The following is a 113,579-nucleotide window of genomic DNA, read 5'->3' on the forward strand; positions in this document are numbered from 1 at the left end:
GCGCTCGGCATGCTGATCACCGACGCCTCGCTGAGCGCCGACGAGCCCGCCCTGGTCGAATGCCAGGACGGGCTCCAGTGGTTGCACCGCCACTACCTGGACGCCGACGCCCTCGACGGGCCGCAGCGCGAGCAGCGCGGCCGCATCCTCGGGCTCATCGACGTCGTCCACTGGGCGCTCAAGCGGCTCCCGTCCGGGCTCCAGCTCGCTCTGCAGCCCGACGGCCACGCCGCGCGCTTCCTCGTCGCGGTGTTCCGCCGGCAGGGCCTGTCCAACCAGCAGCTCGCCGCCGAGCTCGGCACCGACGAGACCGAGATCAGCCGCGTCGGCCGCCGGCTGCTCGCGGCGGGCGTCGTCTGGCGCCGCAAGGAGTGGCGGCAGAACGCGTGGGACCTCACCCCGCGCGGGCGCCAGTACCTCGAAACGTCCGGCCTGCTGGCCGGCGGCTAGGACGCCGGCTCCCCCAGCAGCGTGATCAGGCGGGCGAGCCCGTCGTCGCCGTGGCCTTCGGCGACCGCGCGGTCGAACAGGTCCCGCAGCGCGGGCAGATGGCCCGGGTCGACGCCCTGGTCGCGGCTCGTCTCGATCAGGCCGGGAAGCGCCACCTGGCTGGTCGCCACGCTGGAGACCGCGGTGCCGAAGTCGCCTGTGTCGACGGCCCTGGCCTGCTCGGGGAACGACTCCATCATCGCGGTCAGCCACGCGGTCACCATCGGCTCGAAGTCGGCCGCCGCGACCTTCTCGGAGCGGACGAGCGCGACCGCGTGCTGGAATCCGGCGAACATCCCGTACATGGCGTCCAGCAGGGCGAGGTCGAACAGCGGCGCCAGGCCGGGGTCGGTGCCGAGGAACCGCGGCCTGCCGAGGTCCGCGAGGGTGTCCCGGTGCCGCTCGAAGGCCACGTCGTCGCCGCTGTAGAGGATCAGCGCCTCGGGGCGTCCGATCATCGGCGGGACGGCCATGATGCCCCCGTCGACGTACCGGGCGCCGTGCCCGGTGACGCGGCCGGCCAGGGCGCGCGCCTGCCGCGGCGTCCCGTTGGTCAGCTGCACGACGGTCCGCCCGGACAGCACGTCCCCGGTGAGGATCTCCTCGGCGTTGTCGTACACGGACAGGCACACGATCACCAGCGGGCTCGCGGAGACGGCCGCCGCGGCGGTCTCGGCCTCCACCGCGCCCTTGGCCACGAGCGGCTCGGCCTTGGCGCGCGAGCGGTTCCAGACGGTCACGGTCCGCCCGGCGTCCAGGAGCGCCTCGGCGAGCGCGCTGCCCATCAGGCCCAGCCCGAGCACGGTCACGGATGTCTTCATGGGACTTCCCCTTTCGTCAGGCCTCCAGCCTGCGGCGGGCGTGTTCGGGAATCGTTCGGGCCCGATTACGGTGGGCGTATGCGCTTCGGGGTCCTCGGTCCGCTGGAGGTTCGGACGGAAGACGGCCGGCCCGTCCGGGTGGCCGACCGTAAGGTGCGCACACTCCTCGCTGCCCTCCTCCCGCGGTCCGGAGGCGTCGTCTCCGCCGACCGGCTCATCGACGAGCTGTGGGGCGACGCCCTGCCCGCCGATCCTTTGGCCACCCTCCGGGCCCGTGTCTCGCAGCTTCGCCGGACCCTGGAGGACGCCGAGCCAGGCGCCCGCACCCTGGTCGTAACACGCCCTCCGGGCTACCGGCTGGACGCACCGACCGACGCGCGGGCCTTCGCCGACCTGACCGAGCGGGCGATGGCCGAATCCGACGCGGCGACCCGTGCCGCCCTCCTCGCCGACGCGCTGGCGTTGTGGAGGGGTCCCGCGTTCGCGGGCTTCGCCGAGTTGTCGTTCGCCGTCCCCGAGATCGCCCGTTTGGACGAACTGCGGCTCGCGGCCGTCGAAGCCCGCGCCGAGGCTCGGCTCGATCTGGGGGAGGACGCCGCGCTGGCGGCCGAACTGCGCGCCTTGGTGGACGAGCACCCGCTGCGCGAACGTCTTCGCGCCGCGTACATGCGGGCGCTGTACGACGCGGGCCGTCCCGGAGACGCGCTCGCCGCCTACGACGACCTGCGCGTTCGCCTGCGCGATGAACTTGGCATCGACCCCGCGACCGAGCTGGCCGCCCTGCACGCGGCCATCCTCCGCCGTGATCCAGTGTTCACCGGGACGAGGGGGAACCTGCCGGCCGACGTGGCGCCTCTCATCGGCCGGGACGGAGCCGTGCGAGAACTGACCGGGCTGTTGGACGAGTCGCGCCTGGTGACGCTGCACGGGACGGGCGGTGTCGGTAAGACGCGGCTCGCCGTGTCGGTCGCGCGCCACCTGCGCGGGGTCTGGCTGGTACCGCTGGACGAGGGGCCGGAAGCAGGAGCGTCCGTCGACGATGTGGCGTCGTTCGTGGGCGGAGTCCTCGGATTGCGCGACGATGCGGGGGCCGGCGGGACTCCGGTCAGGATGCTGGGCGAGGCTCTGCGCGGGCGGCGGACTCTGCTCGTCCTCGACAACTGCGAGCATGTGGCCGATCCGGTGGCGCGGCTGACCGCCAGGCTGTTGCGGGACGTCCCGGACCTGCGTGTCCTCGCCACCAGCAGGGAGCCGCTCGCGATCTCGGGTGAGCGGCTCTGGACCGTCCCGCCGCTGGACGCTCGCGCCGCCGCCGAGCTGTTCGCCGAGCGGGCGGGCATCGCGCTCGGGCCCGGGAACGCCGAGGCGGTCGCGGCGGTCTGCGCCCGGCTCGACGGCGTCCCGCTGGCGCTGGAACTGGCGGCGACGCGCGTGCGGACGCTCGGCGTGGACGGGCTCGCGGCCCGGCTGGACGATCGGTTCCGGCTGTTGTCGTCCGGCACGCGGGACGCCCCGGCTCGGCAGCGGACCCTTCGCGCGCTGATCGATTGGAGCTGGGAGCCGCTGGACGAGCGCGAGCGGGCCGTGCTGCGACGGTTGGCGATCCATACGGGCGGCTCCACGCTGGAGGCGGCCGAACAGGTCTGCGGCGCGGACGTCGACGTGCTCGCGAGCCTGGTCGACCGATCGCTCGTCGTGGTGAGGGACGGACGGTACCGGCTGCTGGAGTCGGTCGCCGCCTACTGCGCCGAGCGGCTCCACGAGGCGGGCGATTACGAGGAGACGCGCCGCCGCCATGCCGCCTACTACACCGCACTGGCCGAGCACGCAGAGTTGCGCGGCCCGAGCCAGCGGGACGCGTTGCGGCGGCTGCGCGCGGAGACCGGCAACGCACTGGCCACGCTTGACGGCGCCGTCCGGAACGGGGACGCCGACCTGGCGCTGCGGCTGGTGAACGCAATGGGCTGGCCCTGGTTCCTGTGGGGGCGTTCCGGTGAGGCGCGCCGGGCGTTCGAGCGGGCTCTCGCCGTTCCGGGAGCCGATGACACCGCCCGCGCGCGGACGTGGCACGCCGCGTTCACGATGCTCGACGGTGATGGCACGGACCGAGACGAGCGCGCCCGCAAGGCCTTGGCCTCGGACGACGACCCGTGGGCGTACTGGTTCCTCGGGTTCGTCCGCGCAGGGTTCGGCGACCTGGACGCGATCGGTGAACTTACGGATCGTGCGCTTACGGGGTTCCGCGCCGACGGGGACGTCTGGGGCGAGGCGGCGGCGCTCGCCACCCGGGCCGCACAGGCGCTGTCGGCAGGTGACCTCAACCGGGCCGGACGGGACGGCGAGCAGGCCCTGGAGTTGTTCCGCAAGACGGGTGACCGCTGGGGACACCTCCAGGCCACCGAAACCCTCGGCCTTCTCGCGGAGGTCACCGGCGACTACGCCCGTGCCCGCGAACTGCACGAGAGCGGCCTGCGCGACGCCGAGGAACTCGGGCTCTGGACGGAGGTCTCCGGACGCCTGTCGCGCCTTGGCCGCGTCGCGCTGCTCGAAGGCGATCTCGACGCCGCGGACGACCTTCACGAACGCGGCAGGCGGCTGGCGATCCGCGAGTCGCACCGGCGGATGGAGAACTTCGCCGACATCGGCCTCGCCCTCGCGGCGCGCCGAAGCGGACGTCTGGACGAGGCCGAGACCATCCTGCGCCGCTGGCTCGCCTGGTGCCGTGACATCGACGGCGGCCCCGGCCTGGCGTTCCTGCTGGCCGAGCTGGGTTTCATCGCCGAACTCCGAGGCGTCGCCGACCAGGCGCTCGCGCTGCACACCGAGGGCCTGGCGGCAGCCCGCGCAACCGGCAACCCACGCGCAATCGCGCTCGCTCAGGAAGGCATGGCCGGCGCACTTTCCCTGACGGGCCGCCCTGAAGAGGCCGCAAAGTCGCTGACAGCCGCCTCCAAAGCCCGCGCCGCCGCCGGCGCCCCGCTGCCAGAGCCGGAACGAGGCGACATCGAACGTATCGCCGCCCGCCTCAGCTGAGCCCGCGGCAGAACGTCACGGTTGCGAAATCGGAGCGCAGAAGGCCCCCGCAGATCATCGCGGGGGCGTCGACGCGGCGAGCAGCAGCGCGGCCATGCTCGTGCCGCTGACGATGTCCCCCGCCTCGACCAGGCCGCGGATGTCGGCGAGCGGGATCCAGTCGATGCGCTCGGCCTCCCAGTCCTCGGCAGGCGGGCCGACGTGCGTAGCGCCGTCCGCCCAGAAGATGTAGTGGCGGCTGTCGCTGATGCCCGGGGTGGGGTGCACGATGGTCAGCGGACGCATCGGGCCGGGCCTCCATCCGGTTTCTTCCTCTACCTCGCGCGCGGCGGCCGCTTCGGGTGCCTCCGCGTCCCCGATGCCGCCGATGGGTATCTCATAGCCCCACGCATCGGTGATGAACCGGTGCCGCCACTCCAGAAGAACCCGCTGCTGCGGGTCGACCACCACCGCACCAGCGCCCGGCTCCGCCCGGATGAGACGGTGGTCTAGGTGCCGACCGCCGGTAATCTCGACGTCAGCGAGGCGGATGTCGAGCCAGGGGTCGCTGTAAAGCGGCTTCTCGGAATGGATCTTCCAGCGCACGAGGCGAGCTCCCTTGTCCGGTGGGCGCCGATCACCCGTCACGCTACTGGTCGCGGTGTACCTGAAGCTCTGCGCGTTCGCGAAACGCACGCACGTCGGCAGTGTCGTAGGGGGTGAGGGCACGGACGAGATCGGTGACGCGGTCATGTATGCGCCCCGACTCCATGCCCTCGGTACGGTCCAGCATCTGCTGCCCGGTCGCCGCGGCGTTCTCGGCATTACCGCGGTCCTCCTGAACCTGCGCCAGAGTCGCGAGCCGATGCGCCTGGCCTCGCAGGTGCGTCCCACTGGAGGCATGGACGGCCTGCTCGGCGTAGGTCTCGGCTGCGGTCAGGTCACCGAGGCGGCGGAGCACCTCGGCATGCTGCGTCTCCAGCAGGCCGGGCTGGACATACCCGGTCTCCGGCGGTTCGTTCTCCGGCCGGATCTGGATGCCCTCAGCCTGGGTCATGTGGCGGTGGCTGCTGCGGGTGTCGCCGATCCACGCGAACGCCTTGGCCTGTAACGAGTGCAGGTCCACCGCCAGGGCCGGGGACAGGTGCCCTTCGGCACCGCGCAGCGCCGTCTGCGTGTACTGCAGCACACGCCGGTGGTCCCTGCGGTACATCGCCTGGTTGGCCAGCAACGCCAGGCAGTACCCGCCGAACCCGCGATGGCCGGACGCCTTGGCCATCCGTAGCGCATGCAGCAAATACCGCTGGGCGAGCGCTTGCCGGTCGGCATCGTAGGCGGAGATCCCTGCCAGCGCGACCAGTCCACCGGTCGCGCGTAGCAGCTCCCTCCCGGTGCGGTCGTCGTACCCACCGCGGATCAGCGGCCCCACCCGGTCGTTGAGGTAGGCGACCACGCGCGGCCGTACCGGAACACCGCCGACCCGTCGGTACATCTGTTCGTATCGATCCCGTGCCGCACGGACGCGAGCGACGTCGCCGGTGCCGACCGCACGGAGGCCGCGGTGCGACACGTCGATGTCGTCGGGTGGGTTCTCCCACGCGAACGCCGGCACCACCGCCGCACTTCCGGCCAGCATCCGAGTGTGCTCAACCGCCTCACTCCTGACATGGTCGCCGCGCCACAGAGCGGCGGCCTGGTCGATCGCGCTCCGCAGCGGCGTGTCCGACAAGTCACTGTGGTGGCCGCTGTCCATGCCGATGTCGGTGAGAGTGAGGGGACGGCCGACCGCGCCGGACAGAACCCGGCAGATCAGTTCCGGAGTGTCACCGCGTGGGATTGCATGGTCGCGGATCCATCGGCGCACCGACGCGTGGTCATATCGGGTGGTGCGGCCGCGGTTGAGGCGGGCGGCGAGCCCGGCGTACGACATGCCGGCTTCGTCGATCAGGGCGTCGAGCAGCAGGTTGACCTCGGCGGCCACGACGCGCCTCCTTGCTGGGGGCTTGCTGGGGGCCACGAGAAGTGTAAGAGCGTCACGGCCGGTCGTGACAGCCGAAACGGGCATTCGCTTCACACCCTGTGTGACCGCTGCGCCACGGTTGGCGTCGTTCACACCTGCCGCCACCGGCGGCCCGGGGGGTTGGCTGATACCCGATCCCGTCACAGGAGAGGAACCCATGGCCGGCCCACCCGCACCCGACGCTCCCGCCAACCATCCGGCCGGGTGGTCCATCTGGCCCTCCTGCCAGGACGGCCGCGGGAGATGGTGGGCCACACGTGACCGCCTGCTGACCGAGTCGGAGATCCGCGACGGGCTCGTTCACACCCTCTGCGCCGGCACAGAAGCCCAGCTCCGCCACCAGTTGAACATGGCGCACTGGGCCCAGCAGACCGCCGACCTCCGCGCCGAGTTCCCCGTGCGGAGATTCCACCATCACACCCCCGACGCGATCGACTTGGATTGGGAGGCCAAGCGGCCGCCCTACCGGTTCCCGCCGGCAGGCGGGTACGCGTGGATCCGCGCAGAGTCGGCACCGGTGCTCCGCCAGTTCCTCGGCGGGGCGGCCCAGGCCAAGGCCCGGCTTGCTGCGGAAGAGGCGATCCGATGACCACCCTGGACTTGGCCGGTGGCGTCGAGGAGGTCCGGGCGCGCCTCGCCGAGAGGTTTCCCGGCTGGAGCATCGTCGTGACCGACCGGGGCAACTGGTGGGCGACCCGCGCCACTCTCGTCCGCGAGGACCTGAACCCGAACGACGTCTCCACCTTTGAGGCGGCCACCGCGGAGGAGCTGTACGAGCGACTGCGGGAAGTGCCGCGATGAGCCCTGCCGACGGTGCGGACCGGCTGTGGTTCCACGACTCCTGGGGCGGCCCGATCAGCCCGGCCGACGAGCCCGACAAGGCGATCGCCGAGCGGTGGCCGGGCGTCCAAACCTGGTACGGGAAGCACACACGGAGCTGGTGGGCCTACGTGCCTGGCCCTCCCCGGCTGGTCGAGGCTGCCACGTTCAGGGCTCTGGCCGGGGCGATTACCCGCGCCCTCGCTTGCCGCGGCCGTTAGAGGCTTCGCGGACGGGACCAGCAGGCGCGCACCCCGCCCGCGGTATCAACCCCTCGCGCGCCTGGAGGTTCCGATGACCATCACCACCGAACAAGCGGTCGCCACCGCCAGGAATCCGCGTGACCTTGTGGCGCCAGAGCAGTTCCAGGTCATGGTGGACGACGTGGTGACCTTCGACAAGGTTACCCGGCCATACGCCGAGGCGGGCGTCGAGCAGTTCCTGGTCTTCCTCAAGGCATGGGGCGACACCATGGCCGAGGTCGGCGGGGACCCGCGCGCGTGGGTGAAGTTCGCGCCCTCGCCCGCCGTCGACAAGATCTGGCACCGTTCCATGATGCGGACCCGCACCTTCGCCGCCGTGTGCGAGCGGGTCGCGGGCCGCTACATGCACCACCTGCCGATCATGGACGAGGACATTAGGTCCGGGCAGGCGTCCGAGCGCGGCTTGGCGGCGATGCGCGCCACCGGGTTCCGCGTCGATCTGGAATGGTGGATGGACGGCGAGTCCTGCTGCCCGGAGAACTGCGCGCAGCCACCGCACACGGCCTGATCCGACCACGGGGATTGAATCCATGCGTAGCGACTGGTCCGACCTTCCGCCTGAAGTGCTCGCGGCGATCAAGGCGCACACCGGCTCCATCTGCGAGGTCGAGCCCGCGCCCGCCGGCAATCATGCCGACATTGCTGCGACCGTCCGTGGTGTCGGCGGCCGGAAGTTCGTCAAGGCCGCCCGCAAGATCGGGCCGGGGACCGACGGCCCGGAGGTCCGGTCGCTGCGCTGGGAAGCGACGATCAATCCCCACGTCACCGAGTACGCCCCCCGCCTCCACTGGACGGTGGAGGCCGGGGGGTGGCTCGTTCTGGGATTCGAGCACGTCCAGGCCCGCCACGCCGACTACACTCCTGGCTCGACGGATCTGGATGTCTTGGCGAAAGTCATCGACGGACTGCAGGAGCATCCGCTCCCCGCAGCGCTGGACCGCAAGCGCGTTGAACGGCGCTGGGAGGCGATGGGTGACGTCTCGACACTCGCCGGGAACACGCTCCTCCACGCCGACCTGAACCCGGCCAACATCTTGGTTGGCGCCGCCGGGACGATCCATGTCGTGGACTGGACGTTCGCCGGCCGCGGCGCCGCGTTCCTGGAGATGGCTCTACTCGTCCCCTGGCTCCTGAAGGCCGGGCACACCCCCGCCGACGCAGAGCGGTGGGTCTCCCGATTTCCTGCCTGGACGGCGGCCGACCCGGCCGCCATCGACCTGTTCTCCCGCGTCTTCGCCGACAAATGGCAACTCAACCTCAACGCTACCGATGCCGGATGGGCGGTGGAGCATGCTGCAGCCGCCCGGGAGTGGGCCAATCACCGGCTCTGGTGAGCCAAAAAAGTGACTAGACATCATCGGGGCGTCGAACGCGTCTCCGCTAGCGGCGGCGGGGGATTGTCAGGGGCAGGGCGAGGAACATCACGCCGGCGGTGAGCGCGAAGGCTGTTGGGTAGCCGGTTTGGGCGGCGGCCAGCCCGAACGCGACGCCGCCGACGCCCATCCCGCCGTCGAAGCCGATGTTCCACAGCGCGCTGACCGTTCCGTATCCGGAGGCGGGCGCCCGCTCGAACATCACCGCCATGCTCGCGTTCTGCGCGACCCCGAAGCCCGCGCCGAACAGCGCCATCGAGGCGAAGACGGCGGCCGGGTGCGGCACCAGGAACAGCAGCGCGATCCCGGAGGCGGCGGCGGCCACCGCGGGCGGCAGCAGCCGGCCCGCGCCGTGCCGGTCGCCGACCCGGCCAGCCCACCAGCGCGACAGCGTGGCCGCCGCCGGCTGGACGAACAGCGCCGCCGCCGCGACCCCGCCGGGGACCGCGTCCGGCAGGAACGTGACCAGGACGCCCGCCGCCATCGCGGTCGCCGCGAACGCCACCGCCGGGCGCAGCAGCGCCGCGGACCGCAGCCCGGCCGCGATGCCGAACGGCCGGTCCGCCTCCGCGTCCGGGGCGCCGATGACGCGCGGCAGGCCGGGCAGGGCCGCCAGCGCGGCGAGGGCGAAGGCCGCGCCCGCGACGAAGACCGGCGTGTAGCCGACCCGCCCGGCGAGCCACACGCCGAGCGGCAGCGCGAGCAGCGACGGCACGCCCGCCACGATGCCGAACAGGCCGAGGCCCTCGCCGCGCCGCTCGGCCGGGACAAGCACCGCGACCAGCGCGCCCGTCACCACCACGGCCACGGCGAACCCGAGGCCGCGCACCAGGCTCACCGCCGTGATCGTCACCATCGAGGACGACAGGGGCAGCGCCAGCGCGGGCAGGCCGAGGAGCAGGATGCCCACCGCGAGCACCCGCCGGTGCCCGAACCACGTGAGCAGCCGGGGGAGCGAGAGCTCGGCGAGCACCGTCGTCAGCATCAGCGCGCCGGTCGCGGCGCCCGCCCCCACGCCGCCCGCGCCTCCGGCCGCCGCGTACATGGGAACGACGGAGAACAACAGGAAGAACCCCGTGAGCATGCTGAACGCCGCCGCGAACACGAGCGCCAGGTGCCGCCCGACCAGGCGCGGACGCGGATGACCGGCGGCCTTCGGAAGCTGGAGTGTCTCGCTCATGCCCATGACCGTAGAAGACGATCCGGCCTGCTGTATGGTCCGGTTTCATGGCGATCGAGTGGGCCGGTTCACCGCCGGAGCTGTTGCTGCCCCTCGACCGGGACGCGGCCGGGACGCTGCGCTCCCAGCTGGAGGGCGGGTTGCGCGACGCGATCTGCAGCGGGCGGCTGAAGGCGGGGGAGCGGCTGCCGTCGTCCCGCGAGCTGTCCCGCCAGCTCGGGGTGTCGCGCGGCCTCGTCCAGGAGTGCTACGGCCAGCTGACGGCCGAGGGGTACCTGTGCACGAGGGCGGGCTCCGCCACGCGCGTGGCCCCCGTCCGGGCGCACCGGGAGACCGGGCCGTCCGAGGGGCCGGCGCCCGCGCCGCGGCTCCGCGTCGACTTCGCCGCCGGCGTCCCCGATCTGGCGTCCTTCCCGCGCGGCGACTGGTGCTGGGCGCAGCGGGAGGTGACCCGCACGGCCCCGAACGCGGCGCTCGGCTACGGCGACCCGCGCGGCGGCGAGGCGCTGCGGGACGTCCTCGCCGGCCACCTGCGCCGGGTGCGCGCGGCGCTGGCCGAGCCCGAGGACATCGTCGTCTGCTCCGGCTTCGCCCAGGGGCTCGCCATCGTGCTGCACGTCCTGGCCCGCCGGGGCGTCCGGCGGGTGGCGTTCGAGGACCCCGGCTACGGCGACGGCGCGACCATGGCCGCCGCCGAGCGCGCCGGGATCGAGGCGGTGCCCGTCCCCGTCGACGGCCTTGGGCTGGACGTGGACGCGCTCGCCGCCACCGGCGCCCGCGCGGTCGTCGTCACCCCGGCGCACCAGTGGCCGACGGGCGTCGTCCTCGCCCCCGAGCGCCGCCGCGCCCTCGCCGACTGGGCCGCCGACCGGAACGCGCTCGTCGTCGAGGACGACTACGACGCCGAGTTCCGCTACGACCGCGAGCCCGTCGGCTCGGTGCAGGGCCTCGCCCCCGGCCATGTCATCGGCATCGGCACCGTCAGCAAGTCCCTCGCGCCCGCCGTCCGGCTCGGCTGGATCCTGTGCCCGCCCGCGCTGACCCGCGCCGTGGCGGAGGAGAAGCGGCTCGCCGACCGCGGCTCGCCCGTCCTCGACCAGCTCGCGCTCGCCGCGCTCATCGAGTCGGGCCGGTACGGGCGGCACCTGCGGCACATGCGCCCCCTCTACGCCGCGCGGCGCGCCGCCCTCGTGGACGCCCTCGCGCGCCACGCCCCCGGCGTGCGGCTGTCCGGCCTGGACGCCGGGTTCCACGCCGTGGCCCACCTCCCCGAGGGGAGGGACGAGCGGCACGTCGTCGCCGAGGCGCGCAAGCGGTCGATCGGCCTGTACGGGATGAGCACCTTCCGGACGTCCGGCGCGGCCGACCCGCCGCAGCTCGTCCTCGGTTTCGGCGACCTCACCGAGACCGCGATCCGCGACGGGATCCGGGCGGTGGCCGACCTCCTCGCTTATTGAGTTGAGTGCTAATAACGGCGCTTCAGCATGTGAGAGGACTTCATTCCGCGCGTCACGGGCGGTGGGACACAGTCGTCTGACCCGTCCCCGGAGACAAGGAGTCCTGCCCATGACAGCGGGCGTCGCCGACGTCGGCAGCCGAACCCCGCAGCCGGACATTTCCGGCACCGTCCCGTTGCCCGAGCGCATCGCGGTCGTGGTGTTCGTCGTCGCGCCGATCATTGGTCTGCTGGCGGCCGTCCCCCTCCTGTGGGGCTGGGGCCTCGGCTGGACGGACGTCGCCATCTTCGCCTTCCTCTACCCGCTCAACGCCATCGGGATCACGGTCGGGTACCACCGGCACTTCACCCACGGCGGCTTCAAGGCCAAGCGGTGGCTGCGGATCGCGCTCGCCGTCCTCGGCGGGCAGGCCATGCAGGGGTCGGTGGTCCGGTGGGTCGCCGACCACCGCCGCCACCACAAGTACTCCGACCGGGAGGGCGACCCCCACTCGCCGTGGGCGTACGGGCCGGGCGTGTGGGGGCTCACCAAGGGCCTCTACCACGCGCACATCGGATGGCTGTTCGCCAAGGAGCGCACCTCCCGCAGCAAGTACGCGCCCGACCTGCTGAGGGACAAGGACATCCGCTTCCTGTCCCTCGATCCCGTGTACGCCGTGATCGTGCTGTCGACGTTCCTCGTCCCGATGGGCCTCGGCGCGCTGCTCACCCTCTCCTGGCACGGCGCGCTCACCGCGCTGTTCTGGGCGGGCCTGATACGGGTGTTCGTCGGCGAGCACGTCACGTTCTCGATCAACTCGATCTGCCACGTGTTCGGCAGGGAGGACTTCACGACCCGCGACAAGGCCCGCAACGTGTGGTGGCTGGCGATCCCGTCGTTCGGCGAGTCGTGGCACAACCTGCACCACGCCGACCCCACCTGCGCGCGGCACGGCGTCCTCAGGGGCCAGATCGACATCAGCGCCCGCGTCATCTGGATCTTCGAGCGGCTCGGCTGGGTCTGGGACGTCCGCTGGCCCGACTCCGAGCGCCTCGCCGCCCGCCGCGTCCGGCGCGGCGAGCCCACCACGCCCCCCTCCTGACCCTGATCTGGATCCACGTTCATGGACTACTTGGCTTCCTCTCCCGCCCGAAGGCGGGTGAGTCCAGCGGTCACCCACTGGGTTTCCTGCTTCGCAGCCGACTGCCTCGTCTAAGAGGATTCCCATTGAGGTCTTACGCTGGCTCCACAGGCCGACACCGCCAGCCCGGCGGCCAAAACGTAACGAGCGGCGTTGATGTCCCGGTCGTGGACCATGCCACAGGCGCATTTCCACTTCCTGACCTTCAGCGGCAGCGTCTCGGTGATGGTGCCGCAGTTCGAGCAGGTCTTGGTGGAGGGAAACCAGCGGTCGACCACGACCAAGTCGCGGCCGTACCGGTCGCGCTTGTACTCCAGCATCGTCCGCCGGTGCCGCCACGCCGCATCGGAGATCGCACGCGCCAGGTAGTGGTTCTTCGTCATGTTGCGGACGTTGAGGTCCTCGATCACGACCGTTTGGTTCTCACGGACGAGGCGAGTCTTGCCCACTACCTGGTCCACCGAATCCGGCGGGGCGACGGTGTCGACGCACAGGATCGACACGAACCATCGGTTCGCACTGTCACGCGACACTGTCACAGTGGACGGCTCGGCGCCTTCAGGAAGAGGTCTGGACCATACGATTTTGAGCGGCTGGGACATCTTCGCCAGAGTCAGTGTCCCGCCGCGCCATTTGAATGCGCTGCGGGTGTACTCCGCCGACGCTCGCGACTTCTTTCTCGACTTGGATCGCGGGTATTTCGCACGTCCGGCGAAGTAGTTGGTGAACGCCGTCTGAAGATGCCGCAGCGCCTGCTGCAAAGGTACGCACGACACCTCGCCCAGGAACGCCAGCTCCTCGGTCTTCTTCCACACCGTCAGCGCGGCCGACGTCTGCGCGTAGCCTGCTCGTCCGTTGGATGGAAGCGGTACCTGAATGCCCGCTTCACTCGCCGCGCCATGGCCCACACGCTAACGGACTCTCTGTGAGTGTGTGTGCTCGTTTGGTCAATGGTGGCCAGTCCTCATGTCAGTTGGTTCTTCTCTGCCCCGGTTCTGCAGAAATATCTTTCCTCCCCCGCCTGCGGCCGGGGGTCTCCATGGAGGAATGCATATGACCGAGCTGCCCACACTCGACCGTACTCCGCTGATAGAGCGGCTCGCCGGGTTTGTCGATGACTTCCCCGACGATCGGGCTTACACCTTTATGGATTACAACTTCGACCCCGGCGGCGTCGCCACGGACGTCACCTGGGGCGAGCTGGACCGCCGGGCCCGCTCCATCGCCGCCGCGATCCGCCGCGCCACCGAACCGGGACGGCGCGTGGCGCTGCTCGCCCCGCAGGACCTCCACTACGTCACGGGGTTCCTCGGAGCCATGTACGCCCGGGTGATCGGCGTCCCGCTGTTCTCCCCGGACCTGCCCGGCCACGGTGACCGGCTTCTCGCCGTCTACCGGGACGCCGAGCCCGACGTCGTGGTCACCACGAGCGCGGCGCTCCCGCACGTGCGGTCGTTCCTAGACGGGGACCGGGTCCGCGAGCCCGCCGCGGTGATCGTCGCCGACCAGGTGGACCAGTCGCCGGGCTGGACGCCGGAGCCGATCGTCCCCGACGACATCGCCTACCTGCAGTACACGTCCGGCTCGACCCGGACCCCCGCCGGCGTGATCATCACGCACGGCAACTTCGCGACCAACGCCGAGCAGCTGTGGCGGACGTTCGACGGCATCCCGCGCGAGTCGTCCGGCGTGAACTGGCTGCCGGTCTTCCACGACATGGGCCTGGTCACCACGGTCGCGCTGCCGCTCGTGTACGGCAACCCGGGCGTGATCATGGACCCGGTGGCGTTCGTCATGCGCCCTGTCCGGTGGCTGGAACTGCTCAGCCGGCAGAAGCACGCGTTCACCGGGGGTCCAAACTTCGCCTACGAGTACCTCACCGCGCAGGTCACCGAGGAGGAGAAGAGGAACCTCGACCTCAGCGGCGTGCAGGTCTTCATGAACGGCGCGGAGCCGATCCGGGAGAGCACGCTGAGCGGGTTCTACGAGGCGTTCAAGGGCTGCGGGCTGCGGCCCGAGGCGCAGGTGTGCGCGTACGGGCTGGCCGAGGCGACCGTCTACGTGTCGGCGTCGTCCCGGTTCAAGGAGCCGACCCGCGCGGCGTTCGACCACGAGAAGCTGCGCCGGGGGGTCGCCGAGCCGTGCGACGCGGACGCGCCCGGCGCGATCCGGCTCCTCGCCTGCGGGACGTCCTACGGCCAGCACGTCGCCATCGCCGACCCCGAGACCGGCGCCCGGCTCGCGGACGGGACGGTCGGCGAGATCTGGGTGCACGGCCCGAACGTCGCGGGCGGCTACTGGGGACGTCCGGAGGCGACCAAGGAGACCTTCGAGGCGGAGCTGGCCCACTCGGGAGACCTGCCGGGCGGGCCGTGGCTGCGCACCGGCGACCTCGGCGTGCTGCACGGCGGGGAGCTGTTCGTCACCGGCCGGATCAAGGACCTGATCATCGTCGACGGGCGCAACCACTACCCGCAGGACATCGAGTTCACCGTCTCCGGCGCGCACAAGGCGATCCGCCGCGAGTACACCTGCGCGGTGTCCGCCGTGAGCGACGACACCGACGACACCGGCGGCACCGAGGGCCTCGTCGTCGTCGCCGAGCGGAACCGGCGGGTGCCGATCGCGCTGCTCGACCAGGACGAGGTGGCCCAGGCGGTGCGCACGGCCGTCAACCAGCAGCACGACCTGCGGGTCCACGACTTCGTGCTGATCGAGCCGGGCGGCCTGCCGCGGACCAGCAGCGGGAAGATCGCCCGGTCCGCCTGCCGCCTCGCCTACCTCGAAGGGAGGCTGCCGGTCACCGAGCCACCGGCCCGCCCGGAGTGAGCGGGCGGCTCACGCGTGCTCCCCGTCCCCGCCGGTGCTCAGCCAGACGGGGAGCAGCAGCATCAGCTCCAGCCGGATCGCCGGGTCCTCGATGTCGTAGTCGAAGATCTCGTGGAGCTGCGCGAGCCGGTACCGGACCGTCTGCGGGTGGACGCACAGCGCCTCGGCGGCGTCCGTCGCGTTGAAGCCGTGCCGGAGGCATTCCAGCAGCGTCGCCGCCAGCCGGGCGCCGCGGTGCGGGCCGAGCGCGGTGAGCGGGGCGAGGCGGCGCCGCGCCGCCGCCTCGGCGAGCGTCCGGCCCTCCTGCAGCAGCAGGTCGGGCACGTACCGCTCGGCGTGGACGAGCGTGCCGGACCCGGTCCGCCCGAGCCGCCCGGCCGCCACGAGGTCGAGCGCCCGGTGCGCCCAGCGCAGCGAGACCCCGGCCTGGTCCGCCGGCACCGACGGCCCCACCGCGCCCGTCCACCCGCCGAGGGTGGCGGTCAGCCGGTCCGGCCCGCCGGGACGGTCCGGGTCGGGCATCACCAGGCAGGGCCGGCCCCGGTCGAGGCCGCTCAGCAGGGACGGCGGTAACCCCGCCGGGCCCTCCCCGCCGCTGCCGGGACGCGGGCTCAGCACGATCACCGCGAGCCGCTCGGGCAGTGTCCAGCCGGCCAGGTTCGCCTGCTCGGCGATGATGTCCTTCGGCGCGGGCGGGTCCGACAGCAGCAGGCTCAGCAGCCGGCCGCGCCGCTGCTCCCGCTCGCCCGCCGTCTTCTCCCGGGCCCGCGCGTAGCCCTGCGCGGCGGCGGACGCCAGCAGGTCCAGGTAGGCGAAGTTCACCTCGGTCAGCGCGATCGCCAGCCGGCGGGGCTTCCGCAGCCGGTCGGCCTCCCGCGACAGGTACCGCCACGCCGTCCGGGACGCGACCCGGAGCGCGTTCTGCAGGTGCTCCAGCCCCCGGCCCTCGATCGCCTCGCCGTAGCCGATGTCGAAGAAGACCTGGTGCACCTCCTGCCAGGACGCGTCCGGGTCGGCGATCATCTGCACGAAATGGCCCATGCCCTGCGCGACCGCGAGCCGCATCACCTCGGTGTACACGGGGTCGTCCGGCCGCGCGTACTCGGGAACGTGCCGCAGCACGCCCTGGACCATGGAGTCCACCAGGGCCGGAAGGTGCGGGCGCATCCACTGCGCCTCGTCCCGGGGGACGTCGCGCCAGGGCTCCTTTGACAGGCCGTCCGTCTCGGCGGACCTCTCGTGCAGCTCCGTCAAAAGTGTCACCTCCATGAGCGGACACCCGGGCCGCCAGGCTAGGTAACGCGCGTCACTCATGACACTCACATCGATGACAAGACCGTTGGATTCCTTGTCACATTTCCGTTATCGCGCCGCGAGCGTCAGCAGGATGACGGCGGCCGCCGCGCCGCCGAGTCCGGCCGCCTGCGTCCGCGACAGCCGCTCGCGCAGCGCGAACACGCCGAGAAGCACCGGCACGACCGGATACAGCGACGACAGCACGACCGCGATCACGACCAACTGCTCGCGCGTGGCGAGCAGGTAGCAGACGAGCGCCGCCGCCGCGAGGCCCCCGTTCACCGCCGACCAGAACCAGAGCCCCGGGGACGGGGGCCGCCGGCCGGGCGACCACATCATCGGCGCGATCGCGAGGACGGCCGCGGCCCTCCCGGCCGCCACCGGCCAGATGCCCGATCCGTCGGCCTGCGCGAGCGCCAGGTACTGGATCCCGATCCCGCCGCCGGCGAGGAGCCCGTTGCCGAGCGCCGCGCGCACCCTGCCCTGGTCGTCCGGCCGCGACCGGGACACCAGCCACAGGGCCGGCGGCACGATGAGGATGCCCGCCCACGCCGCCGCCGAGGGACGGTCGCCCAGGAACACCACGCCGGCGACGACCGGCAGCGCGACCCCGCCGACCGCGCTGACCGGGACGACGACGCTCAGGTCCCCCCGGCCGATGCCGCGGTAGAGGAACACCATCGCCAGGCCCGTCCCGACGCCCGACACCGCGCCCCAGCCGAGGTCCGCGGCGGCGACGCCGGGCGCGGGGACGGCGAGCGCGGCGGCGACCGCGCACACGAGCCCGCCGATCTGCCCGATGAGCGCGACGGCGGCGAAGTCGGCGCGGCGCGACAGCAGGCCGCCCCAGACGTCGGCGATGCCGTAGAGCAGCGCCGAGGCGAGGGCCGCGAGGATGCCGATCACTCGCCTCCCGCGTCGCGCTCCGCCTGGCCGACCGGGCAGACGGCCCCGGTGGTGCAGCACCGCCGGTCGCAGAGCCGGCACATCAGCTCCGAGTCGCCGATCTGCTCGTAGAGGCGGGCCAGCAGCGTGGCCAGGAGGCCGGTCAGGGTCTCCCGTTCGTTCTCGTCCAGGACGGCCAGCGTCTCGGCCAGCGGCGTGTCGCGGGCGTCGAGCATCGCGCGCACCGCGTCCTCGCCCTTCGGCGTCAGCCGCACGTGGACGGCCCGCCCGCCACCGGGACGGCGCCGGGCGAGACCGGCGGCCTGGAGCCCGTCGACCATCCGGGCGGCGGCGGACTGGGTCAGCCCGACCCGCCGCCCGAGCTCGGTGACGCCCAGATCGGGCGCGTTCGACAGGACGACCAGCGCCGCCGCGCCGGTCGGGCCGACCCCTCCGGCGCCCGTGGCGCCGGACAGGACGAGGTCGGTCACCGCGAGCGAGGCGGCGCCCAGCAGGTTCGCCAATCGGTCATGCATGACTCATGCATGATAGCAGACCGCCGGTGTGTCCAGCCTCGGCGCGGTGCCGTTTGCGTGCCATGCTGGCGGGTAACGCTGGTGTTCGGAGGTCGCCTGATGGATCGCGGAGCCGCACCCGACGCGCAGGTCGACGGGCGGCGCAGGATCGCCCGCACGGACGTGCTGCTCGCCGATCCGCGGCTCGCCGAGGCGGCCGGTCGGCTCGGGCGCGGCGTGGTGAAGGCGGCCGTCGTCGCCGCCCAGCGCCGGGCCCGCGACGGCGAGATCCCGGCGGACGCGGTGGCCGGCGCCGCCGTCGCCGCGCTGCCGGCGACCGCCGCCGGGCTCCGCCCCGTGATCAACGCGACCGGCGTCCTGCTGCACACCAACCTCGGGCGGGCGCCGCTCTCGGACGCCGCCCGGGAGGCCGTGGCCGTGGCGTCGGGCGGCACCGACGTGGAGCTCGACCTGGAGACCGGCAGGCGGGCACGGCGCGGGCGGACCGCCCTGGCGGCCCTGCTGGAGCGGGTCCCGCAGGCGGAGGCCGCGCACGTCGTCAACAACGGCGCGGCGGCGCTGGTGCTGGCCGCGACCGCGCTCGCGCCCGGCAAGGAGATCATCATCAGCCGCGGCGAGATGGTGGAGATCGGGGACGGCTTCCGGATCCCCGAGCTGCTCGCCGCGACGGGCGCCCGGCTCCGCGAGGTCGGCACCACGAACCGCACCGCGCCGGACGACTACGCGGCCGCCGTCGGCGACGGCACGGGCTTCATCCTCAAGGTGCACCCCTCGAACTTCCGCATGACCGGCTTCACCCGGGCCGCCGGCGTCGCCGAGCTGACCGGGCTCGGGGTCCCGGTCGTCGCCGACATCGGCTCCGGCCTCCTCGCCCCCGAACCGCTCCTGCCCGGCGAGCCCGACGCCGCGTCCATGCTGAAGGCGGGCGCGCACCTGGTCACGGCCAGCGGCGACAAGCTGCTCGGCGGGCCGCAGTGCGGGCTCGTCCTCGGCCGGGACGAGCTGGTGCGGCGGCTGGCCCGCCATCCGCTCGCCCGCGCGCTCCGGGTCGACAAGCTGACGCTCGCCGCGCTGGAGGCGACCCTGCGCGGGCCCCGCACCCCCACCGACGAGGCCCTGCACGCCGATGCGGCGGTGCTGCGGGAGCGGGCGGAACGGCTCGCCGCCCGCCTGCGCGAGCGGGGCGTGGACGCGGTGGCGGTCGAGAGCGAGGCGGCGGTCGGGGGCGGCGGCGCGCCCGGCGTCGTCCTGCCGAGCGCCGCCGTGTCGCTGCCCGAGCCGTACGCGGCCCGGCTGCGGCGCGGCTCCCCGGCCGTGATGGGACGGGTCGAGGACGGCCGCTGCCTGCTCGACCTGCGCTCGGTGCCGCCCGGCCTGGACGACGCGCTGGACGACGCGCTGGCCGACGCCGTGCCGGCGGCGGGGCGATGATGCACGTCGTCGCGACCGCCGGGCACGTGGACCACGGGAAGTCCACCCTCGTCCGCGCCCTCACCGGGATGGAACCCGACCGGCTGGAGGAGGAGCGCCGGCGGGGCCTGACGATCGAGCTGGGATTCGCCTGGACGACGCTGCCGGGCGGCGGCCGGCTGGCGTTCGTCGACGTCCCCGGCCACGAGCGCCTCGTCACCACGATGCTGGCCGGGGTCGGGCCGGTCCCGGCCGTCATGGTCGTCGTCGCGGCCGACCAGGGCTGGCAGCGGCAGTCCGAGGAGCACCTCGCCGTCCTGGACGCGCTCGGCGTCCGGCACGGCCTGCTCGCCGTCACGCGCCGCGACCTCACCGACGCGGCCACGGCCGCCCGCGTGCGGGACGAGGCGCTCGGCCACATCGCCGCCGGCTCGCTCGGCGAGGTCGAGGCGGTCATGGTCAGCGGCGCCACCGGCGACGGCCTGGACGACCTGCGCGCCGCCCTCGAACGGCTCACCGCCTCGCTCCCCGGACCCGACGAGGACGCCGACGTCCGGCTCTGGATCGACCGGGTCTTCACCGTCCGCGGCCGGGGCACGGTCGTCACCGGCACGCTCGGCGCGGGGACGATCAGTGTCGGCGACCGTCTCGCCTCCGGCGGCGAGGTGCTCCGCGTCCGCGGCCTGCAGAGCCTCAAGGAAGACCACCGGCGGGTCGGTGCCGTCGCCCGCGTCGCCGTCAACCTGCACGGGAACGCCGGCGAGCTGGGCCGCGGCGACGCCCTGCTCACTCCCGGACGCTGGCTCGCCGCGGACGTCCTCGACGTACGGCTGCACGGCGACCCGGCCCGCGACCTGCCGCGCGAGCTGGTCTTCCACGTGGGCTCGGCGGCGGTGCCGGCGCACGTCCGCCCGCTGGGAGACGACACGGCCCGGCTCTCGCTCCGGCGCGCGCTGCCGCTGCGCGTCGGTGACGTCGCCCTGCTCCGTGACCCCGGACGCCATCGCGTCCCCGCCGGGGTGACCGTGCTGGACGTCCGCCCGGAGCCCTTCACCCGGCGCGGCGCCGCCGCGTCCCGGGCCCAGGTGCTGGCCACGATGACCGGACGCCCGGACGGCGCCGGCGAGCTGCGGCGGCGCGGCCTGATCAAGCGGGCGGACCTGGTCGCGATGGGCGTCCCCGTCCCGGCCGAGCCGGTGGCGGGCGACTGGCTCGCCGACCCCGACCACTGGGACGGCCTGCGCGGGCGCCTCGAAACGGCCGTCGACGAGCACGCCGCCGCGAACCCCACCGACCCCGGGCTCCCCGCCGACGCCGCCCGCCGCGCGCTCGGCCTGCCCGACCGCGCCCTCGTCGAGGCCCTCGCCGAGGGCATGCGGCAGCGCGACGGCCGGATCTACGGCCGGACGACCGCGCCCGAGCTGCCCCCGGACGTGCGGGAGGCCGTCGACGCCGTCCGCCGCGACCTCGACCGGCACCCGTTCCGGGCGCCGGACGCGGGCCGGCTCGCCGAACTCGGCCTCACGCCGAAGATGATCGCCGTCGCCGCCGCGACCGGCGCGCTCCTCAAGGTCGCCGACGGGATCGTCCTGCTCCCCGGCGACGACGCCCGCGCCGCCGCGCTGCTGGCGAAGCTCGGCGGCCCCTTCACGCTGAGCGAGGCCCGGCGCGCCCTCGGCACGACCCGCCGCGTCGCCGTCCCGCTCCTGGAGCACCTGGACGAGCTGGGCTACACGGTCAGGGTGGACGACCTCCGCCGCCGCTGCATCGAAGGGACGACATGAAGAGGCTGACCCAGTACGCGCACGGCGGCGGCTGCGCCTGCAAGATCCCGCCCGGCGAGCTCGAAGACGTCGTCGCCGGCCTGACCCGCTCCCCGGCCGTGCTCTCCGAGGGGGGACGACCCCCCGAGCCCTCCGGAGCGCCTCCGGCTCCCATGCCCAATGCCGAGCTGGTCGTCGGGCTCGACACCGGCGACGACGCGGCCGTCGTCCGGCTCCAGGACGGCCTGGCCGCCGTCGCCACCGCCGACTTCTTCACCCCCGTCGTCGACGACCCCTACGACTGGGGCCGGATCGCCGCCGCGAACGCGCTGTCGGACGTCTACGCGGTCGGCGGCCGGCCGGTCGTCGCGGTGAACCTCCTCTCCTGGCCGCGCGAGGTGCTGCCCTTCGACCTGGCCCGCGAGGTGCTCCGCGGCGGCCTGGACGTCGCGTCCGAGGCGGGCTGCCATGTGGGCGGCGGGCACAGCGTCGACGACCCCGAACCCAAGTACGGCATGGCCGTCACCGGTGTCGCCGACCCCGCCCGCCTGCTCCGCAACGACACCGGCAAGCCGGGCACGCCCCTCTCCCTGACCAAGCCCCTCGGCCTCGGGATCCTGAACAACCGGCACAAGGCGACCGGCGAGGTCTTCGAGCAGGCCGTCGCGACCATGGTCGGGCTGAACCGCGACGCGTCCGCCGCCGCGCTGGCCGCGGGCGCCGTCTGCGCCACCGACGTGACCGGCTTCGGGCTCCTCGGGCACCTCTACAAGATGGCCCGGGCGTCCGGCGTCACCGCCGTGGTCGACGCCGCCGCCGTCCCCTACCTGGACGGCGCCCGCGAGTCCCTGCGCGCCGGGTACGTCAGCGGCGGTACCCGCCGCAACCTCGACTGGGTCGCCCCGCACACCGACTTCGGCGCGACCGGCGAGGACGACCGCCTCCTGCTCGCCGACGCCCAGACGTCCGGCGGGCTCCTCATCGCCGGCGAGATCCCCGGCGCGCCCGTCATCGGCGAGCTGGTCCCCGCCGCCGGGCACCCGCTGATCGTCCGCTGAACCACTGCGTCCGCTGAACCACTGCGTCCGCTAAACCTCGGTGCCCGTCCGGTCCGTGACGCCGGCGCGCTCCCGGTACTCGCGGACCAGCGCCACGGCCGCCGTGCCGCGCGGCCGGCGGCCCGGCCGGATGTCGACCGACAGCGCCTTCGCCTCCTGGATGTGGGTGTTCGGATCCAGGGAGAGATGCAGCAGCTCGTTCGCGGCGTCACCGGTGCTGTAGCCGTTCGGGCCCCAGTGGTAGGGCAGGCCGACCTGGTGCAGCGTCCGGCCGTCCACGACGAGGGGCTGCATCCGCCGGGTGACGAGGACCCGCGCCTCGACGACGGCGCGCGGGCTGACGATCGTCGCCCAGCCGCCGTGCTCCAGCCGCCGCCGCGCCGCCAGCTCCGGCGACACCTCGCAGAAGAACTCCGGCTGGAGCTCCGCCAGGTACGGCTGCCAGCGGGACATGCCGCCCGCCGTGTGGTGCTCGGTGAGCCGGTAGGTGGTCGCGACGAACGGGTACACGTCAGCGCCCGGCTCGGCGCCGCTCGGCCCGTACCGGTTGTCGGGGTGCGGCTGCAGCAGGTGCCGGACGGGGTTGCGCTGCTGCCCGTACAGCGGGTTGGTGAACGGCGACTCCTGCGGCTCGTAGTGCGTCGGCAGCGGGCCGTCCATCAGCCCGGCCGGGACGTACAGCCACGCCTTGCCGTCCGCCTGCATGATGAACGGGTCGTCGCCGGCGAGCGCGTCCGGGCCCGTCGCCTCCCGCGGCGGCCGGTAGTCCGGGGGACGGTCGGCGATGAAGTCGGGCACGTCGTGGCCCGTCCAAGCGCCCTTCTCGGCGTCCCACCAGACGAGCGCCTTGCGCTCGCTCCACGGTCTGCCATCGGGGTCGGCGGACGCCCGGTTGTACAGGATGCGCCGGTTCGCCGGCCACGCCCAGCCCCATTCGGGCGCCACCCAGTGCTGGTCCTTGCCGGGCTTGCGGCGCGCGGGCTGGTTGACGCCGTCGGCGTAGCAGCCGCAGTAGATCCAGCAGCCGCACGACGTGGACCCGTCGTCCTTCAGCTGCGTGTAGGACGACAGCGGGTTCCCGTCGGCGTCATGCCCGTTGATCTCGGCGAGCACCGCCTCGGCGTCGGGCTCGTCCAGGCTCCCGTGCGTCGGGTAGTCCCAGGTCAGATCGAGGACCGGCCGGTTCATCTCGTCGGTGGAGCCGGCCAGCTTCTCCCGGATGACGCGGCCGAGGTGGTACATGAACCACAGGTCGCTGCGCGCGTCCCCGGCGGGCTCCACGGCCCGGTGGTGCCACTGGAGCATCCGCTGCGTGTTGGTGAAGCTGCCGTCCTTCTCGGTGTGCGCGGCGGCGGGCAGGAAGAAGACCTCGGTGCCGATGTCCTCGGCGCGCATCTCGCCCGTCTCGATCTCCGGGCCGTCCTTCCACCACGTCGCCGACTCGATCAGCGAGAAGTCGCGGACGACGAGCCAGTCGAGGTTCGCCATCCCGAGCCGCTGGATCTTGGCGTTGGCGGACCCGACGGCCGGGTTCTCGCCCATCAGGAAGTAGCCCTTGCACACCCCTTCGATCTGCGCCATCGCCGTCTCGTAGGTGCTGTGCGAGCCGGTCAGCCGTGGCAGGTAGTCGAAGCGGTAGTCGTTGTCCGCCGTCGCGGCGTCGCCCCAGTACGCCTTCAGCAGGCTGACGAAGTAGGAGCGCATGTCGCCCCAGAAGCCCTTGCGCGCCGCCTCCGCCTGGATGAACGCGTCCAGGTCCTCGTTGGTGTGCGCGTGCGGCATCGGGATGTAGCCGGGCAGCAGGTTGAACAGCGTCGGGATGTCCGTCGAGCCCTGGATGGACGCGTGCCCTCGCAGCGCGAGGATGCCGCCGCCCGGACGCCCGATGTTGCCGAGCAGGCCCTGCAGCACCGACGCCGCCCGGATGTACTGGACGCCGACCGTGTGCTGCGTCCAGCCCACCGCGTACGCGAACGCCGACGTCCGGTCCCGGCCCGAGTTCTCCGTGAGCATCTCGCAGACCTGGAGGAACTGGTCCTGCGAGACACCGCAGATCCGCTCCACCATCTCCGGCGTGTAGCGGGCGTAGTGCCGCTTGAGCACCTGGAACACGCAGCGCGGATGCTCCAGCGTCGGGTCCCGGTCCGGGTGACCCTCGCCGATCGCCGCGCCGCCGGAGCCGTGCGCCTCGCCGCGTCCCGACTCCGAGACGGCCTCGACCCGGTCCTCGTACTCCATGTCCCGCTCGCCGGCGGCCGACTGGACCTCCAGCCCCTCGTACTGCCACGTCCGGTGATCGTAGCTGCGGTTCTCCGGGTTCAGGCCGGAGAAGACGCCGTCCAGGTCCTCGGTGTCGAGGAACTCCTCGGAGAGGATCACCGACGCGTTGGTGTAGGGGACGACGTAGTCGCGGAAGTACCTCTCGTTCTGGAGGACGTAGTTGATGATCCCGCCGAGGAACGCGATGTCACTGCCGGCGCGCAGCGGGACGTGGACGTCCGCGAGCGCGCTCGTCCGCGTGAACCGCGGGTCGACGTGGATCACCTTCGCGCCGCGCGCCTTCGCCTCCATCACCCACTGGAACCCGACCGGATGGCACTCGGCCATGTTCGAGCCCTGGACGACGATGCAGTCCGCGTTCTGCAGGTCCTGCTGGAAGGTGGTCGCGCCGCCGCGTCCGAACGAGGTTCCCAGACCGGGAACGGTGGAGGAGTGTCAAACGCGGGCCTGATTCTCGATCTGCACCGCGCCGAGCGCGGTGAACAGCTTCTTGATCAGGTAGTTCTCCTCGTTGTCGAGGGTGGCGCCGCCGAGGCTCGCGACGCCCAGCGTGCGCCGCACCCGGACGCCCTCGTCCTCCCACTGCCAGCCGTGCCGGCGCGCCTCGATCACCCGGTCGGCGATCATGTCCATCGCCGTGCCGAGGTCGAGCGGCTCCCACTCGGTGCCGTGCGGGCGCCGGTAGAGGACCCGGTGCTCGCGGCCGGACCCGGTGGTCAGCTGGAGGCTTGCCGAGCCCTTCGGGCACAGCCGCCCGCGGCTGACCGGCGAGTCGGGGTCGCCCTCGATCTGGGTGACCTTCCCGTCCTTGACGTAGACGTCCTGGCCGCAGCCGACCGCGCAGTAGGGGCAGACCGACTTCACCACCTGGTCGGCGGTGCTCACCCGCGCTTCGAGGCGCTCGCTGCCGGCGCTCTTGGCCGCCGCGCCGCGCCCCAGCGGATCGCCGCCGGTGAACTGCCGGTAGACGGGCCACGACTCGATCCACGTGCGAACGCCCACGTCACCGCCCCTATCCTGCTCACCTCGGCGCGCGGTCCACCTACCCCTCGCCCGGACCGCGAAACACCCCGGCGGCGGTGCCCGCGCCGATCACCGTGTCGAGCACCGACCGGGACTGCTCCAGGCCCTCGATCGCGTCGCTGATCCGGTCCCGCTCGCGCCGCAGTTCCCCGAGCATGTCCGGGCAGGTGGGGACGAGCCGCTCGCCCTCGTCCCGCAGGCACGGCAGGACGGTCGCGATCGTCGCGGTGCCGAGCCCGGCGCCGAGCAGGCACCGGATCCGCCGGACGAGCGCCACGTCGTCCGGGCGGTACTCCCGGTACCCGCTCGCGAGCCTGACGGGCCGCAGCAGCCCCTGCTCCTCGTAGTAGCGCAGCAGGCGCTGGCTGACGCCCGTCCTGCGGGACAGTTCCCCGATGCGCATGCCGCCCGGACCTCCGTCACGACCTCTCGACCCTCACATCCGTGTGAGACTTTAGCCGCGGGGTCACCGGGCGGCGAAGGCGGCCAGGTTCACCGAGATCGGCTCGGGCCTCCCGCCGTTCTGGACGGCGGACGCGGTCAGCACGTCGAGGTGCTGGTACCCGGGCGCGACGACGTCGCCGGGCCGCGGGTCGCTGAAGAGCCCGTCGCCGGCCTCCAGGTTGAGCGTCGGGTTGGCGGTGAGGCCGCCCTCGTGGACGGCGTCGTCCGCGATGCCGGGCGCGTCGGCCAGCGCGATGTCGGTGACCATCTTCGTCGGGAAGTAATGCTCGGTGAAGTCGAGCGGGTGCTCCGACAGGCTGCGGGCCAGCTCGGCGATGTCGGTGACCTCCTTGCCCGCGGTCGTGAACGGCGTGCCGTCCTTGGACTTGTGGACGGGGTCGTCGGGCGCGCCGACGCGGTCGAAGTTCCGCCACGTGAAGAGAGGGCCGCCGGGCTCGTCCGGGATCGCCTTCTTCTCCTTGCCGAGCAGCCTGGACAGGCCGCCGAGCCCGCTCTCCTCCAGGTCGTTCGGCGCCGGGAACTCCTTGTCGACGATCTTCCCGCCGTCCCAGAAGCCGACGCTGGCCTGCATGAACGCGAGCGGCTCGGAGTTGTCGTCCAGCAGCCCGCCGAGCGCGGCGGCGTTGGTGAACCGGAAGTCCCTCACCGTGGGCGAGCCCTTGACGAACGTCGGGTAGTCCTTGGAGAACAGGACCCGGTAGGTCGTGTCGGTGTTGAACGACGACGGGATGTAGGTGGACAGGTCCGAGACGCCGCCCGGGTCGAGCCGGGCGGCCAGGCCCGCGATCCCGAGCAGGTTCATCGTCTCGGTGTTGACCACCGCCGGGGCGGACAGCGCGCGCGGGACGACGCCCGTCTCCAGCCCCGCCTGGACGGCGCCCGCGCCGAACCGGAGGAGCGGCACCCAGTCCTCCGGGAACCCGTCGCCGAAACCGGGCAGGCCCGTCTCGATCCGGGTGTCCAGCGCGAAGTAGCCGGAGCACTGGTTGTAGCCGGCGTCACCTGTCGTGGAGGGGTTCCCGTCGAAGTCCCATTCGGCGAAGTACGCGGTCAGGACGCCGCCGAGGGAATGGCCGCCGCACATCATCTTCCGCTTGCGGGCGGCCTGGTCCGGGAGCTCCTTGACCATGAGGTCGTGCTGGTCGCGGACGGTCTGGTCCAGCCCGACGTGCTGCAGCCATTTCACCTGGTCATTGGTCTGATATCCGGCGAACTCCCGGCCGTCCACCTCTTTCTGGCGGTAGTAGTAGTCCACCGCGAGATGGACGTCCTTCGCCTTCAGCCCGGCCTGGATCCCGGTGCCGTCCTCCAGGCAGTTGGACCGCCGGTCGAGCGCCCAGAACTCGATGTGCCGCCCGCTCCTCGCCGCCGCCGCGACCGTGTTCCGCGCGACGCTGTCGAACGCGCCCGCGCCTTCGAGGATGCCCGGCTGCGCGACCAGGATCCGGTCGGCACGCGCCGACTCCGCGGGCCCGTCCTTGTGCCGGAACCGCAGGTAGGACAGCCAGTCGCAGGCTTCCGGCCGCGGGCCCGCCGACGCCGGCAGCGGCACCCTGACCCGGATTACCGACTCGCTGACCTCGGTCACCGGCGAGGTGGAGGCGACCGGTGTCTCGGACCGGCCGGCCTCGCGGGCACTCACCGGCCCGGCCGCCGCTCCCGCGATCAGCACGGACGCTCCTGCCAGCACAGTGATCCATCGTGGGGTCACCACGTTCTCCTTCCGGGATGCGCGCCGGATGTCAGGAGCCCACGATGAACCTGTCGTTTTTCTGACGACAGGTGTTTATTTGCATAACTTGCGGGCCGTTCTTATCGGCCCATGACAGGTGCGCCCGCCCCACCTGGAGAACGTCCGGCGGAGGGCGGGTCAGCGAAGGGCGGGTCAGCGGAGGACGGCGGAGCCGACCGCGCCGATCCGCTCGGCGAACTCGGCGCGCTCGGAGGGCGTCAGCGCCCGCTCGTAGACGGCGGCGCTGAGCCGGTCGGTGGTCTCCTCGGCCTCCGCCCGCCGCGGCTTCAGCGACGCGCATTCGGGGAAGTCGCCCTGCCAGCCGAGGAAGCGGGCGGTGTCCGGCCCGTCCTGGGTCAGGACCGCCTCCAGCGGGGACAGGCCGGCCGCGGTCGTCGCGACGAGGTGCAGCCCGCCGCGCAGCTCCCGCAGCACCTGCACGAGCTGCATCAGCCGGGCCGGCCCGCTCTCCGGCAGCGGCTCGGCGCGCCAGCCGCAGAACAGCGGCAGCCCGGACCCCTCGGCCACCCTGGCGACGCGCTCGGCGAGCTCGCAGAGGCGCGGGTCGTCCGGCAGGTGCTCCTCGCCCCAGGCCGCGCATCCGAGCGTGTACCGCCGCGCCGCCTCGCGCGCCCCGGCGACCGCGACCCCCTCGTCCCACTGGGCCCGGACGAACCCGGGCTCGAACCAGCCCAGCGCGGCGGCGACCACGTCGGCGTCCACGTCGCCCAGCACACCGCCGCGCCCGGCGAAGTAGAACGCGAACGGGTTGGCGAACCCGTGTTCGACGCCGCGCTCCGCCGTCCGGCGCGACAGCATCCAGCGCGAGCCGACATCGTGAATGATCGTGTCGGCCGCGCGAACCGTCTCCGCCGCGCTCAGCTCCTTCATCGGCCGCCTCCCGGATCGTCGTCGCCGAAGTAACCGGCAGGTTACTCGCCGGCCGCGCCGGGCCCCACCCCGGCCCGTCGCGGGGACCGCCGGTGTTGACATTCGGGCGAGTTAGCGCAAACATTCGGCCTGTAACGATGGGACGGCGCGGGGAGGCGATGTGGCCGCCGAATCACCGGAGGCGCCCGACGGCCGGCGGCTGGCGGTGATGGAGGACGTGGCCGCGATGGCCGGCGTCTCGGCGATGACCGTGTCGCGCGTGCTGAACACCCCCGAGAAGGTCCGCCCGCAGACGCGCGCCCGGGTGATGGCGGCGGTGCAGGCCCTCGACTACCGGCCGAACTCGGCGGCCCGGGTGCTGGCCACCGGCCGCTCCGGAGTGCTCGGCGTGGTCAGCTTCGACACCACGCTGTACGGGCCGGCGTCCACGCTGTTCAGCATCGAGCAGGCCGCCCGCGAGCACGGCTACACCGTCAGCATCGTCAGCCTGAGCTCGCTGAACCGGCGCTCGATCGGCGAGGGCGTGGAGCGGCTCCGCGCCCAGTCGGCCGACGGGATCATGGTCGTGGCCCCGCACGAGTCGGCGGCGGACGGGCTGAAGGAGCTGCCGGCCGACACCCCGCTGGTCGCGGTCGGCGCGGGCGGCGACGTGCCGTTCCCGGTCGCCGCGGTGGACCACCGGGCGGGCGCCGAGCGCGCGGTCCGGCACCTGCTCAGCCTCGGGCACGAGACGGTCGTGCACCTGGCCGGCCCGGCCGACTGGGTGGACGCGACCGGCCGGGTGGAGGGCTGGCGTGCGGCGCTGCGGGACGCCGGGCGCGACGTCCCGGAGATGCCCGCGGGCGACTGGAGCGCCCGGTCCGGCTACGAGCACGGCCGGCAGATCGCCGCCGACCCCGGCGTCACCGCGGTGTTCGCGGCCAACGACGCGATGGCGCTCGGGCTGCTGCGGGCGCTGCGCGAGGCCGGCCGGGACGTGCCCGGCGACATCAGCGTCGTCGGCTTCGACGACGTCCCGGAGGCCGCCTACTTCCCGCCGCCGCTGACCACCGTCCGGCAGAACTTCGCCGAGGTGGGGCGGCGCGCGTTCGGCCTGCTCCTGGACCGGATCGGGGGAGGCCCCCCGCCGGCCGGGAGGGCCGCCGCGGCCCGCCGCGTCGTCGAACCGGAACTCGTCGTCCGGGAGAGCACCGGGGTGCGCCGCCGGACCTGACCCCGTCCCGACCGGGACCCGGCTACTTCCACGGACAAGATGTTAGCGCTAACAAGGAGTGGACATGTCAGAGTCTCCTCCGGGGGCGGCCCCCCAGACCCCCGGGGCAGAGCGCTCGGACCCGGGCGGGGCGATCGCCGCGCTCCGCACGGAGCTCGCCGCCCTGCACCGGATGCTCGTCGAGAGCGGCCTCGTGGTGTGGACGGCCGGGAACGTCTCCGCCCGCGCCGGCGCGGACGCGTTCCTGATCAAACCCAGCGGCGTCCCGTACGAGGACCTCACCCCCGACGCGATGGTGCTGTGCGACCTGGACGGCGAGCCGATCGGGGAGGCGCCGCTCGCGCCGTCCAGCGACGTCTTCGCGCACGCGTACGTGTACCGGCACCGCCCGGACGTCGGCGGAGTGGTGCACACCCACTCGACCTACGCCACCGCGTGGGCGGCGCGCGACGAGCCCATCCCGTGCGTGCTGACCGCGATGGCGGACGAGTTCGGCGGCGAGATCCCCGTCGGCCCGTTCGCGCTCATCGGCGGCGACGACATCGGCCGCGGCATCGTCGAGACCCTCGACGGGCACCGCAGCCCCGCCGTCCTCATGCGCAACCACGGCGTCTTCACCATCGGCGCCGACGCCCGCGCCGCGGTCAAGGCGGCCGTGATGTGCGAGGACGCCGCCCGGACCGTCCATGTGTCCCGCCAGCTCGGCGAGCCGCTGCCGATGGCCGCCGGCGACGTCGACCGGCTCTACGACCGCTACCAGAACGTCTACGGGCAGAAGGGCCGACCATGAGCTTCCCGAACCGCGAGATCTGGTTCCTCACCGGCAGCCAGGGCCTGTACGGCGAGGACACCCTGCGCCAGGTCGCGGCCCAGTCCCGGGAGATCGCCGCGCGGCTCGGCGAGGCGCTCCCCGTCGCCCTGACGTGGAAGCCCGTGCTGACCGGCGCGGAGGCGATCCGCCGCACGTGCCTGGACGCCGCCGCCGACGACTCCTGCGTCGGCGTGGTCGCGTGGATGCACACCTTCTCCCCGGCCAAGATGTGGATCTCCGGCCTGGACGCGCTCGGCAAGCCGCTGCTGCACCTGCACACGCAGGCGAACGTCGAGCTGCCCTGGCGGACGATCGACATGGACTTCATGAACCTCAACCAGGCCGCGCACGGCGACCGGGAATTCGGGTACGTCCAGGCACGGCTCGGCGTCGCCCGCAAGACCGTCGCCGGGCACGTCGGCGACCCGGCGGTCGGCGCGCGCGTCGCCGCGTGGGCGCGGGCCGCGGCCGGGTACCACGAGCTGCGCACGCTGCGGCTGGCCCGGTTCGGCGACAACATGCGGGACGTCGCGGTCACCGAGGGCGACAAGGTCGAGGCGCAGCTCCGGTTCGGCGTCTCCGTCAACACCTACGGCGTGAACGACCTGGTGGAGGTGGTGGACGCCGTCCCCGACGACGCCATCGCCGAGCTGGTCAAGGAGTACGAGGACGTGTACGACGTGGTCCCCGCGCTGCGGGCGGGCGGCGAGCGCCACGACGCGCTCCGCTACGGCGCGCGGATCGAGCTCGGCCTGCGGACGTTCCTGGACGGCGGCGGCTTCAAGGCGTTCACCACGAACTTCGAGGACCTCGGCGGGCTCCGGCAGCTGCCCGGCCTCGCCGTCCAGCGCCTCATGGCCGACGGCTACGGCTTCGGCGGCGAGGGCGACTGGAAGACCGCGACGCTGCTCCGGACGCTGAAGGCCGCCTCCGCGGGGCTGCCCGGCGGCACCTCGTTCATGGAGGACTACACCTACCACCTGGAGCCCGGCAACGAGCTGATCCTCGGCGCGCACATGCTGGAGGTGTGCCCGTCGATCGCCGCCGGACGTCCGGCGCTGGAGATCCATCCGCTCGCCATCGGCGGGCGGGAGGACCCGGTGCGCCTGGTGTTCGACGCCGAGCCGGGCCCGGCCGTCGTGGCCGGCCTCGCCGACATGGGCGACCGGTTCCGGCTCGTCGCCAACGAGATCGAGGTCGTCGCGCCGCCGGAGCCGCTGCCGATGCTGCCGGTCGCCCGCGCGGTGTGGCGCCCGCTGCCGGACCTGCGCACGTCCACCGAGGCGTGGCTGACGGCGGGGGCGCCGCACCACACCGTCCTGTCCGCCGCGCTCGGCGTGCAGGAGCTGGACGACCTCGCCGAGATGACCGGCGTCGAGCTGCTCACCATCGACGCCGGCACCACCCTTCGGCAGTTCACCAAGGAGATCCGCTGGAACCAGGCGTACCACCGCCTGGCCCGCGGGCTGTGAGGAGGAGCCATGAGCGCGGACGAGCGCTACGTCGTCGGCGTCGACTTCGGGACGCTGTCGGGCCGGGCGGTGCTCGTCCGCGTCCGGGACGGCGCCGAGGTCGGCGACGGCGTGCACGAGTACGACCACGGGGTCATCGACAGGGAGCTCCCGGGCGGCGCGGTACTCGGGCCCGACTGGGCCCTCCAGGCGCCGGGGGACTGGCTGGACGTGCTGCGCTTCGCCGTGCCGAAGGCCCTCGCCGTCGCCGGGGTCCCCGCCGCCCAGGTCATCGGCATCGGCACGGACTTCACCGCGTGCACGGTCCTCCCGACCACCGCGGACGGGACGCCGCTCTGCGAGCTGTACCCCGACCGGCCGCACTCGTGGCCGAAGCTCTGGAAGCACCACGCCGCGCAGCCGCACGCGGAGCGGATCAACGCCCTGGCCGCCGAGCGCGGCGAGCCGTGGCTGCGCCGCTACGGCGGCAAGATCTCCTCCGAGTGGGAGTTCGCCAAGGGGCTCCAGCTGCTCGAACAGGACCCCGACCTGTACGACCTGGCCGAACGGTGGATCGAGGCCGCCGACTGGATCGTCTGGCGGCTCACCGGCCGGGAGTCCCGCAACATCTGCACGGCCGGCTACAAGGGCATCTACCAGGACGGCGGCTACCCGTCCCGCGAGTTCCTGGCCGCGCTCGACCCCCGTTTCGCCGACTTCCCCGCCAAGCTGGGCCACGACCTGGAGCCCCTCGGCGGCCTCGCCGGCACGCTGACCGCGGAGGCCGCCGCCTGGACGGGCCTGCCCGAGGGCATCGCCGTCGCGGTCGGCAACGTCGACGCCCACGTCACCGCCGCCGCGGCCGACGCCGTCCGGCCGGGCCGGATGGTCGCGATCATGGGGACGTCCACCTGCCACGTCATGTCGTCGGACCTGCTCGCCGAGGTCCCCGGCATGTGCGGCGTCGTGAAGGACGGCATCGTCCCGGGCCTGTGGGGATACGAGGCGGGCCAGTCCGGCGTCGGCGACATCTTCGCCTGGTTCGTCGACACCTGCGTCCCCGCCGCCTACCACCAGGCCGCGGCCGCCGCTGGGCGGACCGTCCACGAGCACCTCACCGCGCTCGCCGAGGCCCAGCCGGTCGGGCGGCACGGGCTCGTCGCGCTGGACTGGCACAACGGCAACCGGTCGGTCCTGGTCGACCACGACCTGTCCGGCCTGATCGTCGGGCAGACCCTCGCCACCCGGCCCGAGGACGTCTACCGCGCGCTCATCGAGGCGACGGCGTTCGGCACCCGCATGATCGTCGAGACGTTCGAGGCGTCGGGCGTCTCGGTCGAGGAGCTCGTCGTCGCGGGCGGCCTGCTGAAGAACACCTTCCTCATGCAGGTGTACACCGACGTCCTGCGCCGCCCGCTGTCGCTGATCGGGTCGTCGCAGGGCCCGGCGCTCGGCGCCGCGATCCACGCCGCCGTCGCCGCGGGGGCGCACCCCGACATCACCTCGGCCGCCGCCGCGATGGGACGCCGCGTCCCGTCCGCCTTCGTCCCGGACCGGGCGCGGGCCGACGCCTACGACGCCCTCTACGAGATCTACCGGTCGCTGCACGACCACTTCGCCGACGGCGAGATCATGCACCGCCTGCGCGCCCTGCGCTAGACGATCCCGTACGAGGCGGCGGGGCCGGTGCTGCGGCGCACGATGAGCTTGCTCGGCACGAGCTTCGGCGCGTCCGGCGCGGGCCCGCCCCCGGTGAGCTGCGCGATCAGCAGCTCGACGCAGTGCCGGCCGAGGGCGGTGAAGTCCTGCCGGACGGTGGTGAGCGGCGGGGTGAGGAACGCCGCCTCGGGGATGTCGTCGAACCCGATCACGCTGACGTCGTCCGGCACCCGGCGGCCGCTCTCGTGGATCGCCCACAGCAGCCCGAGCGCGATCTGGTCGTTCGCCGCGAACACGGCCGTGACGTTCCGGTCGGCGGCGAGGACCCGGCCGCGCTCGTAGCCGGACCGGGCGCTCCAGTCGCCGGGCGCGCACTCCGGGACGTCCGCGCCCGCCTCGGCCAGCGCGTCCCGCCAGCCGCGGGTCCGCTCGTTCGCCTCCGACCAGTCGGCCGGGCCCGGCAGGTGGTGGACGGTCCGGTGCCCGAGCTCCAGCAGGTAGCGGGTCGCCTCCCGCGGCGCCAGGTAGTGATCGGCCGACACGGTCGGCACGGCCGCTCGCGGACCGAGCAGGACGGTCGGCAGGTCCCCCGGCAGGTGCCGCAGCGCCTCGTCCGCCGGGACGTGCCCGGGGATCATGATGATGCCGTCCACGCCCTGGTCGCGGAACCGGTCCACCGCCCCGGCGACCGCGCCGTGCCCCGGCGACTCCAGGCTCGCGACGCTGGTGAAGAAGTCGGCGGCGCGGGCGTTCCGCTCGATCGCCGCGATGATCGACGCCGGGCCGAACAGCGCGGTGTCGAAGCTGACCACGCCGAGCGTCCGGGACCGGCCGGTGGCGAGGGCGCGGGCCGCCGCGTTCGGCCGGAAGTCCAGCTGCGCCGCCGCGGCCAGCACCCGGTCCCGGGTCTTCGGGCTCACCATCGGATGGTTCTTGAAAACCCGGGACACGGTCTGGTGGGAGACCCCGGCGAGCCGGGCGACGTCCCGCAGGCCGGGCCGGGCGGGTGGCGTGGCGGTCATGTCCCTCCGGAAGATACCGGGTCGCCCGGCCCGCGGCCGGGTGCTCAGCGCGCCGTGCCGCTGCGCCGCTTGGCCCAGATGTCGAACGCGACCGCCGCGAGCAGCACCAGGCCCTTGATCAGCATGACCCGCTCGCTCGGCGCGCCGAGCAGCGACATGCCGTTGTTGATCACACCCATGATCAGCCCCCCGGTGATCGCCCCGATCACCTTGCCGACCCCGCCCTGCACGGCCGCGCCGCCGATGAACGCCGCCGCGATCGAGTCCAGCTCGAAGTTCGTCCCGGCGGTCGGGCCGGCCTGGTTGAGGCGCCCGGCGAACACCACGCCGGCGATGGACGCGAGCACGCCCATGTTGACGAACAGCCAGAACGACACCGACTTGACCTTGATACCGGACAGCTTGGCCGCGAGCGGGTTGCCGCCGAGCGCGTAGACGTGCCGTCCGAACACGGCCCGGTTGGTCACCAGCGTGTAGCCGAGCACGAGCACGCCCAGCAGGACGAGCACCCACGGCATGTTCTTGAACCGCGCGAGCTGCACGGCGATGAACATGACCACCACGACCGCGAGGGCGTTCTTCAGCGCGAACACCGCGAGCGGCTCGACCTTCTGCCCGTAGCCGATGCGCCCCTGCCGGTTCCGCCACCCCAGCCCGACGTACCCGCCGACCAGCGCGAGCGCGACCAGCAGGGTGAACAGGTCGGCGCCGCCGAGCGGCCCGAGCGCGATGTTGCCGAGGTAGCCGGACAGGAAGCCGTTGGCGATCGTGCGGACCTCGTCGGGGAACGGGCCGATGCCCTGGTTGCCGAGGACGGTCAGGGTCAGCGCCCGGAACACCAGCATCCCGGCCAGCGTCACGATGAACGCGGGGATCTCGAAGTAGGCGATCCAGTACCCCTGCCACGCCCCGATCGCGGCGCCGGCGAGGATCGTCAGCAGCACCGCCAGCGGCCACGGCACGTCGTGGTTCACCATCAGCACCGCCGAGATGGCCCCCGTCACCGCCACCACCGACCCCACCGACAGGTCGATGTGCCCGCCGATGATGATCAGGATCATCCCGATCGACAGGATCAGGATGTAGGAGTTCTGCACGATGATGTTGGAGATGTTCTCCGGCGACAGCAGCCGCCCGTCGGTGAGCACCGCGAACAGCGCCACGATCAGCGCGAACGCGATGTAGATCCCGCTCTGCCGCAGGTTCACCGGCAGGGTCCGGCCGGGGGCCGGCCGCTGCGCCGGCGGCGGGGACACGGCCTTGTCGGCCGGCGCCACGCTGCTCATGTCCTGGTCTCCTCGGTCTGGGTCATGTACTGCATCAGCCGCTCCGGCGTCGCCTCCGCCCGGCTCACCTCGCCGGTGATCCGCCCGCCCGCCATCGCGTACACGCGGTCGCAGATCCCGATCAGCTCGGGCAGCTCGGAGGAGATCACCAGCACCGCACGGCCCTGGTCGGCCATCCGGTTGATGATCGAATAGATCTCGTACTTGGCGCCGACGTCGATGCCGCGGGTCGGCTCGTCCAGGATCAGCACGTCGGCGTCGGTGAACATCCACTTCGACAGCACGACCTTCTGCTGGTTGCCGCCGCTCAGCTGCCCCGTCACCGACATGACGCTCGGCGTCTTGATGTTCATCTCCCTGCGGAACCGCTCCGCGACCTCGTACTCGCGGTTGTCGTCCACCCAGCCCGCCTTGGCGAGGCCGCGCAGCCCGGCCGCGGAGACGTTGCGCTTGACGTCCTCGATGAGGTTCAGGCCGTACGTCTTGCGGTCCTCGGTCGCGTACGCGAGCCCGTGCCGGATCGCGTCGCTGACCGTCCGGACCGCGATCTCCCTGCCGTCCTTGTAGATCCGGCCGGTGATCCCGATCCCGTAGCTGCGACCGAAGACGCTCATCGCCAGCTCGGTCCGGCCCGCGCCCATCAGGCCCGCGAGCCCCACGATCTCGCCGCGGCGCAGCACCAGGCGGGCGTCCTGCACGACGGTCCGGCCCCGCTGGGTGGGGGAGTGGACGGTCCAGTCCTCGATCCGCAGCACCTCGTCGCCGATCTCGGGGACGCGGTCGGGGAACCGGTGCTCCAGGTCGCGGCCGACCATCCCGGAGATGATGCGGTCCTCGGACACGTCGCCGCTCATGTCGAGCGTCTCGATCGTCCGGCCGTCCCGCAGGATCGTCGTCGAGTCGGCGATCGCGCGGATCTCGTTCAGCTTGTGCGAGATGATCACGCAGGTGATGCCCTCGTCCCGCAGCCCGCGCAGCAGGTCGAGCAGGTGCGCGGAGTCGGCGTCGTTCAGCGCCGCGGTCGGCTCGTCCAGGATGAGCAGCTTCACCCGCTTGGACAGCGCCTTGGCGATCTCCACGAGCTGCTGCTTGCCGACGCCGAGGTCCATCGCGGGCGTCACCGGGTTCTCGTGCAGCCCGACCCGCTCCAGCAGCCGCGCGGCGTCGGCGTTCGTCCGGTTCCAGTCGATGAGCCCGAGCCGTCCCCGCCGCTCGTTGCCGAGGTAGATGTTCTCCGCGATCGACAGGTACGGGCTGAGCGCCAGCTCCTGGTGGATGATGACGATCCCGCGCTGCTCGCTGTCGCGGATGCCGGAGAACCGGCACGGCCGGCCCTCGAACTCGATGTCGCCGCTGTAGTCGCCGTGCGGGTACACCCCGGACAGCACCTTCATCAGCGTCGACTTGCCGGCCCCGTTCTCGCCGCAGATCGCGTGGATCTCGCCCCGCCGCACCTCCAGGTTCACGTCCTGCAGGGCCTTGACCGCGGGAAAGGTCTTGGTGATGCCGCGCATCCGCAGTATCGCCTCGGTCATGGTCGTCCTCCGGGGGAGCGGGCGGGCGCCGGCACGGGCGCCCGCCCGGGTGGCGCTACTGCAGCTGGTTCGCGGTGTAGTAACCGGTGTCGATGAGCTGCTGCTTGTAATTGCCCTTGTTCACGATCACCGGGTTCAGCAGGTACGACGGCACGACCTTCTCGCCGTTGTCGTAGTCCTTGGTGTTGTTGACCTCGGGCTTGTTCCCCTTCAGCACCGCGTCGGCCATCTTGACCGTGACGGAGGCGAGCTGCCGGGTGTCCTTGTAGATCGTCGAGTACTGCTCGCCCGCGATGATCGACTTGACCGAGGCGACCTCGGCGTCCTGCCCGGTCACGATCGGGTACTTCTGGCCGCCCGTCCCGTAGCCGCTGGACTTCAGCGCCGACAGGATGCCGATCGACAGCCCGTCGTAGGGGGACAGGACGCCCTGCACCTTCGTCCCGCCGCCGTAGTAGCGGGTGATGAGGTCCTCCATGCGCTGCTGCGCGCGCTCCGCGCTCCAGCGCAGCGTCGCGATGGTCTTGAAGTCCTTCTGGCCGCTCTTGACGACGAGGGCGCCCTTGTCGAGGTACGGCTTCAGGGTGTCCATCGCGCCGTTGTAGAAGAACGTCGCGTTGTTGTCGTCGGGGGAGCCGGCGAACAGCTCGATGTTGAACGGGCCCTTGGCCGTCCCCTCCGAGCCGTCCTGCTTCTTCAGCCCGAGCCCGATGAGCAGCGACGTCGCCTGCTGGACGCCGACCTTGTAGTTGTCGAAGGTGGCGTAGTAGTCGACGTTCGGCGAGTTGCGGATCAGCCGGTCGTAGGAGATGACCGGGATGTCCTTGTCCGCCGCCGCCTGCAGCTGCGTGGTGAGCGCGGTGCCGTCGATGGAGGCGATGACCAGCAGCCGGGCGCCCTTGGTGATCTGGTTGTCGATCTGGTTGGCCTGGGTGGGGATGTCGTCCTGGGCGTACTGGAGGTCGACCTTGTAGCCGAGCTGCTCCAGCTGCTTGCGGACGTTGTCGCCGTCGTGGATCCAGCGCTCCGACGAGCGGGTCGGCATCGTGACGCCGACCAGTGCGCCCGCCGCGGACTTGTTCTCGGCCTTCTCCTTGTCGACGGTCTTCTCCGCCGATCCGCACGCGGTCATGCCGAACGCGAGGCCGAGGCCCAGCGCCAGGGTGACGAGCTTCCTACGCTTCACGTCTCACCTCGGGGGTGGTGCCGGTGTCCCGGGACACACTGTTACCGGTCACACTTCCATGTCAAGAGCCCGCTGCGCGCCGCGTCACCGCCGTGACCGCCCGCCCGGACGAACTCGCCCACCGATTGTTAGCGTTATCACTCCGCGCGTCAACACTCCGCGAGGTCTTGATCTGCGAGGACTGTCCTGAGCAGCCGAAACGGGCCCGAATCGGGGTGGAGTTCTAGGGCGGCTCTTGACAGTCCGGCTGGTTAACGCAAACATCGGCGGGCCCCGCCCGCGAGCAGGTCGACGCCGAGGGCCTCGCCCCCGAGCAGGACCCCGAGCGCGACCCGCCCCCCTTGCGATCACCTGGCTCGGCAGCAGGCCGGCCGGCTCACCCGGCGGCCGGTCCCGGTCGGTTCGGAACCGTGTGGTGGCGCGCCGAACCGGACGTCCTCGCCGCGCGTACGAGCAAGGGGGGTGGTCCCTGCGGGACCCACACGTCGGGACTCTGAATGGACAGCGATTCGTGAAACCAGCGCAGGGTGGCCGGTGTGGGTGAGCGGGCGGGGAGCGCCGCCCAGTGGGCGCGGCTTCTGGACGGGCTGGAGACCGACTGCGGGACATGCGGGGGGACGGGCACGACTCCGAACGAGCGGTGGGTGGAGTGGCACCGGCGGGCCGGTGAGCTCGTCGCGGTCGCCCAGGCCGCGCGCCGTGCCCATGAGCTGCGTCCGGCCCGGGGCGCGGTCCCGGTCACGGTGCCGGACCTGCCGATGGCGGGGGAGCCCGCCATCGTGACCGCCGTGGAACGCGCCATCGACGATCACATGAGGGCCCGCCCGGCCGAGCCGGAGGAGGACACCTGCCCGGCCTGCCGCGGCCTCGGCCGGGAGCTGACCGCCGCCGGGCGCGAGTTCACCGACCTCCTCGCCCGGCACGGCTTCGTCCGCCGGGCCGGCGCCGACCGGCCGGAGGGGCCGGACTGAACGGGCTCAGCGCCGCGGTCGCGGCGGGGTGCCGAGAAGGATCTCCAGCATGCGGTCCTGCGGATCGGGCCCCGTCCCCGGGGCGAGGTAGCCCCCGGCCCAGGTGCGCAGCATCAGCAGGGCCCGCAGCCGCGCCTCCTCGCCGTCGAAGCCGAGGTCCTCCAGGCAGGCGGAGATGTGCCCGAGCAGCGCCCGGTCGGCGTGCCGGACGGCCTCCTCGGCGGCCGGCTCGTGCTGCGCCCACAGCCGCATCGCCCGGTCGACCGGCGCGATCTCGCGGCCGAGCGCCTGGATGCGGCGCAGCCGCTCGCGCGGGTCGGTGGTGCTGCCGAGGGCGAGCCCCAGCACCTCGTCGGTCCGCTCGTGCGCCCACCGGTCCAGCAGCGCCCGCATCAGCTCGGGGCGGTCCTTGAAATGCCAGTAGAAGCTGCCCTTGGTGACGCCCAGCCGGGCCGCGAGCGCGGCGATCGTCACGGCCCGCTCACCGGCGCGGGCCAGCTCCCGGTACCCGGCCTCGATCCAGTCGCGCCGCGCCACCCTGGTACGGGCCGTCATCGCACCACCAATCCCACCGCCCGGGACGCCGTCACACGAGCACCACCGGGCCGGGGTCCAGCCCCAGCTCGATCCTGCCGTACAGGGTGTACGCCGCGTCCGGGTCGAACACCACGTGCCCGGAGATCGTATTCACATCGCGCTGCGCCCGCTGGAACGGGGAGCTCGTGAACTGGGCGCTCGCCCCGGCCGCCGCGCACAGCTCGTTGACGACGCGGCGGGACGTCCCGGCCACGTGCGCGGCCACGAGCCGGGCCCTGGCCCGCAGGCGCAGGTCGCAGGTCCCGCCGGCGACGGCGGTGACGACGTCGCGGAGCGCGTCCTCCAGCAGCAGGCGGGCGGCGGCGAGGTCCGCGCCGGCCCGCGCCAGCCGGATCTGCGCGCCCGCCAGGTCGCGCTGCCGCTCGCCGGAGTACGCCATCACCCGGCCGCGCGTCCGCTCGGCGTACCGTGCCAGCACCCCCTCCGCCACCCCTAGCACGGGCGCCGCGCCGGTCAGCGCGAACACCGGCACCAGCGGGGTCCGGTAGAGCGCGCCGGGGTGGACGCGCGACCCGGGCGAGCGCCCCTCGGCCAGGTCCGCGAGCGGCACCGACCGGTGGGCGGGGACGAGGACGTCCGCGACCTCGATGTCGTTGCTGCCGGTTCCCCGCATCCCGCTGGTGTGCCAGACGTCGTGGACGGTCACCGCGTCGCGGGGCAGCAGGAACAGCCGCGGCTCGATGCCGCCGTCCACGGTGACCAGCGCCATGACCATGACGTGCCCGGCGTGCATCACCCCGCTTCCCCACGACCAGCGCCCGGTGACCCGGTGGCCGCCGTCCACCGGCTCGGCGGTGCCGGTCGGCGCCAGGACGCAGGGGATCAGCGCGTACGGCCGGTCCGCCCAGACCTCGGCCTGCGCGCGCTCGGGGAAGAGCGCGGTCATCCAGTTGTGCAGCGTGTAGATGACCGCCAGCCAGCCCGTCGAGGCGCATCCGGCGCCCGCCTCGCGGCACGCCGCCGCCATGGTCGCGAAGTCTCCCTCGCCGCCGCCGAACCGCCTTGGGACCAGCATCTCCAGCAGTCCCGTGCCGGCGAGGTCGGCGATGGTCTCCTCGGGGAGCCGCCGCGCCTCCTCGGCGCCCTGGGCGCGCTCGGACAGCACCGGTGCCAGCTCCCGCACCCGCCGGACGATCTCGTCTCCGTACTTCATGGTACGGAACCATACTCCAAGGTATGGTCCGGCCGCGCGCTCCCCTGCCGTGTCCAACGGCCCTGGTCCGGGGGACCTTCGGCTCTGCCGCCGCCCGCCCGCGTCGGGTCGTCTGGAAATGAGGGAGGGAGAAGATATGCAGACCACCAGGAGCACGGTGCGGGACGACATCCTCCGGGCCGTCGGGGACGCGGTGTGGGCGCCCTCGGTGCACAACACCCAGCCGTGGCGGTTCGGCGTCGCCGGGACGCGGATCAGCCTGCGCGCGGACCCCGACCGCCGGCTGGACGTCGCGGACCCGGACGGCCGCGAGATGCTGATCAGCTGCGGTGCCGCCCTCTACACCCTGCGGCTCTCGCTGCGCGCGCTCGGGTACGCGCCCGTCGTCACGGTGCTGCCCGACCCCGCCCGCCCGCACCTGCTGGCCGACGTCGATCTGGAGCCCGGCGAGCCCGCGGACCGGCAGACGCTGCTGGCGCACGCGCAGATCGCCCGGCGCCGCAGCCATCGCGGCGGGTTCCCGGCGGACCCGGTGCCCCCGGAGGTGGTGGCCGCCATGCGGTACGACGCCGGGCACGAGGGCGCGCGGCTGATCGAGGCCGTCGACCCGCACGTCACGAACGCGCTGGCCGCCCTGACCGACGCGGCCGAGCACGTCCAGCGGCGCTCGCCGGCGTACGCGGCGGAGATCGCCCGCTGGGCGCCGTCGCCCCGCACGTCCCGCCAGGACGGCGTCCAGGAGCGCGCCTATCCGCGGACCGTTCCGCAGACCACGCCGAACTTCCCCGCCCGGGACTTCGCGCGCGGCCACGGCTGGGGCGTGCGGAGCGCGCCGGAGGCGGAAGCGCCCGGAGTGGTCCTGCTCCTGGTCACCGGTGCCGACACGCCGGCCGACTGGCTGCGGGCGGGGCAGGCGCTCCAGCGCGTCCTGCTGCGGGCCACGGAGAGCGGCCTCTCGGTGGCGCTCCACTCCCAGGCGTTCGAGGTGCCCGAACTGCGCGAGTTCATCCGCGCGCGGTTCTGCGCGGGCGGCCACCCGCAGCTGCTGCTCCGGCTGGGCGTCGCCGGCGCGGAGGCGCTGGGGACCGTCCGCCGGCCGGTCGAGGAGGTCGTCACCGAGGAGTCGTGACCCCGATGGGGACGAAGGTCCCTAGCGGGCCTCCGGCGGCGTCCAGCAGGGTGAGGTCCGGCGGAGATCGATCATGATTGCGCGGCTCCGGACCCGGGAAGGGCTCACCGGAAGCGGCCGGACGGCGGAAAGCGGGAAGGCACTGTGGCGGAGATACGGCGAGAGCGCACCCCCGTTTCGGCGCGTCCGGAACGGGCCAGTACGGCCCGGCCCGTGGTCATGCTGGTGATGGCCACGGCCGGGTTCGCGGTGAACTTCTGGGCGTGGGCGCTGCTCAGCCCGCTCGGCCCGCGGTTCAAGGACTCCCTGGGGCTGTCGTCGTTCGAGCAGTCGCTCCTGGTGGCCGTGCCCGTGGTGGTGGGGTCGCTCGGGCGGATCCCGGTCGGGGCGCTGACCGACCGCTTCGGCGGCCGGGTGATGTTCCCGCTGGTGTCGGTGGCCACGATCGTGCCCGTCCTGTACCTGGGGCTGGCCGGGAACTCGTCGCTGGCGGCCCTGCTGGCAGGCGGCTTCTTCCTCGGCATCGGCGGCACGGCGTTCGCGGTGGGGGTCCCCTTCGTCAGCGCGTGGTTCCCGCCCGAGCGGCGCGGGTTCGCGGTCGGGGTGTTCGGCGCGGGCATGGGCGGCACGGCGATCAGTGCCCTGACCACCGTGCAGCTCGTCGATGCGGGGGGCACGGCGACGCCGTTCGTGTTGACGGCCGCCCTGCTGGGGGTCTATGCCGTGGTCGCGTGGTTCGTGCTGCGGGAGGCGCCGGGACGGACCGCGCCCTCCGAACCGCTGGCGAAGCGGCTCGCGGCGACGGCCCGGCTGGGCGTGACCTGGCAGGCGTCGGCGCTGTACGCGGTGGCGTTCGGCGGCTATGTAGCTTTCTCGGTGTATCTGCCGACATATCTGAAGACCGAGTACGGGCTGTCGCAGGCGGACGCGGCGAACCGGATGGCGGGTTTCGTGCTGCTGGCCGTGCTGATGAGGCCGGTCGGCGGCTGGCTCTCCGACCGCGCCGGCGCCGTGCCGGTCCTGGTGGCCGGCCTCGCGGTGACGGTGGCGGGCGCGGCCGTGCAGGCGTTCACACCGCCGCTGATGCCGCTCGGGACCATCGCGTTCCTGGCGATGGCGGCGGCCCTCGGCGCGGGCAGCGGCGCGACGTTCGCCCTGGTGGCGAGGCTGGCGCCGGCGAACATGGTCGGCTCGGTCACCGGCGTGGTCGGCGCCGCCGGCGGTCTCGGCGGGTTCGTCCCGCCGCTGGTGATGGGCACGATCTACGGCGCCTACGGGTCCTACACGTTCGGCCTCGCGCTGCTGGCCGTCGTGGCGGCCGCGGCCGCGCTGTTCACCGGGACGGTCGTGCGGAGAGCGGTGACCGGCCGCCGGGCCGCGGCCTGACCGAGCCGGGATCACGACGAGAGGAAGGGTGGCAGAGGGTTGACTTCGACCGAGGGCCGGCCGGGCCTGGACGGCCCGCTGGAGGACGCGCTCGTGGGCACCCGCAGGTTCTTCACCCGCGCACGGGTGTCGCCCGACTTGCGGACGATGACCAAGAAGGGCGGGCGGCAGGCGGACGCGTTCTACCGGGACCGCTGGTCGCACGACAAGGTGGTGCGCTCCACGCACGGGGTGAACTGCACCGGATCGTGCTCGTGGAAGGTGTACGTCAAGGACGGCATCATCACCTGGGAGGCGCAGCAGACCGACTACCCGTCGGTGGGCCCGGACCGTCCGGAGTACGAGCCGCGGGGCTGCCCGAGGGGCGCGTCCTTCTCCTGGTACACCTACTCGCCGACCCGGGTGCGGTACCCGTACGTCCGGGGCGTCCTGCTGGAGATGTACCGCGAGGCCAGGGCCCGGACCGGTGATCCGGTCGAGGCGTGGCGCGCCGTCGTCTCCGACCCGGAGAAGGCCCGCGCCTACAAGGAGGCGCGGGGGCGGGGCGGCCTCGTGCGGGCCTCCTGGGACGAGGCGACCGAGATGATCGCCGCGGCGCACGTCCACACCATCAAGGAGTTCGGGCCGGACCGCGTCGCGGGGTTCTCCCCGATCCCGGCGATGTCCATGGTGTCGCACGCGTCGGGCGCCCGGTTCGTGTCGCTGGTCGGCGGGACGATGCTGTCGTTCTACGACTGGTACGCCGACCTCCCGGTGGCGTCCCCGCAGGTGTTCGGCGACCAGACCGACGTCCCGGAGTCGGGCGACTGGTGGGACGCCGGCTACCTGATCATGTGGGGGTCGAACCTGCCGGTGACGCGAACCCCTGACGCGCACTGGATGACCGAGGCCCGCTACCGGGGCCAGAAGGTCGTGGCGGTCTCCCCGGACTACGCCGACAACGTCAAGTTCGCCGACGAGTGGCTGGCCGCCCAGCCGGGCACGGACGGCGCCCTGGCGATGGCGATGGGGCACGTGATCCTCAAGGAGTTCTTCGTCGACCGGCAGGTGCCGTACTTCACCGACTACGTGAAGCGCTACAGCGACCTGCCGTTCCTGGTGCGCGTGGAGGAGCGCGACGGCGTCCACGTCCCGGGCAAGTTCCTCACCGCGGCCGACCTGCCGGGAGCCGAGGCAGAGTCGGAGAACGCGGCGTTCAAGACGGTGATCCTGGACGCGGTGACCGGGCATCCCCTCGTCCCGAACGGGTCGCTGGGCTTCCGCTACGGCGAGTCCGGCGAGGGCCGGTGGAACCTCGACCTGGGCGACGCGGACCCGCTGCTGTCGGTCGAGGGCGGGGACGCCGTCGAGGTGAGCCTGGCCCGCTTCGACGGCCTCGACGGCTCGCCGGGAACGCTCCGCAGAGGGGTGCCCGTCCGGACCGTCGGCGGTCACCTGGTCACGACGGTGTTCGACCTGCTGCTCGCCCAGTACGGGGTGGGACGGGACGGGCTGCCCGGGTCGTGGCCGTCCGGGTACGACGACGCCTCCGAGCCCGGCACCCCCGCCTGGCAGGAGGCCATCACCGGCGTCCCCGCGCAGGCGGCCGAGCGGATCGGGCGCGAGTACGCCGCCAACGCCGAGGAGTCCCGCGGCCGCTCGATGATCATCATGGGTGCCGGGACGAACCACTGGTTCCACTCCGACACGATCTACCGCACGTTCCTGGCGCTGACCACGCTGACCGGTGGGCAGGGCGTGAACGGCGGGGGATGGGCGCACTACGTCGGGCAGGAGAAGTGCCGCCCGGTGACCGGGTGGGCGCAGCTGGCGTTCGGACTGGACTGGTCCCGCCCGCCGCGGCAGATGATCGGCACCGCGTTCTGGTACCTGCACACCGACCAGTTCCGCTACGACCATTTCGACGCGGGCACCCTGTCCGCCGCGACCGGCGGCGGGCGGCTGGCCGGGCGCTCCACCGCCGACGTGATCGCGCAGGCGGCCCGGCTGGGCTGGATGCCGTCCTACCCGACGTTCGACCGCAACCCCCTCGACCTGGCCGACGAGGCGGAGGCGGCGGGCAAGGACGTCGCCGCCCACGTCGTGGACGAGTTGAAGGCCGGGCGGCTGGCGTTCGCCTGCCAGGACCCCGACGCCCCCGAGAACTTCCCCCGCGTTCTGTCGGTGTGGCGGTCGAACCTGCTCGGGTCGTCGGCCAAGGGCAACGAGTACTTCCTCAAGCACCTGCTCGGCGCCGGGTCGGCGGTGCGGGCGCAGGAGGCGCCCCCGGACGTCCGGCCCGAGGAGGTCGTCTGGCGGGACGAGGCGCCGGCCGGGAAGCTCGACCTGCTGCTGTCGCTGGACTTCCGGATGACCAGCACCACCGTCTACTCCGACATCGTGCTGCCGGCCGCGACCTGGTACGAGAAGCACGACCTGAACACCACCGACATGCATCCCTTCGTCCACTCGTTCAACCCGGCGATCGCGCCGCCGTGGCAGACCCGCAGCGACTGGCGGGCCTTCCAGGACATCGCCGCGCAGTTCAGCCGCCTCGCCGGGACGCACCTGGGCGTGCGCAGGGACGTCGTCGCGATGCCGCTGCTGCACGACACGCCGGACGAGATGGCCACCCCGCACGGGCGCGTCCTCGACTGGGCCAAGGGCGAATGCGAGCCCGTCCCCGGCGTGACGATGCCCAAGCTCGTGACGGTCGAGCGCGACTATCCGGCCGTCGCGGCGAAGATGACCGCGCTCGGCCCGCTGGCGGAGCGGCTCGGCGCGACGACGAAGGGTGTCACGTTCCAGCTGGAACGCGAGGTCGAGTACCTCAAGCACAAGAACGGCGTGGTGCGGGGCGGACCGGCCGACGGCCGCCCGTCGCTGCGGCGGGACGTGCACGCGTGCGAGACGATCCTGGCGCTGTCCGGCACCACGAACGGGCACCTGGCCACCCAGGGCTTCCGCACGGTCGAGAGACGCACCGGGCGGCGCCTCGCCGACCTGGCCGCCGAGCACGAGGGCAAGCAGATCACGTTCGCCGACACCCAGGCCCGCCCCGTCCCGGTCATCACGTCCCCGGAGTGGTCGGGGTCGGAGAGCGGCGGGCGCCGGTACTCACCGTTCACGATCAACGTCGAGCGGCTCAAGCCGTGGCACACCCTCACCGGGCGGCAGCACTTCTACCTCGACCACGACTGGATGGCCGAGCTGGGCGAGCAGCTCCCGGCGTTCCGGCCGCCGCTGAACATGACCGCCCTGTTCGGCGAGCCCGAACTCGGCGAGACGGGCGAGCTGGGGCTGACCGTCCGGTACCTCACCCCGCACAACAAGTGGTCGATCCACTCGGAGTACCAGGACAACCTGTTCATGCTGTCGCTGTCGCGCGGCGGCCCGGTGATCTGGATGAGCGGGCTGGACGCGGCGAAGATCGGCGTCCGCGACAACGACTGGATCGAGGCGGTCAACCGCAACGGCGTCGTCGTCGCCCGCGCGATCGTCTCGCACCGGATGCCCGAGGGCACCGTGTACATGTACCACGCGCAGGACAAGCTGATCGACGTCCCGCGGGCGGAGACCTCCGGGCGGCGCGGCGGCATCCACAACTCCCTGACCCGGCTGCTGATCAAGCCGAGCCATCTCATCGGCGGGTACGCGCAGCTGTCGTTCGCGTTCAACTACCTCGGCCCGACCGGGAACCAGCGCGACGAGGTCACCGTCATCCGCCGCCGGTCCCAGGAGGTGACCTACTGACATGCGCGTGATGGCCCAGATGGCGATGGTGATGAACCTCGACAAGTGCATCGGCTGCCACACCTGCTCGGTGACGTGCAAGCAGGCGTGGACGAACCGCAGCGGCGTCGAGTACGTGTGGTTCAACAACGTCGAGACGCGTCCCGGCCAGGGCTACCCGCGCCGGTACGAGGACCAGGAGCGCTGGCGCGGCGGCTGGACGCTGAACCGGCGCGGGCGGCTGGCGCTCAAGGGCGGCGGCCGGCTCCGCAAGCTTCTGACGATCTTCTCCAACCCCAAGCTGCCCGGGATCGACGACTACTACGAGCCCTGGACCTACGACTACGAGACCCTCACCGACGCGCCCCTCCAGGAGCACACCCCGGTCGCCCGGCCGAGGTCGCTGCTGTCCGGCCGGGACATGAAGGTGTCCTGGTCGGCGAACTGGGACGACGACCTCGGCGGGTCCGTCGAGCACGGCGACAAGGACGTCCTGCTCAAGGAGATCTCCGACAAGGTGAAGATGGAGTTCGACAAGACCTTCATGTTCTACCTGCCGCGGATCTGCGAGCACTGCCTCAACCCGAGCTGCGCGGCGTCCTGCCCGTCCGGCGCCATCTACAAGCGCACCGAGGACGGCATCGTCCTGGTCGACCAGGACCGCTGCCGCGGCTGGCGGATGTGCGTGTCGGGCTGCCCGTACAAGAAGGTGTACTTCAACCACCGGACCGGCAAGGCCGAGAAGTGCACGTTCTGCTTCCCGCGCATCGAGGTCGGCATCCCGACCGTCTGCTCGGAGACCTGCGTGGGGCGCCTCCGCTACATCGGGCTGATCCTCTACGACGCCGACAAGGTCCTGGAGGCGGCGTCCACCCCCGACGACACCGACCTGTACGAGGCGCAGCGGCAGGTGTTCCTCGACCCCCACGACCCGCGGGTCATCGCCGCCGCCGAGCGCGAGGGCATCCCGGCCGACTGGATCGAGGCCGCCCAGCGGTCCCCGATCCACGCCCTCATCAACACCTACAAGGTCGCGCTGCCGCTGCATCCGGAGTACCGGACGATGCCGATGGTCTGGTACATCCCGCCACTGTCCCCGGTCGTGGACGTCGTCCGCGACACCGGCCACGACGCCGAGAGCGCCGGGAACCTGTTCGCCGCGATCGACGCGCTGCGCATCCCCGTCGAGTACCTCGCCGAGCTGTTCACCGCCGGCGACACCGCCCCCGTCGACGCCGTCCTGCGGCGGCTGGCCGCGATGCGGTCCTACATGCGCGACATCAACCTCGGCCGCGAGCCCGACGAGTCCATCCCGGACGGCGTCGGGATGTCCGGCGAGGCGATGTACGACATGTACCGGCTGCTCGCGCTCGCGAAGTACGACGAGCGGTACGTGATCCCGCCCGCGCACGCCGAACAGGCCCACGGCCTGGAGGAGCTGGCCACCGAGTGCGCCCTGGACTACGAGGGCGGGCCCGGGATGGGCGGCGCCGGGACGGGCGGCGGCTCCGGCCCCTTCGGCGAGGCGTCCGGCGGCGCCAACCCGATCGCGGTCGAGAACTTCCACATGCTGCGGGAGCGGCAGACGTCCGACAACCCGGTCGACCCGGCCGACAAGCACACCCGCGTCAACCTGCTCAACTGGGACGGCAAGGGCGCCCCCGCCGGCCTGTTCCCCGCCCGCGGGCCCGAGAACCCGCCCGCCGACTCCGGCGACGCCGAAACGGAGCCCAAGCCGTGAGACCCCGACCCGCGAAGACCTCCGACGCCCAGCTGGCCGCGGCCTGGCAGGTCGCGTCCCTCCTGCTCGGCTACCCCGACGAGCAACTGCTCGCCCGCCGCCCGCTGCTCCGCCGGGCCGTGGCGGGCCTGCCCGCGCCCGTCGCCGAGCCGCTGGGCCGCGTCCTGGACCACCTGGACGCGACCGCGCCGCAGGACCTGGCCGCCGACTACGTCGCCACGTTCGACCACCGCAAACGGTGCTGCCTCTACCTGACGTACTACGCCTACGGCGACACCCGGAAACGCGGCATGGCCCTGCTCCGCTTCAAGCAGGCCTACGACGCGGCCGGGCTCGTCCTGGACGGCGGCGAACTGCCCGACCACCTCGCCGTCGTCCTCGAATTCGCCGCGACCGGCGACCTCGTCCAAGGGCGCCGGCTGCTGCTCGAACACCGCGCGGGGCTGGAGCTGTTGCGGCTGTCCCTCACCGAGTCCGGATCGCCGTGGGCGCCCGTCCTGGACGCGATCGCCGCGACCCTGCCCCCGCTGACCGGCCGCACCGAGGCGGCCGTCGCCCGCCTCATCGCCGAAGGCCCGCCCGAGGAGGAGGTCGGACTCGCCCCCTACGGGGCGGACGCGACCGCCATGGGCCCCGTCCTCCTGCCCGATCCCGTCGTTGGAGTCCGCTCATGACCGGCAGTGTCGGCGCCCTGGCCGCCGAAAACGGAGGCGATCCCGGTGTTGGAGGCATCCTTCTCTGGGTCGTCCTGCCCTACGTCACCCTCGCGGTGTTCGTCCTCGGGCACGTCTGGCGGTACCGCTACGACAAGTTCGGCTGGACGACCCGCTCGTCCCAGCTCTACGAACGGCGCCTGCTGCGCATCGGCAGCCCGCTCTTCCACTTCGGCATCCTCGTCGTGCTGCTCGGCCACGTCGGCGGGCTGGTCATCCCCGACGGCTGGACCGAGGCCGCCGGGATCACCGAGCACATGTACCACGTCGTCGCCGTGGTGCTCGGCACCATCGCCGGGTTCTGCACGCTCGCCGGGCTCGCGATCCTGATCTATCGGCGCCGCACCGTGGGACCCGTCTTCTCCGCCACGACCCGCAACGACAAGCTGATGTACGCGGTGCTCGCGCTGACCATCGTCCTCGGCCTGGCCGCCACCGTCGCGGCGAACATCGTCGGCGGCGGCTACAACTACCGCGAGACGGTCTCCCCGTGGTTCCGGTCGATCTTCTACTTCCAGCCGGACCCCGACCTGATGACCGGCGTCCCCATCCTGTTCCAGCTCCACGCCCTCAGCGCCCTGGCCCTCTTCTGCGTCTGGCCCTTCACCCGGCTCGTCCACATGCTGACCGCGCCGCTCGGCTACCTGACCCGTCCCTACATCGTCTACCGGAGCCGCGACGAGCAGCTCGGCATGCACCGCCCGCGCCGCGGCTGGGAGCAGGCCCGCTGACCGGCCCCGAGGACTCTCCGGAGCAAACCGGAAAAATTCCCTCCATTTAACTTGCGCGTTTGGGGCGGCCGTGGCACGGTTAAGTGGAGGGAATTACACCGCTTAGTGCCGCGCCCGATATGGAGCGATGATGACTTCCGCCGACCTGCCGCCCCGCCTCGCGCGGATGAGCCGCGTGCCCGCCCGCCTGCTCTCCTGGGGCGTCCCGATGGGCCCCCTCCGCCTTCTGCGCACCACCGGCAGGCGCAGCGGCCTGCTCCGCACCGCCCCCGTCGCCCTGCTGAAGTTCGACGGCCGGGAATGGCTCGTGTCGCCGTTCGGCGACACCCACTGGGTCCACAACGTTCGTGCCGACGGCCGGGCCGAAGTCGGACGAGGACGCCGCTTCCGGCGGGTGCGCCTCACCGAGGTCACCGGCGGCCGCGAGCAGGCCGTCCTGCGCGCCTACCGCCGCAAGTTCGGCATCGTCCCCTTCGTCCGCGACACCTTCGACGCCCGCCCGGACGCTCCCCGCCCGGTCTTTCTGATCGACCCGCCGTCGTAGCGCGTCCCACCGTCGGCACAGAACCCCTGCGGTCGTCGGGAGCGGGTAACGATGCCTGCGCCCCGGTGCTCGGCCCCTACGCCGGAAAGCTCGGTGAGGTCGCCACCAACGACCAGGCGTCCTTCCTGCCGCGGAGCGCCGAATCCACGCGGGTCATCGACGCGCAGCGCGCGTTCAGCCGCGAGGAGACACTGCCGCTGATCGTGGTCTGGACCGCCGAGGGCGGCGGTGGCCCGGTCCGCGAGGAGCAGCGGGACGACGCCTCGCGTGCGCTCGCCTCGCTGGCGGGCGGGCCGGGAATCGCGGGGCAGCCGTCCCCGGCGATCGCGTCCCGCGACGGCAAGGCGCTGCAGGGGGTCGTCCAGCTTCGGCCGAGCCTCGGCGACGAGTCGCCCTCCACGCTCGACGACGTGCGGCGGGCCACCGCCCAGGTGCCCGGGTCCGGGTGGACGGCCAGGTGCAGGGCATCCTGTCCATCCTCGTGATCGGGGCCGCCACCGACTACGCCCTTCTGCTGTCCGCGCGCTACCGGGAGGAACTGTCCCGGGGACCGGACCGCATGCGGGCCATGTGGACGGCATGGCGGCGGTCCCTCGGCGGGCCGCCTACTGGCCCACGAAGCCGCGTCCGGGCGAGACGGCCAGCGCGGGCGCCGGCGTGTGGCGGCGGATCGCCGGACTGGTCGACCGCCGCCCGCGGCGCGTCTGGTCCCTCTCGCTCATCGGCCTGCTCGCCTGCGCGGCCTTCGCGCCGACGCTGAACTCCAAGGGCGTGCCCCTGGACGAGGTCTTCGTCAACGACGCGCCCTCGGTGGCGGCCCAGAAGACGCTCAGCGCCGCCCTCGTCTTCGAGCATCTCTTCGGTTTCACCGGGACCGACGCGTCGGTGCCGTTGTACGGATTCGTGTTCCTGGTGGCCCTCGGCGTCGACTACAACATCTTCCTGATGTCCCGCGTCCGCGAGGAATCCCACCGGCACGGCGTCCGCCGCGGCGTCCTGCTGGGGCTGACCTCCACCGGCGGGGTCATCACCTCGCTGCTGGTGCCCGCCCTCGTCCGCGACGCGGGACCCCGGATCTGGTGGCCCAGCTCGCTGAGCCGGCACCCCGACCCTTCCGATCCACCCGACCCACCGCGCTGACGCGTCCCGGGAGCTACTCCCTGGGCGCGTCGGCGCGGTGGAAGACCTTGTTGGCGATCCGCCATTCGCCGTCCAGCCGGAGCAGCACGAAACTGTCGGTGAACACGCCGGCGCCGTGGCTCAGCGTCATCGTCGCGGTCGCGACCGTGCCGTGCCATCGGACGTGGTCGAGGCGCCGCCGGCGGGTGGCCTCGTCCTCCGCGGGACGGCCCGTGAACACCTTGCAGTACTCGTCGAGCGTCCAGGACACGAGCCGGCCGTCACGCAGACCCTCGATGTGCGCGGTGGGCCAGAAGGCCAGGCGGTGATGGTCCGCCTGCCCGGTGGCGTGGCCGGCGACGTAACGCTGGAGGGGCAGGAGGACGTCCGGCGGGGCGCTGACGCTCGGCGCGAGCGACAGGCCGTGCGGCCGTTCGGTCCCGGGGGCGACGGTGAACGCCGCGATGTCGTCGTCCGCGGCGACCGAGCCCGCGTCGAGCGCGCCCTGCACCTGCTCGTACAGCTCCGCGGCCGAAGGTGCGGTGCCGGCGAGCAGCGCGAGGTCTTTGGCCAGTGCCGCGGCGGTGAAATCGCCGTCATCGAACGACCCCTTTTCCAGCCGCTCCCGCTTGGCCCGAACCATCCCGCCGAGCGGTGTGCGCTCAAGCACCGACCAGGACCGCTCCTCGGGAAGCCCGAGCTCGCCGGCGAACGCCCTGCCGGCGCGCAGTGCCAGGAGCGTGTCGCCGAGTGCGCCGTTGGCCAGCAGCTTTGCCGCCGCGGCTTCGGCGGGGGAGGAGAGCACCATCGTCTCGCCGAGCGCCCTGAGCACCGGCGTGGCGGCGCCGGGCTCCGCGCCACCGCTGAGGATCGTGAGCGTGCCCGCGGCGACCGCGGGCAGCGAGCCGATGACCGGCGCATGGACATAGCCGGCGCCGGAGTCCCGGACCGCCTTGGCGAGTGCCTCGGCCTCACGGGGCGACACCGTGCTCGTGTTCACCACCACCGCGCCGTCCGGCAGCCGCCCGCGTACCTGGTCGATGACGCTGGAGCACGCATCGCCGTCGAACAGGCACAGCAGTACGACGGACGCGCGGCCGACCGCGGCGCCGGGATCGGACACGGTCGTGATGCCCTGCACTTCGCGCCCGGAGCGGGTCCAGCCGACGACGGAGCATCCCTGGCGGACGAGGCGGGCCGCGATGGCGGTGCCCATCCGGCCGAGGCCGAGGACGGCGATGTCTGGTGTGTCCGCAGAACTCATGCGCCGATCCTCCAGGGCGGACGAGTCCCGCGACAAGCGCAGGTTTCTCCTACCTCCCATGCGAGGCGCGCATGCCTTCGCGGCCGTCCACGTTCCGTCCACGTAATGCCCAACGGCCCTTGGCAGCCTTGGCGGATGGACGTCGAGTTCGCCTTGCTGGGGCCGTTCGAGATGCGGGCGGGTGGGCGGGACGTGCCCATGGGCGGCCCGAAGCACCGCTCCCTTCTCGCCGCCCTCCTGCTGCGGGCGGGCCGGCCGGTGCCGGTGGAGGACCTGGTCGAGGTGATCTGGGGTGACGAGCCGCCCGGCAACCCGCGCCGCGTCGTCCAGCTGTACGTCACCCGGCTGCGGCAGACGCTCGCCCCTTTCGTCTCAGGCGCCGTCATCACCACCTCGGTCGACGGTTACCGCCTCCGCGTCGCGCCGGGGCGGACGGACGTGATGCGCTTCCAGGACCGGCTGAGCGCGGCCGAGCGCGCGGCCGCCGAGGACGATCTCGACGCGGAGTCGGAGGCGCTCGGGCGCGCGCTCGCGCTGTGGCGCGGCGAACCGCTGGCCGGTGTGCCCTCCGACCGGCTGCAGCGCGAGGTCGCACCCCAACTGCGCGAGCAGCGGATGCGGACGCTGGAACGACGCTTCGATGTAGAGCTGCGCCGCGGGGTGCATCGCGAGATCGTCGGCGAGCTGTTCGCCCTAACGGCACAGCACCCGCTCCGGGAAAAGCTGTGGGCACAACTGATCACGGCCTTGCACGCCAGTGGCAGGCGCAACGACGCTCTGGACGCCTACCACACGGTGCGGCGGAACCTCACCGACGAGCTCGGGCTGGACCCGGGGGAGGAGCTCCAGGCCCTGCACGCCTTCGTCCTCGACGGCCGCCCCGGGGCGACTTCCTCCACGATGTTCCCGCCGGTGCCGAGGCAGCTTCCTCCGGGCGTTTCCGGCTTCACCGGTCGCCGTAGGGAGCTGTCCATCCTCGACACCCTCCTTGAGGATCGGCATCAGGACGCCTCCGCGACGCGGATCTGCGTGATCTCCGGTACCGCGGGCATCGGCAAGACCGCCCTCGCCGGCCACTGGGCGCACCGCGTCGCCGACCAGTTCCCGGACGGCCAGCTATGGATGGACCTCCACGGCCACGACCCGGAGAGACGCCCTTCCCCCGGGCAGGCCCTCAGAAGATTCATCCGGGCGCTCGGCACACCCGTCGAGCACGTTCCCCTGGATGTGGACGAGCAGGTCGACCTGTACCGCTCGCTCATGGACGGCCGGCGCACGCTGGTGGTCCTGGACGACGCGGAAAGCGCCGCGCAGGTACGGCCGCTGCTTCCCGGCGCGGCGGGCAGCCTCGTCGTCGTCACCAGCCGGGAACCCCTCACCGGCTTGATCGCCGCCGAGGGAGCGCGCCCGCTCGTCCTGGCCCCGCTCAGTCCAGGCGAGGCCCGCTCCCTGCTGACCGCGCGGCTCGGTCCCGGCTGGGCCGCGACCGAGCCCGCAGCGGTGGACAAGATCATCGATCTGTGCGCCAGGTCGCCGCTGGCGCTCACGGTCGCGGCGGCCCACGCCGCGCTCGGTGGAGACGCCTGCCTCGACGGCGTCGCGACGGCGCTTCGAGCCGGACGCGGGCCCCTCGACCGCGGCCCGCACCGGACGCCGAGGGTCACCGATGCCCACCGGTGGCGAAGATGAAGCAGATCCGGCGCCCGCGCAGTCCGGCCGCACGCCCTGGAACGAGCCCCTTCACAAGCGGCCGTGGGCGCCGCCCTTTGCTCGTGAAACCGATCTGAAGCCGCCGGATGCTCTGATGGACATCCGGCCGGCACGTCCGCCGCATGGCGCGGAGCCGGGGGCGCCGGCGTTCGCCTCGGACCGAAGGCCGAGGTGGGTCAAGGAGGGTGGAAGGCAATGCTCACGAAGATCGAAAGGCTCGGCGACCGGCTGCTCAGCCTGGTGGTCCCGCACGCGAACGCGTCCGCCGAATGCACGTGCACCTACGTCGGGGACTGCGACGTAAGCCGCCTCCGGTGGTACTGCTGCCGGTACACCCCGGCGGGCCAGAGCTGCTACTACGAGTGCAACTACCGCAACCCCTGCTGACCACGGCGCCACGAAGGGATCCGTTCGATGATGCCCGCCACCGCCGCGCTGGCTGTCCTGGCACTCGCGGTCAGCCTCCTGGACCTGGTTCTCACGCTCGGCGTGATCCGGCGGCTCCGCGAGCACACCGAGCTGATCTCGAACCTGTCGTCCGGGGGACGGCGACCCTACGCGATCCTCGACGAGGGCGAGACCGCCGGGCCATTCGAGGCCGTCGCCACCACCGGTGAGCCGGTGTCCCGGGACCTGCTGTCCGGCCGGACCCTGGTCGGCGCCTTCACGCCGCGCTGCCCCGCCTGCGAGGAGAAGCTGCCCGCCTTCCTCGACTCCGCGCGGACGTTTCCCGGCGGACGCGACCGGGTGATCGCCGTCGTCGTAGGGCCGGAGGACGAGGCGGAGACCTACCGCGAGCGGCTGGAGCCGGTCGCCCAGGTCGTCGTCGAGCCGCCGGCGACCGGTGCGGTCGGCACGGCGCTGGCGCTGGAGTCCTTCCCCGCGTTCGGCGTCCTCGACCAGTCCGGAACGGTGGTCGGCAGCGGCGTGGAGCCGGACGGGGCGCCCGCCGGCGCCTCGCCCGCCGGCACCGGCGTGTGACCGTCGCTCATGGGCGACAGTCTGGGCGGGGCCAGGACGGGGCCCAGGGCCGGTGCCGCCAGGATCGGGCACGCGCTGGCCCTGGCCTGGCGCGCCGGCCGGTACCAGATTCTCGGCTACGGGACGCTGGAGCTGATGGCGGCGGTCGTGCCGGTCGCGGTGGCGTGGCTGACCAAGCTCGCGCTGGACGCGATCGTGGGACCCTCCGCCGGTGACCCGGGTCTGGCCTGGATGGGCGGCGGGCTCCTGGCCGCCGGGGTGCTGGCCGCCGTGCTGCCGCATCTGTCCCGTTACCTCCGGCAGGAGCTCGAACGCCGGATCGGCCTGACCGCCCAGGACCGGCTCTTCGCGGCGGCCGAGCGGCTCCCCGGTCTGGCCAGGTTCGAGGACCCGGTGTTCCTGGACCGGCTGGCGCTGGCCCAGGGCGCCGGCGGCAGCACGCCCGGCATGGTGGTGTTCGGCGTGCTGGCCGTCTGCCGCGGCGCGATCACCATCGTCGGGTTCCTCGGCTCGCTGCTGCTGATCAGCCCGTGGCTGGCGGTGGCGGTGACGCTCGCGGCCGTCCCCGCGCTCGCCGCCGAACTGCGCCTGTCCCGGCTCCGCGCGGCGATGATGTGGCGGATCACCCCGATGGAGCGGCGGGAGATCTTCTTCCAGCGGATGCTGTGCAGCGCGCAGGCGGCCAAGGAGCTGCGCCTGTTCGGGACCGCCCGCCATTTCCGCGGGCTGATGACGGCCCAGCGGCGGGAGGCCAACGTGGAGCGGCGCCGGATGGACCGGCGCGACCTGCTCACCCAGTCCGGCCTCGGGGTGCTGGCCGCCGGGATCGCCGGGACCTGCCTGCTGTGGGCGCTGTTCACCGCCCGATCCGGGGGCTTCACGGCGGGCGACGTCCCGCTGCTCATCGCCTCCGTCGCGGGCGTCCAGGCCGCCGCGGCGTCCCTGGTGAGCGAGGTGACACAGGCCGACCACAAGCTGGTGCTCTTCGACCACTACCTCACCATCACCGCGGGCGGGCCGGACCTGCCGGTGCCGACCGAGCCGCAGGCGGCACCGCCGCTGCGGCGCGGTATCGAGCTGCGCGGGGTGTGGTTCCGCTACACGCCGGAGCATCCCTGGGCGCTGCGCGACCTGAATCTCACGATCCCGCACGGCCGGTCGGTGGGCCTGGTGGGCCGCAACGGTGCTGGCAAGAGCACGCTGGTCAAGCTGCTGTGCCGGTTCTACGACCCCGACCGCGGCGCGATCCTGTGGGACGGGGTGGACCTGCGCGACATGGACCCGGCCGAACTGCGGTCACGGATCGGGGCGGTGTTCCAGGACTACATGGAGTACGACCTGACCGCGGCCGACAACATCGGGCTCGGCGACCTCCGCGACCGGGACCGCGACCGCGTGCAGGCCGCCGCACGACAGGCCGGGGTGGACGACGTTCTGGCCGCTCTGCCCAACGGCTACGACACGCTGCTGTCACGCCTGTTCTCGGCCAAACCCGGAGATGACGACCCCGACGTCGGGGTTCCCCTGTCCGGGGGACAGTGGCAGCGGCTGGCGCTGGCCCGCGCCTTCCTGCGCGACCAGCGGGACCTGCTGATCCTCGACGAGCCCAGCTCCGGCCTGGACGCCGAGGCCGAGCACGAGATCCACACACGGCTGCGCGAGCACCGCGCGGGCCGGACCAGCGTGCTGATCTCCCACCGGCTCGCGGCCGTCCGCGACGCCGACCTGCTCGTCGTCCTCGACCAGGGACGGATCGTGGAACAGGGCACCCACACCGAGCTGATGGCGGAGGACGGGAAGTACGCCCGCCTGTTCACGCTGCAGGCCGACGGCTACCAGCCGGACCACCCGGTCGTGGACGTGCCGGCACCATGACCTGGATCGCCCTCGCCGCCGCGGCCGCGCTCGCCGGGACCGCCGCGCTCATCGCCTGGCTGCGCCGCCGCTACGTCGTCATCGACGTGGACGGCCCGAGCATGCAGCCCACGCTCCACGAGGGCGACCGCGTTCTGGTGCGGCGCCGTCCGCTGGGCCACGTCCGGGCCGGCGACATCGTCGTCGTCAAGAAGGCCGCACGCCACCGGGCGGCCCGCCGCCCCGGCATCGCCGCGCTCGCCCGGCCGAGGGTCTCCGGGCGTCTCTCCCGCCACAGGTGGGTGATCAAGCGGGCGGCCGGGGTGCCCGGAGATCCGGTGTCGGCGGCGATGGCCGCGACGGTCTCGGTCGCCGCCGACGTCACCGTGCCGGACGGGCGGCTGCTCGTCCTGGGCGACAACCCCGACCGCAGCCTCGACTCCCGCCACTACGGCTACCTTTCCGGCGACGGCGTGCTCGGGGTCGTCGTCCGCCGGCTGGAGCCCCGGGGGAAGGAGCCCGTCCATCACCGAGCCGCCGGCCGCCGTGTCAGCCGCCCTTCCCGCGGCATCCGAGGGCGATGAGGCTGGCGTGGACGTCCGCGGCCTTGACCTCGCCCTCGTAGGCCAGGCCGAGGTCGTGGAGAATGGTCAGAGCGCGCTCCCAGTGGTGGCAGGCGCGGTCTCGGTCACCGAGCGCGTGGTGTGCGCGGGCCAAGCCGTCGTGGGCGCGGGCCTGTTGTCCTTGCTGGTGGAGGTTCCGCGTCATTTCGAGGGCCCGCTCGTGCAGGTTGAGCGCCTGGCCGGACCGGCCGGTCGCGAGGCATGTGTTGCCGAGACCGTAGAGCGCCTCGAACTCGTAACTGCGTACTCCGATGTCCCCGGCGAGGTCGAGGGCTCGTTCGTAGTACCCGGTGGCGCGGTCGAATTGCTCCCGGAACCGGTAGGTGTGGCCGAGTCCGCACAGCGCCTGGACCTCTCCGGAGCGATGGCCGATCTCGTCGGCGATGTCGAGCGCCTGCTCGTAGCGGTCGATGGCGCCGTCGTACTCCGCTCGCACCCTGTGGGCGTGGCCGAGCCCGCACAGTGCCTGGAGTTCCCCGCCGCGGTCGCCGATCTCGCGGGCGATGCGGAGCCCTCGGCTGAAACAGCGGGTCGTCTCCTCGTGCCGTCCCGTCTGGTAGTGCAGCAGCCCGAGCGTGCAGAGGACCTGGAGTTCGCCCCTGCGGTCGCCGATCTCACCGGCGAGCCGGAGGGCCTGCCCGAGGATGTCGGTGGCCGGTCTGTTCCGGCCGGCCAGGTAGCGGCTGCGGCCGAGACCGCGCAGCGCGGCGAGTTCGCCGCCGCGGTCGCCGATCTCGCGGGCGAGGGCGAGGGCACGCTCGTGGCCTTCGGTCGCCGCCGCCAGCCGGATGGTCGCCTGGTACGCGTCGGCAAGGCCGATCGTCGCCCACATCTCGCCCGCGCGATCACCGGTCTGGAGAGCGGCGTCACGGGCCCGCTCGTGCAGGGTTTCGGCGTGCGAGAAGTGCCCCCGGGTGTGCAGGTGGAGCTGGAGCGTCCGGGACAGGCCGAGGACGTGGCCGGGCGCGTCGTGGTCCGCGGCGTGTTCGGCGGCTGCGAGCAGGTTGGCGAGCTCGGCGTCGAGCCAGGCCGCGGCCTGGGGCGGTGTGGCCGGCCTTGGAGCGGATCCGACCGCCGGTGCGGCATCGCGCCGCTGCGGAGTCCGGGGTGCGTAGAGCACGTCCACCGCCAGGGAGGCGGTCCGCGTGTAGTGGTCGAGCAGGCGGGCGAGCGCGTCCTGGCGGTCCGGCTCGCGTTCCTCTTCCCGCGCGATCCGCATGGCGTGGAGGCGGACCAGGTCATGGAACGTGTACCGGCCGGGGGCGGTCTCGTTGAGGAGCTGGGCCTCCAGCAGATCGTCGAGCGCCTCCTCGGCGCGCTCCCGGGGCATGCCGGTCAGGGCCGCGGCCGCGTCCGTGCCGAAGGCGGCACCGGGATGCAGGCCGAGGAGCCGGTAGGCACGCCGATGCCGGGCGGTGAGGTGACGGTACGACATGTCGAGGGCGGCGCCCATGCTTCGCTGCCCGGCGTGGAGTTCGGCCAGGCGCCTGTCGTGGTCGCCCAGCCGCTCGATGAGCTGTTCGGCAGTCCAGGCCGGGTGCGCGCGCAGGCGGGCGGCCGCGATGCGGATGGCCAGGGGCAGCCGCCCGCACATGTCCACGATCTCGCTCACCAGGGGCGACCGGGCGGTCAGATCGTCCCGTCTGACGGCGCGGGCGAACAGGTCGGCCGCCTCGGAGAGGGACAGGACGCCGACCGACATCAGATGCGCGTCGTCGAGACCGGCCAGGCGGTGCCGGCTGGTGATCAGCGTCAGGCATCCGGGCGTACCAGGCAGCAACGGCCGTACCTGGACGTCGTCGGCGGCGTTGTCCAGCAGGAGCAGCACCCGCCGTCCGGCCAGGGTGGAGCGCAGCATCGCGGAGCGGTCCTCCAGATGGGCCGGAATCCACTCGCCCGGCACCCCCAGGGCGCGCAGCATCCGTTCGAGCGCACCGGCCGGATCGAGCGGGGCGACGCCGGGGGTGAAGCCGTGGAGGTCGAGGAAGAGCTGACCGTCCGGGTAGTGAGCGGCGAGACGCTGCGCGGCCTGCACCGCGAGGGCGGTCTTGCCGATCCCGGCCATCCCGTCGATCGAACCGATCACGACCGTCCCGGCGTCCGGCAGACCGGTGAGTTCGGTCAGCTCGCCGGCGCGGCCCGTGAAGACCGGGGAAGCCGCGGGCAGCTGACGCGGCGTCAGGCCGGATCTCGCCGATCCGGCCGGGCCATGGGGCGCCGTCCGCGGGGCGGGATCCAGTTTGGACCAGGGGGGAGGCGCCGGCCGGTCCAGGGAGGGGTCGTTGCGCAGGATGCCGAGGTGGAGCCGCTGCAACTGGTCGCCGGGGTCGACCCCGAGCTCGTCGCTCAGCCGCCGCCTGACCTCCTGGTAGAGGGTGATCGCATCGGCGGTCCGCCCGCTGCGATGCAAGGCGAGGATGAGCTGTGCCGCCAGATGCTCCCGGAACGGATGGCGGTCGACCAGCTCCGTCAGCTCGGCGACGATCTCGGCGTCCTCGCCGCAGGCCAGCGAGGCGTCGTACATCTCCTCCAGCGTGGTCAGCCGGAGCTCGGTGAGTCGGCCGACGGTCGCGGCGATGGAATGGCTGGGAGGCACGTCGGCGAACGGGGCACCGCGCCACAGCCGGTGCGCCCGCCGGAGCGTGGCGAGACGATGCTCGACCCGCCGCGTCCGCTCGTCCTCCCGGGCGTCCGCGACGAGCTTCTCGAAGACGTGCAGGTCGAGTTCTTCGTCGTGCACTTTCAGGAAGTAGCCCGGCTTCCGGGTGATGATCCGCTCGGCCGCCGCCCGCCCGGCCTCGCCGGCCCGCAGCGTCCGCCGGATCCGGGAGACGTGACCGCGCACCAGCGCCCGTGCCTGCGCGGGCGGCCGGTGCGGCCAGAGTTCGTCGACGAGCTGGTCCACGCCGACCAGGTCGTTGGCGTGCACCAGCAGGACGGCCAGCACGGTGCGGTCCTGCGGGGCGCCCAGCGGCAGGGACGTGCCGTGGTCGCCGACGACGAGCGGTCCGAGAACGCCGAATCGCACGTGCACCTCCGGCGAGAACGGTCTTCGCCATTCTGCCCGCGACGCACCGCCTTCCAGCGCTCTCCGGGCAAGCGTCCCCTCGATGCCCGGTCAGTGTCCGCAGTGTGCCCCTTCTCACCCGGTGGCGCCGGGATCGGCGGCCCTTTCGCCGGACGGGCCGGCGGCCAGGCCGGCGAACGGCAGGGGGCAGTCCTCTTCGGCGGCGCAGGCGACCAGGTCATCGCATCCGGCCTCCAGGGCCTGGCGCAGCGTGCCCGCGATGACCCGCAGGTCGCCGATCTTGGCTTCGACCTCGGCGAGCTTGCTCCGGGCGCGGCTCTGCAGCCCCGCGTCGGCCCGCCGGTGCCGGTGCGTGCCGGCCTCCAGCAGCTCGGCGACCTCGTCCAGGGTGAAGCCCAGCCGCTGCGCGGTCTTGATCACGCGCAGCAGCGTCACCGCCTCGGCCGGGTACAGCCGGTGCCCGCCCGGGCTGCGGTCCGGCTCGCGCAGCAGGCCGCGCCGCTCGTAGTAGCGCAGCGTCTGCGGGCCGATCCCGGCGGCGGCCGCGACCTGCCCGCTGCGCAGCCGGCCGTCCGGCTCCACGGCGGGACCGGTCATGGCCGTGCCTCCGGGGAGGCCGCGCTCATCCGGGTGGCGCGGCTGGTCAGCGCGTCCAGCACCCCGGAGTGCCGATCACCGGCACTGACGTCGAGGGTCAGCTCGCCGCCGGTCGCGGTGAGGGTGAAGGTGAAGAAGGAGCAGCAGCCGGTCTCCCGCGCGGCCAGCTCGGCCGCCCGCCCGGCCACCTCGGGCCCCGGGCGCAGCACCAGCCGGACCCGGCCCGGTCCGTCCGGCCGCACCTCCCGCACCGCCTCGGTGAACAGCGCGTCGAACTCGGCCACCCGCAGTGGCCGCTTGGCCGTCGGCAGGGTGCACGCCTGCGGCGCCCACCCCTGGTCGTTCTGCCCGGCCGGTACCTGGTGGAGTTCCATGTCTTCGACGGTAAACCCGTACCTCGGTACCGGATGCAACCCTTCGCCGCCGACCGGGTCGTCGCGCTGTGCCGGCGACGCGGACGAGACCGGGTGGCCGAGGTCGGCCCTCCGGAGCTGGTGCGCACGACCCCGGGACCGCTTATTCTGCGAATCCTTCCGCGTCCGCTGATCTTGATCCGCTTCCTTTCTTCCCTCGACGATCCCGGAGGGCATCGTGGCGATCGGCGCGTTGGTCATCTATCTGTTCTGGGCCGGGCTCGCGTTCGGGCTGCGCACCTGGGTGCAGTGGCGCCGCACCGGCGACACCGGCTTCCGCGGCGGCGGCCTGGCCAAGGGCAGCACGCAGTGGTGGGCCCGGGTGCTGTTCACCGCCGCCCTGCTCATCGGCGCCGCGGGCCCCATCGCCGCGCTGGCCGGGCTGCCCGCCGTCGGCTTCCTCGACCATCCCGCCGTCCAGGTGGCCGGTGCCGTGCTGGCCGTCGCGGGCCTCGCGGGCACTCTCGCCGCGCAGGCCTCGATGGGCTCCTCCTGGCGGATCGGGGTGCAGGAGGACGAGCGCACCGAACTGGTCACCGCGGGCGCGTTCGCGCTGGCCCGGAATCCCATCTTCACCACGATGGCCGTCACCGCGGCCGGGCTGGCGGGCATGGTCCCCAACGCCGTGACGCTGTTCGGCCTGGTGCTGACCATCGTGGCCGTCCAGATGCAGGTCCGCGCCGTCGAAGAGCCGTACCTGCTGAGAGCACACGGCGACGCCTACGCCGCCTACGCCGCGCGGGTCGGCCGGTTCCTGCCCGGCATCGGCCGCCTCGCCCCGGACACACATCGGTGACGCCCCCTCGGGCGGCGATCCCACTAGAGGAATCGGGCGGTGAGAGACGGTATGCCGATTCAGCCGTCTGGTGGCGGGGTACTGAAGATCGGGGCCACTGCCGTCGAATTCCAGGAGTTCGTTGTGCTGATCCTCACGGGTGCGGCCGCCGCCGCGATCCGCAACCTGTCGTCGCAGTCGGGGCTGGCGCGCGACGGCGGGATGCGCATCGCACCAGGGCACGATGACCCCTCGCTTCTCACCATGGCCGTCACCGACCGCCCCGCGTCCACCGACGAGGTGATGGAGATCGACGGAACCCGGCTGTTCCTTGAGCCGACCACCACCGCGGCCCTCCGGGGCAAGGTGCTCGACGCACGGATCGGCGAGCACGGTCACGTCGTCTTCGTCATCAACGCGCCCTCGCGCTGACCGGCGCGGCGGCCGTCATGATCGTGACCGGGCGCTCTCCCGGTCGTTCGCCTTCTGGATGGCCTTCACGAGCTCCTTCTTCGACATCGTCGAGCGGCCGGAGACGTCCAGCTTCTTCGCGACGTCGTACAGGTGCTTCTTGGAGGCGTTGGCGTCGACACCGCCCGCGGTCTCGCGCGACGTCCCCACGCCGCCCTCGGCCTGCTTGTCGGACGGGCCCTTCGCGCCCTTCTCCTTGGGCTCCCAGTGGTCGCCGACCTTCTCGTGAGTGTGCTTGAGCGCCGCGTACGCGACCCGATGGGCCCGCTGCCCTTCGCCGTACTCCTCGACGGCCGAGTCGTGCGCCTTGGCGAAGGTGCGCTGTGCCTTGGCGTCCGACCGCTTGATGGTGTCGGGAAGCTCGCTCTTCTTGGCCTCTCCCTTGCGGGTGCTCTTCGGCATCCTTCTGACTCCTGCGTCGCTGCGGATTCTTGGGCGCCTGCGTACCCGTTGCACACCGATATCCACATGTCACCGGTTCTGTGCCGCTCAATGGACGGGTGAAGCCGGCGGCGCGGGCTGGACGGTGTGCCGGGCGGGACGCCACGTGGCGACCAGGGCGGCCGCGAGAAGAAGCTCGGCGATGTCGCCGCCGTAGTACATGAGCTCGGCGCCGCCGCGGACCTGGGCGATGGGCGCGTGGACGCCGATGAGGAACCCGCCGTACATGAGCTGGGAGATGGTGGCGTGCGCGGCGACGGCCACGCCGAGGACCACCAGCCGGACCGGGACGCCGGGACGGCTGGGGGCCGGGTCGGGGCCTGCGATGACCCAGGCGAACAGGAAGCCCGAGGCCAGGAAATGGACGTGCAGTGCATCGTGCAGCACTGTGTGTTCCATGGTGGCGTTGTAGACGGGCGTGAAGTACACCGCCGCCAGGGTTCCGACAGTGAGCGCCAGCGCGGTCACCGGATGGGCCAGGACCCGCAGGACTCTGCTGCGCAGGGCCCGGGTCAGTCGCCGGGCGTGGGCCGCGGGGACGGCGCCCAGGACGACCGTGATCGGGGCGCCCGGGACCAGGAACAGCGGCGCGTACACGCCGATGATCAGATGCTGGAGCATGTGACCGCGGAAGTCGCGGCCGGCGAAGGCGTCCACGGGCGGCGACACGGCGACCGCGAGCAAAGCGCAGCCGGCCAGGAAGAATCCGGCGCACACCAGGCCCGGTCCCCGGACCGGATTGCGGCGGCGATCAGCACGCCGCCCAGCAGCAGGAATCCTACGTCCCACCAGATCCGGTGAGGGCCCTCGCGGAGGTGGTGGATCCCCAGGATCTGGTGGTCGATCGTTGGTGGGTGACCCGGGAGTACAGGACGGCGAGTCCGGTCAGTACCGACAGCCAGCAGACGACATGGAAGATCCCGTCCCACACCGTGTTCATCTCCAGCCCCGACACGGTGTGCGGGGAGTAGAACTTCAGGATTCCGTCGACGAATCCGCCGAGCCCTACTCCCAGCACGATGCCCGGCGATCGCAGGCTCGCCGGCAGGTGCCTTCGGTCATCTTTCGCGAGATCGCGGTCATCCGTCCTCGTTTCGGCTTCATGGAGGCGCGGCGCCCGTGCGACCATCGGCCGCGTCGATGGCGGGTGAGCGCTTGGAGGCTGGGCGCGGCCGTCCAAGCGGCGGTCGGTCGGTGTCGTTAGAGCTGGATGTGGCCGGGTAGCCGTAGCGCGACGGCCGGGCCGACCGGCGACTAAAGCGACAGTGGGGGGGCGGATGACCACGCCAGAGGAGAACGCGCCGAAGACCGAGGACACCGATCGGGTGATGAATTCCGACCGGGACCCTGATCAGAACTCCGAGCCGCGTCCCGACGTGCGGACCGAGCTGGGCGCCGAGCTCGAAGACAAGATGGCGGAGAAGGGACTGTCGCGAGACGACTTCACCGAGTCCTGAGCCGATCCTGATCGAGGGGCGCCCCCGTTAGGTGCGGCGCGTCGTCCAGAGGCATCTCGTGGGTGGCGAGGTGGCGCGTGCTCAGTTCTCCCTTGGCGATGCGTTCCAACAGCTTGGGGATGTAGCGCTGCCCGTGCATCTGGGCGCCGCGCAGGGCGTAGATCGCCTCGCGGACGGCGGTCGGCCGGTCGGTCTGCATCCGGAGCTGGTGTTCGACCTGGTCGTAGACGTGCTCTTCGCCAACCGCTCGGGGAACATGGCCTGGGTGATGCCCGGGTTGTGTTGGAGTTGTCGCACAGCGACCGCAGGTCGTTGGCGCAGTACCAGCACCGCCCGCAGCCGCGCATCGCGGGGATGTACCCGCCGATCAGGTGCAGGTCGGAGCCGCAGGTCGTCCCGGCGGTGACCTTGACGATGACGTCCTGGTCGTTGCGGATCCGCGGCTCGGGGACGTCCTCCACCCGCAGCCTGTTCACGCCTTCCCAGCACAGGGCCTTCACAGCCGTCCCTCCCCGCCCGCGCGCCGGGTCGCGAGGCCCACCAGCTTCCCGCCCGGTGTGGGACGCGTGGTGGGGGGGCGCGTCCGCCCGCAGGATCTCGCCGGTTTCGATCAGGGACTTGGCCTCGCGCAGCGCCCGCCGGACGCGCTGCCGGGGATCGTCGCCCGTCAGGCGCTCCAGCGTCCCGGCGGCGGTGCTCTCGCGCAGCCGCGCGGCGAGCGCGGCGGCCGTGGCCAGGGCGCGTTTCATGGCGTCTCCAGACTGGATCGGGCCGTCACCGGTCACTTGCCGTCGCGGGCGTCGCGGATCATGTCGCGGACGCGGTCGACCACCGCGGCAATGGGTCCGGCGAGCAGGTTCTTGGTGGCGGTCTCGGTGCCGGGGTGGGGCCGGGTGGGTGCGGTGGCCTGGGCGGCACGGACGGCGGCGGCGAAGCCTCTGAGCTGGGCGGGGCTGAACTCGTCCTTGAGCCGGTCGAATTCGTAGCGCTCTTCGGCGCGGGCGTGGGTGAGGACGTCGATGCGAAGTTTGTCGACCGATTTGAGGAAACGGGGGTCGTCGGTGTCCATGCCGTCCAGTTCGGCCAGCAGTTCCTTGGCCTCGCGCTCTTCGGCCAGCCGGTCGTCCACGATGCCGTCGCCGCCGGGCAGCCGCCGGGCCATCGGGTGGATGAGTTCTTCTTCGGCGGTTTCGTGAATGGCCAGGAGTTTGACCAGATCCTGGAAGGCGTTCTTGCGGTCGTCGCCGTCGGTGTGCAGGACCTCGTCGAACAGGTCCCGGATCTGGCCGTGCTGAGCGCGCAGCAGGTCGACGACGTCTCCGGTGGTTTCGGCGTTGGCGGGCGTGGTCTGCATGGATGTCCCCTGCTCGGTGGTGCGGGTCCGGTGGTACCCGCCGGGCCGTACCCGAGGCCGCCGCCCCTATGCGGCCCCATTCGGTGGAGGTGGACTGGGATGTCCACTCGGTGACAAAGGTCGTGTAATGCCGGGCCGGCGCAGGTGCGGAACGTCTCGTGCCGGGTACCGGCAGCGGGTGTCGCATCCGATCTCGTCTCGAGACGAAAGGTGAGCCTGGTGGCCTTCAACCCGCTCGAACACCGCGGTATCCCGCTGGACGACCAGTTGCGGAACTGGGCGCAGCTGGACGTCGCCCCCGTCGATCCCGACGCCTCCGATCCGTACACCAAGTGCCGGATCATCACGATGAACGGGATCGAGGTGGAGGCGATCATGTTCAGCCACCACTTCGCCCGGGTCTGCCCGGACGTGGAGGTCAAGCAGCAGCTGGCCGCGGTGCGCTACATCGAGGCGCAGCAGCAGAAGGTCGTCAACTGGCTGCTCCCCGGCCAGGCCTCGGTGCTGGAGACCACCATCAGCTACGAGCAGGTCGCCGTCGACCTGACCGGCTGGGTCGCCCGCCAGGAACCCGACCCCTACCTCAAGCAGGCCTACAACTTCGGGCTGCTGGAGGACTTCGACCACCTGTACCGGTACTCCAACCTGTACGAGATGATCGAGCACCGCAAGGCCGAGAAGGTCATCGACCAGCTCACCGAGGTCATGCCGGGCCGCCCCGGCTACCTGCAGCACCGCAACCCGCTCGACAACGTCCGCGAGCCCTACGACCGCGCGGCCGCCGAGCCGATCTCCAAGCTGCACGCGCTGACGATCATGTCGGCCGAGCAGCAGACGATGAACTTCTACATGAACGTGGGCCCGATGTACATGGAGCCCATCGCCCGGCAGCTCTACCAGGAGATCGGCCTCGTCGAGGAGGAGCACGTCACCCACTACGAGTCGCTGGTGGACCCAGGGGAGACCTGGTGGGAGCGGCTGGTCAACCACGAGTACAACGAGTGCTACATGTACTACTCGTTCATGCAGACCGAGTCCGACCCCCGCGTCAAGGGGATCTGGGAGCTGCACCTGAACATGGAGCTGGAGCATCTGCGGATCGCCTGTGATCTGATGCGCCGCCACGACGGCCGCGACCCCGAAAGCGTCCTGGCGCCGCAGTTGCCCGAACCGGTCACCTTCGAGCCCAACAAGCAGCTGCTGCGCGAGCTGCTGGCCACCCAGATCGACTGGACGACCCTGGGCACCGGCTACGTCCAGGAGGCCCACCAGCGGTTCGAGGCCTACCAGGACAAGATCAACGCCGAGCGCGGCGCGCAGGAACGCGTCATCGACGAGCACCGCGACAAGTTCGGCGACGAGTACCGCCTGGAAACCGACGGCCCCCACCCCGTCGAACGCCTCCGCGACAAGCCCGCCAGGTGACCGTCCTGCCGGGGCGGTCCCGCGATGAGCACCACCGCCGCGGCAACCGCGAAGGGCGCGCATGGGGCACCCGTGGACGGGTAGTGGGGCGCCATAGCAGCCGAAGAACGGAATGGTGAGGACCATGAGCACGACACACGAGCAGGAGACCGGTGGCGTCACCGGCACCAAGGACAAGGACTACAACCTTGTCTGGTTCGTCGAGCAGTGCCTCAGCAACGCGCTGCGCCTGGAGACCTACATCGCCGACGCCGAGCGCGCCGGCGACAGCGAGCTGGCCGACCTGTTCCGCCGCGCCCAGACCGAGAGCCGCAAGGGTGCCGAGCAGGGCAAGGACTTCCTGCGTCGCCGCATGACCGGATGACACCCGGGGACGCCGGCGGTTGACGCGTGCGGCGTCCCAGCCCAAGCCCGGTCGACCGCGGTCGGCCGGGCTTTCGGCGTCACGCGGCTCCCTACAGGCGCGTGCTGCCTCGGCGGACGATGGACCACGAAGCGATCTCGGTGCCGCCGGGCTTCTGCCCCAGCGCCGCGTGCGCGCATGCCGCGCCCTGGTCGCGCAGCGACTGCGCGACCGTCGTCAGGCCGAGCCGGGCCGCCACCGCCGCGTCGTCCCACCCGGTCACCGCGACATCGTCCGGTATGGCGCGACCGGCGGCGCGAACCGCGTGGACGACGCCGGCCGCCTGCTGGTCGCTCATGGCGGCGATCGCGTCGGGCGGCGCGGCGGAGGCGAGGAGCGACGCCGCGGCGCGTTCGGCCTCGGCGGTGTCATTGCGTGCGCAAACCGCGATGACGACATCGCGCCACGCGATACCGGCCGCCTCGATCGCCTCCCGGTAGCCGTCCAGCCGGTCCCGGGTCACCGGGAACAAGATCTCCGGCATGTCCGCGCCGCCGATGACCATGCCGGCGCGCTCTCGGGAAAGCGGAAAGCTCACGATCGCGGGACGTTCGGCGCCCGCGAACGCGACCGTGCCCACCGCGCGTGCCGCGGCGCGGTTGTCGATGCTCACCAACCCCATGCCCCGGACGGACGGCCCGCCGTGGACCACCGCCGGACGTTTCATCGCCTGCACGGCGGCCAGGACCGGATCGTCGTCGGATGTGGTCCAGACGATGAACCCGTCCACCGCGGCCTCGGTGATCCGCGAGATGTCCTCGGCGGCACCGGTGATCGGCAGGATCGTCATGCCGTAGCCGTGATCGGCGCAGACGTCGGCCACCCCCGCCAGGAACGACACCGCCTCCGGGTCCTCGAACGCGTAGCTCAGATGCTCGCCCATCACGACCCCGAGCGTGCGGGAGCTGCCGCGGCGCAGCGACCGGGCGCTCGGGTCCGGTCCGGCGTACCCGAGCCGGTCCGCCGCGGCGAGCACCTTGGCCCGTGCCTCGTCCGATACGCGGCTCGGCCGGTTGTAGGTGTAGGAGGCGGTCATGACCGACACCCCGGCCAGCTCGGCCACCTGCGCGAGGGTCACCCGCTTCGAGCCTCGGGACGACGCTGCCATGCGGCCAGCGTAACGGTCCCAATGGGGGCTGTGTATCGTTACACATATGAGTTCCCGCTCACCCCGTCGCATGATCATCTCGGTGGTCGTGGCCTTTGCCGTGTTCGGTGCGTTCTGGGGGGTGTGGGGAGCCTCCGTCCCGCGGGTTCAGCACCAGGCCGGGGTCAGCGACGGGCAGCTCGGTTTCGCGCTGCTGTTCGTGGGCGCGGGCGCCCTGCCCGCGATGCTGCTGACGGGCAGAGCGCTAGATCGATGGGGCCTGGCGGTCTCGGCCGTGCTCATCGCCGCCCTCGGCGTCGCCGGCGCCGCGCTGGCACTGACCGCGGTGGACGCCGCGAGCCTGTGCGCCGGACTGGCCGTCGTCGGTGCCACCAGCGGGGCGGCGGACGTGTCCATGAACGCCGCCGCCGGACGGGCCGAGAAGATGGCGGGCCGTCCCGTCATCACCCGGGCCCACGGCGTCTTCTCCAGCCTGGTGGTCTTCGGGAGCCTCGCCACCGGGCTGGCGTCGGCCGCGTCGCTACCGCTCGCGGTCCCTTTCGCGGCGGTCGCCGTCCTTTCCCTGCCGGCCGGTGCCTTCTTGTTCAGGGCGCTGCCCAGCCATGCGTCCACCGAGCGGAGCCCGACCGCCGATGCGGCACCATTCGGACGCCGCGATATCGTCCCGTACCTGCTCATCGGGGTCCTGGGCGCGCTCGCGTTCGCCGGCGAGAACGCGCACCAGAGCTGGAGCGCGGTCTTCGCGCACGAGGAGCTTCATTCGAGCACGGGGTTGAGCGCCGTCGCGCCCGCCGTGTTCGCGGGCACGGTCGCGATCACCCGGTTCTCCTTCGGCGGCCTCAAGGCCGAACATGCTCGGACCGTCCTGCTCGCCGGCGCGTCGGCCGCCGCTGCCGGCGCCGCCCTCATCGCCGTCGCACCCACGCTGCTCATCGCCGGGCTGGGGCTGGCGGTGGCCGCCGCGGGGACCGCGGTGCTGTTCCCGACCCTCCTCGGCGTCGTCTCGCGGAACGTCGACGAGTCCCGCCGAGGCCGCGCCACGTCGGTCGTCACGACCGTCTCCTACCTCGGCTTTCTCGTCGGTCCGGTCTACGTCGGACTGTGGGCCGACGCGGTGGGACTGCGCGGCGCCATGGTCGCGGTCGCGGCCCTGGCGGTCGGCCTGCTCGTCCTCACTCCGGCGCTGCTGCACCTCAGCGGCTTCGGTCCCCGAGGCGTGGACGCGTCGGCACGCCAGACGCCGATGAGCCCTCGGAGGGAGAGCCGACTCGGAGCCAAGCGGTAGTCCACACGGCTCCCGTGGCGGCGTCCGGGAGCGGGCGAGGCCGCTGACCTGGAATTGTTCAGGGCCTGCGGCCCTGGAAGGTGCGGCGCAGGTCGCTCACCCAGGCATCCGGGTTCTCCCAGGGGATGAAGTGGCCGCCGTGGTCATGGGCGTTGACGTTGACATGGTTGAAGTACCCGGCCAGCGGGCCCGCCTTGAACGCCCGGACGCGCTCGTCGGCGGTATGAATGCCGGGCGGGTTCTCGTACGAGACGAAGGTGAGCCCGACCGGGGCCTCCACGACAGGGGTGCGGTCGTGGGCGGGGACCCAGGGGTAGCGGTTGGCGTTGGCGTAGTAACGCATCGACGTGGCGATGGAGTTGTTCACCCAGTAGATCGTGGCGTGGGTGAGCAGGTCGTCCTTGGTGAAGACGGACTCGACATCGCCGCCGTTGTCGCTCCAGGCGTTCCAGCGCTCCAGCAGCCAGGCGAGCAGGCCGGCGGGCGAGTCGCTCAGCCCGTGGGCCAGCGTGGCGCCGTCGAGCATGTGCACGGTGAGATGGGACGCCCAGCGGTGGTCCATCTCGATGATACGGGCGCGGACGTCGTCCGGCTGGTCGTCGGTGAGGGGCCGGTTCCGGGCGAAGTCCCAGGCGCGAGGTCCGGAGAAGAAGTCGAGCGGCAGCCCGGAACCTATGTGGATGCCGTACAACTCGTCGGCGTACTTGTGGCCGAGCTGGCTGGAGACGATCCCGCCGATGTCGCAGCCCCCGGCGGCGTACTTCTCGTAGCCCAGGGTCCGGGTCATCAGGGTGTGCCAGAGGTCGGCGACCTTCCAGAAGTTCACGTCCGGGAAGCCGGTGAGCGGGCCGGGGAAACCGAAGCCGGGCAGTGACGGCACGATGACGTCGAACGCGTCCGCGGGGTCACCGCCGAACGCGCCCGGGTCGGCGAGCGGATCGATCACCTTCGACCAGTGCCAGAACGTCCACGGCCAGCCGTGGGTGAGGATCAACGGGATCGGGCGGGGCCCGCGGCCGGGCTTGCGCATGAAGTGCACTGGGACGCCGGCGACGTCCACCTGGTAATGCTCGTAGACGTTGATGGTGGCCTCGGCCTTGCGCCAGTCGTAACCGTCCCGCCAGTAGGCGACCAGCCCGCGGAGATAGCCGTCCGGCACGCCGTAGGACCAGTCCTCGTTCCCTTCGTCCAGCGGCGGACGCGTCAATGTGAGACGGGCGCGCAGGTCATCAAGGGCCTCGTCTGGCACGTGGATCGGTGCCGGCTCCAAGGGAAAGTCGTGCGAGGAGGTCATGGCGTGGTTCCTTAACTTGGGAAGCGGTGCCGCCGGCCTGCCGACGATCGATCGCCGACAGGCCGACAACGACATGCTGTCCCCGCCCCTCCACCGCCGCAACCAGCGACGAGCCCGCGCAACATCGGGTCGGGGCGCGATAGCAACCCATGCCGGAGACCCCGCCATGACTCCTCACGCCCGCGCGGTTCGCAGGCGAGATCAGGTGGCGGGCTCGCCGAACCAGCGGGAGAGGTGGGCGTCCAGGTCCTGCTGATCGTCGCCGATCCAGGCGACGTGACCGTCAGGACGCAGCAGGATGCACGGAGCATCCAGCGCCGCAGTGGGATCCGCGAGGTGGTCGACCCGGTCTGACCAGCCACCGGCTGTCAGGCGTCCGGTGCGGTCCAGCAGCAGGCCGCGGCCGCGATGCAGCAGATCGTAGAGGCGGCCCTGTTCCACGTCGATGTCGCGCAGGCGGCGTCCGAGCAGATCGGGGCCCTCGCCGAAGTCGTAACGGATACCGGTCGCGGTGATCTTCTCGATCAGGTGGCGGTTCACCTCGTCGAAGTCCATCAGTTCGGCGAGCAGCCTGCGCACGGCCTGCGGGCCCGGTTCGGGGGAGAGCAGTTCCATCTGGGCGCGAGTGTTGTCCAGCACATCCTCGGCGACCGGATGACGCTCGGCCTGGTAGGTGTCGAGCAGTGCTTCCGGCGCCCAGCCGCGGATCTGCGCGGCCAGTTTCCAGCCCAGGTTGAACGCGTCCTGGACGCCCAGGTTGAGGCCCTGACCGCCGATGGGCGGGTGGATGTGCGCCGCGTCCCCGGCCAGCAGCACCCGGCCGACCCGATAGCGCTCGACCAGCCGGGTGGCATCGCCGAAGCGGGACAGCCAGCGGGGGGAGTGCACGCCGAAATCGGTTCCGGCGATGGCGCGCAACTGCTGTTTGAAATCGTCCAGGGTCGGTGGTTTCGCGCGATCGCTGACTCCTGCGGCGGGGACGACGACGCTGTAGACCTTTTCACCGAAAGGCCTGAGCCAGAACTGCCTCTGAGTCTCGCCGATCTCCCTGACCTTGGCCGCGATCTCCTCCCGCGGCGCACCCACTTCCATCTCGCCCATCAGCGTCTCGGACCTGGAGGGCACGCCGGGGAAGCCGACGCCGAGCAGTTTGCGCACCGTACTGCGCGCGCCGTCACAGCCGACGAGGTAACGCGACCGAAGCCGTTCCCCGTCGGCCAGCTCGACGGTCACGCCCTCGTCGTCCTGCGTGAAGTCGGCCACCGCACAACCGCGCCGGATCTGCGCACCCAGCTCGATCGCATGCTCTTCGAGCAGGCGAACGATGACGGGCTGCGGGATGCCCAGCAGATAGGCGTGGGCGGAGTCCAGCCCCCCGGGCGCGGGTTTGTTGATGGCGGCGAAGAAGCCGCCCGCCGGACGCTGCCTTCCGTGTTCGAGAAGGCGGTCCAGCAGCCCGCGCATGGCCATCAGCTCAAGACTGCGGATATGCAGCCCGACGATGCGGACGAACGACACGGGCTCGGTTTCCTTCTCCAGAAGGAGCACCCGTACATCGTGCAGCCGCAGCTCCGCGGCCAGCATCGCACCGGTCGGCCCGCATCCGGCGATGATCACGTCGAACATGAGGAGTGCGCCACCGGGGGAGGCCGACCGCCGTCCGGGGACGTCGTGCTTGGCCGCATCGTTCGACGACGGCTCGGGGGTGAACTGCGAAGGGTCCATAGGTATTGCCTTTCGGGAGTGCCATTGGCGAGGCGCTCCCGGCGACACCTACGTCAATCGCCCGACCGTAACGGGAAGGGGGAGCACCCCCATCGATACAGCGTTCATGGGGACTCACCTCCTCGGTCAGCGTCACGGCCACCCGCAAGCTACAGCCCACCCCTCACCCCGTCCAATCCTTTTCCACCCACATGACGACAACTCCATCCGACGTGCGGGAATCCGACGCAGCGCCCCAGCCGTCCCCGAGCCTCGCCGCGCGTGCGCGGCCGACGTGCCTGGGCCACGCGCGCAGTCGCCCTGCGCCGAAGCCACCTGCATCACCCTTCAAGACCCGATGACTTTCGCCGGCATCGATGGTCACCACCTTGGGCACTCACACCACCGGGAGGATTCATATGTCGCAGGGCGCGTACGCATCGGTGAACGGCATCGAGCTCTACTACGAGGTGCACGGAGCGGACCACCCCGGACTTCCGCTGATCATGCTGCATGGCGGCGTGCAAACGTTCCACCTGAGCTTCGACACGTTGCTGCCGGAGCTGACCAAAGACCGTCAGGTGATCGGTGTCGAGCTGCAGGGGCACGGTCACACCGCCGACGGCGACCGCCCGTTCAGCATCGGGCAATGCGCGGCCGACGTGGTGGCGTTGCTGGATCACCTGGACATCGACCGGGCCGACTTCTTCGGCTACAGCCTGGGCGGGCTGGTCTCGACCGATGTCGCCGTCAGCCATCCGGAACGGGTCGGCCGGGTGGTGCTGGCCGCGTCGCACTTCCGCCCGGACGCGTACTACCCGGAGATCACGGCGCCGGAGCAGGACTCGCCCCGGCTGCCCACCGAGGAAGAAGGCGCGGCCATGTATCAGGCTTACATCGAGGTGGCGCCCGACCCGGACCATTTCTCCGCGTTCCTGGAGAAGATCCAGCCGGCCGTGCACGCCTTCGAGCCATGGACGGACGAGCAACTGGCTCGACTGACGATGCCGATCTTGATGATCATCGGCGACACCGATTTCGTCCGGCCCGAGCACGCGGTCGAGATGCACAACCGGTTGCCGGACTCGCAGCTGGCGATCCTGCCCGCAACCAGGCACATGGAGGTCGTCGAGCGCGCCGACCTGGTGCTACCGATGGTCAAGCCCTTCCTGCGCCGCTGACACCCCTGAGCCGTTGCCGAGCCGGACCAATCGACGGGGTTCACGGAGAAAGCGACGCGGTGCCCCAGCGGCCTCGCTTTCCCGAACGGGCACGCTCATGGCCCCAAAGGGGCGCTGTCTCTGATCTGGCATGGATGCCGGGGCTGCTTGATCGCCGATGAGTTTCGCTTCGGTCGACGGTCACCATCAGTGACAGCCCGTTCGAAGTCAGCCGAGGAGCAGCGCATGGTAATCGTCGCAGGACACATCATCGTCGACCCGCAGCAGCGCGAGTCCTATCTCGCGAGCAGCGTGAGCGTCGTGGAGTCGGCCCGTCGTGCACCCGGCTGCCTGGACTTCGCCATCTCCGCGGACCTGATCGATGCGGGTCGCATCAACATCTTCGAGCGCTGGGAGTCGCAGGCGGCCGTGGAGGCGTTCCGAGGCAATGGCCCCAGCGACGAGCAGAGTGCCGCGATGCTCGCTGCCTCCGTGGCCGAGTACGACGTCGCTGACGTGCGCTCACTGATCTGAGCGGAGCGCGGACGGTGTAGTACGTAGTGACGTCCCGAAAGCGCCTGTGCGGCTCCCCCCCGCCGCCATCCTGAATACCTCGTCACGAGGGGCTTTGAAAAGCGCGTCGATACAAGCCGACCACGAACAGGAACTCGGCGCCGATCACCTGTTCCGATCAGAAGTAGAATCGGCCGCCGAGAGGTTGCGTTTAGGGCATCCGGACGAACAGATCCTGCTGGAGCGGTCATAGTGAGTTACATCTTCGACATCGACGACGAGACAGTCTGGAGTCCAGCACTACGGGTCGGGAGACTGTACGTTAACCTTGCAGAAGCAATCGCCCGTACTCTGGAGATTCCAACGGGCTTGGAGGCGGTTGCCGAAGACATGTACGACATCAACACCGCTGTCTTCAGTGACTTCACCCGCACCCTCATGTCCGCACGCCACGTCGTGGCTCAGGAATTGCTGCGTGGTGTACTAATGACGTCCCTGGTAATGCTTCAACGAGGCGGCGTAGAGATATCCACCGACAGTGAAGATCAAGAAGCCTTGTGGCATGTTCTTCCTGAGTTCGCGAGAAGAATGCCGACGTGACCACGCATCCAGTTCCAGCACCTCCTCCCCTCCCGACCGAGTCGGACGATGTTGCGAAGGCGACGATCGCTCACGTCCTGGCGGACCGGAGGTATTCAGCGCAGGACGGCGAGGTGACGGGAGACCTCCGAGGGCGAAAGTTCCCAGGCATTGGCCAGCTCACCGGTGGTGTGCGGGCCGCGGGCCAGGGTGCGCAGCAGCCGCAGGCGCACCGGATGCGCGAGTGCCTCCAGCCGTAGCGTGACCGTTTCCAGCGATACGGGCTCCGATGGACTCGGCTCGGCGACGGGGTACTGGACCACGGGCCGCCACCCAGGCGCGTGAATCGCCACCAGGTGCGGGCGGCCGAAGACGCTGGGAACGAACGTGACCCCGGTGTCGTGGGCGGCGATCGCGTCGTCCTGCAACTTGTCCACGACGATGCAGGTGGCGTCCGGCGCCAGGGTGACGGCGCTGGAAACCGACGCGAGTGCCGCCTCGACGCCCTGGCGTTTCAGCAGGTCGTTCTTCAGGCGCAGGTCGGTGGCGAGTTGCACGGCGACGCCCGTCCAGGCGGCGTCGAAGAAGGCCTCGGCGCACTGTTCGAGGGTGTGACGCACCCGCGCCCGCACGGCGGCCGGGTCCGCGAGCAGCCGTTCCGCGAAGGCCTCCTGGAGCGCGCCGCGGGCCTGGGCGAGGTCCAGGGCCCGCTCGCGCGCCGTCGCGTGACGAGCCCGCACCCCGCATGTTCGCGCTACTCGCCGCCAACGTGGTCTACGTCTTCTGCCTCAACGTCCCCGAGATCGCGATCCCCCTGGTCTTGGTGACGCAATTCCACGCATCCCCGGTGTGGTCGGCAGCCGTCTTCGTCGCCAACACGGTGCTGGTCGTCACCCTGCAGGTGCCGGTCACCGTCCTGATGTCCCGCTTCTCCCGACGGACCGTGCTGGCCCTTTCCGGCGTGGTCCTCACCGCGTCCTACCTGGGCTTTCTCGCGGCCACCTCACTGGGACGCGGCTGGGGCGCCCCGGCCATCGCCGCAGTGTCCGTACCCTGCACCATCGGCGAGATCCTCTACGCCGGCAGCGCCACCGCGCTTGTCACCGCACTCGCCCCACCCCGCGTCCTAGGACGCACCATCGCCCGCTTCCAACTCTCCACAGGCTTCGGTCTCGCCGTCTCCCCGGCGGTCATCACCGCTCTCGCAACTCGCGGCCCAGCCGCCCTCTGGGGCACCCTCGCCACCGCGACACTCCTCTCAGCCTCCGCCGTAGCCACCGAAAGACCAAGAAACACGCCCGACCAGCCGCTGACGCCAGCCGCGAACAGGCGCGCGAACTCGACGAAGTAGCGACGCACGCCCGCTCACGAAGCTCATTGAAGGGATCGGGCGCCATCCCCGCCCAGCACGTTCGGCACCCGCAGCGGCAGCGCGACCGATGAGGCATGTATCAAACTGGCCGCGTTGCCCCGGGGGCCCCGTCGCAGTGGACGGGCGCCCCCCTGCAACGGCGGCGAGCCGACCGGCCGACGGTCAGCGGGTGCTCGGTCGCCATCCGGGATCGCGGCCCGAAGCAGCAAGCGCCCGCTGGAAGGGCGACGCGTTCTCGCCGACAGGCACAGGGTCGGCGAAACCGTCGTACTGGCGGTACATCTCGGCGTACTTCTCCACGACCTGGAGGATGAACCGGCCGGTTTCGGGTGAGATGCGATACTCCTCGCCGGCGGCCTTCGCGACGTCCCAGCCGTGCAGGGCCATCTCCATGATCATCATCACGGCGATGTCGGCGGCGGGAGTGCCGGCGATCTCCCCGTCCCACACGGACGGGTCCGCCCAGGCCGCGACCGCGCGGTCGAGTTGGACGGCGTACTCGTGCGGCCAGGCGGCATCGGCGGTGAAGTCGCGCTCCGTGAGATCCTCCGGAAGCTCCTTGCGCAGCGCACGGTGCTCAAGCCCGTGGGATGTGTAGAGCACCAGGTGGTTCACGAGCGTCCGGAGGTCGAACTCTCCGCACGGGGTCGGATCCGTGAGCCGGTCCGGCTGGACCGTATGGGCGACGCGGGCCGCCTCGGATGCGCATTCCTTCATGTAGGCGTGGTTCTCATTCACACGCTGCACGTTACGAGAGCCCGTGGGAGCACCTCTTGGACAAACGCGCCAGTACCCTGGTCACGTGGGTGATCTGGGACGAGGGGTGCTGTACCCGCGCGAGCAGGCGAGTGTCGCCACCATCGACAGGGCGTCTCCGAGCCCCACCCTGGCGCGTTTCGTGGACTTCTACTGGCACGTCCGATGGCGGACGGACCAGCCGTACGAGACGAAGGTGCTATCGCACCCGAACGTTCATCTCGTCTTCGAGGAGCCGTCTCCGCTGATCTACGGCGTGGACCGGACGTTGTTCGTCCGGCGGCTTGAGGGGCGGGGCCAAGTCCTCGGCGTGAAGTTCCGCCCCGGCGGTTTCCGGTCGTTCACGGCAGGGCCGGTCATCGACCTCGCCGACCGCAGGCTCCCCGCCGCGGACGTCCTCGGCCCCGACGTGGAGGACGTTAGCCGGGCCGTTCTCCAGCACACCGATCTCGGCGCGATGGTGAAGCCGGCCGAGGAGTTCCTCCGGGAAGTCCTTCCCGAACCAGATCCCGTAGCCGAAGAAGTGGCCGGAATGGTCGACGCCATCACCGCCGACCCCAATCTGTTCCGGGTCGATCAAGCGGCGGAGGCGCTGCATGTCTCCGTCCGAACCCTGCAGCGATTGTTCGCCGAGTATGTGGGCGCGAGCCCCAAGTGGGTGCTCCGGCGAGCACGTCTCCACGAGGCCGCGGCCCGCGCCGACCAGGGCGGCCACATCGACTGGGCCGCGCTGGCCGACGACCTCGGCTACTTCGACCAGTCACACCTGACCCGCGACTTCACCGCAGCGATAGGCATCTCCCCGGCCAAGTACGCCGGTGTTTAACCGGGGCGGCCACCCCGTCGCTCTCGGCATCCAGAGCGACAGACACTTCGATCTTAGGAAGTACGCCTTGTCGGCCACCCGCCCTAATGCGGCTGCTCAGTGAGCCTTTTCAGCGGCTGATTCCGGGGCGCTGATCACAGCATGGTCGCGGACGGCGTGAGCGGTGCGGGACATCAAGAAGCCCCCAGTAGCACGGTTGATCTCTCACAACCCCCGTCCCCCACCAGAGGCATCTCAATGTCCTGTCAAGCGGCCACTGTCGGTGGGACTGCTGTGTAGCGGCGGCGGTCTCTCGACATGGCCCAGAGGACATCGACTCGGCGGCGTGCGAGGCTGAGGACGGCCTGGACGTGGGATTTCCCTTCGTCTCGTTTCCTGCGGTAGTACTCCTGTGAGGGGCCGGGTCTGGACATGGCCGTCTGGGCTGATAGGTAGAAGATCCTGCACAGACGTCGGTCGTAGTGAGCGGGGCGGTGCAGGTTGTTGAGCCGCCGCCCCGAGTCGTTGGGCACGGGGGCGATCCCGGCGTGGGCCGCGAGGTGCCCTGCGTTGCGATAGCTCGACAGGTCCCCGGTCCGCGCGATGAGCTCGGCGGTCAGAAGTGGTCCCATGCCCGGCAACGACTGGATGATCTCGGCGGTCTCGTCTCCAGCGAGGACCTCAGTGATCTCCGCGTCGAGCTGCTTGACGCGTTCGTCCAGGTCGAGGATCTGCTGGGCGAGGTCCGCGACGAGCCTGGCGGCCCGAGCCTCGCCGGGCAGGATCGTCTGCTGCGCACGACCGGCCATGACCGCGCGTTCGGCGATATCGGCCGCGGAGCGTACCTTGCGGCGCACCAGCCAGTCGGTCAGCCGCTTCACCCCGATGCGGCGCAACGCGGCAGGCGTCTGGAAGCCGGTCAACAGCACCAGGCCGGTCCGGGACTTGTACTCGAATTCGCGTTCCAGGGCCGGGCAGATGCCGACCAGCAGTTCACGGAGACGGTTGATCATGCGGACCCGATGGCTGGCCAGGTCGCGACGGCAGGAGGTGAGGAGTGCGAGCTCGTGAATCGTCTCTGGCGAGGTCGTGATCAGCCGGAACCCGGACCGCATCCGGGCGACGTCGGCGATGACCTGGGCGTCTTTGGCGTCGGTCTTGCCCTCGCCCGCGAACGCCCCTGCCATGCGGTTCACCGTCCGGCCGGGCACGTACACCACCTGCTGGCCATGGCTCACCAGCAGGGCCAAGAGCAGCGCCGACAACCGACTTGAGATGTCGACCGCCCACCGGACCTCGCCGGCCCATTCGCAAGCTGCGGCGACCATGGCCAGGATCGCTTCTTCGTCGTTGGCGACCTTTCGGGACAGCAGTCGCCGACCCTCGTGGTCGACGGCCACCGCCCAGTGGTGGGCCTTGCCGACATCGACTCCGACCCAGACTCGCTGGACTCTCAACAGGGGGTTCCTTCCCACGTCAGGCTATGCCTCTGTGGTCCAAGGAACGCCCCGCCGACGAAGCCATAAACAGCGATGATCCGCAGCTCTCAATCAGTGGCCGAAGCGTCCAGGGGGCGGGCGGCCTTGCCTCTCAAACCATCAACGGCAGCTTCACATAAGCCAAACCCGGCCCCTTTGGACCACCACCCCATTGTTATGGCCTCACATGCTTTTGTACCGTGCTGCGCTGCCATTGTCGCCTCAGACCCTGACCTACGCCACCGGTGTGGTCCGCCTCCACCGCCAGGCCATCGCGAGCAAGGGCCGGTGCCCGCCGGGCGTGCAGGCCCTGATGACCCGATCTACCTGCATAAAGGCGAGACCTACGCCGAACTGGGCGTCGGATTCGCCGTCTCCACCACCGCGTGGCGCTACGTCAACGAGACCGTCGACGTACTGGCCGCCCGCGCACCCAAACTCGGCGCGACGCTGGCCAAAGCGGTCAAGGACGGGCTGCCGTACCTGGTGCTGGACGGCACCCTGATCTCGATCGACCGGGTCGCCGCCGACCGGCCCCACTACTCGGGGAAAACATCGCCGCCACGGCATGAACCTTTAGGTCATCACCGCACCGGACGGGACACTGCTATGGGTGTCGGGACCTATGCGCGGCTCGGTCCACGACCTCACCGCGGCCCCGATCTGGGGCGTCACCTGGGCACTGGCCGCCACCGGGCTGCTCGTGCTGGCCGACAAGGCCTACCAGGGCGCTGACGCGCACATCCTCACGCCCTACAAGGGACGCGACAAGCCCGACCCGCAAAAGGACGCCAACCGCTCGGTGAGGCGTTCAAGGTGGCTCGGGGCAGTGACAAGGGTGACAGGGGCACGCCTGAACGATCGGTCACGGAAGCCTTAGCGATCATGGGAAAGGCCAGGCCCAGGTGGGGAAACGGGGTTCCTACCTGGGCCTTTTTGGTGGGAGCGGGCGACGGGAATCGAACCCGCGTAGCCAGTTTGGAAGACTGGGGCTCTGCCATTGAGCTACGCCCGCGAGCGGAGGCACGCGGGCCTCGATCGCCATCCCGTAGCGTACAGGGTTCCGGGGGTGGACGTGGCGCGCGGAGCGGGGCGGGCTGATCGGCACTAGACTGCTCTCGCGATCCGCGGGCTGTAGCGCAGTTTGGTAGCGCACCGGCTTTGGGTGCCGGGGGTCGTGGGTTCAAATCCCGCCAGCCCGACATGGAGCCCCCGTCCTGGGACGGGGGCTCTCGCGTCAGTGGTCGGCGAGGAGGGTGCGGGCCTCCGCAGCGGCGGTGGTGATCGCCTGGGGGAGGTTCTCCGGGTTGCGGCCGCCCGCGCTGGCCATGGGGCCCTTGCCGCCTGCGCCGCCGCCTACCTCGCGGGCCGCGGTGGTGAGGATGGTGCGGGCCTGGATGTTGGTGTCCGCGCCTGCGGCGGCGACCAGGGCCGCCTTGCCGTTGGTTTCCGTGCCCAGGACGACGATGCCGTGGCGGTCGCGGCGGGAGAGGACGCCGGTGGCGATCGTGCGGAGGTCGGTGCCGGTGAGGTTGGGGATGGTTTGGGCCACCAGCCAGCCGCCCGGGACGGGCTCCGCGAGGGACGCCAGGTGGGCTGCGTGCTTCTCGAGTTCTGCCTGGTGGAGGTTCTCCAGGTGGCGCTGGATTTCGGTGAGGGTGGCCAGGCGTTGCCGCAGGCGGTCGGGGGCCTGGTCGGGATGGACGTTCAGGAGCGCCGCGAGCTCGTGCAGCAGGTTGCGCTCGTGGTTGTGGTGGCGAAGGGCGTCGGCGCCGGTGAGCGCCTCGATGCGGCGCAGGCCGGTGCCGATGGACGACTCGCCGACGATGTGGACGGGGCCCGCCTGCGAGCCGTGGCCGACGTGGGTTCCGCCGCAGAGTTCGCGGGACGCGTCGCCGATGTCCACGATGCGGACATCCTGGCCGTACTTCTCGCCGAACAGCGCGATTGCTCCTGCGGCCTCCGCCTCGGCGCGGCTCGCTTCCCAGACGCGGACGTCGGGGTCGTCGAGGAGGTAGTCGTTGACGAGGGTCTGGACGGGGTCGGTGTCGACCGGGGAGAAGTGCGCGAAGTCGAAGCGCAGGCGGCCGGGCTCGACGCGGGAGCCGTGCTGGGCGGCGTGGTCGCCGAGGAGGCGGCGCAGCATCGCGTGCAGGACGTGGGTCGCGCTGTGCGAGCGTGCGGTCGCCGCGCGGCGGTCCGCGTCGACGGTCGCCTCTGCCTGGGTGCCGGGCCGCACTTCGCCGTCCAGTATGCGGACGGTGTGCACGTGCAGGCCGTCCAGTCCGGGGCGGGTGTCGAGGACGCGAAGGTTCGCGTCGGATGTGCGGATCGTGCCCGTGTCGCCGACCTGGCCGCCCGACTCCGCGTAGAACGGGGTGCGGGAGAGGACCATCTCGATCTCGTCGCCCTGGGTTGCCCTGGGCAGCTCGCCGTTCGGACCGAGGAGTGCGAGCACCTGGGTTTCCGCGGTTTCCGATGTGTGGCCCACGAAGTCGGTGAGGCCGTGTCGTGCGGTGACGCGGCGGTAGGCGTCCTGTCGTGCGACCGCGTCCGACTTGCGGCCCTGGCCCGCGCGGTGTGCCTGCCGGCGCTGGGTTTCGAGGAGTTCCGCGAACGCGTCCTCGTCGACGGTGAGGCCGGCCGAGCGGGCCGCGTCGATGGTCAGGTCGATCGGGAAGCCGTAGGTGTCGTGCAGTTCGAACGCGGTGCGGCCCGAGATGGTCGTCGTCGCGCGGCCGATCGCCGCGTCGAGGAGCTGGGAGCCCTGGCGCAGGGTTCGGTCGAACGCCTCCTCCTCGGCGCCGACCGTCTGCCGGATCAGGGGCGACTGCCGGGCCAGTTCCGGCCACGCGTCGCCGAGGGTGTCGATGACGCTGGACGTGAGAGCGGGCAGGACCGGGTCGTCGATGCCGAGCCGGCGGGCGTGCCGGACGGCCCGCCGCATCAGCCGCCGCAGCACGTAGCCGCGGCCGTCGCGGGCGGGCATGACGCCGTCCGCGATGAGGAAGGCGATCGACCGGGAATGCTCGGTGACGATGCGGAACGACGTGGAGTCGTCGCTGCCGTCGCGTCCCGGGTAGCCGCGGCCCGCCATCTCCTGGACGAGCCGGAAGGTGGGGGCGAGCAGGTCCGTCTCGCACTCCGTGTCCACGTCCTGGAGCACCGCGGCGAGGCGGCCGAGGCCGAGTCCCGTGTCGATGTTGCGTGCGGGAAGCTCGCCCAGGATCGGATATCCGTCCTTGCCGGAGCCTTCGCCACGGAGGTTCTGCATGAAGACGAGATTCCACAGCTCCTGGTAGCGCTCGCCGTTCACCGCGGGGCCGCCCTCGCGCCCGAAGGACGGGCCCCTGTCGTAGTGCAGTTCGGAGGACGGTCCGCAGGGGCCGGGTATCCCCATCGACCAGTAGTTGTCCTCCATGCCGAGCCGCTGGATCCGCTCGGACGGGACCCCGACGCTCTGCCAGAGCTTCGCGGCCTCGTCGTCGTCCAGGTACACGGTGACCCAGAGGCGTTCCGGGGCGAGGTTGTAGTGGCGTGTGAACAGCTCCCACGCCCAGGAGATCGCTTCCGCCTTGATGTAGTCGCCGAAGGAGAAGTTCCCGAGCATCTCGAAGAACGTCGCGTGCCGCGTGGTGCGGCCCACGTTCTCGATGTCGGACGTGCGCGCGCACTTCTGCACGGACACCGCGCGGGGGTGGTCAGGCGTGGTCTCGCCGAGGAAGTACGGCTTGAACTGGTTCATGCCCGCGTTCGCCAGCAGAAGCGTGGGATCGGACGGGATCAGCGGGCTGGACGGCACGACGCGGTGGTCGCGCTCCTGGAAGAAGTCGAGAAAGGTCGAACGGATGTCAGTCGAACGCATGGGACGGCCTCACGAGGTCGATGGGATGACGGCGCGCACCGCCGAGCCGGGCCGGGCACGACTGCCCGTTCCCCAGCTCGGCGCGGCTAGCTCGCCGTCCCACCTCGTGAAGGTCCATCGCTGTTAACGCTACCGCCGCGTGCTCGGCTCCAGCACGCGGTTTTCGGGCGCCGCGCCTTCCTTGAGCGCCTCCTCCTCGGCGGCGCGGGCGTCGTACGCGGCGCGGGCGGCGTCGATGTCCTCCAGATGGGACTCGGCCCAGCGGACGAGGGTGGTGGACACCTCCATGAGGGTCGCGCCCATCGGGGTGACCGCGTACTCCACGCGCGGCGGCACCACCGGGTAGACGGTGCGGGTGACGATCCCGTCGCGTTCGAGGCCGCGCAGCGTGACGGTGAGCATCCGCTGGCTGATCCCGTCGATCTCGCGCTTCAGCTCGTTGAAGCGCTTGGGCCGCTCGCCGAGCAGTGAGATGACCAGCAGCGACCACTTGTCGCCGACCCGGTCGAGGATCTCGCGTGCCCGGCATCCCGCGGGTGTGTGCTCCATGGTTATCTCCAAGTGACCAGGGCAGAAAAAAGTGCCTTCTTGTGCCGACTCCTGGGGTGTCCGCACCATAGAGGCGGTTCCTGATGGGAACCGCCTTACCATTCATAACCACTAGGAGACACGATGACCGCCGAGCTTGTCGAGATCCCCGGCTACGTCGCCGGCACCTGGACCATCGACCCCGTCCACTCCGGCGTCGGCTTCACGATCAGGCACCTGATGGTCAGCAAGGTCCGCGGCCGGTTCGGCTCGTTCGAGGGGACGATCGAGACCGGCGAGGACGTGCTGGACTCGTCGGTGACCGCGACCATCGAGCTGACCTCGATCGACACCGGCAACCGCATGCGCGACGAGCACGTCCGGTCGGGCGACTACCTGGACGTGGTGAAGTACCCGACGATGACGTACCGCTCCACGGGCCTGCGCGCGGACGGGGAGGACTTCGTCCTGGACGGCGAGCTCACGCTGCGCGGCGTCACGAAGAACGTCCCGCTGAAGCTGGAGATCGGCGGCTTCGGCCCCGACCCGTTCCGGGAGGACGACCCGTTCAAGGGCGCCCGCGCGGGGTTCACCGCGACCGGCGAGATCAGCCGGCTGGAGTTCGGGGTCGGCGACACCGCCAAGATCCCCGGCAGCAACGGGCTGGGGCTGAGCGAGAAGGTCCAGATCGTCCTGGAGATCCAGGCGGTCCTCAAGACGGACTGACCCGGGCGGCGGGCGGCCCCGGCCGGAGGGCCGCCCGGCCGGAGGGCCGCCCACGCCGTCACACGGCCAGCGCCTCGGGGAGGGCTTCCAGGGTCGTGATGCGGGGGACGTCCAGGTCGCCGGGCGCTGGACCGCCGGAGCGGTCGAGCCACACGCCGGTGAGGCCCGCGGCGGCGGCGCCCTGGGCGTCGGTGGCGAGCCGGTCCCCGACGTAGGCGGCGGCATCCGGCCGGACGCCGAGGGCCGCGCACGCCGTCCGGAAGATGGCCGCGGCCGGCTTGGCGGAGCCCGCCTCGCTGGAGGCCACGACGACGGGGAGCCGGTCGGCGAACCCGATCCGCTGGACCTTCGCGCGCTGCTGCCCGGCGTCGCCGTTGGTGATCACCCCGAGCCGGAGCCCGCGCGCCGCGAGGGCGTCCAGCGCTCCGGCGGCGTCGGGGAACGGGCGCCAGGCGGCCCGGTAGCGGGGGAGGAACCCGGCGATCCACGCGTCGGCGCGGGCCTTGTCCCATTCGCCGAGTCCGAGGTCCCGGGCGAGCGAGACGATCCGCAGGCGGCGCTGCGCGTCCATGGTCAGCTCGCCCGCCAGATACCGGTCGACGGCCTCCTCGGTGAGCTCCGACCAGCGCCGGACGAGCCACACCGGGTCCGCGTCCGGGAAGGAGCGGACGATCGCCTCGGCCGCGGCGCCCTCGTGGTCGAGGAGCGTCCCGTCCAGGTCGAACAGCACGGCCGTGATCACGACAGGAAGCCGAGGAGCGCGGCGGTCAGCTCGGCGGGCGCGTCCTCCTGCACCAGGTGACCGGCGCCCGCGATCGGATGGAGGCGCGAGCCCGGGACAAGGCCGGCCAGCTCCCGGCCCTTCTCGATCGGTATCCACGTGTCCTCGGCGCCCCAGCAGATCAGGACCGGGAGGGACAGCTCGCCGTACCGCCCCTGGACCTCGTCGGTGTAGCGCTGGTCGGCCTGCGCGATCTGCCGGTAGAACGCGGGCTGCCCGTCTTCTCCCAGCCAGGGTTCCACGAGCGAATCGAGGGCGGCGGGGTGCAGGCCGCGGTGGCTCGCCGACGTCACGTACTCCCGGACGAGGGCGGCGTGCAGCGCGGGCGGGAGCTGCTCGAACACCGTGGCGTTGGCTCCGACCAGGCGGAAGAACGGAGACCCCCACGGAGCGAGCGCCACCGGATCGACGAGGACGAGGCGGCGGTAGCGCACACCGTGCAGGAGATGCGCCCGCAGGGACACGGCGCCGCCGAAGTCGTGCGCCACGACGGACGGCTCGTCCAGGCCCCAATGCGCCAGCAGTTCGGTGAAGACCTTGCCCTGCGCCGCCAGTGAGACGTCCTGTCCATCGCTCCTCTCGGACGTCCCATACCCCGGCATGTCCCAGACGTACACGCGGTGGGTCGTCGCCAGAGCGCGCGCGACACCACGCCACACGTAGGACGAGAACGGTGTGCCATGCAGGAGCACGACCGGATCCGCGTGCTCGTTCCCGAGCACATCCCACCGAACCTCACCACCCTGGCTCGGGTAGGTCTGACGCAGCGTCCAGTCCTGCAAGGCAACTCCCAACGTCGTCGAGCCCGCTCAGCCGAATCCGTGTGATTCGGCGAGCACGCGCGCCGCCTCCATGACGGACGCGCGGCGGCGCGCCAGGGCGGCCGCCTCGTCCTCCTCGTCCAGGACGATCCGCCGCAACTGCGGGACGGCGAAGTTCCACGCGATGAGGCCGAACACGGTGAACATCAGGTCCTGGACGGCCTGCGACCGGTCCGGGTCCGGGGTGCCGCCGCCGGCGCCGTGCTCCGTGAAGTGCCTGGCCTTCCGCTGGAACTCCTCGCGGCGCTCCGCCTCGCCCTGCGTCCGGTCCGGGGTCTCAAGGGCCTCCCAGAGCAGCAGCCTGACCAGCTCCGGGTGCTCCCGGTACCAGTCGAACAGCCTGCCAACGGACTCCGCCAGGCTGTCCGGATCGATGTCGGTCGCGTGGCCGATCTCCGCCATCTTGGCGCGCACCACGGCGCCGAACAGCTTCTCCTTGCTGCCGAAGTACAGGTAGATGGCCTGCTTGTTGGCGCGCGCCTCGGTGGCGATGCGATCGATCCGGGCGCCCGCGAGCCCGCGCGCGGCGAACTCGGCGGTGGCGGCCTGGAAGATCCGCCGGCGGGTCGCCTCCGCGTCGTAGCCCATACGCGGATTAAACCACCCGGTTGACTTCGGCCGCTTCGGCGATCATTCTAAAACAACCAGATGGTTTAATTCGGAGGAGGGCCCATGGCCATGACCGACGCACCCGTCCCGGTCCGCTCACCGCTCCCGCAGAGCCTCGCCGGCCGCACGGCGGTGATCCTCGGCGGCAGCTCCGGCATCGGCCTGGCCGCGGGGGAGCTGCTCGCCTCGGCCGGGGCGCGGATCGTGCTCGCGGGCCGCGACAAGGAGCGCCTGGACGCCGCCGTGGCGCGCGTGACCGCGGCCGGGACGGGCGCCGAGGTGTCCGGCACGGCGGCCGACGTCGCCGACGAGAGCGCGCTGGAGGAGGTCTTCGAGCGCGCCGGCACGGTCGACCACGTACTGGTGACGGCCGGGCGCCCGGCCGGGATGGGCCCGGTCGCCGGGCTCACCCGGGACACCGCCGGGACCACCGTCGAGGCGCCGGCGTGGGCGGCGCTCACCGCGGCGCGCGCCGCCGTCCCGCGCATGCCCCCGGGCGGGTCGATCACGCTGACCTCGGGCATCCTCGTCGCGCGTCCGCGGCCGGGCATGTCCGCGCCGCTCGCCGCGGTCGGCGCGGTCGAGGCGCTCACCCGCGCGCTGGCGGTCGAGCTCGCGCCCTCCCGCCTCCGGGTCAACGCGATCCGTTTCGGGGCGTTCGACACTCCGCTGCTGCGGGGTCTCTACGGAGCCGCCGCCGGCGCGGAGGGCGACGCGGCGATGGCCGAGGCGGGCGGGGACATGCCGCTCGGACGGTTCGGGACGGCCGAGGAGGCCGCCTCCGCCGCCCTCTTCCTCATGGCCAACGCCTACATGAGCGGAGAGATCCTCACGATCGACGGCGGCCAGTCCCTCGCCTGAGCCCAGTCCCCACCTAGAACAGGGGAGGGCCCCTGACCGGCGTCCAGGTGGTCAGGGGCCCGAGGTCCCGGCTGTCTGAGGGGCTGGGAGTTCCCCTTCCTGCGAACAGCTCAGCCGAGACCGTTCTTGATCGCGGTGATCAACTCACCGCCCGTCGTGTCGCCGCTCAGCTCCCAGAAGAAGGCGCCCGCCAGGCCCTGGTCCTTGGCGTAGCCCATCTTCCCGCCGATGGTGGACGGGGTGTCGTAGCTCCACCACTCGCTGCCGCACTTGGCGTAGGCGGTGCCGGCGACGGTGCCGGTCGCGGGGCACTTGCCCTTGAGGACCTTGTAGTCCTCGATGCCGGCCTCGAACGTGCCCGGCGCCGCGCCGGTCGCGGTGCCGCCGGGCTCGGACTGGGTGACGCCCGTCCAGCCGCGCCCGTAGAAGCCGATGCCGAGCAGCAGCTTGTTCGCCGGGACGCCCTTGGCCTTCAGCTTCGCGATGGTCTCGGCGGAGTTGAAGCCGGCCTGCGGGATGCCCGGGTAGGACGTGAGCGGCGAGTGGGGCGCCGTCGGACCCTGCGCGGCCCAGGCGCCGAAGTAGTCGTAGGTCATGGGGTTGAGCCAGTCGACGTACTGCGCGGCGCCCGCGTAGTCGGTCGCGTCCATCTTGCCGCCGTCGCTCGCGTCGGCGGTGATCGCTGCCGTCACGAGGTTGTTCGACCCGAACTTGGAGCGCAGTGCCGACAGCACGTTCTTCAGCGCGTTCGGGCCGCTGGTGTCGCAGGTGAGGCCGCAGGCGTTGGGGTACTCCCAGTCGATGTCGATGCCGTCGAACACGTCCGCCCAGCGCGGGTCCTCGACCAGGTTGTAGCAGGACTCGGCGAACGCGGCCGGGTTGGCGGCGGCCTGGCCGAAGCCGCCGGACCACGTCCAGCCGCCGAACGACCACAGCACCTTCAGGTTGGGGTGGAGCTTCTTCAGCTTCCGGAGCTGGTTGAAGCTGCCGCGCAGCGGCTGGTCCCAGGTGTCGGCGACGCCGTCGACGCTCTCGCCGGCGGTGTAGGTCTTCTCGTAGTCGGCGAAGCTGTCGCCGACGGTGCACCTGCCGCCCTGGACGTTGCCGAACGCGTAGTTGATGTGGGTCAGCTTGCCGGCGGATCCGCTCGTCTCGATGTTCTTGACGTGGTAGTTCCGCTGGTACACGCCCCACTCGGCGAAGTACCCGATGACCTTGTCACCGGCGACGGGGTTGCCGCCGCCCTCGTCGGTCGTGACCGACACGGCGCCGGACGCGGGAGAGGTGTTCCCGGCCGCGTCGCGGGCCTTCACGGTGAACGTGTAGGCGGTCTTGGCGGACAGCCCGCTGATCGTGGCGCTGGTGCCCGTCACCGAGGCGGCCTTCGCGGAGCCGTTGTAGACGTCGTAACCGGTGACGCCCACGTTGTCGGTTGCCGCGTTCCAGGCCAGGCTCACGCTCGTGGCGGTCTTGCCGGTCGAGCGGAGTCCGGACGGGGCCGCGGGAGCCTGCGTGTCCCCGCCGGGACCGCCGGAGCCGTCGCAGGCCGCGCCGTTGACCGTGCAGCCGGTGAACCAGCCGGAGCCGCTGCCGCCGAACCCGAAGCTCGCGCTGGCGCCCGCGGCGATCGTCCCGTTCCAGCTCGCGTTGGTGAAGGTGTAGTGGTTGCCGGAGACGGCCTTCGTCGCGTCCCACACGTTGCCGACGGACGTGCCGGCCGGCAGGTCGGCCTCCAGCCGCCAGCCGTTGATCGCGGCGCCGGTGCCGTTGGTGATCGTGCAGGTCCCGTCGAAGCCGGTGCCCCAGTCGGAGGCCTTCTTGCAGGTGGCGGTGACCGTTCCCGCCGACGACGCCGGCGGCGCCGTGAGCAGGGCGGTGGCCACCGCCAGGGTCGCTGCGCCGGCGAGCGCGATGGCCCGCCGTCCGCCCGGTCGTGTCATGATTCTCCGTTCGGTCCGGCCCCCGAAGCAAACAGGAATCCCCGCTCAATTCTTAGGAAAGTTTCCTAAGAATTGGCCAGATCGTAACCGGGCCGGACGGCGCCGACAAGGCCTGGTGGCGGGCCCGCGGGCGTCCGGGGGAGTGGTCTAAGCGGCTGCCTGGACTCGTACGGTCATCGGACGCGAAAGATTTTTCACGGCGTCCCGAACCAGCCGGGCATGTCGAGGCGCCACAGGTCCGCGGGGGTCATCCTGCGGAGATCGTCCTCCAGGGCCGACATGCGGTCCGCGCCGAGCCGCCGGGCCCAGTCGGCCCGGATCCGGTCGAAGATGCGCGCGGAGCGGGCGAGCGCGTCCACGCCCCGCCCGGTCAGCCGGACGATCTTGCGCCGCGCGTCCCGCGGGTCGGCGGCGCGCTCGACGTACCCGGACCGCTCCAGCGAATCGACCATCTTGCCCGCGGCCTGCTTGGACACCCCGAGCCGGCGGCCGAGCTCCACGGCCGTCGTGCCGTCCGGGCCGATGGCCTGGAAGACGAAGCCGTGCATCGGCCGCAGCTCGGGGTGCCCCTCGCGGGCCAGCTCGGCGTGCAGCTCGTCGATGATCACGCGGAAGGCGAGGAACAGCCGCAGCGGCAGCTCGAAGCCGGGAGGCTCGCTTGACATAAAAGACAACCTCATTGACTATATGGACAACCTTGTTGTCCAACTTAGGGGATCGGGACCATGACGCTCGTCCGCAATGCCGAGAGCCGCCGCACCGAGACGCCCAACGGCGTGATGACCACCTTCGCGACGCCGACCCAGGGAGGCACCGGCGGCATCGCCGTCTGGCGCGTCGACATGGCGCCCGGCAAGACGGGTCCGCGGCACGCCTTCGACACCGAGCAGGTGTGGACGTTCCTGGACGGCGCGGCGACCGTCGACCTGGACGGCCGCACGCTGCAGGCGCGGCCCGGCGACACCGTCGTCCTGCCCGCCGACGCGCCGCGCCGGATGACGGCCGGCGACTCCGGATTCACCGCCGTGGTCGCCGCCCACGCCGGCTGCCTCGCCTACGACCCGGACGCCGTCGTCGACCCGGAGAAGTGCGCGATCGCGCCGCAGGGGGACGAGCGGATCGTCCCGCCGTGGGCGCGGTGACCGAGCGCCGCCGAAGGTGATCAGGCCGCCGGGGTGATCAGGCGCCCAGGTACGCCAGGACGGCGAGGACGCGGCGGTTGTCGTCCTCCGACTGCGGCAGCCCGAGCTTGCCGAAGATGCTGTTGGTGTGCTTGCTGATCGCCTTCTCGGTGACGAACAGCTTCGCGGCGATCGCGGCGTTCGACCGCCCCTCCGCCATCAGCCCGAGCACCTCCCGCTCGCGGGGCGTCAGCCGCTGCAGCGGCTCCTCGCGGGCGTGCCGGGTGAGCAGCTGGGACACCACGTCCGGGTCGAGGGCGGTGCCGCCGTCCGCGACCCGGCGCACCGCCTCCACGAACACCTTGACGTCCGACACGCGGTCCTTCAGCAGGTAGCCGATGCCGCCCGTGCTGTCGGACAGCAGCTCCCGCGCGTACAGCTGCTCCACGTGCTGCGACAGCACCAGCACCGGCAGCCCCGGAATCTGTTCGCGGGCCTCCAGCGCGGCCTTCAGGCCTTCGTCGGTGAACGTCGGCGGGAGCCGGACGTCCACCACCGCGACGTCCGGGCGGTGCGTGGTCAGCGCCCGCAGCAGGGACGGCCCGTTGTCCACCGCCTCCACGACGTCGAATTGGAACGCGCCGAGCAGGCGGATCAGCCCGTCTCTGAGGAGGGCGAGATCTTCGGCGATGACAACGCGCAAGGCAGCTCCATGGTCACGACGGTCGGCCCGCCGGGCGGGCTCGTCACGGCCATGGTCCCATCGAACGCCGCGAGCCTGCGCTCGATCCCGCGCATGCCGCTCCCGTGCGCGGGGTCGGCGCCGCCGGTCCCATCGTCCCCGATGATCATGAGCAGCCGGTCGCCGGTGTGCTCGATCTGGAGCCAGGCCCGCCGCGCCGCCGAGTGCTTGACCACGTTGGCGAGCATCTCCGCCACCGCGAAGTACGCCGCCGACTCGACCGGCGCCTCGGCACGCCCGGGCACGTCGACCCGGACGTCCACGGGCAGCGGCAGGGTCAGCGCGAGGGCGCGCACGGCCCCGTCCAGGCCGCGCTCGGCGAGCACCGGCGGATGGATGCCGCGGACCAGGTCGCGCAGCTCCGTGAGCGCGCTCCCGCTGGCCTCGCGCGCCTCGGCCAGCAGCTTCTGCGCGGTCTCGGGGTCGTGCTTCATCATCTCCTCGGCGAGCCCGATGTTCATGCTCAGCGCGACGAGCCGGGCCTGCGCGCCGTCGTGCAGGTCCCGCTCGATGCGGCGCAGCTCGGCGGCGGAGGCGTCCACGGTGTCCGACCTGGTCTCGGTGAGCCGCTGGACGCGCTCGGTCAAGGCGCCCTTCGTCGGCGCGAGCAGCGACCGGGAGAACAGAGCGTGCGCCTTCACGAACATCGGCCCCAACGGAACGGACGCCACGGTCAACCCCGCACCCAGCACGATCGAGCCGACGATGCCGATGACCCCGTAATCGCTCAGCATCCAGAACGGCCCCCACCCGAAGTCGGCGACCATCGCCACCCAGGGCGCGACGAGAACGCCCTCCAGCCCGTAGATCGTCGTCCCGGCGGCCAGCACGCCGAGGACGAGCGCGACCGGCACGTTCAGCAGCGTCCACAACAGGTCACGCCAGGACGCCGGATCGCCGAGCATCCACCCCAGCCGCTTGAACGGTCCCGCCCCGCGCGGCTCAGGCCGGTACGGGAGGGGGATCGTCACGCCCGACCACTCCGCCGCCCACGCGCGCTGCTGGTTGGCGATCGACCGGATCGCCTGGAACACCACCGGCGTGAGCACGATCCCCGCGCCGAGCGGGATGAAAGCGATCGACAGCACGGCCAAGATGAAAAGCGGCAGGTTCACCGTGTACGCCAGCACGATCTGGACGATCCCGCGGACGACGCTGAGGACGATGCGGCGCCCGTAACCGCGGAGCTGCTCGCTCACCTGATCCTCCAAGAAATCGCCATGACCGTGGACGTCCCCCCATTCTGGACGTTGGCGTGCGAGGGCTCGGTGGTGTTAGACCCCCTCTTCCGCCCGCGGCGGGTGGGGTTAGGCCTACCGTCCTCGGGCGGCGACAAGACAACCGGCCCCGTTCCCTGCACAATGCACTGGCGACATCCAGGGGAGAAAGCGAATCCAAGCTGTGACAGCGACCATCAGCCAGACGCCCGACGGCCAGGGCACCGAGCCCGCCATCCGGCCCATCACCGAGCGGATCGCCGGCGAGATCGGCGTCCGCGAGGGACAGGTGCGGGTCGCGGTGGACCTGCTCGACGGCGGGGCGACCGTCCCGTTCATCGCCCGCTACCGCAAGGAGGCGACCGGCGCGCTCGACGACGCCCAGCTCCGCGCGCTGGAGGAGCGGCTGCGCTACCTGCGCGAGCTGGACGAGCGCCGCGCCGCGATCCTGGAGTCGGTGGAGTCGCAGGGCAAGCTCACCGGCGAGCTGAAGGCCCAGATCATGACGGCCGACTCCAAGGCGCGGCTGGAGGACATCTACCTCCCGTACAAGCCGAAGCGGCGCACCAAGGCGCAGATCGCCCGCGAGGCCGGGCTCGAACCGCTCGCCGAGGCGCTGCTGGACGACCCGTCCCGCGACCCGCGGACCGAGGCGGCCGCCTACGTGGACGCCGAGAAGGGCGTCGCGGACGAGACCGCCGCGCTGGAGGGCGCCCGCGCCATCCTCGTCGAGCGGTTCGCCGAGGACGCCGACCTCATCGGCGCGCTGCGCGAGCGCATGTGGAACCAGGGCCGGATGGTCTCGCGCGTCCGGGACGGCAAGCAGGAGGCGGGCGCGAAGTTCGCCGACTACTTCGAGTTCTCCGAGCCGTTCGCGAAGCTGCCCTCGCACCGCGTACTCGCGCTGTTCCGCGGTGAGAAGGAAGAGGTCCTCGACCTCGACCTGGAGCCCGAGGACGCCGGCGACGACCCGGCCGCGCGCAGCTCCTACGAGGTGGAGATCGCGCGCCGGTTCCAGATCACCGACCAGGGCCGCCCGGGCGACAAGTGGCTCTCCGACGCTGTCCGCTGGGCCTGGCGCACCCGGATCCTCGTCCACCTCGGCATCGACCTGCGGACCCGGCTGCGGCAGGAGGCCGAGGACGAGGCGGTCCGCGTGTTCGCCGCCAACCTGCGCGACCTCCTGCTCGCCGCGCCCGCGGGCACCCGCGCCACCATGGGCCTGGACCCGGGGCTCCGCACCGGCGTGAAGGTCGCCGTCGTGGACGCCACCGGCAAGGTCGTCGCCACCGACACGATCTACCCCCACGAGCCGCGCCGGAAGTGGGACGAGTCGATCGAGACCCTCGCCCGGCTCGCCCGCGCGCACGAGGTCGACCTGGTCTCCATCGGCAACGGCACCGCGTCCCGGGAGACCGACAAGCTCGCCGCCGACCTGATCGCCCGGCACCCCGACCTCAAGCTCACCAAGATCATGGTGTCTGAGGCGGGCGCGTCGGTGTACTCGGCGTCGGAGTACGCCGGGCGCGAGCTGCCCGGCATGGACGTCTCGCTGCGCGGCGCGGTGTCGATCGCCCGCCGCCTCCAGGACCCGCTCGCGGAGCTGGTCAAGATCGACCCCAAGTCGATCGGGGTCGGCCAGTACCAGCACGACGTGTCCGAGGTGAAGCTGTCGCGCTCCCTCGACGCCGTCGTCGAGGACTGCGTGAACGCGGTCGGCGTGGACGTCAACACCGCGTCCGCGCCGCTGCTCACCCGCGTGTCCGGCATCGGCGAGGGCCTCGCGGAGAACATCGTCGCGCACCGCGACGCCAACGGCCCGTTCCGGAGCCGCGGCGGGCTGAAGAGCGTCCCGCGGCTCGGCCCGAAGGCGTTCGAGCAGTGCGCGGGCTTCCTGCGCATCCCCGGCGGCGACGACCCGCTGGACGCCTCCAGCGTGCACCCGGAGGCGTATCCGGTCGTCCGCCGGATCCTGGACGCGGCCGGCAACGACATCAAGGGGCTCATCGGCAACACCGCCGTCCTGCGCTCCCTCAAGCCGGCGAACTTCGTCGACGACACGTTCGGGCTGCCGACCGTCACCGACATCCTCGCCGAGCTGGAGAAGCCCGGCCGCGACCCCCGCCCGGCGTTCCGGACCGCCACGTTCAAGGAGGGCGTCGACAAGCTCTCCGACCTCGAACCCGGGATGATCCTCGAAGGTGTCGTCACCAACGTCGCCGCGTTCGGCGCGTTCGTGGACGTCGGCGTCCACCAGGACGGGCTCGTCCACATCTCCGCGATGTCCGACAAGTTCGTCTCCGACCCGCGCGAGGTCGCCAAGCCGGGCGACATCGTCCGCGTGAAGGTCCTGGACGTCGACCTGCAGCGCAAGCGGATCTCGCTCACCCTCCGGCTGGACGACGAGCCAGGCCGCGACCAGCAGGGCGGCGGCCGGCGCGGCGAGCCGCGCGACCGGGGCGGGCGGCAGAACCGCGGCGGCCAGAACCCGCGCGGCGGCCAGAACCGCGGCGCGCAGGGAGGCGGCGGGCAACGCGGGCAGAAGGGCGGGCAGAAGGGCGGTCAGAGAGGCGGCGGCCAGGGAGGCGGCGACTTCTCCGGCGGCGGAGCCATGGCCGACGCACTGCGCCGCGCGGGCCTGGACAAGGGCCTCCCCGGAAAGGACCGCAAGGGCCGCTGAGCCGGAGGCGCGCTACTCGCCGAAGCCGCGCCACCGTCCGTCGGAGCCCGTCTCGGTCGGGCTCTGCGGACGGATGGGCCGCCGCGGGTGCGGCGGCTCGGCGCGGCGCGGCGAACCCTCCGGGGGGTCGTACGGGCCCTGCCCGAGCCGGTCCTGCCCGAGCGGCGAACGCGGCGGCGGCACCTGCGGCTGCGCCCGCCCGACCTCGGCCGCATCGGCGAACTGCGGCCCGCCGAGCACGGGCCCGCCGATGGACGAGGTCCCGAACGGGTCGGCGGAGGCGGACGCCTCGGCCGACCTCGCGCGGGACGGGTCGTCCGGCTCCTCCGGGATCGGCCGGTGCCGCGGGAACTGCAGGACGGCGATCGCGCCCAGCGCCAGCGCGCCGAGCCGCATCGCGGAGTGCGCCGCGTCCTGCGGCCACGGTTCCCCGTAGAGGAAGGTCCCCATGGTCAGCAGGTAGGTCTTGGCGGCGACCGTCATCACGGTGGCCACGATCGACACCCGGCACCGCTGGAACGCCATGACCATGATCCCGAACCCGATGGCCGCCGCCAGGACGGTCAGGTACGGCCAGGCCGTCGCGGCGATCTGCGGGCTGGACGCGTGCGCGTCGTCGCTCCACCCCTTGATCGCGAGCTCCGCGGTGCCCACCGGAAACCCGGAGCTCAGCCCGTAGGCGATCCCGGTGATCGGGCGGGCGTGCCGGCCGTCCGGCCGGTGGTCGCCGAGGACGAGGATCAGCATCGGCACCGCGACCGCCGGCGCGACCACCACCGCGATCTTCCACAGCGGCGCGTCCGCCGAGCTGATCGGCTCGCTCCCGCTGAGCGACCCGGTCAGCAGCAGGATCGCCGCGCCGATCAGCAGCAGGCTGAGCCACTCGCGCCCGGTCAGCCGCTCGCCGAAGAAGACCAGCGCGATGAGCAGCAGCGGGACGACGCCGGACATGAAGATCGGGACGGCGGTGGACAGCGGCAGGTTCCGCAGCGCGATGATCTGCAGCGTGAGCCCGCCGAGCACGAACCCGAGCGCGATGAGGAAGATCCAGTTGCTCACGATCGACCAGATCATGTGCGGGATGCGGTTGCCCCGTACAGGCGGCATCCGGTCCGCCGCCAGTTTGAAGACGGCGAACCCGAGGTAGTAGAGACCGGTCGCACTGAAGGCCGCGGCTATCCCGTTCATCCCGGACGAGTATGGGGGCTGGGATCCCTTATGTCACTGCCTGTGCGGCACCGTTGACGCGATTCGCCGGTCTTGTAGGCGTCCGATGTCCGCAGCCGGGGCCGCGACCCCATAGACTTGGCGCGCGAAGGCGCGGAGCCGTATCTCGGCGTGCCCGCGCCGCTGAGAGACTGACCGGCCGATGAGCACCGGCGCAGCCCGCTGCGCGCAGGCCGAGGGGCTCGCAGGCAGAAGAGGAAGAGCACGCGTCGAACGCCGCGGCCGAGACAGCGCCCGATCAAGGAGACCGACCCCAGTGAAGACCGATGTCGAGGAGCTGACCCCCACGCGGGTCAAGCTCACCGTCGAGGTTCCGTTCGACGAGCTCAAGCCGAACCTCGACAAGGCGTACAAGGAGATCTCCCAGCAGGTGCGGATCAAGGGCTTCCGGCCCGGCAAGGTCCCCGCCCCGCTGATCGACAAGTACGTCGGCCGGGGTGCGGTCCTGCAGGAGGCGGTCAACGACGCGCTTCCGGAACTGTACGGCCGCGCCGTCGAGGAGACCGAGATCTTCGTGCTCGGGCAGCCCGACGTCGAGGTGACCGAGCTGGAGGACGGCACCCAGTTCGCGTTCACCGCCGAGGTCGACATCCGGCCGAAGTTCGAGGTGCCCGACTACGACGGCCTGGAGGTCGTCGTGGACGACGCCGAGGTCACCGACGAGCAGGTCGAGGAGACCATCGGCAACCTGCGCGAGCGGTTCGCGTCCCTCACCGGCGCCGAGCGCGCCGCCGAGGAGGGCGACTTCGCCACCATCGACATGGCCGCGAAGATCGACGGCGAGGAGGTCGAGGACGCCTCCACCACCGGCTACTCCTACGAGGTCGGCAGCGGGTCGTCCGTCGAGGGCCTGGACGACGCCATCATCGGCCTGGCCGCGGGCGAGGAGACGACGTTCACCGGCACCCTGCCCGGCGGCGAGCGCGCCGGCGAGGAGGCCGAGATCACCGTCACCGTGCAGAGCGTCAAGGTGAAGAACCTGCCCGACCTGGACGACGAGTTCGCCCAGCTCGCCAGCGAGTTCGACACGATCGAGGAGCTGCGCGAGGACGTCCGGACCCGGCTCGGCCGGCAGGTCAAGGTGCAGCAGCTGTCGGACGCGCGCGACAAGGCCCTCGAGGCGCTGCTGGAGAAGGTCGACATCCCGCTGCCCGACAAGGTCGTGGAGGAGGAGGTCGGCCGCCGCAACCAGCAGCTGGAGCAGCAGCTGCAGATGGCCGGCATGTCCAAGGAGGACTACCTCAAGGAAGAGGAGAAGACCGCCGAGGAGTTCGACGCCGAGGTCGCCGACGCCGCCCGGCTCGCGGTCAAGGGCGGGTTCGTCCTCGACCAGCTCGCCGTCCAGGAGGAGCTGGGCGTCGAGAACGAGGAGCTCAGCGAGTACGTCGTCACGCAGGCGATGCAGATGGGCGTCCAGCCGCAGCAGCTCGCCGAGTACCTCACGCAGAACAACCAGCTTCCGGCGATCGTGTCGGAGGTCCTGCGCAGCAAGGCGCTGAACCTCGTCGTCGAGCACGTCACCGTCAAGGACGAGTCCGGCAACGAGATCGACGTCGACGCCCTCCAGCGCGAGCTGAACGGCGAGACCGCCCAGGCCGAGGACGCCCAGGCCGAGGACGCCCAGGCCGAGGACGCCGAGAGCGCCGAGGACGCGGCTCCGGCGGAGACGGCCGAGGCCGCTGCTGAGGACCCCGCTGAGGACGCCCCGGCCGCCGAGGCGAAGGACGAGCAGGACGCGAAGGACAAGGACGCCTGAGACGTCCTCCCGCGCACCGGGCCGCCCCGCATCCGTTCCCACGGGTGCGGGGCGTCCGTTTTGGGTGCGGTGTACCGGGTGTCGCGCGGGCGAAGATCGTCCGGAACGCGAGGGTCGGCCGGGCCGCCCGGGGTACGCCCCTGGCGAAAAGCCGGGTCCCCCGGCTTAACCGGGCCCCGCCGCGCGTTAATGTCCAATCATCCGAACCGAGTAAAAGGACCGGAGGAACACCCGGTGAGCATGCCTCCGACTTTCGACGAGTCGTCGCGGATCCAGGCGCGGGTGGCCGAGGCGCCCCTGCTGCCTCTCGGCGACCAGCTGTTCCAGCGGCTGCTGCGCGAACGCATCGTCTTCCTCGGCCAGCAGGTCGACGACGACATCGCCAACCGCATCTGCGCCGAGCTCCTGCTGCTGTCGGCCGAGGACGGCCGCCGCGACATCACGCTCTACATCAACTCGCCAGGCGGCTCCGTCACCGCCGGCATGGCGATCTACGACATCATGCAGTACGTCCCCAACGACATCGTCACGGTCGGGATGGGCCTCGCCGCGTCGATGGGCCAGTTCCTGCTCTGCGCGGGCACCCGGGGCAAGCGGTACGCCCTGCCGCACGCGCGGATCATGATGCACCAGCCGTCCGGCGGCATCGGCGGCACGGCCTCCGACATCAAGATCCAGGCCGAGCAGATGCTGTACGTCAAGAAGACGCTCGCCGAGAAGATCGCCGAGCACACCGGCCAGCACCTCGACCAGATCGAGCGCGACTCCGACCGCGACCGCTGGTTCACCGCCGACGAGGCCAAGGACTACGGGTTCGTGGACCACGTGGTGCTCAGTGCCACCCAGGTGCCCTCCGAGGGCACCGTCTCTTGACGATCGACACTCATCGGAGGCACATCATGAGCGACCTCATCCGACCCGGCTTCAGCGATATGGCCCGGCCCGGCGTGCAGGCGGGCGGCGGCCCGACGCCGGTCGACAACCGCTACATCATTCCGTCGTTCGTCGAGCGCACCACGTACGGGGTCAAGGAGATGAACCCGTACAACAAGCTGTTCGAGGAGCGCATCATCTTCCTCGGCGTGCAGATCGACGACGCGTCCGCCAACGACGTGATGGCCCAGCTGATCACGCTGGAGTCGATCGACCCCGACCGCGACATCAGCATCTACATCAACTCGCCCGGCGGCTCGTTCACCGCCATGACGGCGATCTACGACACGATGCAGTTCGTCAAGCCGGACATCCAGACGGTGTGCATCGGCCAGGCCGCGTCCGCGGCCGCGGTCCTGCTCGCCGCCGGGACGCCGGGCAAGCGGGCGGCACTGCCCAACTCGCGGATCCTGATCCACCAGCCCGCGACCGAGGGCACCTACGGACAGTCCAGCGACATCGAGATCCAGGCGCGCGAGATCATGCGCATCCGCGAGCTGCTGGAGAGCATCCTGGCCGAGCACAGCGGCCGGAGCATCGACCAGGTCCGCCGCGACATCGAGCGCGACAAGATCCTCACGGCGGACGAGGCGAAGGACTACGGTCTCATCGACGACGTCTTCGCCAGCAGGAAGCGTAAGGCCGAGGTAGTGTCGTCCTGAGACGGCACGAGGACGAGGGAGTCCCCCAGCCCGGTCGTCACACTTCCGGGCGAGGGGCTTTCCAAGTCCGCTGGAGGCGGTAACGTCGAACCAACGTCGTGAGCCTTCGGGACGCAACCAGCTGCGCCGCATTCTCCAAGGCGGACGGCCCCACGAAAAGGAGACGGTTGGGTGGCACGCATCGGCGACGGTGGTGACCTGCTCAAGTGCTCGTTCTGCGGGAAGAGCCAGAAGCAGGTCAAGAAGCTCATCGCGGGTCCGGGCGTGTACATCTGCGACGAGTGCATCGATCTCTGCAACGAGATCATCGAGGAGGAGCTCTCCGAGACCTCCGACCTCAAGTGGGACAACCTGCCCAAGCCGCGGGAGATCTACGAGTTCCTCGACTCCTACGTCATCGGGCAGGAGACGGCGAAGAAGGCCCTGTCGGTCGCCGTCTACAACCACTACAAGCGGATCCAGTCGGGTGACACCGGCCGGGACGACCCGGTCGAGCTGGGCAAGTCCAACATCCTGCTGCTCGGCCCCACTGGATCCGGCAAGACGCTGCTCGCGCAGACGCTCGCGAAACTCCTCAACGTCCCGTTCGCTATCGCGGACGCCACGGCGCTGACGGAGGCGGGCTACGTCGGGGAGGACGTCGAGAACATCCTCCTCAAGCTGATCCAGGCGGCCGACTACGACGTCAAGAAGGCCGAGACCGGAATCATCTACATCGACGAGGTCGACAAGATCGCCCGCAAGAGCGAGAACCCGTCGATCACGCGCGACGTCTCCGGGGAGGGCGTCCAGCAGGCCCTGCTGAAGATCCTGGAGGGCACCACCGCGAGCGTCCCGCCGCAGGGCGGCCGCAAGCACCCGCACCAGGAGTTCATCCAGATCGACACCACCAACGTGCTGTTCATCTGCGGCGGCGCGTTCGCCGGCCTGGAGAAGATCGTCGAGTCCCGGGTCGGCAAGCAGGGCATGGGCTTCGGCGCGCAGATCCGCTCCAAGTCCGACTTCGAGGAGTCGTCGGCGGTGCTCGGCGACGTGATGCCGGAGGACCTGCTCAAGTTCGGGATGATTCCGGAGTTCATCGGCCGGCTGCCGGTGATCACCTCGGTGCACAACCTGGACCGCGAGGCCCTCATCAACATCCTCACCGAGCCGAAGAACGCGCTGGTCCGCCAGTACCACCGCCTCTTCGAACTCGACGGGGTCGACCTGGAGTTCACCGACGACGCCCTGGAGGCCATCGCCGACCAGGCCATCCTCCGCGGCACCGGCGCCCGCGGCCTCCGCGCGATCATGGAGGAGGTGCTCCTGTCGGTGATGTACGAGGTGCCGAGCCGCCAGGACGTCGCCCGCGTCGTCATCACCCGCGAGGCCGTCCTGGAGCACGTCAACCCGACTCTCGTCCCTCGCGACCGCCCCAAGCGCGAGCCGCGGGAGAAGAGCGCGTGATCGGGGCGTGAGCGGGGAGGTGTGTCCGCGGAAAGCGCGGACCTGAGCCCCGATCACCTGTTAGCCCAGGGGGCGACCCCCTGGAACCCCCGATGTGGGGGCTTCGCCCCCGCGCCCCTGCGCCCCCGGTCGCTCGGCCGGGGGCGTTCTCGTGCGGCCGGTCAGCGGGTGGTGGACTCGCCCAGGCCGGCCTCGCGGGCGAGGACGATGGCCTGGGCGCGGTCGGCGACGTGCAGCTTCATGAAGATGTTCGAGACGTGGTTGCGGACGGTCTTCTGGCTGAGGAAGAGCGTCGCGGCGATCTCGGCGTTGCTGCGGCCCTGCGCGATCAGTTCGAGGACCTCCCGTTCCCGCTCGGTGAGCTGCGGGAACGCGGCCTGCCTCGGGTCGGGCATGTCGGTGAAGTAGGTGAGGACGCGGCGCGCGATCTCCGGGCCGTAGATGGCCTCGCCCGCCGCGACCGCCCTGACCGCGCGGGCGATCTCCTCCGCGCCGGACTCCTTCAGCAGGTAGCCGCGGGCGCCGGCGCGCATCGCCGCGAAGACGGAGTCGTCGTCGCGGAACATCGTCAGCACCAGCACGCCGATGCGCGGGCTGGTGCGGGTGATGGTGCGGGTCGCCTCGATGCCGTTGCCGCCGGGCATGTGCAGGTCCATCACGACGACGTCGGGCTGCAGGTCGGCCGCGAGCTTCACCGCGTCCGGCCCGTTCTCGGCCTCGCCCACCACGTCCACCCCGAGCGCCTGCAGCAGCCCCTTCAGCCCCTGCCGGAACACCGGGTGGTCGTCGGTGATGAGGACCCGGATGGTCTCCGTCATCTCCGTCCGCCCTCTCCGGTCGAGGGACGATGATACCCGGCGGCGGTCTCCGCGGCGGCGAGCGGGAGCCGGACGGCGACCACGGTCCCGCCGCCGTTGCGGGACGAGAACACGCAGCTTCCGCCGACCTCGGCGGCCCACTCCTTCATCGAGGCCATGCCGCGGCGCGGCCGCTGCTGCCCGCCGTTGCGGGCGGACTCGGGCAGTCCCGGCCCGGTGTCGGCGACCATCAGGTGCAGCGCGTCGTCGCGGCTGAGCCGGACCGTCGCGGTGCTCTCCGGCGCGTGCAGCCGGATGTTCGTCAGGGCCTCCTGCGCGATCCGGTACGCCGCGACCTCCACCGCCGCCGGCAGCCCCGCCGGCTCCCCGTCGAACCGGACGTCGACGCGCTCGCAGCAGCCCTCGGCGAACGACTCGATGGCCGCGACGAGGCCGAGGTCGTCCAGCGCGGGGGGCCGCAGCCCGTGGGCGAGGTCGCGGATCTCGCCGACGGCGGTCGCCAGCCGGTTCCGGACGTCGGCGAGGAGCGGGTCCGTCCGCTCCGGCTCGCAGGCGAGGGTGATGCGGGCGGCGTCCAGCGACATCGCGAGGCTCGCCAGCGTCGGGCCGAGACCGTCGTGCAGGTCGTTGCGCAGCTGCCGCCGCTCCTCCTCGCGGCTGGCGAGGATCCGCTCGCGGGAGCGCTGCAGGTCGGAGGTGAGGCGGCGGAGGTGGGGGAGGGTCGCGGCGCGTGCCGCCACGGCCCCCGCGGTGAACGCGCCGGCCAGCACGGCGGCGCGTGCCAGTACCGCTCGCATCCCGTCCCTCTCCCTCTGCCCCGGCCTGGCGGTCGTCGCCCATCACCCTTGCCGGTGGGGCGACCCGGTGTCAGGTGACCTGTGTCCCGACCGCAACGGGAAAACGCTCTCTGGGGCCGTCCGGGCGGCCTGCGCCCGCCACTCCTCCGGTCCCCGTAGAATCGTCAGCCGTGACACAGCCCAGCACTGAGCGCGGCCGGGAGGCCGCCGTGGACGTCGACCTGCCCACCCAGTACCGACCGGCCGATGTCGAGGGCCGGCTCTACGAGCGGTGGGTATCGGAGGGGCTGTTCACCGCCGACCCCGAGCGCGCCCCCGGCCGTCCCGCGTTCTCGATCGTGATCCCGCCGCCGAACGTCACCGGCTCGCTGCACATGGGGCACGCCCTCGACCACTCCATCCAGGACACCCTCGTCCGGCGGCGCCGCATGCAGGGGCACGAGACCGCGTGGGTGCCCGGCATGGACCACGCGGGAATCGCGACCCAGAACGTGGTGGAGCGCGAGCTGGCGAAGGAGGGCCTGTCGCGGCACGACCTCGGGCGCGAGGCGTTCGTCGAGCGGGTGTGGCAGTGGAAGGCCGAGTCCGGCGGCCGGATCCTCGGCCAGATGCGCCGCCTCGGCGACAGCGTCGACTGGACGCGCGAGGCGTTCACGATGGACGACGACCGGGCCCGCGCCGTCCGGACGATCTTCAAGCGGCTGTTCGACGACGGGCTGATCTACCGCGCCGAGCGCATCATCAACTGGTGCCCGCGCTGCCTGACCGCGCTGTCGGACATCGAGGTCGAGCACGAGGAGGTCGACGGCGAGCTGGTCTCGATCCGGTACGGCTCCGGCGAGGACGAGATCGTCGTCGCGACCACCCGGGCGGAGACGATGCTCGGCGACACCGCCGTGGCCGTCCACCCGGACGACGAGCGCTACGCCCGCGTCGTCGGGCGTGAGATCGAGCTTCCGCTGACCGGCCGCCGCATCCCGGTCGTCGCCGACGAGCACGTCGACCCGGCGTTCGGCACCGGCGCGGTGAAGGTGACCCCGGCGCACGACCCGAACGACTTCGAGATCGGGCGGCGGCACGACCTGCCCTCCCTGTCGGTCATGGACGAGCGCGGCGTCGTCACCGCGCCCGGCCCCTTCGAGGGGCTCGACCGGTTCGAGGCGCGCCCGGCGGTCGTCGCGGCGCTGCGCGAGCAGGGCCGGATCGTCGCGGAGGTCCGCCCCTACAAGCACTCGGTCGGGCACTGCCAGCGTTGCTCCACGGTCGTCGAGCCGCGGGTGTCGCTCCAGTGGTTCGTGAAGGTCGAGTCGCTCGCGCGGGCCGCGGGCGACGCCGTCCGCGACGGCCGCGTGACGATCCACCCGCCGGAGATGGCGGCCCGCTACTTCGAGTGGGTCGACAACATGCACGACTGGTGCATCAGCCGGCAGCTGTGGTGGGGGCACCGCATCCCGGTCTGGTACGGGCCGGACGGCGAGGTCGTCTGCCCCGGGCCGGAGGAGGAGCCGCCCGCCGGATGGACGCAGGACACCGACGTCCTCGACACGTGGTTCTCCTCCGCGCTGTGGCCGTTCTCCACGCTCGGCTGGCCGGACGAGACGCCCGACTTGAAGCGGTTCTACCCGACGTCCGTGCTGGTCACGGGCTACGACATCCTGTTCTTCTGGGTCGCCCGGATGATGATGTTCGGGCTCTACGCGATGGACGGCGTCCAGCCGTTCGACACCATCGCCCTGCACGGGATGGTCCGCGACCAGTACGGCAAGAAGATGTCCAAGTCGTTCGGGAACGTCATTGACCCGCTCGACTGGATCGACCGCTACGGCGCCGACGCGACCCGCTTCACCCTGCTGCGCGGCGCGAACCCGGGCGGTGACGTCCCGGTCGCCGAGGACTGGGCCCAGGGGTCGCGCAACTTCTGCAACAAGCTGTGGAACGCGACCCGGTTCGCGCTGATCAACGGCGCGCACGTCCGCGGCGAGGTGCCGGCCGAGGTGTCCACCGTGGACGCGTGGATCCTGTCCCGGCTCCAGGCCGTCGTCGCCGAGGTGGACGGGCACCTGGAGGCCTACGACTTCGCCAAGGCGTGCGAGGCGCTCTACCACTTCGCGTGGGACGAGGTCTGCGACTGGTACGTCGAGCTGGCGAAGGTGCAGCTCGCCGACGACCGGGCCGGGACGACCCAGCGCGTCCTGGGCGAGGTGTTCGACAACCTGCTGCGCCTGCTGCACCCGGTCGTCCCGTTCGTCACCGAGGAGCTGTGGACGTCCCTCACCGGCGGTGAGACGGTCGTCACCGCGCCCTGGCCCGCCGCCGAGAGGGGCCGGGCGGACGGCGCCGCCGAAGAGCTGGTCGGCTCGCTGCAGCGGATGGTGACCGAGGTGCGGCGGTTCCGGGCCGACCAGGGGCTCAAGCCCGGCCAGCGGGTCGCCGCGCGCGTCGAGTGGAACGGCTCGGCCCTGCAGGACCACGAGGACGGCATCCGGGCGCTGCTGCGGCTCACCGAGCCTGGCGAGGAGTTCTCCTCGACGGCGTCCCTGCCGGTCGAGGACGTCAAGGTGCACCTCGACACCGCGGGCGCGATCGACGTCGCCGCCGAGCGCAAGCGGCTGGAGAAGGACCTCGCCGCCGCCCGCAAGGAGGTCGACCAGGCGCGCCGCAAGCTCGGGAACGAGGCGTTCATGGCGAAGGCGCCGGAGGCGGTCGTGGCGAAGAACCGGGAGCGGCTCGCCCAGGCGGAGGCGGACATCGGCCGGCTGGAGGCGCAGCTTGCCGGGCTCCCGGCGGACCGGTCCTGACAGCGGTGCCGCCGACCGGGCGATCTTTCGGCGCGGCGGGCGCCGCCGCGGTTACCATCCGGTTGGGCCCAGAGGCCTTTGGCGGTACGTGAACCATCGGGAGTGCAATGGCCGAGTCACCAGGTCGGTCCGGCACGCCGGACTCCCCGTCCGGCGATGACCTCGACGGCGCGCAGGTCGTCGCGGACGGGGACGCCTCGGAGGCCGCCGCCGAGCCCCTGCGCGGCCTGCGCCCGTGGTGGTCGGTGGACTACGGCGACGGGACGGGCCCGCACGGGCCGGTCAACGGCACCGGGCCGCAGATGCTGCCCGCACCGCGGGACGGGTCGGGCCCGTTCCCGGTCCTCGGCGGCGGCACGGGCCCGCAGTTGATGCCCGGCCCGACGAACGGCTCGGGCGCGCATCCGGTCGTCCGCACCGGCCCGCAGGGCGTGCTTCCGGACGGGTCCGGCGCGCACCCGGTGATCCCGGCCGGGACCGGCCCGCTGCCTCCGGTGACCGGCGCGCCGCCCGCCCGGCGCAAGCGCCCGCCGAAGCTCCTGCTGCTCGCGGGCGCCGTCCTGGTCACGGTCGTGATGCTGGCCGCGGGCGTGCTGGCGGTCCGGACGGTCGGCGGCGCCGCCAAGGACGCCCGCACGACGGCCGCTCCCGCGTCCAAAAAGGTGATCAACGCGGGCGCCGTGGCCGGCGGGCTGCGCCGGGACGGCCTGACCGCGCCGCAGGCGAGCGCCGCCTACCCGTTCGTCGCGGGCGCCGTCGACGCGGGCGGCGTCCCGGTCGCCAAGAACGGTCTCGCGGTCTACACCGAGGTGCCGGTGGGCCGGCTCAACGTGCTGTTCGCGGGCGGGACGGGCCAGGTCGGTAACCCCGCGGACTTCCTGCAGAAGGCACAGCCGACGACGTTCATCGCGGGCCAGGACGCCGACCCGGGTTCGGAGGGCGGCAAGGCGGTCTGCGGCCAGTTCGCCGTCCTCGCCGACACCCACACGTACTGCGCGTGGGCGACCAAGGACTCCTTCGGCATCGTCGCCTCCAACCTCGCCACGCTGAACCCGCAGTTCCCGCTGATGGCCGACGTGATGCGCCGGATCAGGAAGGACGTCGAGAAGCCGAAGTGACGTAGAGGCGCTCGGTGCCCGCGTCCACCACGTCCAGGACGAATCCCGTGAAGTAGGCCGTGCCGAGGACCAGCACTCGGTGCCCGAGCGTCGCGAGCGACTCCGGCGTGATGGCGTGCGCGTCGACGACGTCCCACCGGTCCGGCAGGGGGCGGGTGAAGCGGAGGTGCGGCAGCGGCAGCCGCACGAACGTCACGGGCAGCGCGCCCAGCTCGGCGATGGCCCCGTCCAGGTCCTTGTGGTCGGGGAGGCAGACGACGGCGTGGTCGATCGCGTCCCAGGCCTCCCGCGCGGCGCCGAGCGCTGCGGCGATCCCGGCCCGGTCGACGGCGGAGTCGACGAGCAGCCGCGTCGCCGACCCGGGGACGTCGTGCCGGGACAGGCGTCCCGGCAGGGTCACGGAGGACAGCACCTCCCGCAGGTCCGCGGCCGGTGGATCGGCGGTTCCGGGAAGGCGGCGCGCGGCCACGACGCCGAGCTCCGCCGCCGCGCGTCCGAGACCGGGAGGCAGGAGTTCGGCGGGGACGCCCGCGGTGCCGGGTTCGACGACCTCCGCTCCGGCGAGGACGCGGGCGACCTCGGCGGACTGCGGCGCCGACACGACACGCGTCGAAGGACCGGCCACGCCGAGCTTCTCCGCGGCGATCTCCGGCACCGTGTCGCCGAGGACCCCGGCGTGCTCGCGGAAGATCGGTGTGATGGCGGCGACGTCCGGCGGGAACAGGGCGACCTCGTCGGAGCGTCCGCCCATCCCGGCCTCAAGGACGATCGCGTCCGCGCGGCTCCGCGCCGCGTGCAGGACGCCGGCGAGCGTGAACAGGCCGGACGGCGACAGGTAGCCGTCGGACGGCGGGGGGAGTTCGGCGACGGCCCGGTCGAGCGCGTCCCCGAGAACGGCGAGTTCCTCGCCGGAGACCGCCCTCCCGTCGACCCTGATCCGCTCGCGGTCGCTGCGCAGAGCGGGGCTCGTGACGGTGCACACGCGAAGACCGGCGGCCCCGAGAAAGGCCGACGCGTAAGTCGCCGCCGTTCCCTTTCCCTTGGAACCGACGACGGTCAGGACGGGAACGCCCGGTTCGAGGAGGCCGAGCAGGCCGGCGAGCGCGCGGGCCCGCCCGAGGTCGCGGGTCTCGCCCGGAGCGCGCCGGTCCCACTCCCGGTAGAACACGTCCATGCCTCCAGTGTGGGGCCGGGGCTCGGGTGCGGGGCCGGGCGGGGGCACGGGTCCCGCCGAGTAGGCTCTGTGACCGTGAGTCAGGTAACCGAGCCGTCCGACTACAGGGCCACCGTAGGCGCGATCATGGGACGCGGCGTCGAGTGGGAGATCGACCCGAGCCTCGACCGGATCCGCGATCTGGTGGACGTCCTGGGGGAGCCGCACCGCGCGTATCCGGTGATCCACATCGCCGGGACGAACGGCAAGTCCAGCACCGCCCGGCTCGTCGAGGCGCTGCTGCGCGAGCGCGGGCTGCGCACCGGGCTCTACACCAGCCCCGAGATGACGACGCTGCGGGAGCGCATCGCGATCGACGGCGAGCCCGTCTCCGAGGAGCGGTTCGTCGAGACGTTCAACGACGTCCTGCCCTACCTCCAGCTGATCGACGACAAGCACCCGGCGCGGCTGTCGTTCTTCGAGGTCCTCACGGCGATGGCGTTCGCGGCGTTCGCGGACGCGCCGGTCGACGTCGCGGTGGTCGAGGCCGGCATGGGCGGCGTGTGGGACGCGACGAACGTCGCGGACGGCGCGGTCGCGGTGATCACCCCGATCGGGCTGGACCACACCCGCTATCTGGGCGACACGCTGGAGGAGATCGCCGGGGAGAAGGCGGGGATCATCAAGCCGGGATCGGTCGCGGTGCTGGCGCAGCAGCCGGTCGAGGCGGCCGAGGTGCTGCTGCGGCGGGTCGTGGAGACCGGCGCCGCGGTGGCGCGCGAGGGCGTGGAGTACGGCGTGCTCGGCCGGGACGTCGCGGTCGGCGGCCAGCAGCTCAGCCTGCGGGGCCTGCACGGCGTCTACGACGAGATCTTCCTGCCGCTGTTCGGCGAGCACCAGGCGAGCAACGCGGCCACGGCGCTCGCCGCCGTGGAGGCGTTCGCGAGCGGCGCGCCGACGCGGGGGGAGCCCAACCTGGAGGCCGCGACCCGGATCGCGCCCGGGGAGACCTACATCGGCGGCGACGAGGGCCAGCTGGACCCGGCGCTGGTGCGCAGCGGCTTCGCCAAGTCGGCCTCGCCGGGACGGCTGGAGGTCGCGCGGACGGGCCCGACCGTCCTGCTGGACTCGGCGCACAACCCGGCCGGGATGGCGGCGACCGTCGCCACGGTCACCGAGTCGTTCGGCTTCACCCGGCTCGCCGGGGTGCTCGCGATCAGCGCCGACAAGGACGTCGCGGGCGTCCTCGACCAGCTCGAACCCGTCCTGGCGGAGCTGGTGGTCACCCGCAACTCCTCGCCGCGCTCGATGCCGCCCGAGGAGCTGGCCGAGCTCGCCGAGAGCATCTTCGGCCCCGAGCGCGTCCATGTCGCCGAGCGCCTGGACGACGCGATCGACCGGGCGATCGGGCTCGCCGAGGAGACCGGAGAGTACCAGGGCGCCGGCGTGCTGATCACCGGCTCGGTGGTCACGGCGGGCGACGCCCGGATCCTGCTGCGCGTCGAGGAAGGCCGGTGACGACCATGCGGACGGGGACGGCCCCGAACCCGGCGCGGCGGCTGCTCGCCACGGTGCTGGCCTGCGAGGCCATCGTGATCGCGCTGGCGATCCCGGTGGCGGTGACGGTGCTGGACGTGGACGGCGCGACCGCCGGCGGCGTGTGCGGCGGGCTGGCCGTCGTCTGCGTGGTGATGGCCGGGCTGCTGCGGTTCCCGTGGGTGGTTCCGGTGGGCACCGTCCTGCAGGTGCTGGTCATCGCGACCGGGTTCATGGTGCCGGCCATGTTCTTCCTCGGTGTCGTGTTCGGGGCGCTCTGGGCGACGGCCATTTGGCTGGGACGCAAGGTGGGCAGCGCGCAGCCGCGCTAAGTTCGCGGGGAGGCAGCATTCCGTCCGCCCCGCGAATTTCATTTATCGCTTATTTCGGACATCTTTCTCTTATGGGAAATGCGCGTGTGGCGGATGACGTCCGAAGGAGCAATCCGTGTCCTCCCACCCACGCGCGAACGCGTCAAGCGTCCCGGCCGCCGGCCACCCCGCCGAGGAAGCCGCCGAGGAAGCCGCCGAGGGGGCCGCGCGGCGCCGGTTCGCGGCGCTCGGCACGCTGCTGCTCACGCTCACCGCCCTCCCGGCCGCCGTCCTCGTGGTGCCCGACGCGTCGGTCAACGTCGTCCCCGCCGCCGCGCACGCGCTCGGCCTGGGACGCGGCGACGTCCCCGCGCTGCTGCGCGCCACCGGCCTCTCGCTGCCCGCGCTGGTCGCCGCGGTGCCGCTCGGCGCCATCGCCGCGCGCAGGCTTCCCGCGTGGGCCGTCCTCGTCGCGGGCCTGGTCGTCCTGCTGGCCGGACTGTGGGCCGTCCGGTTCGCCCACTCGGTGGCCCTCGCCGGGACGATCCGCGCCGTCCAGGGCGCGGGGGCCGGGATCGTCCTGCCCGCCTCGCTCGTCCTCGTGTGGGAGCGGCGGAGCCGGACCCTGGCCGCGGTCTGGGCGGGCCTCCTCGCGGGCGCGCTCGTCCTCGCGATGCCGCTGGCGCTGGGCGCCGTCCCCCCGCAGGGCGGCGGCATGGCGCGCGACTGGCGCGTCGCGCTCGCCCCCTTACCGCTGCTCGCGGCGGCCGCCGCCGGAGCCGCCGTCGCCTACCCGCTCCTGCGCGGGCGCGGCCCGTGGAGGCTGCCCCCGTCGAAGCGCGCCGAGCGCGGCCGGCTCCTCCTCGCGTCCGTCCCGGTGACCGGTTCGGCGTATCTCGGCGTCGTCGCCGCGCATGGCTGGTCGCCCGGCGCGCGGCTTCTCGTCGCCGGGCTCGCGCTGCCCGCCCTGGTCGGCCTCGCCCTCGCCGGCGGGCGGGAGGCCGGGGCCGCCGACCCGTCCGGCTGCGCGGTCGTCATGATCGCCGTCGGCCTGCTCTGCCAGCCGGTCGCGGGCCCGCTGGCCGGGCTCGCCGGGGCCGGTCTCCACCTCGACGGCGCCGCGGGCCGGCCGCCGCTGCCGTTCGCCGCGGCGGCCTGCGCCGCGTTCGCCGGGGCGCTCGCCGCCACCCGTACGGGCCGCGGCGCCGTCCCCGCCGGATGCCTCCTGATGTCGGCCGCCCCGCTGACCGGCCTCGCCGCCGGGACCCGGGACGGCTGGACGCTGCTCGCCGCGCTCGTCCTCCTCGGCGCGGGGGCCGGCCTGGCCCTGGCCGCCTCGCTGCGGGACGCGGACGCCGGCGGCGCGCTGTTCGGCCTGGCGCTGTGCTTTCCCGCGGTGCTGGCCGGGCAGCTGGCCGTCCTGTCGCTGCAGGCCGCACGGCTCCAGCGGCTGCGGCCCGCGACCGAGGCCCAGCGGCTGGACGCGCTGCTGGAGGGCTATCGCGTCTGGCTGGTCGTCGCCGGGGTCGCCGCCGCGCTGCTCGCCGGGGTCGCCGCCCGGCTCGGCGGCCGGCGCGCGGAGAACGCCCGCCCGGCCGCCGTG

At 72.0% G+C, this 113,579-nt stretch carries 102 protein-coding genes, 2 tRNA genes and 3 pseudogenes (2 of these 107 running past the window's edge); 59 read left to right on the forward strand and 48 right to left on the reverse strand.

Going from position 1 to position 113,579, the window contains the following annotated elements; translation table 11 throughout:
* Positions 1–450, forward strand: partial view of a hypothetical protein gene (locus BM339_RS26960; RefSeq protein WP_021598249.1) — the 3' portion only. 111 nt of this gene lie to the left of the window's left edge; only the last 450 of its 561 coding nucleotides appear in the window; its start codon lies off the left edge, out of view; its stop codon occupies positions 448–450.
* Here the strand turns inward: BM339_RS26960 and BM339_RS26965 are convergent.
* A complete protein-coding gene (locus BM339_RS26965) occupies positions 447–1,310 on the reverse strand; it encodes an NAD(P)-dependent oxidoreductase (protein ID WP_075022635.1) in 864 nt (287 codons plus the stop codon). The two genes, BM339_RS26960 and BM339_RS26965, sit on opposite strands and share 4 nt — an antisense overlap.
* Positions 1,311–1,388: 78 nt before the next feature.
* On the opposite strand from BM339_RS26965, the gene BM339_RS26970 reads away from it, so the two are divergent.
* Positions 1,389–4,343: an AfsR/SARP family transcriptional regulator gene (locus BM339_RS26970; RefSeq protein WP_075022636.1), complete on the forward strand. Its 2,955-nt coding sequence runs from the start codon at positions 1,389–1,391 to the stop codon at positions 4,341–4,343.
* Positions 4,344–4,397: 54 nt separating this feature from the next.
* Here the strand turns inward: BM339_RS26970 and BM339_RS26975 are convergent, their stop codons facing one another.
* Entirely contained in the window at positions 4,398–4,928 is a 531-nt protein-coding gene (locus BM339_RS26975; RefSeq protein ID WP_075022637.1) for an NUDIX domain-containing protein, read from the reverse strand.
* Between the two features lie 43 nt (positions 4,929–4,971).
* Positions 4,972–6,303 carry an NsdA family TPR-like regulatory protein gene (locus tag BM339_RS26980; protein WP_244938376.1) on the reverse strand — a complete coding sequence of 444 codons (1,332 nt, stop codon included), beginning with the start codon at positions 6,301–6,303 and terminating at the stop codon, positions 4,972–4,974.
* A gap of 196 nt (positions 6,304–6,499) precedes the next feature.
* Here BM339_RS26980 and BM339_RS26985 point away from each other — a divergent pair, with 196 nt between their 5' ends.
* From BM339_RS26985 to BM339_RS27005, 5 genes are all read left to right on the forward strand, one after another.
* On the forward strand, positions 6,500–6,931 hold the full coding sequence (locus BM339_RS26985) for a hypothetical protein (protein ID WP_075022638.1): 432 nt from the start codon (positions 6,500–6,502) through the stop codon (positions 6,929–6,931).
* On the forward strand, positions 6,928–7,143 hold the full coding sequence (locus tag BM339_RS26990; protein ID WP_075022639.1) for a hypothetical protein: 216 nt from the start codon (positions 6,928–6,930) through the stop codon (positions 7,141–7,143). Before BM339_RS26985 ends, BM339_RS26990 begins: the two co-directional genes overlap by 4 nt.
* The gene (locus BM339_RS26995) at positions 7,140–7,382 is read left to right on the forward strand and encodes a hypothetical protein (RefSeq protein WP_075022640.1); all 243 of its coding nucleotides are present in this window, start codon (positions 7,140–7,142) and stop codon (positions 7,380–7,382) included. Before BM339_RS26990 ends, BM339_RS26995 begins: the two co-directional genes overlap by 4 nt.
* A 73-nt stretch (positions 7,383–7,455) precedes the next feature.
* Positions 7,456–7,932: a glycine-rich domain-containing protein gene (locus BM339_RS27000; protein ID WP_075022641.1), complete on the forward strand. Its 477-nt coding sequence runs from the start codon at positions 7,456–7,458 to the stop codon at positions 7,930–7,932.
* A gap of 55 nt (positions 7,933–7,987) precedes the next feature.
* Positions 7,988–8,758 (forward strand): phosphotransferase, encoded by a 771-nt coding sequence (locus tag BM339_RS27005; RefSeq protein ID WP_083597969.1) that lies wholly within the window; start codon positions 7,988–7,990, stop codon positions 8,756–8,758.
* Between the two features lie 46 nt (positions 8,759–8,804).
* Here the strand turns inward: BM339_RS27005 and BM339_RS27010 are convergent, their stop codons facing one another.
* Positions 8,805–9,977 (reverse strand): MFS transporter, encoded by a 1,173-nt coding sequence (locus BM339_RS27010; protein WP_075022730.1) that lies wholly within the window; start codon positions 9,975–9,977, stop codon positions 8,805–8,807.
* Between the two features lie 47 nt (positions 9,978–10,024).
* On the opposite strand from BM339_RS27010, the gene pdxR reads away from it, so the two are divergent.
* Positions 10,025–11,434 (forward strand): MocR-like pyridoxine biosynthesis transcription factor PdxR, encoded by a 1,410-nt coding sequence (gene pdxR / locus BM339_RS27015; protein ID WP_075022643.1) that lies wholly within the window; start codon positions 10,025–10,027, stop codon positions 11,432–11,434.
* Positions 11,435–11,543: 109 nt separating this feature from the next.
* On the forward strand, positions 11,544–12,515 hold the full coding sequence (locus BM339_RS27020; protein WP_021599389.1) for an acyl-CoA desaturase: 972 nt from the start codon (positions 11,544–11,546) through the stop codon (positions 12,513–12,515).
* A gap of 110 nt (positions 12,516–12,625) precedes the next feature.
* Here BM339_RS27020 and BM339_RS27025 read toward each other — a convergent pair.
* Positions 12,626–13,405, reverse strand: a pseudogene (locus tag BM339_RS27025) (RNA-guided endonuclease InsQ/TnpB family protein); the annotation flags it as partial.
* Positions 13,372–13,455 (reverse strand): helix-turn-helix domain-containing protein, encoded by an 84-nt coding sequence (locus BM339_RS52870; protein ID WP_420865764.1) that lies wholly within the window; start codon positions 13,453–13,455, stop codon positions 13,372–13,374. The pseudogene BM339_RS27025 and the gene BM339_RS52870, both read right to left, overlap by 34 nt.
* A gap of 152 nt (positions 13,456–13,607) precedes the next feature.
* Here BM339_RS52870 and BM339_RS27030 point away from each other — a divergent pair, with 152 nt between their 5' ends.
* A complete protein-coding gene (locus tag BM339_RS27030) occupies positions 13,608–15,383 on the forward strand; it encodes a fatty acyl-AMP ligase (protein WP_075022644.1) in 1,776 nt (591 codons plus the stop codon).
* Between the two features lie 9 nt (positions 15,384–15,392).
* On the opposite strand, the gene BM339_RS27035 is transcribed toward BM339_RS27030, so the two are convergent.
* The 3 genes from BM339_RS27035 to BM339_RS27045 form a co-directional block, all read right to left on the reverse strand.
* The gene (locus BM339_RS27035) at positions 15,393–16,646 is read right to left on the reverse strand and encodes a PucR family transcriptional regulator (protein WP_235206470.1); all 1,254 of its coding nucleotides are present in this window, start codon (positions 16,644–16,646) and stop codon (positions 15,393–15,395) included.
* A 99-nt stretch (positions 16,647–16,745) separates the two neighbouring features.
* Positions 16,746–17,585, reverse strand: a complete 840-nt coding sequence (locus BM339_RS27040) for an EamA family transporter (protein ID WP_075022645.1) — start codon at positions 17,583–17,585, stop codon at positions 16,746–16,748.
* Complete coding sequence (locus BM339_RS27045; protein WP_075022646.1) at positions 17,582–18,100, reverse strand: MarR family winged helix-turn-helix transcriptional regulator; 519 nt, start codon at positions 18,098–18,100, stop codon at positions 17,582–17,584. Before BM339_RS27045 ends, BM339_RS27040 begins: the two co-directional genes overlap by 4 nt.
* A gap of 99 nt (positions 18,101–18,199) precedes the next feature.
* On the opposite strand from BM339_RS27045, the gene selA reads away from it, so the two are divergent.
* From selA to selD, 3 genes are read left to right on the forward strand one after another with little or no spacing between them, the layout of a single operon-like run.
* The gene (gene selA, locus BM339_RS27050; protein WP_143118606.1) at positions 18,200–19,531 is read left to right on the forward strand and encodes an L-seryl-tRNA(Sec) selenium transferase; all 1,332 of its coding nucleotides are present in this window, start codon (positions 18,200–18,202) and stop codon (positions 19,529–19,531) included.
* On the forward strand, positions 19,528–21,294 hold the full coding sequence (locus BM339_RS27055) for a selenocysteine-specific translation elongation factor (protein ID WP_244938377.1): 1,767 nt from the start codon (positions 19,528–19,530) through the stop codon (positions 21,292–21,294). The genes selA and BM339_RS27055 overlap by 4 nt, the downstream gene beginning before the upstream one ends.
* Positions 21,291–22,331: a selenide, water dikinase SelD gene (selD, locus tag BM339_RS27060; protein WP_075022647.1), complete on the forward strand. Its 1,041-nt coding sequence runs from the start codon at positions 21,291–21,293 to the stop codon at positions 22,329–22,331. Before BM339_RS27055 ends, selD begins: the two co-directional genes overlap by 4 nt.
* Positions 22,332–22,361: 30 nt before the next feature.
* Here the strand turns inward: selD and fdh are convergent, their stop codons facing one another.
* From fdh to BM339_RS27085, 4 genes are all read right to left on the reverse strand, one after another.
* Positions 22,362–25,613: a formate dehydrogenase gene (gene fdh / locus BM339_RS27065; RefSeq protein WP_143118607.1), complete on the reverse strand. Its 3,252-nt coding sequence runs from the start codon at positions 25,611–25,613 to the stop codon at positions 22,362–22,364.
* A 40-nt stretch (positions 25,614–25,653) separates the two neighbouring features.
* Positions 25,654–26,037, reverse strand: a complete 384-nt coding sequence (locus BM339_RS27075) for a MerR family transcriptional regulator (protein WP_075022649.1) — start codon at positions 26,035–26,037, stop codon at positions 25,654–25,656.
* A 63-nt stretch (positions 26,038–26,100) separates the two neighbouring features.
* Positions 26,101–27,810, reverse strand: coding sequence for a hypothetical protein (locus BM339_RS27080; RefSeq protein WP_256255472.1), 1,710 nt, complete (start codon positions 27,808–27,810; stop codon positions 26,101–26,103).
* Positions 27,811–27,984: 174 nt separating this feature from the next.
* Entirely contained in the window at positions 27,985–28,722 is a 738-nt protein-coding gene (locus BM339_RS27085; protein ID WP_075022650.1) for an SCO6745 family protein, read from the reverse strand.
* A gap of 160 nt (positions 28,723–28,882) precedes the next feature.
* On the opposite strand from BM339_RS27085, the gene BM339_RS27090 reads away from it, so the two are divergent.
* The 4 genes from BM339_RS27090 to araB all read left to right on the forward strand — a co-directional run bounded on the left by BM339_RS27090 (position 28,883) and on the right by araB (position 33,856).
* Complete coding sequence (locus BM339_RS27090; RefSeq protein ID WP_431521538.1) at positions 28,883–29,935, forward strand: LacI family DNA-binding transcriptional regulator; 1,053 nt, start codon at positions 28,883–28,885, stop codon at positions 29,933–29,935.
* A 64-nt stretch (positions 29,936–29,999) separates the two neighbouring features.
* Positions 30,000–30,725 (forward strand): L-ribulose-5-phosphate 4-epimerase, encoded by a 726-nt coding sequence (locus BM339_RS27095; protein WP_083597970.1) that lies wholly within the window; start codon positions 30,000–30,002, stop codon positions 30,723–30,725.
* Positions 30,722–32,218, forward strand: a complete 1,497-nt coding sequence (araA, locus tag BM339_RS27100; RefSeq protein WP_075022651.1) for an L-arabinose isomerase — start codon at positions 30,722–30,724, stop codon at positions 32,216–32,218. Before BM339_RS27095 ends, araA begins: the two co-directional genes overlap by 4 nt.
* A 9-nt stretch (positions 32,219–32,227) precedes the next feature.
* On the forward strand, positions 32,228–33,856 hold the full coding sequence (araB, locus tag BM339_RS27105) for a ribulokinase (protein WP_075022652.1): 1,629 nt from the start codon (positions 32,228–32,230) through the stop codon (positions 33,854–33,856).
* On the opposite strand, the gene BM339_RS27110 is transcribed toward araB, so the two are convergent.
* The 4 genes from BM339_RS27110 to chvE are packed head-to-tail and all read right to left on the reverse strand — an operon-like array spanning position 33,853 to position 38,885.
* Positions 33,853–34,878 (reverse strand): LacI family DNA-binding transcriptional regulator, encoded by a 1,026-nt coding sequence (locus BM339_RS27110; RefSeq protein WP_021595513.1) that lies wholly within the window; start codon positions 34,876–34,878, stop codon positions 33,853–33,855. The two genes, araB and BM339_RS27110, sit on opposite strands and share 4 nt — an antisense overlap.
* Positions 34,879–34,922: 44 nt before the next feature.
* Positions 34,923–36,164, reverse strand: a complete 1,242-nt coding sequence (mmsB, locus tag BM339_RS27115; protein WP_021595514.1) for a multiple monosaccharide ABC transporter permease — start codon at positions 36,162–36,164, stop codon at positions 34,923–34,925.
* Positions 36,161–37,699 (reverse strand): multiple monosaccharide ABC transporter ATP-binding protein, encoded by a 1,539-nt coding sequence (gene mmsA, locus BM339_RS27120; protein WP_021595515.1) that lies wholly within the window; start codon positions 37,697–37,699, stop codon positions 36,161–36,163. The genes mmsB and mmsA overlap by 4 nt, the downstream gene beginning before the upstream one ends.
* A gap of 55 nt (positions 37,700–37,754) precedes the next feature.
* Complete coding sequence (gene chvE, locus BM339_RS27125) at positions 37,755–38,885, reverse strand: multiple monosaccharide ABC transporter substrate-binding protein (RefSeq protein ID WP_276526555.1); 1,131 nt, start codon at positions 38,883–38,885, stop codon at positions 37,755–37,757.
* A 536-nt stretch (positions 38,886–39,421) separates the two neighbouring features.
* Between chvE and BM339_RS27130 the strand changes: the two genes are divergently transcribed.
* Entirely contained in the window at positions 39,422–39,856 is a 435-nt protein-coding gene (locus tag BM339_RS27130) for a hypothetical protein (protein ID WP_143118608.1), read from the forward strand.
* A 6-nt stretch (positions 39,857–39,862) separates the two neighbouring features.
* Here the strand turns inward: BM339_RS27130 and BM339_RS27135 are convergent, their stop codons facing one another.
* Positions 39,863–40,411, reverse strand: a complete 549-nt coding sequence (locus tag BM339_RS27135; RefSeq protein ID WP_075022653.1) for a TetR/AcrR family transcriptional regulator — start codon at positions 40,409–40,411, stop codon at positions 39,863–39,865.
* A 31-nt stretch (positions 40,412–40,442) separates the two neighbouring features.
* Entirely contained in the window at positions 40,443–41,606 is a 1,164-nt protein-coding gene (locus BM339_RS27140) for an acyl-CoA dehydrogenase family protein (protein ID WP_024935795.1), read from the reverse strand.
* A gap of 136 nt (positions 41,607–41,742) precedes the next feature.
* Here BM339_RS27140 and BM339_RS50105 point away from each other — a divergent pair, with 136 nt between their 5' ends.
* From BM339_RS50105 to BM339_RS52965, 10 genes and pseudogenes are all read left to right on the forward strand, one after another.
* Positions 41,743–42,735: an Acg family FMN-binding oxidoreductase gene (locus BM339_RS50105; protein WP_021593478.1), complete on the forward strand. Its 993-nt coding sequence runs from the start codon at positions 41,743–41,745 to the stop codon at positions 42,733–42,735.
* Between the two features lie 219 nt (positions 42,736–42,954).
* Complete coding sequence (locus BM339_RS27150; RefSeq protein ID WP_024935794.1) at positions 42,955–44,121, forward strand: MFS transporter; 1,167 nt, start codon at positions 42,955–42,957, stop codon at positions 44,119–44,121.
* Between the two features lie 39 nt (positions 44,122–44,160).
* Complete coding sequence (locus BM339_RS27155; protein ID WP_075022654.1) at positions 44,161–47,853, forward strand: nitrate reductase subunit alpha; 3,693 nt, start codon at positions 44,161–44,163, stop codon at positions 47,851–47,853.
* A 1-nt stretch (position 47,854) separates the two neighbouring features.
* The gene (narH, locus tag BM339_RS27160; RefSeq protein ID WP_075022655.1) at positions 47,855–49,573 is read left to right on the forward strand and encodes a nitrate reductase subunit beta; all 1,719 of its coding nucleotides are present in this window, start codon (positions 47,855–47,857) and stop codon (positions 49,571–49,573) included.
* The gene (gene narJ / locus BM339_RS27165; RefSeq protein WP_075022656.1) at positions 49,570–50,247 is read left to right on the forward strand and encodes a nitrate reductase molybdenum cofactor assembly chaperone; all 678 of its coding nucleotides are present in this window, start codon (positions 49,570–49,572) and stop codon (positions 50,245–50,247) included. Before narH ends, narJ begins: the two co-directional genes overlap by 4 nt.
* Positions 50,244–51,017, forward strand: a complete 774-nt coding sequence (narI, locus tag BM339_RS27170) for a respiratory nitrate reductase subunit gamma (protein ID WP_075022657.1) — start codon at positions 50,244–50,246, stop codon at positions 51,015–51,017. Before narJ ends, narI begins: the two co-directional genes overlap by 4 nt.
* Positions 51,018–51,147: 130 nt before the next feature.
* Positions 51,148–51,561 (forward strand): nitroreductase family deazaflavin-dependent oxidoreductase, encoded by a 414-nt coding sequence (locus tag BM339_RS27175; protein ID WP_021593472.1) that lies wholly within the window; start codon positions 51,148–51,150, stop codon positions 51,559–51,561.
* A 65-nt stretch (positions 51,562–51,626) separates the two neighbouring features.
* The gene (locus tag BM339_RS50855) at positions 51,627–52,046 is read left to right on the forward strand and encodes an MMPL family transporter (RefSeq protein ID WP_075022658.1); all 420 of its coding nucleotides are present in this window, start codon (positions 51,627–51,629) and stop codon (positions 52,044–52,046) included.
* Positions 52,043–52,321, forward strand: coding sequence for an MMPL family transporter (locus BM339_RS52960; RefSeq protein WP_476920301.1), 279 nt, complete (start codon positions 52,043–52,045; stop codon positions 52,319–52,321). The genes BM339_RS50855 and BM339_RS52960 overlap by 4 nt, the downstream gene beginning before the upstream one ends.
* 80 nt (positions 52,322–52,401) lie before the next feature.
* A pseudogene (locus BM339_RS52965) lies at positions 52,402–52,701 on the forward strand (MMPL family transporter); the annotation flags it as partial.
* A gap of 13 nt (positions 52,702–52,714) precedes the next feature.
* Here BM339_RS52965 and BM339_RS27195 read toward each other — a convergent pair.
* The gene (locus tag BM339_RS27195; RefSeq protein ID WP_075022661.1) at positions 52,715–53,944 is read right to left on the reverse strand and encodes a nuclear transport factor 2 family protein; all 1,230 of its coding nucleotides are present in this window, start codon (positions 53,942–53,944) and stop codon (positions 52,715–52,717) included.
* Between the two features lie 135 nt (positions 53,945–54,079).
* On the opposite strand from BM339_RS27195, the gene BM339_RS47935 reads away from it, so the two are divergent.
* The 5 genes from BM339_RS47935 to BM339_RS27225 all read left to right on the forward strand — a co-directional run bounded on the left by BM339_RS47935 (position 54,080) and on the right by BM339_RS27225 (position 59,073).
* Complete coding sequence (locus tag BM339_RS47935) at positions 54,080–55,633, forward strand: AfsR/SARP family transcriptional regulator (RefSeq protein ID WP_177287790.1); 1,554 nt, start codon at positions 54,080–54,082, stop codon at positions 55,631–55,633.
* A gap of 216 nt (positions 55,634–55,849) precedes the next feature.
* A complete protein-coding gene (locus BM339_RS27210) occupies positions 55,850–56,041 on the forward strand; it encodes a hypothetical protein (protein ID WP_021593468.1) in 192 nt (63 codons plus the stop codon).
* Positions 56,042–56,068: 27 nt separating this feature from the next.
* The gene (locus tag BM339_RS27215) at positions 56,069–56,635 is read left to right on the forward strand and encodes a thioredoxin domain-containing protein (protein WP_075022662.1); all 567 of its coding nucleotides are present in this window, start codon (positions 56,069–56,071) and stop codon (positions 56,633–56,635) included.
* A gap of 9 nt (positions 56,636–56,644) precedes the next feature.
* Positions 56,645–58,510: an ABC transporter ATP-binding protein gene (locus BM339_RS27220; RefSeq protein ID WP_083597973.1), complete on the forward strand. Its 1,866-nt coding sequence runs from the start codon at positions 56,645–56,647 to the stop codon at positions 58,508–58,510.
* On the forward strand, positions 58,507–59,073 hold the full coding sequence (locus BM339_RS27225) for a S26 family signal peptidase (RefSeq protein WP_075022663.1): 567 nt from the start codon (positions 58,507–58,509) through the stop codon (positions 59,071–59,073). Before BM339_RS27220 ends, BM339_RS27225 begins: the two co-directional genes overlap by 4 nt.
* On the opposite strand, the gene BM339_RS27230 is transcribed toward BM339_RS27225, so the two are convergent.
* From BM339_RS27230 to BM339_RS27240, 3 genes are all read right to left on the reverse strand, one after another.
* Positions 59,039–62,140: an AfsR/SARP family transcriptional regulator gene (locus BM339_RS27230; protein ID WP_075022664.1), complete on the reverse strand. Its 3,102-nt coding sequence runs from the start codon at positions 62,138–62,140 to the stop codon at positions 59,039–59,041. The two genes, BM339_RS27225 and BM339_RS27230, sit on opposite strands and share 35 nt — an antisense overlap.
* Before the next feature lie 114 nt (positions 62,141–62,254).
* Entirely contained in the window at positions 62,255–62,737 is a 483-nt protein-coding gene (locus tag BM339_RS27235) for a MerR family transcriptional regulator (protein WP_075022665.1), read from the reverse strand.
* Positions 62,734–63,111 (reverse strand): hypothetical protein, encoded by a 378-nt coding sequence (locus BM339_RS27240; protein ID WP_075022666.1) that lies wholly within the window; start codon positions 63,109–63,111, stop codon positions 62,734–62,736. The genes BM339_RS27235 and BM339_RS27240 overlap by 4 nt, the downstream gene beginning before the upstream one ends.
* Positions 63,112–63,328: 217 nt before the next feature.
* Here BM339_RS27240 and BM339_RS27245 point away from each other — a divergent pair, with 217 nt between their 5' ends.
* Positions 63,329–63,946 (forward strand): methyltransferase family protein, encoded by a 618-nt coding sequence (locus BM339_RS27245; RefSeq protein ID WP_021593460.1) that lies wholly within the window; start codon positions 63,329–63,331, stop codon positions 63,944–63,946.
* 51 nt (positions 63,947–63,997) lie between these two features.
* Positions 63,998–64,357, forward strand: coding sequence for a hypothetical protein (locus tag BM339_RS27250; protein WP_143118609.1), 360 nt, complete (start codon positions 63,998–64,000; stop codon positions 64,355–64,357).
* A 15-nt stretch (positions 64,358–64,372) separates the two neighbouring features.
* On the opposite strand, the gene BM339_RS27255 is transcribed toward BM339_RS27250, so the two are convergent.
* From BM339_RS27255 to BM339_RS51740, 3 genes are all read right to left on the reverse strand, one after another.
* Positions 64,373–64,798, reverse strand: a complete 426-nt coding sequence (locus tag BM339_RS27255) for a ChaB family protein (protein ID WP_021593458.1) — start codon at positions 64,796–64,798, stop codon at positions 64,373–64,375.
* A gap of 87 nt (positions 64,799–64,885) precedes the next feature.
* Positions 64,886–65,554: a cytochrome c oxidase assembly protein gene (locus BM339_RS27260; protein WP_083597975.1), complete on the reverse strand. Its 669-nt coding sequence runs from the start codon at positions 65,552–65,554 to the stop codon at positions 64,886–64,888.
* A gap of 61 nt (positions 65,555–65,615) precedes the next feature.
* A complete protein-coding gene (locus tag BM339_RS51740) occupies positions 65,616–65,855 on the reverse strand; it encodes a DUF2243 domain-containing protein (RefSeq protein ID WP_256255473.1) in 240 nt (79 codons plus the stop codon).
* 259 nt (positions 65,856–66,114) lie between these two features.
* On the opposite strand from BM339_RS51740, the gene BM339_RS27270 reads away from it, so the two are divergent.
* Positions 66,115–66,294, forward strand: coding sequence for a hypothetical protein (locus BM339_RS27270; protein WP_021593454.1), 180 nt, complete (start codon positions 66,115–66,117; stop codon positions 66,292–66,294).
* Here the strand turns inward: BM339_RS27270 and BM339_RS50865 are convergent.
* A complete protein-coding gene (locus BM339_RS50865) occupies positions 66,281–66,493 on the reverse strand; it encodes a hypothetical protein (RefSeq protein WP_218163780.1) in 213 nt (70 codons plus the stop codon). The two genes, BM339_RS27270 and BM339_RS50865, sit on opposite strands and share 14 nt — an antisense overlap.
* 582 nt (positions 66,494–67,075) lie before the next feature.
* Positions 67,076–67,648: a hemerythrin domain-containing protein gene (locus BM339_RS27280; RefSeq protein ID WP_021593450.1), complete on the reverse strand. Its 573-nt coding sequence runs from the start codon at positions 67,646–67,648 to the stop codon at positions 67,076–67,078.
* A gap of 219 nt (positions 67,649–67,867) precedes the next feature.
* Here BM339_RS27280 and BM339_RS27285 point away from each other — a divergent pair, with 219 nt between their 5' ends.
* Together BM339_RS27285 and BM339_RS27290 are read left to right on the forward strand one after the other, a co-directional pair.
* Positions 67,868–69,073 (forward strand): hypothetical protein, encoded by a 1,206-nt coding sequence (locus BM339_RS27285; RefSeq protein ID WP_075022670.1) that lies wholly within the window; start codon positions 67,868–67,870, stop codon positions 69,071–69,073.
* Positions 69,074–69,197: 124 nt separating this feature from the next.
* A complete protein-coding gene (locus BM339_RS27290; protein ID WP_024935668.1) occupies positions 69,198–69,437 on the forward strand; it encodes a hypothetical protein in 240 nt (79 codons plus the stop codon).
* 91 nt (positions 69,438–69,528) lie between these two features.
* Here the strand turns inward: BM339_RS27290 and BM339_RS27295 are convergent, their stop codons facing one another.
* Positions 69,529–70,584 (reverse strand): LacI family DNA-binding transcriptional regulator, encoded by a 1,056-nt coding sequence (locus BM339_RS27295; RefSeq protein WP_075022671.1) that lies wholly within the window; start codon positions 70,582–70,584, stop codon positions 69,529–69,531.
* 46 nt (positions 70,585–70,630) lie between these two features.
* Between BM339_RS27295 and BM339_RS27300 the strand changes: the two genes are divergently transcribed.
* Positions 70,631–71,869: an MFS transporter gene (locus tag BM339_RS27300; protein WP_083597977.1), complete on the forward strand. Its 1,239-nt coding sequence runs from the start codon at positions 70,631–70,633 to the stop codon at positions 71,867–71,869.
* 58 nt (positions 71,870–71,927) lie between these two features.
* Here the strand turns inward: BM339_RS27300 and BM339_RS27305 are convergent, their stop codons facing one another.
* Both BM339_RS27305 and rox read right to left on the reverse strand, forming a co-directional pair.
* Positions 71,928–73,163, reverse strand: a complete 1,236-nt coding sequence (locus BM339_RS27305; protein WP_075022673.1) for an epoxide hydrolase family protein — start codon at positions 73,161–73,163, stop codon at positions 71,928–71,930.
* Positions 73,164–73,364: 201 nt separating this feature from the next.
* On the reverse strand, positions 73,365–74,789 hold the full coding sequence (rox, locus tag BM339_RS27310; RefSeq protein WP_218163778.1) for a rifampin monooxygenase: 1,425 nt from the start codon (positions 74,787–74,789) through the stop codon (positions 73,365–73,367).
* A gap of 497 nt (positions 74,790–75,286) precedes the next feature.
* Here rox and BM339_RS27315 point away from each other — a divergent pair, with 497 nt between their 5' ends.
* The 3 genes from BM339_RS27315 to BM339_RS27325 all read left to right on the forward strand — a co-directional run bounded on the left by BM339_RS27315 (position 75,287) and on the right by BM339_RS27325 (position 77,140).
* Positions 75,287–76,048 (forward strand): alpha/beta fold hydrolase, encoded by a 762-nt coding sequence (locus tag BM339_RS27315; protein ID WP_075022675.1) that lies wholly within the window; start codon positions 75,287–75,289, stop codon positions 76,046–76,048.
* Between the two features lie 225 nt (positions 76,049–76,273).
* The gene (locus BM339_RS27320; protein WP_021593442.1) at positions 76,274–76,561 is read left to right on the forward strand and encodes a putative quinol monooxygenase; all 288 of its coding nucleotides are present in this window, start codon (positions 76,274–76,276) and stop codon (positions 76,559–76,561) included.
* A 231-nt stretch (positions 76,562–76,792) separates the two neighbouring features.
* The gene (locus tag BM339_RS27325; RefSeq protein WP_075022676.1) at positions 76,793–77,140 is read left to right on the forward strand and encodes a DUF6086 family protein; all 348 of its coding nucleotides are present in this window, start codon (positions 76,793–76,795) and stop codon (positions 77,138–77,140) included.
* Between the two features lie 95 nt (positions 77,141–77,235).
* Here the strand turns inward: BM339_RS27325 and BM339_RS27330 are convergent, their stop codons facing one another.
* On the reverse strand, positions 77,236–77,859 hold the full coding sequence (locus BM339_RS27330; RefSeq protein WP_256255474.1) for a DUF5937 family protein: 624 nt from the start codon (positions 77,857–77,859) through the stop codon (positions 77,236–77,238).
* Between the two features lie 5 nt (positions 77,860–77,864).
* Here BM339_RS27330 and BM339_RS27335 point away from each other — a divergent pair, with 5 nt between their 5' ends.
* On the forward strand, positions 77,865–78,470 hold the full coding sequence (locus BM339_RS27335) for an MFS transporter (protein ID WP_244938381.1): 606 nt from the start codon (positions 77,865–77,867) through the stop codon (positions 78,468–78,470).
* A gap of 183 nt (positions 78,471–78,653) precedes the next feature.
* Here BM339_RS27335 and BM339_RS27340 read toward each other — a convergent pair whose 3' ends face one another.
* Positions 78,654–79,229, reverse strand: a complete 576-nt coding sequence (locus BM339_RS27340) for a TIGR03086 family metal-binding protein (RefSeq protein WP_218163767.1) — start codon at positions 79,227–79,229, stop codon at positions 78,654–78,656.
* Between the two features lie 64 nt (positions 79,230–79,293).
* On the opposite strand from BM339_RS27340, the gene BM339_RS27345 reads away from it, so the two are divergent.
* Complete coding sequence (locus BM339_RS27345) at positions 79,294–80,073, forward strand: AraC family transcriptional regulator (protein ID WP_075022678.1); 780 nt, start codon at positions 79,294–79,296, stop codon at positions 80,071–80,073.
* A 245-nt stretch (positions 80,074–80,318) separates the two neighbouring features.
* Here the strand turns inward: BM339_RS27345 and BM339_RS27350 are convergent, their stop codons facing one another.
* Positions 80,319–81,512 carry an IS110 family RNA-guided transposase gene (locus BM339_RS27350; RefSeq protein ID WP_075022737.1) on the reverse strand — a complete coding sequence of 398 codons (1,194 nt, stop codon included), beginning with the start codon at positions 81,510–81,512 and terminating at the stop codon, positions 80,319–80,321.
* A gap of 205 nt (positions 81,513–81,717) precedes the next feature.
* Between BM339_RS27350 and BM339_RS51745 the strand changes: the two are divergent.
* Positions 81,718–82,356: pseudogene (locus BM339_RS51745) on the forward strand (transposase); the annotation flags it as partial.
* A 118-nt stretch (positions 82,357–82,474) separates the two neighbouring features.
* On the opposite strand, the gene BM339_RS27365 reads toward BM339_RS51745, so the two are convergent.
* A tRNA-Gly gene (locus BM339_RS27365) sits at positions 82,475–82,545 on the reverse strand.
* Between the two features lie 113 nt (positions 82,546–82,658).
* Here BM339_RS27365 and BM339_RS27370 point away from each other — a divergent pair.
* Positions 82,659–82,732, forward strand: a tRNA-Pro gene (locus BM339_RS27370).
* 35 nt (positions 82,733–82,767) lie between these two features.
* Here the strand turns inward: BM339_RS27370 and alaS are convergent.
* Together alaS and BM339_RS27380 are read right to left on the reverse strand one after the other, a co-directional pair.
* Positions 82,768–85,395, reverse strand: coding sequence for an alanine--tRNA ligase (gene alaS / locus BM339_RS27375; protein ID WP_075022681.1), 2,628 nt, complete (start codon positions 85,393–85,395; stop codon positions 82,768–82,770).
* A 129-nt stretch (positions 85,396–85,524) separates the two neighbouring features.
* Positions 85,525–85,944, reverse strand: coding sequence for a winged helix-turn-helix transcriptional regulator (locus BM339_RS27380; protein ID WP_021596242.1), 420 nt, complete (start codon positions 85,942–85,944; stop codon positions 85,525–85,527).
* Positions 85,945–86,067: 123 nt separating this feature from the next.
* Between BM339_RS27380 and BM339_RS27385 the strand changes: the two genes are divergently transcribed.
* On the forward strand, positions 86,068–86,649 hold the full coding sequence (locus BM339_RS27385) for a YceI family protein (protein ID WP_075022682.1): 582 nt from the start codon (positions 86,068–86,070) through the stop codon (positions 86,647–86,649).
* A gap of 58 nt (positions 86,650–86,707) precedes the next feature.
* Here the strand turns inward: BM339_RS27385 and BM339_RS27390 are convergent, their stop codons facing one another.
* The 3 genes from BM339_RS27390 to BM339_RS27400 are packed head-to-tail and all read right to left on the reverse strand — an operon-like array spanning position 86,708 to position 88,839.
* Complete coding sequence (locus BM339_RS27390; RefSeq protein WP_075022683.1) at positions 86,708–87,391, reverse strand: HAD family hydrolase; 684 nt, start codon at positions 87,389–87,391, stop codon at positions 86,708–86,710.
* Positions 87,388–88,212 carry an alpha/beta fold hydrolase gene (locus tag BM339_RS27395; protein WP_075022684.1) on the reverse strand — a complete coding sequence of 275 codons (825 nt, stop codon included), beginning with the start codon at positions 88,210–88,212 and terminating at the stop codon, positions 87,388–87,390. Before BM339_RS27395 ends, BM339_RS27390 begins: the two co-directional genes overlap by 4 nt.
* Before the next feature lie 27 nt (positions 88,213–88,239).
* Positions 88,240–88,839: a TetR/AcrR family transcriptional regulator gene (locus tag BM339_RS27400; protein ID WP_075022685.1), complete on the reverse strand. Its 600-nt coding sequence runs from the start codon at positions 88,837–88,839 to the stop codon at positions 88,240–88,242.
* Positions 88,840–88,929: 90 nt separating this feature from the next.
* Between BM339_RS27400 and BM339_RS27405 the strand changes: the two genes are divergently transcribed.
* Complete coding sequence (locus BM339_RS27405; RefSeq protein ID WP_075022738.1) at positions 88,930–89,721, forward strand: SDR family NAD(P)-dependent oxidoreductase; 792 nt, start codon at positions 88,930–88,932, stop codon at positions 89,719–89,721.
* A gap of 110 nt (positions 89,722–89,831) precedes the next feature.
* On the opposite strand, the gene BM339_RS27410 is transcribed toward BM339_RS27405, so the two are convergent.
* Both BM339_RS27410 and BM339_RS27415 read right to left on the reverse strand, forming a co-directional pair.
* Positions 89,832–91,661 (reverse strand): glycosyl hydrolase family 18 protein, encoded by a 1,830-nt coding sequence (locus tag BM339_RS27410; protein WP_083597983.1) that lies wholly within the window; start codon positions 91,659–91,661, stop codon positions 89,832–89,834.
* 194 nt (positions 91,662–91,855) lie between these two features.
* Positions 91,856–92,326: a MarR family winged helix-turn-helix transcriptional regulator gene (locus BM339_RS27415; protein ID WP_021598891.1), complete on the reverse strand. Its 471-nt coding sequence runs from the start codon at positions 92,324–92,326 to the stop codon at positions 91,856–91,858.
* A 60-nt stretch (positions 92,327–92,386) separates the two neighbouring features.
* Here BM339_RS27415 and BM339_RS27420 point away from each other — a divergent pair, with 60 nt between their 5' ends.
* The gene (locus BM339_RS27420) at positions 92,387–92,803 is read left to right on the forward strand and encodes a cupin domain-containing protein (protein WP_021598892.1); all 417 of its coding nucleotides are present in this window, start codon (positions 92,387–92,389) and stop codon (positions 92,801–92,803) included.
* Positions 92,804–92,840: 37 nt separating this feature from the next.
* Here BM339_RS27420 and BM339_RS27425 read toward each other — a convergent pair whose 3' ends face one another.
* Together BM339_RS27425 and BM339_RS27430 are read right to left on the reverse strand one after the other, a co-directional pair.
* Entirely contained in the window at positions 92,841–93,485 is a 645-nt protein-coding gene (locus BM339_RS27425) for a LuxR C-terminal-related transcriptional regulator (RefSeq protein WP_021598893.1), read from the reverse strand.
* A complete protein-coding gene (locus BM339_RS27430; protein ID WP_075022686.1) occupies positions 93,437–94,723 on the reverse strand; it encodes a sensor histidine kinase in 1,287 nt (428 codons plus the stop codon). Before BM339_RS27430 ends, BM339_RS27425 begins: the two co-directional genes overlap by 49 nt.
* Before the next feature lie 202 nt (positions 94,724–94,925).
* On the opposite strand from BM339_RS27430, the gene BM339_RS27435 reads away from it, so the two are divergent.
* A complete protein-coding gene (locus BM339_RS27435; protein ID WP_083597985.1) occupies positions 94,926–97,421 on the forward strand; it encodes a Tex family protein in 2,496 nt (831 codons plus the stop codon).
* Positions 97,422–97,433: 12 nt separating this feature from the next.
* Here BM339_RS27435 and BM339_RS27440 read toward each other — a convergent pair whose 3' ends face one another.
* A complete protein-coding gene (locus tag BM339_RS27440; RefSeq protein ID WP_024935657.1) occupies positions 97,434–98,609 on the reverse strand; it encodes a DMT family transporter in 1,176 nt (391 codons plus the stop codon).
* A gap of 295 nt (positions 98,610–98,904) precedes the next feature.
* Between BM339_RS27440 and tig the strand changes: the two genes are divergently transcribed.
* The 4 genes from tig (at position 98,905) to clpX (ending at position 103,445) form a co-directional block, all read left to right on the forward strand.
* The gene (tig, locus tag BM339_RS27445; protein ID WP_075022687.1) at positions 98,905–100,404 is read left to right on the forward strand and encodes a trigger factor; all 1,500 of its coding nucleotides are present in this window, start codon (positions 98,905–98,907) and stop codon (positions 100,402–100,404) included.
* Positions 100,405–100,644: 240 nt separating this feature from the next.
* On the forward strand, positions 100,645–101,277 hold the full coding sequence (locus BM339_RS27450) for a ClpP family protease (RefSeq protein ID WP_021597021.1): 633 nt from the start codon (positions 100,645–100,647) through the stop codon (positions 101,275–101,277).
* Between the two features lie 59 nt (positions 101,278–101,336).
* Positions 101,337–101,999: an ATP-dependent Clp protease proteolytic subunit gene (locus BM339_RS27455; protein ID WP_024935656.1), complete on the forward strand. Its 663-nt coding sequence runs from the start codon at positions 101,337–101,339 to the stop codon at positions 101,997–101,999.
* Positions 102,000–102,170: 171 nt separating this feature from the next.
* On the forward strand, positions 102,171–103,445 hold the full coding sequence (gene clpX, locus BM339_RS27460) for an ATP-dependent Clp protease ATP-binding subunit ClpX (protein WP_021597019.1): 1,275 nt from the start codon (positions 102,171–102,173) through the stop codon (positions 103,443–103,445).
* Positions 103,446–103,606: 161 nt separating this feature from the next.
* On the opposite strand, the gene BM339_RS27465 is transcribed toward clpX, so the two are convergent.
* Complete coding sequence (locus tag BM339_RS27465; RefSeq protein ID WP_021597018.1) at positions 103,607–104,263, reverse strand: response regulator transcription factor; 657 nt, start codon at positions 104,261–104,263, stop codon at positions 103,607–103,609.
* Positions 104,260–105,060, reverse strand: a complete 801-nt coding sequence (locus BM339_RS27470) for a sensor histidine kinase (protein WP_021597017.1) — start codon at positions 105,058–105,060, stop codon at positions 104,260–104,262. Before BM339_RS27470 ends, BM339_RS27465 begins: the two co-directional genes overlap by 4 nt.
* Positions 105,061–105,230: 170 nt before the next feature.
* On the opposite strand from BM339_RS27470, the gene BM339_RS27475 reads away from it, so the two are divergent.
* Both BM339_RS27475 and BM339_RS27480 read left to right on the forward strand, forming a co-directional pair.
* Positions 105,231–107,858 (forward strand): valine--tRNA ligase, encoded by a 2,628-nt coding sequence (locus BM339_RS27475; RefSeq protein WP_075022688.1) that lies wholly within the window; start codon positions 105,231–105,233, stop codon positions 107,856–107,858.
* 107 nt (positions 107,859–107,965) lie between these two features.
* Positions 107,966–108,976, forward strand: coding sequence for a hypothetical protein (locus tag BM339_RS27480; RefSeq protein ID WP_021597015.1), 1,011 nt, complete (start codon positions 107,966–107,968; stop codon positions 108,974–108,976).
* Here BM339_RS27480 and BM339_RS27485 read toward each other — a convergent pair.
* Positions 108,948–110,150, reverse strand: a complete 1,203-nt coding sequence (locus BM339_RS27485; RefSeq protein ID WP_075022689.1) for a folylpolyglutamate synthase/dihydrofolate synthase family protein — start codon at positions 110,148–110,150, stop codon at positions 108,948–108,950. The genes BM339_RS27480 and BM339_RS27485 overlap by 29 nt on opposite strands.
* A 126-nt stretch (positions 110,151–110,276) precedes the next feature.
* Between BM339_RS27485 and BM339_RS27490 the strand changes: the two genes are divergently transcribed.
* The 3 genes from BM339_RS27490 to BM339_RS27500 form a co-directional block, all read left to right on the forward strand.
* Positions 110,277–111,647 carry a bifunctional folylpolyglutamate synthase/dihydrofolate synthase gene (locus BM339_RS27490; RefSeq protein WP_075022690.1) on the forward strand — a complete coding sequence of 457 codons (1,371 nt, stop codon included), beginning with the start codon at positions 110,277–110,279 and terminating at the stop codon, positions 111,645–111,647.
* Between the two features lie 5 nt (positions 111,648–111,652).
* Positions 111,653–111,997, forward strand: coding sequence for a DUF4233 domain-containing protein (locus BM339_RS27495; RefSeq protein WP_075022741.1), 345 nt, complete (start codon positions 111,653–111,655; stop codon positions 111,995–111,997).
* 115 nt (positions 111,998–112,112) lie between these two features.
* Positions 112,113–113,579: the 5' portion of a hypothetical protein gene (locus BM339_RS27500; RefSeq protein WP_075022691.1), read on the forward strand. It continues 42 nt past the right edge of the window; the window shows 1,467 of its 1,509 coding nt (coding positions 1–1,467); it begins with the start codon at positions 112,113–112,115; its stop codon lies off the right edge, out of view.

Source organism: Actinomadura madurae (assembly GCF_900115095.1).
GTDB classification, from domain to species: Bacteria; Actinomycetota; Actinomycetes; order Streptosporangiales; family Streptosporangiaceae; genus Spirillospora; species Spirillospora madurae.

Excerpts from the sequence above, each read along its gene's own strand:
- selD (WP_075022647.1), top strand. The coding sequence starts at position 21,291 with ATGAAGAGGCTGACCCAGTACGCGCACGGCGGCGGCTGCGCCTGCAAG.
- BM339_RS27135 (WP_075022653.1), bottom strand. The coding sequence starts at position 40,411 with ATGACGGCCCGTACCAGGGTGGCGCGGCGCGACTGGATCGAGGCCGGG.
- BM339_RS27380 (WP_021596242.1), bottom strand. The coding sequence starts at position 85,944 with ATGGAGCACACACCCGCGGGATGCCGGGCACGCGAGATCCTCGACCGG.
- BM339_RS27290 (WP_024935668.1), top strand. The coding sequence starts at position 69,198 with ATGAGCACGACACACGAGCAGGAGACCGGTGGCGTCACCGGCACCAAG.
- BM339_RS50865 (WP_218163780.1), bottom strand. The coding sequence starts at position 66,493 with ATGCAGACCGACCGGCCGACCGCCGTCCGCGAGGCGATCTACGCCCTG.
- BM339_RS27315 (WP_075022675.1), top strand. The coding sequence starts at position 75,287 with ATGTCGCAGGGCGCGTACGCATCGGTGAACGGCATCGAGCTCTACTAC.
- araB (WP_075022652.1), top strand. The coding sequence starts at position 32,228 with ATGAGCGCGGACGAGCGCTACGTCGTCGGCGTCGACTTCGGGACGCTG.
- BM339_RS27140 (WP_024935795.1), bottom strand. The coding sequence starts at position 41,606 with ATGAAGTACGGAGACGAGATCGTCCGGCGGGTGCGGGAGCTGGCACCG.
- BM339_RS27210 (WP_021593468.1), top strand. The coding sequence starts at position 55,850 with ATGCTCACGAAGATCGAAAGGCTCGGCGACCGGCTGCTCAGCCTGGTG.
- alaS (WP_075022681.1), bottom strand. The coding sequence starts at position 85,395 with ATGCGTTCGACTGACATCCGTTCGACCTTTCTCGACTTCTTCCAGGAG.
- BM339_RS27020 (WP_021599389.1), top strand. The coding sequence starts at position 11,544 with ATGACAGCGGGCGTCGCCGACGTCGGCAGCCGAACCCCGCAGCCGGAC.
- BM339_RS26985 (WP_075022638.1), top strand. The coding sequence starts at position 6,500 with ATGGCCGGCCCACCCGCACCCGACGCTCCCGCCAACCATCCGGCCGGG.
- pdxR (WP_075022643.1), top strand. The coding sequence starts at position 10,025 with ATGGCGATCGAGTGGGCCGGTTCACCGCCGGAGCTGTTGCTGCCCCTC.
- araA (WP_075022651.1), top strand. The coding sequence starts at position 30,722 with ATGAGCTTCCCGAACCGCGAGATCTGGTTCCTCACCGGCAGCCAGGGC.
- BM339_RS27095 (WP_083597970.1), top strand. The coding sequence starts at position 30,000 with ATGTCAGAGTCTCCTCCGGGGGCGGCCCCCCAGACCCCCGGGGCAGAG.
- BM339_RS27485 (WP_075022689.1), bottom strand. The coding sequence starts at position 110,150 with ATGGACGTGTTCTACCGGGAGTGGGACCGGCGCGCTCCGGGCGAGACC.
- BM339_RS27400 (WP_075022685.1), bottom strand. The coding sequence starts at position 88,839 with ATGGGCTACGACGCGGAGGCGACCCGCCGGCGGATCTTCCAGGCCGCC.
- BM339_RS27440 (WP_024935657.1), bottom strand. The coding sequence starts at position 98,609 with ATGAACGGGATAGCCGCGGCCTTCAGTGCGACCGGTCTCTACTACCTC.
- BM339_RS27075 (WP_075022649.1), bottom strand. The coding sequence starts at position 26,037 with ATGCGCATCGGGGAACTGTCCCGCAGGACGGGCGTCAGCCAGCGCCTG.
- BM339_RS27335 (WP_244938381.1), top strand. The coding sequence starts at position 77,865 with ATGTTCGCGCTACTCGCCGCCAACGTGGTCTACGTCTTCTGCCTCAAC.
- BM339_RS52870 (WP_420865764.1), bottom strand. The coding sequence starts at position 13,455 with ATGGCGCGGCGAGTGAAGCGGGCATTCAGGTACCGCTTCCATCCAACG.
- BM339_RS27000 (WP_075022641.1), top strand. The coding sequence starts at position 7,456 with ATGACCATCACCACCGAACAAGCGGTCGCCACCGCCAGGAATCCGCGT.
- narH (WP_075022655.1), top strand. The coding sequence starts at position 47,855 with ATGCGCGTGATGGCCCAGATGGCGATGGTGATGAACCTCGACAAGTGC.
- BM339_RS50105 (WP_021593478.1), top strand. The coding sequence starts at position 41,743 with ATGCAGACCACCAGGAGCACGGTGCGGGACGACATCCTCCGGGCCGTC.
- BM339_RS27420 (WP_021598892.1), top strand. The coding sequence starts at position 92,387 with ATGACGCTCGTCCGCAATGCCGAGAGCCGCCGCACCGAGACGCCCAAC.
- selA (WP_143118606.1), top strand. The coding sequence starts at position 18,200 with ATGGATCGCGGAGCCGCACCCGACGCGCAGGTCGACGGGCGGCGCAGG.
- BM339_RS27085 (WP_075022650.1), bottom strand. The coding sequence starts at position 28,722 with ATGAAGGAGCTGAGCGCGGCGGAGACGGTTCGCGCGGCCGACACGATC.
- mmsB (WP_021595514.1), bottom strand. The coding sequence starts at position 36,164 with ATGAGCAGCGTGGCGCCGGCCGACAAGGCCGTGTCCCCGCCGCCGGCG.
- rox (WP_218163778.1), bottom strand. The coding sequence starts at position 74,789 with ATGTTCGACGTGATCATCGCCGGATGCGGGCCGACCGGTGCGATGCTG.
- BM339_RS26970 (WP_075022636.1), top strand. The coding sequence starts at position 1,389 with ATGCGCTTCGGGGTCCTCGGTCCGCTGGAGGTTCGGACGGAAGACGGC.
- BM339_RS27385 (WP_075022682.1), top strand. The coding sequence starts at position 86,068 with ATGACCGCCGAGCTTGTCGAGATCCCCGGCTACGTCGCCGGCACCTGG.
- BM339_RS27110 (WP_021595513.1), bottom strand. The coding sequence starts at position 34,878 with ATGACCGCCACGCCACCCGCCCGGCCCGGCCTGCGGGACGTCGCCCGG.
- BM339_RS27280 (WP_021593450.1), bottom strand. The coding sequence starts at position 67,648 with ATGCAGACCACGCCCGCCAACGCCGAAACCACCGGAGACGTCGTCGAC.
- BM339_RS27150 (WP_024935794.1), top strand. The coding sequence starts at position 42,955 with ATGCTGGTGATGGCCACGGCCGGGTTCGCGGTGAACTTCTGGGCGTGG.
- BM339_RS27450 (WP_021597021.1), top strand. The coding sequence starts at position 100,645 with ATGCCTCCGACTTTCGACGAGTCGTCGCGGATCCAGGCGCGGGTGGCC.
- BM339_RS27305 (WP_075022673.1), bottom strand. The coding sequence starts at position 73,163 with ATGACCTCCTCGCACGACTTTCCCTTGGAGCCGGCACCGATCCACGTG.
- BM339_RS27455 (WP_024935656.1), top strand. The coding sequence starts at position 101,337 with ATGGCCCGGCCCGGCGTGCAGGCGGGCGGCGGCCCGACGCCGGTCGAC.
- BM339_RS27010 (WP_075022730.1), bottom strand. The coding sequence starts at position 9,977 with ATGAGCGAGACACTCCAGCTTCCGAAGGCCGCCGGTCATCCGCGTCCG.
- BM339_RS27225 (WP_075022663.1), top strand. The coding sequence starts at position 58,507 with ATGACCTGGATCGCCCTCGCCGCCGCGGCCGCGCTCGCCGGGACCGCC.
- BM339_RS27415 (WP_021598891.1), bottom strand. The coding sequence starts at position 92,326 with ATGTCAAGCGAGCCTCCCGGCTTCGAGCTGCCGCTGCGGCTGTTCCTC.
- BM339_RS27300 (WP_083597977.1), top strand. The coding sequence starts at position 70,631 with ATGAGTTCCCGCTCACCCCGTCGCATGATCATCTCGGTGGTCGTGGCC.
- BM339_RS27175 (WP_021593472.1), top strand. The coding sequence starts at position 51,148 with ATGACTTCCGCCGACCTGCCGCCCCGCCTCGCGCGGATGAGCCGCGTG.
- BM339_RS27215 (WP_075022662.1), top strand. The coding sequence starts at position 56,069 with ATGATGCCCGCCACCGCCGCGCTGGCTGTCCTGGCACTCGCGGTCAGC.
- mmsA (WP_021595515.1), bottom strand. The coding sequence starts at position 37,699 with ATGACCGAGGCGATACTGCGGATGCGCGGCATCACCAAGACCTTTCCC.
- BM339_RS27045 (WP_075022646.1), bottom strand. The coding sequence starts at position 18,100 with ATGCATGACCGATTGGCGAACCTGCTGGGCGCCGCCTCGCTCGCGGTG.
- BM339_RS27250 (WP_143118609.1), top strand. The coding sequence starts at position 63,998 with ATGCCGATTCAGCCGTCTGGTGGCGGGGTACTGAAGATCGGGGCCACT.
- BM339_RS27495 (WP_075022741.1), top strand. The coding sequence starts at position 111,653 with ATGCGGACGGGGACGGCCCCGAACCCGGCGCGGCGGCTGCTCGCCACG.
- BM339_RS27410 (WP_083597983.1), bottom strand. The coding sequence starts at position 91,661 with ATGACACGACCGGGCGGACGGCGGGCCATCGCGCTCGCCGGCGCAGCG.
- BM339_RS27470 (WP_021597017.1), bottom strand. The coding sequence starts at position 105,060 with ATGCGAGCGGTACTGGCACGCGCCGCCGTGCTGGCCGGCGCGTTCACC.
- BM339_RS27320 (WP_021593442.1), top strand. The coding sequence starts at position 76,274 with ATGGTAATCGTCGCAGGACACATCATCGTCGACCCGCAGCAGCGCGAG.
- BM339_RS26990 (WP_075022639.1), top strand. The coding sequence starts at position 6,928 with ATGACCACCCTGGACTTGGCCGGTGGCGTCGAGGAGGTCCGGGCGCGC.
- BM339_RS27055 (WP_244938377.1), top strand. The coding sequence starts at position 19,528 with ATGATGCACGTCGTCGCGACCGCCGGGCACGTGGACCACGGGAAGTCC.
- BM339_RS27295 (WP_075022671.1), bottom strand. The coding sequence starts at position 70,584 with ATGGCAGCGTCGTCCCGAGGCTCGAAGCGGGTGACCCTCGCGCAGGTG.
- BM339_RS27465 (WP_021597018.1), bottom strand. The coding sequence starts at position 104,263 with ATGACGGAGACCATCCGGGTCCTCATCACCGACGACCACCCGGTGTTC.
- BM339_RS27220 (WP_083597973.1), top strand. The coding sequence starts at position 56,645 with ATGGGCGACAGTCTGGGCGGGGCCAGGACGGGGCCCAGGGCCGGTGCC.
- narI (WP_075022657.1), top strand. The coding sequence starts at position 50,244 with ATGACCGGCAGTGTCGGCGCCCTGGCCGCCGAAAACGGAGGCGATCCC.
- BM339_RS27480 (WP_021597015.1), top strand. The coding sequence starts at position 107,966 with ATGGCCGAGTCACCAGGTCGGTCCGGCACGCCGGACTCCCCGTCCGGC.
- BM339_RS26995 (WP_075022640.1), top strand. The coding sequence starts at position 7,140 with ATGAGCCCTGCCGACGGTGCGGACCGGCTGTGGTTCCACGACTCCTGG.
- BM339_RS27490 (WP_075022690.1), top strand. The coding sequence starts at position 110,277 with ATGGGACGCGGCGTCGAGTGGGAGATCGACCCGAGCCTCGACCGGATC.
- BM339_RS27235 (WP_075022665.1), bottom strand. The coding sequence starts at position 62,737 with ATGACCGGTCCCGCCGTGGAGCCGGACGGCCGGCTGCGCAGCGGGCAG.
- BM339_RS26965 (WP_075022635.1), bottom strand. The coding sequence starts at position 1,310 with ATGAAGACATCCGTGACCGTGCTCGGGCTGGGCCTGATGGGCAGCGCG.
- BM339_RS27240 (WP_075022666.1), bottom strand. The coding sequence starts at position 63,111 with ATGGAACTCCACCAGGTACCGGCCGGGCAGAACGACCAGGGGTGGGCG.
- BM339_RS27270 (WP_021593454.1), top strand. The coding sequence starts at position 66,115 with ATGACCACGCCAGAGGAGAACGCGCCGAAGACCGAGGACACCGATCGG.
- BM339_RS27405 (WP_075022738.1), top strand. The coding sequence starts at position 88,930 with ATGACCGACGCACCCGTCCCGGTCCGCTCACCGCTCCCGCAGAGCCTC.
- BM339_RS27195 (WP_075022661.1), bottom strand. The coding sequence starts at position 53,944 with ATGAGTTCTGCGGACACACCAGACATCGCCGTCCTCGGCCTCGGCCGG.
- BM339_RS27030 (WP_075022644.1), top strand. The coding sequence starts at position 13,608 with ATGACCGAGCTGCCCACACTCGACCGTACTCCGCTGATAGAGCGGCTC.
- BM339_RS47935 (WP_177287790.1), top strand. The coding sequence starts at position 54,080 with ATGGACGTCGAGTTCGCCTTGCTGGGGCCGTTCGAGATGCGGGCGGGT.
- BM339_RS27255 (WP_021593458.1), bottom strand. The coding sequence starts at position 64,798 with ATGCCGAAGAGCACCCGCAAGGGAGAGGCCAAGAAGAGCGAGCTTCCC.